Origin of the sequence: Rhizobium sp. P38BS-XIX, from assembly GCF_012641435.1 — a bacterium.
In the GTDB taxonomy this organism is placed as follows: Bacteria; Pseudomonadota; Alphaproteobacteria; order Rhizobiales; family Rhizobiaceae; genus Rhizobium.
In genome coordinates this window covers 516,394-607,721 of sequence record NZ_JABAIJ010000002.1, presented here as the reverse complement: position 1 = coordinate 607,721, position 91,328 = coordinate 516,394, and the positions used below count along the sequence as shown (strand labels likewise).

Annotated in this window: 79 protein-coding genes and 9 pseudogenes (1 of these 88 running past the window's edge); 52 read left to right on the top strand and 36 right to left on the bottom strand. The window is 58.0% G+C overall.

Annotation, left to right across the window (positions count from 1 at the left end; translation table 11 throughout):
• From HGP17_RS12020 to HGP17_RS11920, 21 genes and pseudogenes are all read left to right on the top strand, one after another.
• A pseudogene (locus tag HGP17_RS12020) lies at window positions 1-263 on the top strand (Fe3+-hydroxamate ABC transporter ATP-binding protein FhuC); the annotation flags it as partial.
• 557 nt (window positions 264-820) lie between these two features.
• Window positions 821-1,852, top strand: a complete 1,032-nt coding sequence (locus HGP17_RS12015; RefSeq protein WP_168809070.1) for a substrate-binding domain-containing protein — start codon at window positions 821-823, stop codon at window positions 1,850-1,852.
• A 362-nt stretch (window positions 1,853-2,214) separates the two neighbouring features.
• The gene (locus HGP17_RS12010; protein ID WP_168809068.1) at window positions 2,215-3,549 is read left to right on the top strand and encodes an extracellular solute-binding protein; all 1,335 of its coding nucleotides are present in this window, start codon (window positions 2,215-2,217) and stop codon (window positions 3,547-3,549) included.
• A gap of 107 nt (window positions 3,550-3,656) precedes the next feature.
• On the top strand, window positions 3,657-4,559 hold the full coding sequence (locus tag HGP17_RS12005) for a sugar ABC transporter permease (RefSeq protein WP_168809066.1): 903 nt from the start codon (window positions 3,657-3,659) through the stop codon (window positions 4,557-4,559).
• A complete protein-coding gene (locus HGP17_RS12000; RefSeq protein ID WP_168809064.1) occupies window positions 4,560-5,411 on the top strand; it encodes a carbohydrate ABC transporter permease in 852 nt (283 codons plus the stop codon).
• A 152-nt stretch (window positions 5,412-5,563) separates the two neighbouring features.
• The gene (locus HGP17_RS11995) at window positions 5,564-6,478 is read left to right on the top strand and encodes a zinc-binding dehydrogenase (protein ID WP_168809062.1); all 915 of its coding nucleotides are present in this window, start codon (window positions 5,564-5,566) and stop codon (window positions 6,476-6,478) included.
• Window positions 6,479-6,550: 72 nt separating this feature from the next.
• Window positions 6,551-7,429, top strand: coding sequence for a sugar phosphate isomerase/epimerase (locus HGP17_RS11990; RefSeq protein WP_168809060.1), 879 nt, complete (start codon window positions 6,551-6,553; stop codon window positions 7,427-7,429).
• A gap of 203 nt (window positions 7,430-7,632) precedes the next feature.
• Entirely contained in the window at window positions 7,633-8,616 is a 984-nt protein-coding gene (locus HGP17_RS11985) for a GlxA family transcriptional regulator (RefSeq protein WP_168809058.1), read from the top strand.
• 333 nt (window positions 8,617-8,949) lie between these two features.
• Complete coding sequence (locus tag HGP17_RS11980; protein ID WP_246704038.1) at window positions 8,950-10,545, top strand: ABC transporter substrate-binding protein; 1,596 nt, start codon at window positions 8,950-8,952, stop codon at window positions 10,543-10,545.
• A 78-nt stretch (window positions 10,546-10,623) separates the two neighbouring features.
• Window positions 10,624-11,637, top strand: a complete 1,014-nt coding sequence (locus HGP17_RS11975) for an ABC transporter permease (protein ID WP_168809054.1) — start codon at window positions 10,624-10,626, stop codon at window positions 11,635-11,637.
• A 3-nt stretch (window positions 11,638-11,640) separates the two neighbouring features.
• Window positions 11,641-12,516 carry an ABC transporter permease gene (locus HGP17_RS11970; protein ID WP_168809052.1) on the top strand — a complete coding sequence of 292 codons (876 nt, stop codon included), beginning with the start codon at window positions 11,641-11,643 and terminating at the stop codon, window positions 12,514-12,516.
• A complete protein-coding gene (locus HGP17_RS11965) occupies window positions 12,504-14,609 on the top strand; it encodes an ABC transporter ATP-binding protein (protein ID WP_246704037.1) in 2,106 nt (701 codons plus the stop codon). The genes HGP17_RS11970 and HGP17_RS11965 overlap by 13 nt, the downstream gene beginning before the upstream one ends.
• On the top strand, window positions 14,606-15,877 hold the full coding sequence (locus HGP17_RS11960; protein ID WP_168809051.1) for an MFS transporter: 1,272 nt from the start codon (window positions 14,606-14,608) through the stop codon (window positions 15,875-15,877). The genes HGP17_RS11965 and HGP17_RS11960 overlap by 4 nt, the downstream gene beginning before the upstream one ends.
• Window positions 15,874-17,307, top strand: a complete 1,434-nt coding sequence (gene hydA / locus HGP17_RS11955; protein ID WP_168809049.1) for a dihydropyrimidinase — start codon at window positions 15,874-15,876, stop codon at window positions 17,305-17,307. The genes HGP17_RS11960 and hydA overlap by 4 nt, the downstream gene beginning before the upstream one ends.
• The gene (locus HGP17_RS11950) at window positions 17,304-18,077 is read left to right on the top strand and encodes an SDR family oxidoreductase (protein ID WP_168809047.1); all 774 of its coding nucleotides are present in this window, start codon (window positions 17,304-17,306) and stop codon (window positions 18,075-18,077) included. Before hydA ends, HGP17_RS11950 begins: the two co-directional genes overlap by 4 nt.
• 35 nt (window positions 18,078-18,112) lie before the next feature.
• Window positions 18,113-19,150, top strand: a complete 1,038-nt coding sequence (locus HGP17_RS11945) for an NAD(P)-dependent oxidoreductase (protein WP_168809045.1) — start codon at window positions 18,113-18,115, stop codon at window positions 19,148-19,150.
• Window positions 19,150-20,091 carry an allantoinase PuuE gene (locus tag HGP17_RS11940; RefSeq protein ID WP_168809043.1) on the top strand — a complete coding sequence of 314 codons (942 nt, stop codon included), beginning with the start codon at window positions 19,150-19,152 and terminating at the stop codon, window positions 20,089-20,091. Before HGP17_RS11945 ends, HGP17_RS11940 begins: the two co-directional genes overlap by 1 nt.
• A 40-nt stretch (window positions 20,092-20,131) precedes the next feature.
• Window positions 20,132-21,781 carry a thiamine pyrophosphate-requiring protein gene (locus HGP17_RS11935; protein WP_246704036.1) on the top strand — a complete coding sequence of 550 codons (1,650 nt, stop codon included), beginning with the start codon at window positions 20,132-20,134 and terminating at the stop codon, window positions 21,779-21,781.
• Between the two features lie 18 nt (window positions 21,782-21,799).
• A complete protein-coding gene (locus HGP17_RS11930) occupies window positions 21,800-23,134 on the top strand; it encodes a dihydroorotase family protein (protein ID WP_168809039.1) in 1,335 nt (444 codons plus the stop codon).
• Window positions 23,135-23,144: 10 nt separating this feature from the next.
• Window positions 23,145-23,918, top strand: a complete 774-nt coding sequence (locus HGP17_RS11925; protein ID WP_168809037.1) for an SDR family NAD(P)-dependent oxidoreductase — start codon at window positions 23,145-23,147, stop codon at window positions 23,916-23,918.
• Window positions 23,919-23,966: 48 nt separating this feature from the next.
• Window positions 23,967-24,752 carry an SDR family oxidoreductase gene (locus tag HGP17_RS11920; RefSeq protein ID WP_168809035.1) on the top strand — a complete coding sequence of 262 codons (786 nt, stop codon included), beginning with the start codon at window positions 23,967-23,969 and terminating at the stop codon, window positions 24,750-24,752.
• 179 nt (window positions 24,753-24,931) lie between these two features.
• Here HGP17_RS11920 and HGP17_RS11915 read toward each other — a convergent pair whose 3' ends face one another.
• The 5 genes from HGP17_RS11915 to HGP17_RS11895 are packed head-to-tail and all read right to left on the bottom strand — an operon-like array spanning window position 24,932 to window position 29,682.
• Window positions 24,932-25,951, bottom strand: coding sequence for an aliphatic sulfonate ABC transporter substrate-binding protein (locus tag HGP17_RS11915; protein WP_168809165.1), 1,020 nt, complete (start codon window positions 25,949-25,951; stop codon window positions 24,932-24,934).
• 21 nt (window positions 25,952-25,972) lie between these two features.
• Window positions 25,973-26,842 (bottom strand): ABC transporter permease, encoded by an 870-nt coding sequence (locus HGP17_RS11910; protein WP_168809033.1) that lies wholly within the window; start codon window positions 26,840-26,842, stop codon window positions 25,973-25,975.
• A 17-nt stretch (window positions 26,843-26,859) separates the two neighbouring features.
• Window positions 26,860-27,696 (bottom strand): ABC transporter ATP-binding protein, encoded by an 837-nt coding sequence (locus HGP17_RS11905; RefSeq protein WP_168809031.1) that lies wholly within the window; start codon window positions 27,694-27,696, stop codon window positions 26,860-26,862.
• 16 nt (window positions 27,697-27,712) lie between these two features.
• Window positions 27,713-28,039 (bottom strand): ferredoxin family protein, encoded by a 327-nt coding sequence (locus HGP17_RS11900; protein ID WP_168809030.1) that lies wholly within the window; start codon window positions 28,037-28,039, stop codon window positions 27,713-27,715.
• Window positions 28,036-29,682: an FAD-binding protein gene (locus HGP17_RS11895; RefSeq protein ID WP_168809028.1), complete on the bottom strand. Its 1,647-nt coding sequence runs from the start codon at window positions 29,680-29,682 to the stop codon at window positions 28,036-28,038. The genes HGP17_RS11900 and HGP17_RS11895 overlap by 4 nt, the downstream gene beginning before the upstream one ends.
• A gap of 775 nt (window positions 29,683-30,457) precedes the next feature.
• Between HGP17_RS11895 and HGP17_RS33690 the strand changes: the two genes are divergently transcribed.
• Both HGP17_RS33690 and HGP17_RS33685 read left to right on the top strand, forming a co-directional pair.
• Window positions 30,458-31,555 carry a GAF domain-containing protein gene (locus HGP17_RS33690; protein WP_348648922.1) on the top strand — a complete coding sequence of 366 codons (1,098 nt, stop codon included), beginning with the start codon at window positions 30,458-30,460 and terminating at the stop codon, window positions 31,553-31,555.
• A 26-nt stretch (window positions 31,556-31,581) separates the two neighbouring features.
• Window positions 31,582-32,094 (top strand): HAMP domain-containing sensor histidine kinase, encoded by a 513-nt coding sequence (locus HGP17_RS33685; protein ID WP_246704035.1) that lies wholly within the window; start codon window positions 31,582-31,584, stop codon window positions 32,092-32,094.
• A 122-nt stretch (window positions 32,095-32,216) separates the two neighbouring features.
• On the opposite strand, the gene chrA is transcribed toward HGP17_RS33685, so the two are convergent.
• Together chrA and HGP17_RS11875 are read right to left on the bottom strand one after the other, a co-directional pair.
• Window positions 32,217-33,614 carry a chromate efflux transporter gene (gene chrA, locus HGP17_RS11880; protein WP_246704034.1) on the bottom strand — a complete coding sequence of 466 codons (1,398 nt, stop codon included), beginning with the start codon at window positions 33,612-33,614 and terminating at the stop codon, window positions 32,217-32,219.
• 13 nt (window positions 33,615-33,627) lie between these two features.
• Window positions 33,628-34,206 (bottom strand): annotated as a pseudogene (locus HGP17_RS11875) (chromate resistance protein ChrB domain-containing protein); the annotation flags it as partial.
• Between the two features lie 543 nt (window positions 34,207-34,749).
• Between HGP17_RS11875 and HGP17_RS11870 the strand changes: the two are divergent.
• From HGP17_RS11870 to HGP17_RS33680, 3 genes are all read left to right on the top strand, one after another.
• Entirely contained in the window at window positions 34,750-35,223 is a 474-nt protein-coding gene (locus HGP17_RS11870; RefSeq protein ID WP_168809024.1) for an Hsp20 family protein, read from the top strand.
• Window positions 35,224-35,293: 70 nt separating this feature from the next.
• Window positions 35,294-35,593: a DUF982 domain-containing protein gene (locus HGP17_RS11865; protein ID WP_168809022.1), complete on the top strand. Its 300-nt coding sequence runs from the start codon at window positions 35,294-35,296 to the stop codon at window positions 35,591-35,593.
• Between the two features lie 1,921 nt (window positions 35,594-37,514).
• On the top strand, window positions 37,515-37,856 hold the full coding sequence (locus HGP17_RS33680; RefSeq protein WP_348648921.1) for a DUF4143 domain-containing protein: 342 nt from the start codon (window positions 37,515-37,517) through the stop codon (window positions 37,854-37,856).
• Between the two features lie 457 nt (window positions 37,857-38,313).
• Here HGP17_RS33680 and HGP17_RS11855 read toward each other — a convergent pair whose 3' ends face one another.
• Complete coding sequence (locus HGP17_RS11855; protein WP_168809020.1) at window positions 38,314-38,691, bottom strand: helix-turn-helix domain-containing protein; 378 nt, start codon at window positions 38,689-38,691, stop codon at window positions 38,314-38,316.
• Between the two features lie 150 nt (window positions 38,692-38,841).
• Here HGP17_RS11855 and HGP17_RS11850 point away from each other — a divergent pair, with 150 nt between their 5' ends.
• Together HGP17_RS11850 and HGP17_RS11845 are read left to right on the top strand one after the other, a co-directional pair.
• Window positions 38,842-39,567 carry an SDR family NAD(P)-dependent oxidoreductase gene (locus HGP17_RS11850; RefSeq protein ID WP_168809018.1) on the top strand — a complete coding sequence of 242 codons (726 nt, stop codon included), beginning with the start codon at window positions 38,842-38,844 and terminating at the stop codon, window positions 39,565-39,567.
• 131 nt (window positions 39,568-39,698) lie between these two features.
• On the top strand, window positions 39,699-40,340 hold the full coding sequence (locus HGP17_RS11845; protein ID WP_168809016.1) for a DsbA family protein: 642 nt from the start codon (window positions 39,699-39,701) through the stop codon (window positions 40,338-40,340).
• A gap of 219 nt (window positions 40,341-40,559) precedes the next feature.
• On the opposite strand, the gene HGP17_RS11840 is transcribed toward HGP17_RS11845, so the two are convergent.
• The 3 genes and pseudogenes from HGP17_RS11840 to HGP17_RS11830 form a co-directional block, all read right to left on the bottom strand.
• Entirely contained in the window at window positions 40,560-41,999 is a 1,440-nt protein-coding gene (locus HGP17_RS11840) for an EAL domain-containing protein (RefSeq protein ID WP_246704033.1), read from the bottom strand.
• Window positions 42,000-42,768: 769 nt separating this feature from the next.
• Window positions 42,769-43,773 (bottom strand): annotated as a pseudogene (locus HGP17_RS11835) (aldo/keto reductase); the annotation flags it as partial.
• Window positions 43,774-44,529: 756 nt separating this feature from the next.
• Window positions 44,530-45,429, bottom strand: a complete 900-nt coding sequence (locus HGP17_RS11830) for a LytTR family DNA-binding domain-containing protein (RefSeq protein WP_168809014.1) — start codon at window positions 45,427-45,429, stop codon at window positions 44,530-44,532.
• Between the two features lie 37 nt (window positions 45,430-45,466).
• Here HGP17_RS11830 and HGP17_RS11825 point away from each other — a divergent pair, with 37 nt between their 5' ends.
• The 3 genes from HGP17_RS11825 (at window position 45,467) to HGP17_RS33675 (ending at window position 49,878) form a co-directional block, all read left to right on the top strand.
• A complete protein-coding gene (locus HGP17_RS11825) occupies window positions 45,467-46,684 on the top strand; it encodes an acyltransferase (RefSeq protein WP_168809013.1) in 1,218 nt (405 codons plus the stop codon).
• 1,189 nt (window positions 46,685-47,873) lie between these two features.
• Window positions 47,874-48,683 carry a YoaK family protein gene (locus HGP17_RS11820; RefSeq protein WP_246704032.1) on the top strand — a complete coding sequence of 270 codons (810 nt, stop codon included), beginning with the start codon at window positions 47,874-47,876 and terminating at the stop codon, window positions 48,681-48,683.
• Between the two features lie 979 nt (window positions 48,684-49,662).
• Window positions 49,663-49,878 (top strand): hypothetical protein, encoded by a 216-nt coding sequence (locus tag HGP17_RS33675; RefSeq protein WP_348648920.1) that lies wholly within the window; start codon window positions 49,663-49,665, stop codon window positions 49,876-49,878.
• A gap of 1,196 nt (window positions 49,879-51,074) precedes the next feature.
• On the opposite strand, the gene HGP17_RS11800 is transcribed toward HGP17_RS33675, so the two are convergent.
• From HGP17_RS11800 to HGP17_RS11770, 7 genes are all read right to left on the bottom strand, one after another.
• Complete coding sequence (locus tag HGP17_RS11800) at window positions 51,075-51,875, bottom strand: ABC transporter ATP-binding protein (protein ID WP_168809011.1); 801 nt, start codon at window positions 51,873-51,875, stop codon at window positions 51,075-51,077.
• Complete coding sequence (locus HGP17_RS11795) at window positions 51,872-52,861, bottom strand: ABC transporter ATP-binding protein (protein WP_168809010.1); 990 nt, start codon at window positions 52,859-52,861, stop codon at window positions 51,872-51,874. Before HGP17_RS11795 ends, HGP17_RS11800 begins: the two co-directional genes overlap by 4 nt.
• A 4-nt stretch (window positions 52,862-52,865) precedes the next feature.
• Window positions 52,866-53,723, bottom strand: a complete 858-nt coding sequence (locus tag HGP17_RS11790; protein ID WP_168809009.1) for an ABC transporter permease — start codon at window positions 53,721-53,723, stop codon at window positions 52,866-52,868.
• Window positions 53,724-53,726: 3 nt separating this feature from the next.
• A complete protein-coding gene (locus HGP17_RS11785; RefSeq protein WP_168809008.1) occupies window positions 53,727-54,731 on the bottom strand; it encodes an ABC transporter permease in 1,005 nt (334 codons plus the stop codon).
• 117 nt (window positions 54,732-54,848) lie between these two features.
• A complete protein-coding gene (locus tag HGP17_RS11780) occupies window positions 54,849-56,750 on the bottom strand; it encodes an ABC transporter substrate-binding protein (protein ID WP_168809006.1) in 1,902 nt (633 codons plus the stop codon).
• Between the two features lie 192 nt (window positions 56,751-56,942).
• Window positions 56,943-58,451: an alpha-N-arabinofuranosidase gene (locus HGP17_RS11775; RefSeq protein WP_168809004.1), complete on the bottom strand. Its 1,509-nt coding sequence runs from the start codon at window positions 58,449-58,451 to the stop codon at window positions 56,943-56,945.
• Between the two features lie 205 nt (window positions 58,452-58,656).
• Window positions 58,657-59,577, bottom strand: coding sequence for an ArsR family transcriptional regulator (locus HGP17_RS11770; RefSeq protein WP_168809002.1), 921 nt, complete (start codon window positions 59,575-59,577; stop codon window positions 58,657-58,659).
• 147 nt (window positions 59,578-59,724) lie between these two features.
• Between HGP17_RS11770 and HGP17_RS33670 the strand changes: the two are divergent.
• From HGP17_RS33670 to HGP17_RS33655, 4 genes and pseudogenes are all read left to right on the top strand, one after another.
• Window positions 59,725-59,891: pseudogene (locus HGP17_RS33670) on the top strand (GFA family protein); the annotation flags it as partial.
• Window positions 59,892-60,112: 221 nt separating this feature from the next.
• Window positions 60,113-60,529 (top strand): SDR family NAD(P)-dependent oxidoreductase, encoded by a 417-nt coding sequence (locus HGP17_RS33665; protein WP_246704031.1) that lies wholly within the window; start codon window positions 60,113-60,115, stop codon window positions 60,527-60,529.
• Window positions 60,433-60,951, top strand: a complete 519-nt coding sequence (locus HGP17_RS33660) for an SDR family NAD(P)-dependent oxidoreductase (protein WP_348648919.1) — start codon at window positions 60,433-60,435, stop codon at window positions 60,949-60,951. The genes HGP17_RS33665 and HGP17_RS33660 overlap by 97 nt, the downstream gene beginning before the upstream one ends.
• Window positions 60,952-60,981: 30 nt before the next feature.
• Window positions 60,982-61,095 (top strand): annotated as a pseudogene (locus HGP17_RS33655) (SDR family oxidoreductase); the annotation flags it as partial.
• 208 nt (window positions 61,096-61,303) lie between these two features.
• Here HGP17_RS33655 and HGP17_RS11750 read toward each other — a convergent pair.
• Window positions 61,304-61,669, bottom strand: a complete 366-nt coding sequence (locus HGP17_RS11750; RefSeq protein WP_168809000.1) for a helix-turn-helix domain-containing protein — start codon at window positions 61,667-61,669, stop codon at window positions 61,304-61,306.
• Window positions 61,670-61,926: 257 nt separating this feature from the next.
• Here HGP17_RS11750 and HGP17_RS11745 point away from each other — a divergent pair, with 257 nt between their 5' ends.
• Window positions 61,927-62,610, top strand: coding sequence for an EthD domain-containing protein (locus HGP17_RS11745; RefSeq protein WP_168808997.1), 684 nt, complete (start codon window positions 61,927-61,929; stop codon window positions 62,608-62,610).
• A 132-nt stretch (window positions 62,611-62,742) separates the two neighbouring features.
• Here the strand turns inward: HGP17_RS11745 and HGP17_RS33650 are convergent.
• The 4 genes and pseudogenes from HGP17_RS33650 to HGP17_RS11730 all read right to left on the bottom strand — a co-directional run.
• Window positions 62,743-62,874 (bottom strand): annotated as a pseudogene (locus tag HGP17_RS33650) (integrase); the annotation flags it as partial.
• A gap of 288 nt (window positions 62,875-63,162) precedes the next feature.
• Window positions 63,163-63,337: pseudogene (locus HGP17_RS33645) on the bottom strand (integrase); the annotation flags it as partial.
• A 310-nt stretch (window positions 63,338-63,647) separates the two neighbouring features.
• Window positions 63,648-63,944, bottom strand: a complete 297-nt coding sequence (locus HGP17_RS11735) for a hypothetical protein (RefSeq protein WP_168808995.1) — start codon at window positions 63,942-63,944, stop codon at window positions 63,648-63,650.
• Between the two features lie 810 nt (window positions 63,945-64,754).
• Window positions 64,755-65,615, bottom strand: a complete 861-nt coding sequence (locus HGP17_RS11730; protein WP_168808993.1) for a LysR family transcriptional regulator — start codon at window positions 65,613-65,615, stop codon at window positions 64,755-64,757.
• A gap of 107 nt (window positions 65,616-65,722) precedes the next feature.
• On the opposite strand from HGP17_RS11730, the gene HGP17_RS11725 reads away from it, so the two are divergent.
• The 3 genes from HGP17_RS11725 to HGP17_RS11715 all read left to right on the top strand — a co-directional run bounded on the left by HGP17_RS11725 (window position 65,723) and on the right by HGP17_RS11715 (window position 68,074).
• Window positions 65,723-66,547 carry an oxidoreductase gene (locus HGP17_RS11725; RefSeq protein ID WP_168808991.1) on the top strand — a complete coding sequence of 275 codons (825 nt, stop codon included), beginning with the start codon at window positions 65,723-65,725 and terminating at the stop codon, window positions 66,545-66,547.
• 48 nt (window positions 66,548-66,595) lie between these two features.
• Window positions 66,596-67,444: an alpha/beta hydrolase gene (locus tag HGP17_RS11720; RefSeq protein ID WP_168808989.1), complete on the top strand. Its 849-nt coding sequence runs from the start codon at window positions 66,596-66,598 to the stop codon at window positions 67,442-67,444.
• A 99-nt stretch (window positions 67,445-67,543) separates the two neighbouring features.
• Window positions 67,544-68,074: a VOC family protein gene (locus HGP17_RS11715; RefSeq protein ID WP_168808987.1), complete on the top strand. Its 531-nt coding sequence runs from the start codon at window positions 67,544-67,546 to the stop codon at window positions 68,072-68,074.
• Between the two features lie 115 nt (window positions 68,075-68,189).
• Here HGP17_RS11715 and HGP17_RS11710 read toward each other — a convergent pair whose 3' ends face one another.
• The 4 genes and pseudogenes from HGP17_RS11710 to HGP17_RS11695 all read right to left on the bottom strand — a co-directional run.
• On the bottom strand, window positions 68,190-68,711 hold the full coding sequence (locus HGP17_RS11710; RefSeq protein ID WP_168808985.1) for a DUF992 domain-containing protein: 522 nt from the start codon (window positions 68,709-68,711) through the stop codon (window positions 68,190-68,192).
• A 46-nt stretch (window positions 68,712-68,757) separates the two neighbouring features.
• Window positions 68,758-69,018 (bottom strand): BON domain-containing protein, encoded by a 261-nt coding sequence (locus HGP17_RS11705; protein WP_168808983.1) that lies wholly within the window; start codon window positions 69,016-69,018, stop codon window positions 68,758-68,760.
• A gap of 65 nt (window positions 69,019-69,083) precedes the next feature.
• Window positions 69,084-69,263: a CsbD family protein gene (locus HGP17_RS11700; RefSeq protein ID WP_112945092.1), complete on the bottom strand. Its 180-nt coding sequence runs from the start codon at window positions 69,261-69,263 to the stop codon at window positions 69,084-69,086.
• 222 nt (window positions 69,264-69,485) lie between these two features.
• Window positions 69,486-70,896 (bottom strand): annotated as a pseudogene (locus HGP17_RS11695) (PAS domain S-box protein); the annotation flags it as partial.
• Between the two features lie 164 nt (window positions 70,897-71,060).
• Here HGP17_RS11695 and HGP17_RS11690 point away from each other — a divergent pair.
• Together HGP17_RS11690 and HGP17_RS11685 are read left to right on the top strand one after the other, a co-directional pair.
• Window positions 71,061-71,828, top strand: coding sequence for an EAL domain-containing protein (locus tag HGP17_RS11690; RefSeq protein WP_168808981.1), 768 nt, complete (start codon window positions 71,061-71,063; stop codon window positions 71,826-71,828).
• Between the two features lie 201 nt (window positions 71,829-72,029).
• Window positions 72,030-75,215, top strand: a complete 3,186-nt coding sequence (locus tag HGP17_RS11685; RefSeq protein ID WP_168808979.1) for a type II toxin-antitoxin system ParD family antitoxin — start codon at window positions 72,030-72,032, stop codon at window positions 75,213-75,215.
• Window positions 75,216-75,554: 339 nt separating this feature from the next.
• Here the strand turns inward: HGP17_RS11685 and HGP17_RS33635 are convergent, their stop codons facing one another.
• From HGP17_RS33635 to HGP17_RS11660, 5 genes are all read right to left on the bottom strand, one after another.
• Entirely contained in the window at window positions 75,555-76,001 is a 447-nt protein-coding gene (locus HGP17_RS33635; RefSeq protein ID WP_246704030.1) for a hypothetical protein, read from the bottom strand.
• A 462-nt stretch (window positions 76,002-76,463) separates the two neighbouring features.
• A complete protein-coding gene (locus tag HGP17_RS11675; protein WP_168808977.1) occupies window positions 76,464-76,655 on the bottom strand; it encodes a CsbD family protein in 192 nt (63 codons plus the stop codon).
• A 417-nt stretch (window positions 76,656-77,072) separates the two neighbouring features.
• Window positions 77,073-77,270 carry a hypothetical protein gene (locus HGP17_RS11670; RefSeq protein ID WP_168808975.1) on the bottom strand — a complete coding sequence of 66 codons (198 nt, stop codon included), beginning with the start codon at window positions 77,268-77,270 and terminating at the stop codon, window positions 77,073-77,075.
• 58 nt (window positions 77,271-77,328) lie between these two features.
• Window positions 77,329-78,957: a chaperonin GroEL gene (gene groL / locus HGP17_RS11665; RefSeq protein WP_168808973.1), complete on the bottom strand. Its 1,629-nt coding sequence runs from the start codon at window positions 78,955-78,957 to the stop codon at window positions 77,329-77,331.
• 59 nt (window positions 78,958-79,016) lie between these two features.
• Window positions 79,017-79,331: a co-chaperone GroES gene (locus HGP17_RS11660; protein ID WP_168808971.1), complete on the bottom strand. Its 315-nt coding sequence runs from the start codon at window positions 79,329-79,331 to the stop codon at window positions 79,017-79,019.
• A gap of 276 nt (window positions 79,332-79,607) precedes the next feature.
• On the opposite strand from HGP17_RS11660, the gene HGP17_RS11655 reads away from it, so the two are divergent.
• The 10 genes and pseudogenes from HGP17_RS11655 to HGP17_RS11615 all read left to right on the top strand — a co-directional run bounded on the left by HGP17_RS11655 (window position 79,608) and on the right by HGP17_RS11615 (window position 84,588).
• Entirely contained in the window at window positions 79,608-79,880 is a 273-nt protein-coding gene (locus tag HGP17_RS11655) for an aspartate-semialdehyde dehydrogenase (RefSeq protein ID WP_168808969.1), read from the top strand.
• Window positions 79,881-79,973: 93 nt separating this feature from the next.
• A pseudogene (locus HGP17_RS11650) lies at window positions 79,974-80,264 on the top strand (hypothetical protein).
• Between the two features lie 240 nt (window positions 80,265-80,504).
• Window positions 80,505-80,978 carry an Hsp20 family protein gene (locus HGP17_RS11645; protein ID WP_168808967.1) on the top strand — a complete coding sequence of 158 codons (474 nt, stop codon included), beginning with the start codon at window positions 80,505-80,507 and terminating at the stop codon, window positions 80,976-80,978.
• 76 nt (window positions 80,979-81,054) lie between these two features.
• On the top strand, window positions 81,055-81,354 hold the full coding sequence (locus HGP17_RS11640; protein ID WP_168808965.1) for a DUF982 domain-containing protein: 300 nt from the start codon (window positions 81,055-81,057) through the stop codon (window positions 81,352-81,354).
• 9 nt (window positions 81,355-81,363) lie between these two features.
• Window positions 81,364-81,642, top strand: a complete 279-nt coding sequence (locus HGP17_RS33630) for a hypothetical protein (RefSeq protein WP_246704029.1) — start codon at window positions 81,364-81,366, stop codon at window positions 81,640-81,642.
• 472 nt (window positions 81,643-82,114) lie between these two features.
• Complete coding sequence (locus tag HGP17_RS11635) at window positions 82,115-82,324, top strand: cold-shock protein (RefSeq protein ID WP_018902430.1); 210 nt, start codon at window positions 82,115-82,117, stop codon at window positions 82,322-82,324.
• Between the two features lie 123 nt (window positions 82,325-82,447).
• Complete coding sequence (locus HGP17_RS11630; RefSeq protein ID WP_168808963.1) at window positions 82,448-82,672, top strand: hypothetical protein; 225 nt, start codon at window positions 82,448-82,450, stop codon at window positions 82,670-82,672.
• Window positions 82,673-82,702: 30 nt separating this feature from the next.
• Entirely contained in the window at window positions 82,703-83,083 is a 381-nt protein-coding gene (locus HGP17_RS11625; RefSeq protein WP_168808961.1) for a DUF6481 family protein, read from the top strand.
• A 95-nt stretch (window positions 83,084-83,178) separates the two neighbouring features.
• Window positions 83,179-83,454: a hypothetical protein gene (locus HGP17_RS11620; RefSeq protein WP_168808959.1), complete on the top strand. Its 276-nt coding sequence runs from the start codon at window positions 83,179-83,181 to the stop codon at window positions 83,452-83,454.
• Window positions 83,455-83,592: 138 nt separating this feature from the next.
• The gene (locus HGP17_RS11615; RefSeq protein WP_168808957.1) at window positions 83,593-84,588 is read left to right on the top strand and encodes a PAS domain S-box protein; all 996 of its coding nucleotides are present in this window, start codon (window positions 83,593-83,595) and stop codon (window positions 84,586-84,588) included.
• A gap of 348 nt (window positions 84,589-84,936) precedes the next feature.
• On the opposite strand, the gene HGP17_RS11610 is transcribed toward HGP17_RS11615, so the two are convergent.
• Entirely contained in the window at window positions 84,937-88,056 is a 3,120-nt protein-coding gene (locus HGP17_RS11610; RefSeq protein WP_168809155.1) for a response regulator, read from the bottom strand.
• Window positions 88,057-88,972: 916 nt separating this feature from the next.
• On the opposite strand from HGP17_RS11610, the gene HGP17_RS11605 reads away from it, so the two are divergent.
• A complete protein-coding gene (locus HGP17_RS11605) occupies window positions 88,973-89,209 on the top strand; it encodes a hypothetical protein (protein ID WP_246704028.1) in 237 nt (78 codons plus the stop codon).
• Between the two features lie 311 nt (window positions 89,210-89,520).
• Here HGP17_RS11605 and HGP17_RS11600 read toward each other — a convergent pair whose 3' ends face one another.
• The 3 genes from HGP17_RS11600 to HGP17_RS11590 form a co-directional block, all read right to left on the bottom strand.
• Window positions 89,521-89,823: a metalloregulator ArsR/SmtB family transcription factor gene (locus tag HGP17_RS11600; RefSeq protein ID WP_168808956.1), complete on the bottom strand. Its 303-nt coding sequence runs from the start codon at window positions 89,821-89,823 to the stop codon at window positions 89,521-89,523.
• 447 nt (window positions 89,824-90,270) lie between these two features.
• Window positions 90,271-90,654: a hypothetical protein gene (locus HGP17_RS11595; RefSeq protein ID WP_168808954.1), complete on the bottom strand. Its 384-nt coding sequence runs from the start codon at window positions 90,652-90,654 to the stop codon at window positions 90,271-90,273.
• Window positions 90,655-90,864: 210 nt separating this feature from the next.
• A protein-coding gene (locus HGP17_RS11590) for an HD-GYP domain-containing protein (protein WP_168808953.1) crosses the window boundary here: on the bottom strand, window positions 90,865-91,328 show its end. Its footprint extends 490 nt past the window's final position; the window shows 464 of its 954 coding nt (coding positions 491-954); the start codon falls outside the window, past its right edge; it ends in the stop codon at window positions 90,865-90,867.

Here is a 91,328-nt window from a genome sequence, read left to right as displayed (position 1 = left end):
ACGTTGCCCATCAGATCGAAGTGCTGTCTCTTGTCCAGAGCCTCAGCCATGCAAGAGGCCTCGGCGTCGTCGTCGTGCTGCACGATGTCAACATGGCCGCCCGCTTCTGCGATCACATCATCGCCCTGCACTCCGGCAAGATCATCGCCAACGGGCCACCGGACGATATTCTGACGACGGAAGCGCTGAAATCCATCTATGGCCTCGACATGCACATCATACAGCACCCGGCATCAGGTCATCCTGTCGCTATCCCGACCTGATTGATGAGCAGCCAAGATATCTAACACGGAGCAACATTCTTGCTCCGTTTGGTTTGCTGAAGGCGTGTCGATATCAGGATGCCGATCGTCGCAGGACCGGTGTGGCTTTCCGGATTGAACGCATGTCAGCCTTCGAGGTGGAAACCCTTCAAATCTTGGGGGTGACGTCAGATTGAAGGAATCCAATGGATTCGCCCCAGGTGCCTTCACTTCCGTGAGCGACAGGCGATAAGGATTTCGCGAAGGGGAAGAACCCGAACTATTTGACCGCGAGCAGCGTCGACGATACCTGGGTCGTATTGATGACCGTGATTCTACTTTTGCCGACCAGGAAGGATGAGTTGCATCCGCTGGTTCTGACTCATCCTCGGCGATTTGAAGCGGTTCCTTCGCTCTCGCGCGATCAGAGCAGGTAGGCTAATGTTCGACGATGGTAGGTTCAGTGGCATCGAACAGGCCGAATGCCCTGGTTTCGCGCGGCAGTCGTTGATTGCATGGTCAGCTTTGGCTAGATTTTCAACGAACACTTTTGAAAACGATGGCAGCGGTATCACCGAATGAATCAGCAGCGACCCAGAGCAACTCTACGCACCCTCGCACGGCAGCTCGGCATCTCCGTGACGACTGCAAGCCGAGCGCTCAAAGACGGACCCGAGGTGAACGCAGAAACCATCGATCGGGTCAAACGCGCAGCCGAAAAGCTTGGCTACAGGCCCAACGCAGGCGGCGTAAATCTTCGTACTGGTCGATCGCAATCGATCGCCATGGTGCTTTCTTTCGAACGGCAGGAGCAGCTGAATATCGTGACGGCGTCCCTTTTGGTCGGGATATCGACGGCTATGAGGTCGAGAGGTTACCGCACCGGGATTATTCCTCATCTGCAACACGACGATCCGGTAGAATTAGTTCGCAATCTCTCCCGCGAGGGGTCAATGGATGGCGTCATCATCACTCATACGCGTCCACAGGATGAGCGGGTGAAGTATTTGCTCGAAGTCGGGATGCCTTTCGTGACATTCGGCCGGACTGAGCTATTAAGCGCTCACCCCTATGTCGACATCGATCATGAGCAAATCGGCGCCGACGCGGCAAAATTGCTGTTGGACAGCGGACACGCAGCCCCTCTGCTCTTTGCGCCTTCCAGTCAGTTCAGCTACAGCTTACAGTTCGTGAAGGGCTGGACGAAGACGTTCAATGCCCGCAACCTTACCGTGCCAGACGAACTGATCCATTTCTCAGCGACGACGCCACAGAGCGGTGTCGACATGGCCCGGGAAGTGCTGCTTCGTCATCCGGAGTCAACAGGGGCGTTTGTGGCCTCCGATGAGGCGGGTTTGGGATTCATTACCGCGATGCAGCAGGCGGGCCGCCAGATCGGCAAAGACTTTGGCCTCATCACCTATGGTGGCGCCCGACTACACGACTTTCTGAACCCTCCGACGAGCGCATTCTATTACCCGCATGCGGGGATTGCTGATCTCCTTTCCGAGATGCTGGCTCGTGCCATAGACGGGGAGGATTACGCGCAATTAGGCCGTGTGGTTCCCAGCGAGTTTGTCGATCACGGCACTCATACGCTTCAGAAATAATTTCCCGTAACGTTATGGATGAAGTCGCTGCTTTCTGACACGAGGAGGCGGTAAGCAGCAGCTTTTGCTGTTGACAAACGTTTTTTGTTCGATAATCGTAACGTTACGGATGGCGTTGGAGACGCCGCCGTTGTCGAAGAATAAGCGCTCGGAGCCAAGCGGCTATGGTCTTGAGGAGGGCCAGGCTGCCGGAAACCGGTATGTGAGCGCCGGAATTGATGCCGCAGCGTTGCCGGACGCTGTGGAGCACCGAAACAAAATTCATGAAATCGGGATCCCGCGGCAAGCCGATATGGCCTCGCTTCGGGAAAGGAGAAATCGACTGCGACGCGGAAAACCCGTCGGCTTCAGAGGAGGATCTTATGAACTGCACAGTGAAACATCTGACACGGCGCGCATCGTCGCTGCTGCTTGCAACAGCGTTGAGTTTTGCGAGTGCCGCTGTCGCCCATGCGGACGTCACCTTGACGGCGATGTTCCCCTTCACGAAGGTGGACCCGGATTACGCGCGGCTTCAGGAAACCTATGAACGGTTTCACGCGGCAAATCCCGACATCACGATCAATTTCGACTATCTCGACCACGACGCCTATCACAACAAAATGCAGGCCTTGGCCATCTCGGGCAACTTGCCCGATATTCTTACGCTTTGGCCCGGAAAGCGTACTGGTTACCTGACTGGTCGCGGCTACGCCAAGGATCTTCGCGAGCTGATCAAACGCGATGGCGTCGATCAACTTCTGCGTCCCGTATTCACCCAGGCACAGGCGCCGACGGGAGAGGTCTACGAGATCGGCGTGCCCTACGTGAATTTCACCAATGTGGTCTACGTGAACCGCAAGCTGTTGAACGAGGTCAAACTCGACTATCCCAAGACGCTCGGCGAAATGATCGGCCAAGCTAAGACTATCCGCGCCGCAGGATATCGCCCGGCTGTGTTCGGCGATCAATCGAGCTGGGTGCTGCAATCCTGCCTGTTGTCGGTGATGGTTGGCCGCATGGGAACGCCGGAATGGTTCGCTGATGTCCTCAAGGGCACGCATAAGGCAGCCTTCACCGATGCCCCCTTTGTCGGGGCGCTCAAGAAAATTCGCGAAATGGTCGACGCTGGCTTCATTGACCCCAGCGAGCCATCCACCACACGTGAACAAGCGCTCTCCGCCTTTGTGAGCGGACGCAGTGTCTACTTTATCGGTGGCATTTGGGAGGTGGTGAACCTCACATCGGCCTTGCCGCCGGAAATGAAAGCGGACATCGAAATCCGCTCGCTTCCGGAAATCGAGGGTGCCGCGCTCGCCAATTCCGACTCGTCCTCCGGTCAGCCGTCCACGGGGTTTGGAATGTCAGCCAAGCTCGACGGCGAAAAGAGCGAAGCGGCATGGAAGTGGATCAAGTTCAATCTCGATCCATCCAACAAAGACATCGACGTCAAATACGGGATGCTGCCGATATACGCGAAAGACGTTGGCATAGGTGACATGCTCAGCGATCCCCTGGCGAAAAAGAGTTACGAGTTTTCGTCGTCTATCGTCCATGTGCTGCCCGTACTTGATGATCGCTTGGATGCCGAAGGGGTCATGCAGGTTGTCAACGCCGGATTGCAGGAGCTTGTTCTGGGTTCGGTTACGCCGGAGGAACTTGCCGCAAAATACGAAGCATGGGTCGCTGAGAACGACAGCAACCGAAAGGCCAAGTAGACGGCTGAGTGAACGCCCAGAAAGCCGTATGGAATGCTCTCGCCGAGATACCTGGAGGGAGCATTCCAGAAACCTCACCTATTCGCATCGATGAGAGAGAGCCTGACGTGGCTTCCGCAGCAAAATCTGATCGCATCAGCTACGCAATCCTGACCGCACCGGCCCTGCTGGTCTACGGCCTCGTGATCGTCATTCCGGTTGTCTATAGCCTGGTACTCAGCTTCACCGACTGGGCGGGCGTTGGCATTCCGAACTTCATTGGATTTACCAATTACGTCGTCATGTTTTCCGATCCCATCTTTTGGTGGGGCCTGCGCAACAACGGCCTGGTCATTCTGGTGTCTCTGATCGGCCAAATTCCGTTAGGCTTCTTTCTTGCCTATGTGATCTATCGGCGTCTTGTCAGGGGTGCTGGCTTCTTCGAAGCGGTAATCTTTTTTCCAGCATTGCTCAGCCCGGTCGTAGTGGCATTGCTGTTCGGCGTCGTTTTTGCCCCGACAGGGCTGGTTTCACAGATCATCGGCCATGCGGTCGGAAATCCGATGTTTTCACTCACCGTATTCAACTCGAAGAACACGGCCATTCTGCCTTACCTGATCGTGCTGCTTTGGATGTACACCGGCATCTACTTCATCATTTTCCTTGCCAATTTGCAGAAGACAAGCCCCGAAATGCTGGAGGCGGCGGTACTTGACGGCGCAAACGAGTGGCACATTCTGAAGTCGCTCATCCTGCCGCAGCAGGTCCCCGTGTTCCTCACTTCAGCGATCTATGCGGTGGCTGGAAGCCTGAAGAGTTTCGAGATCCTTTGGATCATGACAAATGGCGGCCCGAGCTATTACAGCAACGTGCTCGGCCTCTATATGATCCAGAATACATTTTCGTTCTACAAATACGGCTTTGGCAGCGCGATTTCTGTAGTCCTTATCCTGCTCAGTGTCTTCCTCATCTTGATCCTGTCGGCCGTCGCTGCGCGTTTCACGCGCGCCTATGAAGAAGGAGCACACTAAATGTCGCGTTTCAGGTCTGGCCAGGCTGCGGTTCCGGTCCCGTTTCGAGTTGCGGCTTACGCGGCGCTCGGCTTCTTCACGGTATTCACGACGTTTCCACTGATCTGGCTCATCTATACCTCGTTCAAACCGGAAACGGAAATCGTCGCCAATATGGTCGCGCTTCCGGTCAATTGGACACTGAACAACTATATCCAGGCCTGGAAGCTCGGCGAGTTCTCCCACCTTTTCGTCAATAGCCTGATCTTCTGCGTGACGACGACCGTCATTGTGGTCTTGTTCTCCATTTCTGCAGCCTTTGCCTTTACAAAGATCCCATCGAAGCTCACCCCGTTCCTCTTTTCGTTCATCGTCATGGGGCTTCTGGTAACGATCTCCTCATCGATCGTACCGCTTTTCATTGCGGCCAATTTCCTTGGACTTACGAACACCCATCTCGGGATTATCATTCCCTATGTCGCATTTAATATCTCGTTTGCAGTCTATCTGGCAGCGGCGTTTGTTCGCTCCATTCCCAACGAGTTGATTGAAGCTGCCAAAGTGGATGGTGCCGGTTACTTGAGGATTTATGTGTCGATCGTTCTACCAATGGCACGGCCAATCATCACAACGATCGCCATTTTCACGTTCCATGCATGCTGGGTGGAATATGTACTGGTCTACATGATGTCGTCGGACGCGACGATCCGCACGGTTCAGGTCGGTCTCAGTCTTCTCAAAGGACAGCTTTCATTCAACTTCGGCTTTCTGTTTGCTGCAGTTGTGATCTCCAGCCTGCCGCTGCTAATTCTGTATCTTTTGTTTAGAAAGCACCTTCAGGCCGGATTTTCCATGGGTGCGGTGAAGGGCTAAGGCCCGTCAGCGTCTCTCAGTCATTCTTCAAAACGGGAGTAACGAACATTCTTTGTGTAGAAATCCTCGGACCGCGCCAGTCGCAGGTCTCACAACGGCCGGACCCGGAAGCATCCGGCGATATCGTCAAGATCAGGGTCCTTGTTGCTCCCATGTGTACGGAGTGGCAGTCCTGGCGCGCCGGCAAGCTTTCATGTGAGCTCGGCCACGAGGCGGTCGGCGTTGTCGTCGACGCAGCGCAGTCGAAGCGCCTCAAGGTTGGCGACCGTGTAATCGTGATGCCGCATGCCGGCTGCGGGGTTTGCCCTGCCTGCAGGTCGGGTGAACACATTCACTGCACCGCGCAACGCGACCTGTTGAGCGAAACGGGGTCTTCGTCAGGGATCGGCTGCTATGCCGAGTATCTACTGAAGCCAGACTATCTGCTGCAGCCGGTTCCCGACGACATTGAGACCCATCACGCAGCAATGGCGATCTGTGCTCTCGGCCCGAGCTTCACAGCGATGCATCGCATGCAAGTGACAGCAAAGGACACCGTCCTGATTTCTGGCTGCGGCGCAGTCGGCCTTGGGGCGATCATCAATGCACGCACCATCGGTGCACGCGTCATCGCTCTTGAATTGAACCCATATCGTGCCGCATTGGCGCAGGAATTGGGCGCAGAATTGGTAATCGATCCGCGCGTGCCGGATCTCCTTGAGCAGGTTCGCGCAGCAAGCGGCGGCTACGGTGTGGACGCTGCCCTCGACACCAGTAACAACGAGAGTGCGCCTGCGGTTGTTCTCGAGCTGGTACGGGCACGCGGCAGGCTCTCCTTCGTCACCTGGAGTGGGTCGCTACCGATCAACCGCATCACAGGCAAGGGTGTCGATATCTTCGGCAGTTGGCATTGGAATCACGACATTTTCGCCGAAGAATTGTTGCAGCGTGTGCGCGATGCCAGACCGCTCCTCGATAAGCTGACCACGCATCGTTTCGCTATGTCGGAAGTCGCGGCTGCCTTTGCGCTTCAGGAAACAGGCAACTGCGGAAAGGTATTGCTTTATCCCGGTAAAGCGCCGGCGTGACTGAGATTTTGGATGAATGTGGCTGCTGAGAGGACGGCGGCCCGGTAACGGAAGCAAATTGGGAGACTGTCTATGACCTTGAGACTCGGTGGCTATGGGATCGATTACAAAGGTGATCCCGAAGCGTATGCTCGCGCGCATGTCGAATTTGGCTACAACGCGGGCTACATGCCGAATATAAAACTTGAGAGCCGCGAAGAAATCGCTGCTCTCGTCAAGAGTTTCGCGTCGGCCGATCTTGTCTTTGCCGAAGGCGGTGCGTGGAAGAACCTCATCGCCCACGATGACGCCACACGCAAAGCCAATCTCGAATATGCAGTGCATCAGTTGGCACTAGGGGACGAGCTGGGAGCCGGCGCCATCGTTGCCTATCACGGAACCGTGGGTCATCCGGGAGACCCGTGGCAGCTCAGCGACAACTACGACTACGGTCCGCATCCAGACAATCAGAGTGAGGCCGGCTTCCAACGGGCCGTCGATACCGCCCGTTATATCATCGATATGGTAAAGCCCCGGCGTACCAAATTCTCGCTGGAGATGGTGCCGTGGCTTGTGACGGACACCCCGGAAAACTACCTTAAACTGCTTAAGGCGATCGACAGGCCGCAGTTTGGTGCTCACATTGACGCGGCAAATCTGGTCATTACGCCGCGGCTCTACTTCAACAGCGGCAAGATGATTCGCGATTGTTTCGCGCTTCTTGGGCCCTGGATCGTTTCTTGTCACGCTAAAGATCTGGTGATGAAGGGCGGCCCGGGAACGATCTCCTTCCATCTTGACGAGGTCGTGCCCGGGGAAGGCAATCTCGATTACGCGGCCTATGTCACCGAGATTGCCAAGCTTGACCGGCAAGTGCCGCTTATGCTCGAACATTTTGATGTGCCCGGCTATCGCCGCGGCCTCGCGCATATCAAGGCGGTTGCCGATGCCGCTGGAGTATTGCAAGCATAGAGGCGAGAGCCGATTTTACCCGGGGTCATTCGCGGGGTTACGTCACAGATGAAGCTTAGGTTGGCGCAATATGGGCGCTGAATGGAAAGGAGCAAAGTCTTCTCTGGCCAGCCGCTAAAGTATAGGCTTTGTTGGTGAGGTTTTTATCGCACCGATCGGTCGATTTCACAGGCAAAGCCGCGTTTAAGCGATGTGACTTAAAGATGACAAGACATTCCTTTTCCCTGAATCAGCTGAAACATGGCGAGGAGCCGGTGCGTATCGGCTTCTTCCTGGCACCCGACTATCCGTTGATGACTTTCTCGGCTGCGCTCGATTCACTGCGTCAGGGAAACCGGTTGATCAAGCGAAAGGCGTTTGAATGGGTGCTGATTTCCGTCGATGGCAAGGAGGCGAGATCGAGCAGCGGACTTGCCTTTCCGGTTGATTACGCCATGGCGCAGGCACCAAAATGCGATATCCTTTTCATCTGCGCCGGCGTCAATTACACCGAAAGCTATGATCCCACGCTGTTTTCCTGGCTGCGTCGCGTCTATTCCGAGGGCTGCGTTCTCGGAGGGGTCAGCACCGCTGTTTTCTATCTTGCAAGGGCAGGGCTGCTGGAGGGGAGGCGTTGTGCCATTCACTGGGAATCCTTGCCGTCCTTTCGCAGCGAGTTTCCCAATTGCCTTGCCACGGACGATATTTTCGCCGTCGATGGGCGCATAATCACCTCGTCCGGTGGCACAGTCACGCTTGACATGATGCTCTATCTCATCGCGGCAATTGAGGGCCGTGAGCTGGCCGAGCAGATTTCGGATCAGTTCAACCATCCTCGCATGCGACGTCAGGACGACGCTCAGCGCATGGCGCCGGAGGATCGGTTCGGCATCCGCAACGCCAAGCTAGGCTTCGTCATCCGCCGGATGGAGAGCAGCCTGTCGGAGCCAATCGAAATCTCGGAACTCGCCGAAAGCGTGAAGGTTTCACCTCGCCAGCTTGAACGGTTGTTTCGCGCCAATCTGAAGAAAAGTCCGTCGCAATTCTATATCGATCTGCGAATGGCTCGGGCCAAAGAGCTTTTGATTCATACAGATCTGAGCGTGGCCGACATTGCCGGGGTCTGCGGCTATGAATCTCCCTCGCATTTCAGTCGCTTTTATCGACAACATTTTCGCGAAAGCCCGATCTCCACCAGACGCTCGTAGTCGCTCGTGACTATGTAATCTACGGCTGTTAATTTTCCGAGGAAATCCGCTATTGGTGCAATGCAACATTGAGTCGGATTACGCACATCTCATGTCGGATGAGTGCATTCTGTCATTGCACTTATGGCTCTAGTTTTAGCTTCGACGGCGAAAACGGACGTTAGATCCGCGCATGTCGAAGCGGCAGGAAATCTGCCTCGCTTCGAGTTTTAAAAACAACGGGAACAGTTTGCTCGAACTCGGGAGACCATGGTTTTGCAGAAGAATCAGCATTCCTATATTCCAACACTTATCAAAGATCTTTCAGAAGGCAGCATCAATCGCAGAGACTTTTTGCGGAAGTCCACGCTTCTCGGTTTGTCTGCCGCCGCCGCCTATTCTCTCGCCGGCGTCGTCGATCCTTCCAGTGCAGCCAAGGCCGATGAGATGCCTAAGGGCGGCAATCTGCGTATCGGCATGCGCTGTATGGAGATCAAGGATCCACATCTGGCCGATTTCGCGGAAAAGTCGAATGTCATCCGCCAGGTCTGCGAATATCTGACGTTTACCGACCGCAACAACATCACCCATCCCTATCTATTGGAAAAATGGGATGTCAGCGACGATCTGAAAACTTGGACGCTGCATGTCCGCAAGGGTGTGAAGTGGCGCAAGGGCGGGCGTGAGCTGAATGCGGACGATGTCGTCTGGAACTTGAAGCGCGTCAGCGACCCCAAAGTCGGCTCGTCGGTTCTCGGCCTCTTTACCGGCTATCTGGTCCAGGAATATGATGGCGGCGAGAAGGACGAGAAGGGCAATCCGAAGAAGTCGAGCAAGCTGTGGTCCGACAATGCGATCGAGAAGGTCGATGACCACACGGTGCGCCTGAATTGCTTCGCGCCGCAAATCGCGGTGCCTGAACATCTCTATCACTACCCGATGTTCATTCTCGATCCGGCCGACAGCGGTTCTTTCGGCCCCGATGCCAACGGCACGGGCCCGTTCGAGATGACGGAATATACGGTTGGCAAAGGCGCAAAATATAAGGCACGCACCGACTATTGGGGTACCGGCCCTTATCTTTCAACGTTCGAATTCGTCGATCTTGGCGACAACCCGGGCGCTGGCATTGCAGCTGTTGCTTCCAAGCAGGTCGATGGTCTGTCTGAAGCCGACGCCGTTCAGATCAGCTCGATGAAGAACTTCCCGCATGTGGCAGTGTACAAGGTCGAGACGACCCAGACGGTTGTCGCTCGAATGCACCCGGATGTGGAGCAGTTCAAGGACAAACGCGTTCGCCAGGCCATGCGATATGCCATCGATCGCGAGAAGGTCATCCAGACATCGCTATTGGGCGCGGGTACTCCGGCGGAAGACCATCATGTCGCGCCGTCTCATCCCGAATATGCACCTCTCCCGAAATATCCGCGCGATATCGAGAAAGCCAAGAAGTTGCTCGCCGATGCCGGTTATCCGAACGGCTTCGAATTCGACATGGTGACGCGTCCCGATCCGATCTGGGAGCTGAACACGGCGCAGGTTCTGGCCGAACAGTTCAAGGATATCGGCGTCAAAATCAACATCAAGTCGCTGCCGAGCGCGCAATATTGGGAAGTCTGGACTTCGGCGCCCTTCAGCCTTACGGCCTGGGGCCATCGTCCGCTCGCCATCATGACACTGTCGTTGGCTTATCGCTCCAACGCTGCGTGGAACGAATCGCACTACGCCAATCCTGACTTCGACAAGCTGCTGACTCAGGCGGAAGGCATCCTCGATCCAAAGGAACGCAGCAAAGTCATCGAGAAGATCGAACTGATCATGCAGGACGACGGGCCGATCGTTCAGCCTTTCTGGCGCATCTTCTCGACCGTGATGGACAAGAAGGTAATGGGCTTCGAGCTCCATCCTTCGCAGTATATCTTCGCACATCAATACGCGATCTCCGCCTGATCAAGCGGCGCCATGATTGCCCGGTTTGTTCCGGGCGATCCCTTTAAAGGCCCGTGAGAAACCCGGACGGATCTTGCAATGTCGAAATTCCTTCTAAAACGGCTGATCATGATGCTGCTCACCATGCTGTGCGCATCGTTCCTGGTCTTCGCCGTCTGCGAATTCACCCCCGGCAGCGTCGCGCGCAAGTCGCTCGGCCCCTTTGCCACACAGCAGCAGGTCGATCTCCTGACCGAGAAGCTGAAAGCCAACGATCCGTTGCCGGTGCGCTATGGCCGCTGGCTCGGCGTGCTCGTCGGTGCCATCCCCGATCCGCTGCAGGACCCGAGCACCGGGCTCAATTTCAAGGATCCGCGCGGGGCGCAGTATTTCGGCAATTTCGGCTATTCCACGCTGAACAAGTTGCCCGTCAACGACGTGATCTGGAACAGACTTGGGAACACGGCGATTCTCGCCGGTCTGGCCTTCCTGCTGATCGTACCGCTATCGATCATCTTCGGCATATTGTCGGGTCTGAAGGAGGGCGGCGTACTGGACCGCACGTTGACCGTCATCTGCATCATCTTCACCTCCATTCCGGAGTTCGCATCCGGTGTCTTCCTGGTCACTCTCTTCGTCATTCTCTGGCCGATCCTGCCGGGAACGAGTCCGCTCAATAGCGATGGCGGATGGCCGGTGCCCTACCAGTTTGTGCTGCCGGTCGCCGTGCTCGTCATCTACGATTTCGGCTATGTCGCCCGTATGATCCGCGTCTCGATGATAGGCGTCATGGAGCGGCCCTATATCCGCACCGCCGTGCTGAAAGGCATGAGCACCCGCCGCATGGTGCTTGGCCATGCGCTGCGCAACGCCATGATCGCGCCCTTCACCGTACTGCTCCTGCAGATCAACTTCCTGATTAGCGGCGTGGTCGTTACCGAGCTCGTCTTCGCCTATCCGGGCTTCGGTCGGCTGATCCTCGACGCAAGCCTCTTCGGCGACATCGCGACGCTTGAGGCGGCTACTCTGATCACTGTTGCCGTCGCCGTTGTGACGCAGTTGCTCGGCGATCTCGGCTACATGCTGCTCGATCCACGTATCCGGGTGAGGTAATCCATGGCACTCCAAGACAATATAGCCGGGATCAAGGCCACTGCCGTCAAGCGTGCTGCACGGCCGAGCTGGATGCGGATCTTTCATTCCAAGACAGCGATCGTCGGCCTGTTCCTCGTCGTCTTCTGGGTGGCCGCGGCCGTTCTCGCGCCGATCCTGCCGCTGCCGTCTCCAACGGATTCGGATGCGATGGCGATGGGCAATCCCTTTCCATCGGCTGCCCATTGGCTTGGCACCGATATTCTCGGCCGCGATGTCCTGTCCCGCCTGATCTTTGGCGCGCGCACCGTGCTCTTCGTGGCGCCGCTGTCGGTCGCGGTCGCCATGGTCGTCGGCATCGCCATGGGCATGGTCGCCGGCTACTACGGTGGCTGGATCGATACGCTGATCAGCCGCTTTTCCGATATCATTCTCGCCTTCCCGGTTCTCGTGATCTATGTGATCCTGATCGCCAATATCGGGCCGTCGGTCCTCAATATCGTGATCGCGACGACGATCGCTTCCTCGCCCGGCATCGGCCGCATCACGCGCGGCCTCGTTCTCGGCCTCAAGGAGCAGGAGTATATCGCCGCGGCGAAGCTCAGGGCGGAAAGCACGCTCTACATCATGCTCATCGAGCTCCTGCCGAACTGCCGCAGCCTGCTGATCGTCGATGCCTGCCTGCGCATCGGCTATACGATCATCACCATTGGTATCCTGGGCTTCCTCGGCCTTGGCCTGCCGCCGCCGAATCCGGATTGGGGCGGCATGGTCAAGGAAAGCGTCACCGTTCTCAATGTCTGGCCGCTCATGTCGCTCATTCCGTCCGCCGCCCTTGTCAGTCTCGTTCTCGGCTTCAATCTTCTGGCCGATGGCATGCGTGAGGCATGGAAGCCATGAATCTGTCCGTCTCCAACCTGCAAGGGGCCGCCATGTCCGACGCTCCAAACTCCGATCTCGAACCGTTGCTCGATATCAGGGACCTCAGGATCGAGTTTCGCGGCAAGACCGAGACAGTGGTCGCAGTGCCTAAACTATCCTTTGCCGTTCGTCCGGGCGAAAGCTATGGCCTCGTTGGCGAATCCGGCTGCGGCAAGAGCACGACGGCGATGGCGATCATGGGCTATCTCGGCGCGACCGGCGTGATCGCCGGCGGCAGCATCCGCTTCGATGGCCGGGAGCTCGTCGACGCCAGGGAAAAGGAACTCCGCGCAATTCGCGGCCGGCGCATCGCCATGGTCTATCAGGACCCGATGAGCGCGCTCAACCCGGTGAAGACGATCGGATCACAGCTTGCCGAGGTGCCGCTTCTGCATCTCGGATCGACGAAGGCGGAGGCGATGGAAATGGCCGCCGCCATGCTCGACGACGTTCGACTGCCGGATGCCGGCGATATGCTGAAGCGCTATCCGCATCAGCTCTCAGGTGGCCAACAACAGCGCGTCGTCATCGCTATGGCGCTGCTGGCACGACCTTCGCTGCTTTTGCTGGACGAACCGACGACCGGCCTCGACGTGACAGTCGAAGCCGCCGTCATCGATCTGATTGGCGAGCTTCGTCGCCGCTATTCCACCAGCCTGCTTTTCATCTCGCACAACCTCGGACTGATTGCCGAGACCTGCGATCGCGTCGGGATTATGTACTCCGGCGAGATGGTGGAGGAGGGTACGACCGGCGATCTCTTCCGTAAGCCACGCCACCCCTATACGCAGGGGTTGATCGACTGCATTCCGGATATCGGCAGCGACAAGCGCAGCCGCGCGCTCGCCGCCATCCCCGGCCATATTCCGCTGCCGCAGGAGCGGCCGGCCGGCTGCTTCTTCGCGCCGCGCTGTGCAGGTTTTAGCGCCGGGCTTTGCGACAGGTCGGACCTCGCGCTGACGGAGGCGGGCCCCGGCCATCTGGTGCGCTGCACCCGCTGGCCCGACATGGAACGCGCGGTCGGAAGGCTGCCTTCGGAGCCTGGCCAGGTCGTGGCCAAGGAAGAGGCGATCGCGCTCTCCGACGTCACGAAGCTTTACCGGATCGGCGCCGACAGGACCGTCAAGGCAAACGAGGCCATTTCCTTCGGCGCCCGCAAGGCCGAGATCGTTGCCCTGGTCGGTGAATCCGGCTGCGGAAAATCGACCCTTGCCCGCATTGTCACCGGGTTGGACAGCGCGACATCGGGCTCGATCCGTATGGCGGGCGAGAATATCGCCGAGCTGCAGGCGCGGCAGCGGCCGCGCAGCATGCTGCAATCGATCCAGATGATCTTCCAGAATCCGGACAGCACGCTTAATCCCTCCCATTCGGCTGCGTTCTCCATTCGCCGTTCGATCAAGAAATTTGGCATTCGCAAGGGCAAGGCCGCGATTGACGAGCGGGTGCGCGAGCTGCTGGAGATGGTACGCCTCTCCCCGTCAGTCGCCGATCGCAAGCCGAACCAGCTCTCCGGCGGGCAGAAGCAACGCATTGCGATCGCTCGCGCCTTTGCTGCCGATCCATCACTGATCGTCGCCGATGAGCCGGTTTCCGCTCTGGATGTCTCCGTACAGGCGGCGGTCGTCACGCTGCTTCTCGATATCCAGAAGGAGAAGCACACCACGATGCTCTTCATTAGCCACGATCTCGCGCTGGTGCGGCATATCGCCGATAAGGTCGTCGTGATGTATCTCGGCAAGGTCATGGAGCAGGGCACCGTTGAGGAGGTGTTCGGCCGCGGCACGCATCCTTATACCGAAGCCCTGATTTCGGCGATCCGCAGCCCCAAAGTTGACGAAGAGCCGCGCGAGCGGATCCGACTCACCGGCGAAACGCCGAGCCCGGTCAACGTGCCGGCCGGCTGTCGATTCGCAACCCGCTGCCACCGCAAGGTCGGCGGGATCTGCGATACAGTCACGCCACCGATCCGGCAAATGTCCGAAACGCATCAGATCGCCTGTCATATCGAGGAGGACCGGCTGCGCGCCGAGCTCCCCGTCTATGCAGGAGTGACAGGGAAACACGGATGAGTTCCGACACCTCCATCGAGGCAAGCTTCTGGAAGAGGGCGGCGCGCTTCCGCGCGCTCGTGCCCGTCATGTTGGCGATCTGCGTCATAGGCACGGGAAACAGCCTGCTGACAACCTCGGTTTCGCTGAGCCTGAGCGAGCCCGGCATCAATCCGGGCATTGTACAGCTTCTGTTGACCGGCTTTCCCGTGGGCTTTCTGGCCGGCTGCCTCGCGGCGCGTTTTCTGGTCGCCCGCTTCGGGCATCGTGTCACGTTTCTGGCGGTCACGTTCCTCGCCGCCTTCGCCGGCTTTGGCTATATGGCGACGACAGCCACGCCGGTCTGGCTTGTTCTGCGCTTCTTCAGCGGCTTCGCGATGGCGGTCATGTTCGTTGTCTCCGAAAGCTGGATCAATCTCTACGCCGACGAGCGCAATCGCGGCGCCTATTTCTCGCTTTACATGATGATGACCTCACTCGCCGTGCTCTTCGGCCAGTTGCTGGTGGAAGCCGCGGGTCCGCATTCGCCGCATCTTTTCCTGATGGGCGCCGTGACGATCACGGCAGGCGCGCTCTATTGCCGGTTCGCGGGGCGCCCCTGGCCGGCGCTGCCGGTTCGTCCCGGCGAGTTGCTGCAGGCCGATGTCTCGGCCGCGGATCAGCGCTATGGCCTCTGGAAGCTCGCCGTTCTCGCGCCGGTCACGATCATCGCGGTCTTCCAGGCGGGCATGACGAACATGAATGTCTTCGCTCTGACGCCGCTTTACGGCGCCAAGATTGCGCTTCCAGCCTCGACGACGATCGGGTTGGTAACGGCTTTCAGCATGGGCGGCATGCTGGCCCAGACACCGGTGGGCTGGCTGTCCGATCGGCTTGACCGACGCTGGATGCTTCTTGTCCAGGGAGGGCTTGCCGCCGCGCTCTGCGCCGCCATTATCATGCTTGCAAACCGCTACGTGCCGGTACTTTTCGTGCTCTTCTTTCTCTATGGCGCCACCGCTCTGACGATCTATCCCGTCGGCATTGCGTTTGCCAATTCGCAGATCGACAGCCGCCACATGGTATCGGCGTCGGGCGGCCTGCTGCTGCTCTATTCGATCGGCAATGTCATGACGCCTGGTATCGCCGCCGGCCTGATGGACTACATGGCGCCCTATGCGCTTTTCATCATGCTCGGCAGTGGCGCCGCGCTCGTCTCCCTCGGTGCTTCTTTCAATCTTCGGCGCAGAGTCTCACCGCAGATCGCCGATGTCGCGACCGATTACCTGGCTTCCGGAGTCAACCAATGACCAAAGACATTCCGTTCGATCTTGTCATTCGCGGTGGCCGCGTCGTGCTTGCGGACGAAACCCGCGAGGTCGATCTCGGCATCCGAGACGGCAGGCTTGCCGCGATCGCCAAGGACCTTCCAAATGGCAAAGAGGAGATCTCGGCCGAAGGCCGCCTGGTTTTGCCGGGTGGCGTCGACAGTCACTGCCACATGGACCAGCAGCCCTGGGAAGGAAAGGCGACTGCCGACGATTTCAACACCGGCACGCTCTCCGCACTTTGCGGCGGCACAACCACGGTTGTTCCCTTCGCCATGCAGATGCGCGGCCAGTCCCTCCGCGACATCGTCGAGGATTATCACGAGCGGGCGCGGCCGAAGGCCCATATCGACTACGGCATTCATCTGATCGTCGGCGATCCGTCTCCCGACGTGTTGCGCGATGAGATCCCGGCGCTGATCGCCGACGGCTGCACCTCAATGAAGATCTATCTGACCTATGACGGTCTGAAGCTCGACGACTACGAGGTCCTGAACGTGCTGGATCTTGCTCGCTCGCATGGCGCGATGGTCATGGTTCATGCTGAAAACGACGCGTGTATCCGCTGGCTGACGGAAAAATTCATTGCCGCCCGCAAGACGCAGTTGCGCTACCACGAAAAGGCCCATTCCGAAATCGGCGACCGTGAGGCGACCTATCGTGCCATCAGCCTGTCGGAACTGATCGAGACGCCGATCCTCGTCAGTCATGTCGCTGCCGGCGGCGCGGTGGAGGAAATCCGGCGGGCCAAGGCGAGGGGCCTGCCGATCTACGCAGAGACCTGCCCGCAATATCTCTTTCTCTCGGCCGAGGACATCGATACGCATGATCTCTCCGGCTCGAAATGCGTCTGCACCCCGCCGCCGCGCGACAAGTCGAACCAGCCCGATATCTGGCGCGGCATTCTCGACGGCACGCTCGAGGTTTTCTCGTCGGACCATTCGCCCTGGAATTACGCGGACAAGATTGCCGGCGGCCCGAACACACCGTTCAACCGCATCCCGAACGGCATTCCGGGCATCGAGACGCGTTTGGCGCTGCTCTTTTCGGCCGGCGTCAATGGCGGACGCATGTCGCTGCAGAAATTTGTCGATCTGACCTCCGCAGCCCCTGCGCGTCTCTTCGGTCTCTATCCGCGCAAAGGACTGATCGCGGTCGGCGCGGATGCCGATATCGCCATCTGGGACCCGGATCGCGTCGTCACCATCAGTAACAGTATGCTGCATCACGCGACCGACCATACGCCCTATGAGGGGCAGACGGTGCGCGGCTGGCCGATTATGACGATCTCGCGTGGCGAACTCGTCTGGAACGACGGAGAGGTTCTGTCGCGGCCGGGTCGCGGCCAGTTCATCCCGCGCCTGCGGCCCTTCCCGCCGCAGCAAGGGCTCTCCAAGGTGCTGGCATCATGACGTCGCCGTCCGATCCTCTGGCAGCGCGGTTTGCGGGCAAGGTCATCCTGATCACAGGGGCGACCAGCGGCATCGGTGCCGCCATCGCACGCCGCTGCCTTGCAGAGGGTGCCAGCGTCGTCTGCGCCGACCATGCTGAAGACGCCGCCGTCAATCTGGTCGAGGAACTCGGCTCTCGCGCTCTTGCCGTACGCTGCGACGTCACCGACGGACGTTCGATGGAGCGCGTGCTCGATACGGTGCGCGGCAGATTCGGACGATTGGACGGTCTGGTTCACAACGCGGCCGCGCCATCGCTGGATGGAACTGTGGTCGATCTGAGTGAGGAGCAATGGCGTCGCGAGCTTGATGTCAGCCTGACAGGCGCCTTCCTGGCGGCGAAGTTTGCGCTGCCCCTGATGATTTCGGGCGGTGGCGGATCCGTGGTGTTGATCGCCTCGCAATTCGCGCATGTGGCGACGGGCAAGGCGGTTGCCTATTGCGCGGCCAAGGCAGGCCTCGTTCATCTCGCGAAGGCCATGGCGGTCGATCACGCAGGTGAGGGCATACGGGTGAACAGCTTGTCGCCGGGTGCGGTGGCGACGCCGCGGCTGCTGCAACGCTGGCCGGACCTCGAGGCGGCCGATCGGCAACTCGGTCCGGCGCATCTGCTCGGCCGCATCGCGCAGCCGGACGAGATCGCGACCGCGACCGCCTTCCTGCTTTCCGCCGACGCCTCCTTCGTGACCGGCACGGATCTACTCGTCGATGGCGGCTATGCGGTGCGTTGAACAAATGATTGCAATGATCTGGATTGGATTTTGAAATGACCCTTCTCGTTACCGGCGGTACAGGCTTCGTCATGAGCGTCGTGGTGCGCACCTGGCTGGATCGCAATCCGGCAGCCCGCGCCGTCATTCTCGATCGCTCCGGTCTGGACGCCATGGCCGAGCGTTATTTCGCGCCTGTCCGCGACCGGCTCTCCGTCATCACCGCCGATATCTGTGATCCCTCGCAGTGGTCGGCGGCGCTTGATGCGCACGATGTCAGCGTCATCGTCCATGGCGCGACGATCACGCCGATCTCGCGCGGCAGTGCGGCCGAGGCCAAGCGTCAGCCGGAAGCGGAGGCGCCGGCGAAGATCGTCGACGTCAACCTGATGGGCACGGTTCATATGCTGGAATGGGCGCGCATCCGTCCGTCCGTCAAGCGCTTCATCTATGTCAGCTCAGGCTCCGTCTACCGTCATCATGGACCGGATTGGGCCGAGCCCTTGCCGGAAGACGGCTACGTGGCGCCGCTGACACTGTACGGCATCTCGAAATTCGCCTCTGAGATGGTCGTCAACCGCTATGCCGATCTCTTTGGCATGTCCGCGCTCAGCGTTCGCCTTGCCTCCGTCTACGGTACGATGGATCGCGCGACTGAGAGCCGCAATTTCCGCCATGTGCCAAACAAGGTGGCGCATATGGCGCTGGCGGGCGAGGTGATCCGGCCCAACAGCCTGGAATCGGTCGGCGACTACGTGCATTCCGCCGACGTCGGTAACGCCGTCGTGGCGCTGCTCACGGCGTCGCGTCTTCGCTATCGTCACTACAATATCGGCAGCGGTCGCACCTCGACGACGGGTGATATCGTCGATTGGGCCCGCGAACGTGTGCCGAGCCTGAAGGTCGAAGTCAGTCCACATGAGACGGCCAACGTTATCCAGGATTCGACGCTCAAGGACGGCATGTGGGGGGAATATGATCTCGCCCGTATCGAGCGTGATACGGATTGGCGCCCGCGTCCGGCCAAGGAAGCCTTCCACGACTACATGGACTGGATCGTCGCGAATGAGGGCGTATCCGGGGAGATGAAATAATGTGGTCAGCCCTCAAACTTGAAAATACGGAACGCCAGCCGCGCGATTTCATCGGCTACGGGCCGAAGCCGCCTTTCATGAGTTGGCCTGACGGTGTCAAGCTCGCGATCAATCTGGTGCTGAACTACGAGGAAGGCTCGGAATATTCCTGGCTGGAAGACGGGCGAAACGACAATTGGGGCGAGTACAATATTCCGAATAGCCCGCCCGTCCGGGATCTCGGTACCGAGACGCATTTCGAATATGGTAGCCGCGCCGGTGTTTGGCGCCTGGCGCGCCTCTTCGATCGCTACGACATCCCGATCACCGTTTCGGCCTGCGCCGTGGCGTTGGAGAAGAACCCTGCAGTTGTCGAATGGATGAATGCGCGCGGCCATGATCTGCTTGGCCACGGCCTGCGCTGGAGCGAATATTCGACCATCGAGCGCGAGGATGAGGAGCGCCAGCTGCACGAAGCGATCGCGCTCTACAAGAGGCTGACCGGTCGTCGGCCGATGGGATGGAATTGCCGATCTTTCCCAAGCGTCAACACCCGCGATCTGATCGTGAAGGAAGGGGGCTTCCTTTATTACTCCGATCCCTGCAACGACGATCTGCCCTATTTCATGGATCATGACGGCACGCGCCTGCTCGTTGTTCCCTATTCCAAGACGCTGAATGACAGCCGCTATCTGATTGCGCCCGGTTACAGCAATCCGCGCGATTTCGCCGAAGATTGCCGTTCCGCCATCGACTACATGATCGGCGAGGCGGACGAGACCGGAGGCCGCATGCTGACGATCGGTGTGCATGCGCGCTGGATGGGCCAGCCGAACCGCGCCTCGGGCCTGCGCGACGTCATCGAACATGTCCAGAAGACACCGGGCGCTGCCTTTATGCGGCGCGAGGATATCGCCCGCCACTGGCTCGAAAATCACGAGGCCTTTGGCCGCAATGCGTGATGGGATCGAGCCGTTGACGGAAATGAGGAAAGAACGAGGCATGAGGGGCACGGATATGAACGGCGCCGAGGTGGTCGCCTCCATCCTGAAGCAGGAGGGCGTCAAGCACATCATCGGCTTTCCGAACAGCGAACTATTTGACGCCTTGGCAGATCTCGATATCCCCCCCGTCATCACCCGGACGCCACGCGTCGCCGTTAATATTGCCGAGGGCTACGCGCGAACGACGGCCGGGCGCGAGCTTGCCGTCGTGACGGTGCAATATGGGCCTGGTGCGGAAAGCGCTTTCGGCGGCATCGCGCAAGCCTTCAACGATCGCGCTCCGATCCTCTTCTTGCCAACGGGCTATCCGCGTGGATCGGAAGCCGTGGCGCCGAATTTCGAGTCGAGCCGCAATTTTCGTCATGTGACGAAGTGGTGCGAGGCGGTCACGCGTGTCGAGCATCTGCCGAAGTTGATGCATTCCGCGATTTCGCGTGTTCGCAACGGCCGCCCGGCACCTGTCCTGCTCGAGCTGCCCGTCGATTTGCTGGCCGAGCGGCACGCACCTTCAACCGATCCCTATTTGAAGCCACGGCGCAGCGTGCCGCAGGCCGATAGCGGCGAGATCGCCGAGTTGGTCGAGACGTTGCTTGCGGCGAAGAACCCTGTCGTCTTCGCGGGGCAGGGCGTTCTTGCGGCCTCTGCCTCGCAGGAGCTGGTGGAATTTGCCGAGCTGTTCCGCATCCCGGTGATGACGACGCCGAACGGCAAGAGCGGCTTTCCGGAAAACCATCCATTGGCGCTCGGTACGGCCGGACGCGCGCGGCCTGCGACCGTCGATCATTTCATGGACAAGGCCGATGTCGTGCTGGCGCTTGGCACCAGCCTGACCCGCTCGCACTACATCCTGCCGATCGCCAAGGACAAGGTGCTGCTGCAGGTGACGATCGACGAGGGCGACCTCGGCAAGGACTATGCGATCGCACAGGGCGCAGTCGGCGATGTGCGCTCAGTTCTTCGCCAGATGACCGCGCTTGTTGGCGAGAAGCGTCTCGTTGTTCCGGCGCGAGCCGGAATGGAAGAGGAAATTCGCGGCATTCGCGCCACATTCATGGAGCGGTGGATGCCGCTCCTGACGGCGGATGGAGAGCCGATCTCGCCCTATCGCGTCGTTTGGGAAATCATGCGCGCGGTCGATCCGGCAAAGACGATCATGACCCATGATGCCGGCAATCCGCGCGATCAGTTCAGCCCCTTCTACGAGACGACCGTGCCCGGCAGCTATATCGGCTGGGGCAAGACCACGCAGCTCGGCAGCGGTCTCGGCTTTGCGCTCGGCGCCAAGCTCGCCCGGCCGGAGGCGACGGTCGTCAATCTGATGGGGGAAGCAGCCTTCGGTATGGTCGGGATCGATTTCGAAACCGCGATCCGCTGCCATCTGCCCATCTTGACCATTGTGTTACGCAACAACGTGCTCGGCGGTTATGCTGCGAGTATGCCGATCGCAACACGGAAATATGGGGCAAACCGCATGTCGGGCGCGTATGCGCCGATCGCAGAAGCACTCGGCGGCTATGGCGAATGCGTCACGTCGTCGTCGGATCTGCGGCCAGCGCTCATGCGTGCCCTTGCCAAAGTTGCGGCCGGGCAGGCGGCTCTGCTCGAGGTCGTGACCCATGAGGAACCGCGCCTGCCGGGTTTGTGCTGACGGCGGGTGGAGAGCGGCATGTTCGATACGATCATATCAGGCGCAACAATCGTCAATGCAGCCGGCAACGTCAGGGGCAATGTCGCTATCCGCGGCGGCCGTGTTGCGGCAATCCTTCCGCCTGCGGATCTGGCCGAAGCCCGTACTATCGTTGATGCCAATGGCTGCCATCTCCTGCCGGGTCTCGTCGATGTGCATGCGCATTTGCGTGAACCGGGACTAACTCACAAGGAAGACTTCGACAGCGGTACGCGCGCCGCTGCCCTCGGCGGTGTGACGACCGTGCTCGACATGCCAACCGATGATCCCTGGACCGCGACGGCCGATCAGCTTGCCGCAAAAATGGAGACGGCGAAGGGACGCATCCATGTGGACGTCGGTTTCCAGGCTGTCATCAGCAGAAATACAGATCTGCTGCGCGGACTAGTGGATCTGCGTCCGGTTTCCCTGGAACTCTTTACTGCGGATGTGCCTGAGGCCTTCATGTTTGAAAGCATGGATGCGGTCGCAGAGATGGTGAAATGGCTCGACGGGCGCGAGATGCTGATCGGCATTTCGCCTGGGGATCAATCGATCCTTGCGGGCAGCGGCTCGCGAAATCCAGCGGGCGACATCGCTGCATTTCTGCAAAGCCGCCCACCGCTTGCGGAAGCATCCGGTCTCGCACGCGCTGTTCTGGCTGCGGCGGGAACGAAAGTGAGCATCCATGTACGCCAGGTCAACTCCGCGCTGGGCGTCTCTGCGTGGCGGCGGTTGCGCGATATGGCGGATGCAACGATCGAGACAACGCCCCAGAATTTCTTTTTCACCAGCGCCGATTACGAGAGGTTGGGTGCGGGCCTAAAGGGCTCGCCGCCTTTCCGGGCGCCCAGCGATGTCGAGGCGTTGCGCGCTGCACTTTCCGAGGGCCTGATCGATATCGTCGGCACCGATCACGCGCCACACAGCCCCGCCGAGAAAGCGACGAGCTACACCGCGTTCGCCGACATTCCCGGCGGAATGCCAGGTCTGCAGACGCTTCTTGCGACGATGCTCCGGTTGATCGAGGAGGATGTGATCAATTTCAACGATCTCGTGCGCATGTCCTCTTTCAATCCGGCCAGGCGCTTTGGTCTCGGTCGCTCGAAGGGTGCGATCGCGGTTGGTTGTGATGCGGATATCCTGGTCGTCGACCGCCGTCGAACGAGTGAAATAACAGATGCCCAACAGGTTTCACGCGCCGCCTACACACCATTCGCCGGATGGATCATTCCAGGAACACTGACGCGCGTCTTCTTGAGGGGCGAAGAGATCGTTCACGACGGAAAACTCGTTTCCGAAAGACGCGGCAGCGTCGTCACCCGAGAAAGCTGAGGAGCAGCCAATGCCCATGCTGCAGAACAGAATAGCGATCGTCACCGGAGCAAGCTCCGGCTTGGGTCGCGCCATCGCCTTGCGCTACGCCGCCGAGGGTGCCCGCATCGTTATTGCCGATACGATCGAGACGCCAATCGAAGGCGGCGAAACGACCTTGGACAGAATTCTTGCCGGCGGAGGCGAGGCGCGTTTTGTGCGCACCGATATTGGCGACTGGAATGCCGTCGATCATCTCGTCAACGAAACCGTCAGCCACTTTGGCCGCCTCGATGTGATGGTCAACAACGCAGCGATCTACACATCGACCAACTTGTTGGAGACGACGCCGGAGCAATGGGCTCGCGTCATCGGCGTCAACCTCACGGGCTTTTTCTATTGCTGCAAGAGGGCTGCGCAACAATTCCTGATCCAAGAGCCGGTGGGTGAGGCGCGGGGACGCATCATCAACATTTCCTCACAGCACGGAATGGTCGCCTGTCCCGGAGATTTTCCCTATGGGGTCAGCAAAGGCGGGATCGTGCAGATGACACGGCAGATCGCGGTCGATCACGCTGACGATCTTATCATCTGCAACGCGGTCGCGCCGGGCAAAATCGTCACGGGTAAGCCCGGGGTCGCCAATGATCCCGACGCGCTCGACTATTCGCGCCGTCGCACCCCCTGGCCCCGACTCGGCGCCCCGGACGACGTCGCCGGCGCAGCGCTTTTCCTGGCAAGTGACATGTCGAGTTACATGACCGGTATCAACCTCATGGTCGACGGCGGCTGGATGGCCGCCTGACACGCAACAAAGAGCCGGCTGTCTGCCGGAAAATGAAAGGAAGCACACATGGATCTGGGACTGAAAGGAAAGACAGCGCTCATCCTCGGCGCGGGCGGCGGCCTTGGCAGCGCGATTGCCAAGACGCTGGCGGCCGAAGGCAGTCGCGTCGCCGTCGCCGATATCAACAAGGAGGCCGCTGAACGGACGGTGGCCGAAGTCGAAGCGAGTGGCGGCAGCGCCATGGCGCTCGCCTGGGATCTCGGCGATGTCGGGATTGTCGCATCGAACCTTTCGGCCATCGAAGCCCGGTTTGGATCTGTGGATATCCTCGTCAACATCACCGGCGGCCCACCGCCGACGCTGGTCGCGGGCCAGAGCCCTGAGAGCTGGCGCAAGCATTTCGACAGCATGGTACTGTCCGTCATCGCCATTAGCGACGCTGTGTTGCCGAAGATGCGCGAGAAGAAATGGGGCCGGATCATCACCTCTACATCTTCCGGGGTCGTCGCGCCCATTCCGAACCTGGGGTTATCGAACGCGTTGCGAATGTCACTGCTCGGCTGGTCGAAGACCCTTGCCGGGGAAGTCGGCCGCGATGGCGTCACCGTCAATATCGTGCTGCCCGGCCGCGTGGCGACGCAGCGCATTACCTTCCTTGATGAGCAAAAGGCAAAGCGTGAAGGTCGGTCAGTCGAGGAAGTCTCGGCGCAAAGCACTGCTTCCATACCCATTGGCCGTTATGGCGATCCACGAGAATATGCCGACGTGGTGACCTTCCTTGCGAGCGAACGCGCATCATACGTAACTGGGAGCATATTGAGGATAGACGGTGGTCTGATCGCGAGCGTTTAAAGCGACCCCGCGGTCGGCATCGCGGATTGCAGACCTGAAGCGATCGATCAAGCCCTTCGTGGATCGGGACCCGTGCGTTGGTTCTCGATCCCGGCTGGCGTACAGCTTTTGATGTCGGAGCTCATCTTATCGGTGCGGGACACTCGATCGGCTTGAAAAGCCTCGTGCTGGCATTCGGGTCAGGTGGCATCCGCCAGCTTGTACGCCTTATCCAGGTAGGTTTGGTCAATCCACCGATCGTAATTGACTGAACCCTTGAGAAGCTTCGCTTCCGACATAAAGGCCTCTTCGCCCTTCAGCGATTGAATTGCGGCATCCGTAATGCGTGGATCCTGGTAGAAATGCCCATCGCCATAGGTCTTTCGAACTGCCTTTTCGGAGGACTTCGTCTCCTGGGAGAAGATCTTGATCGTCTCGTCCGGATGGGCTTCTGACCAGCGAGCAAGCTCGATGTCGACCTTCAACAGGCGAGTGACAATATCGGGATAATTGCGCGCAAAGTCGCCATTCGCGGAGATGATATAGGGTGCGGCCCATTCCGGATGGTCGTTCGCATCAAGCAGAACACGGGCCTGACCGGCTTCAACCAATTTCGCCGCCACATCCTCGGTCTCGACGATCGCGTCAACGTCGCCACGCACAAGCGCCGGGCCGGAGGCATCGAATGCCATGTTGAGGGAATCCAGATCATTAGTGGTCAAGCCGACCGAGCGCAATGCCTTACTGAAAATGGAATGGCGCACCGTGCCAAACAGATAGCCGACCTTCTTGCCTTTCAGATCGGCCACGGTCTTGAAGGGTGCGTCGGCGCGAACGATAATTGCCGAGCCATCAGCCTTGGCGAAGCTCGACAGGCCGATTGCGTTCACATCGGCACCCGAGGCTGCGACCCGTAACGCTGGATTGTTGCCGGTGTAGGTTATTTCGATAGCTCCCGTTGCAAGCGCGGTCGTTGCCTCCGAACCACCATTTGTGAAGACGACGAGCTCGACCTTGATGCTGTCCTTCGAAAACTCCTTGTCGAACGCGCCGTTGTGTCGCGCCAGAATAAACTTCAGATGGCCGGGCGCCGTGCTGCCGATCCGGATCAAGGATGGCTTGCCGTCTGCGAAAGCGGGTACTGAAATCGCGGTCAGCGCGAGGGGGGCGGCGGCCATTCCCTGCAGGAAGTTTCGGCGGCGGATCGATAGAACCATGATGGTGTATCCTTTGGAAAGTTATCAGAAGCCCGATTGATCGGAATGGCTCTTCCATGCGGTCGACCAGCGTTCGAACCAAACCAGAAGATAATTCACGAAGAGACCGATCCCGGTCATTGTCAGGATGCCCGCATACATGTCCGCCGTTTGCATCATGAGTTGCGACTGCTGGATGAGAAAACCGAGGCCCGATTTGGCCGCCAGCATCTCGGCGCCGATCACCGCAAAAATAGAGGATTTTACGGCGAGCTTCATGCCCGAGACGATCGACGGAATGCTGGCTGGCAGAATGACTTTGCGAAACAGGTCGATATCGGACGTGCCCATCGATCGCGCCGCCTTGACGAGGAGTGGATCGACCGACTTGACCCCCGATATCGTATTGACGAGCAGAAAGAAGATCGAGGAATAGAATGTGATGGCGATCTTGGAAGCCTCGCCGATGCCAAGCAGAAGAATGAAGACCGGCAGAAGTGCGAATTGCGAGGTGTTGCGCAGGGTCTGAACAAGCAGGTCCGATATCTTCTCAAACGTCGGATAGCGCCCCATGATAAAGCCGAGCGGAATGGCCACGACAACGGCAAGCATAAAGCCCGCCGCGGCACGTTCAAGACTTATCCCGATATTGCCGACAAGCGAGCCGTCAAGCAGCATCGCATACCAGGCCACGCAGACTTCACTTAAGGGAGGGAAGAAAATCCGGTTCAGCCATCCGAGCCGAGGCGCGATCTCCCATAACCCGAAGAACGCGATCAGGAGCGGCACGCCGTAGAGGTAGGACGGTATCTGCCTGTCGGCTCGATTCCTCTTGGTGGAGTTGTGGCGAGATGCGGTTCGTCCGATCGAAAGCCGGTCCGTGTCTGCCGTTGTCTTGTTGGTGACATATGCCATGATACCTGCTCCCGAAATCAATGCGCCAAAGGCGATGAAAAAGCGCCGTCGCGTTGCGCCTTGCTGACTTCGTCGCGAAGCGCCTCCCAGACCTGTGCGCGATGAATATTGAATTCGCTTGAGGCACGAATGTCCGCATCGCGTGGGCGTGGCAGGTCAATATCGATAATTTCCTTCACACGGCCGGGGCGCGCGGTCATGATGACGATGCGGTCGGCGAGGAAAATCGCCTCATCGATGGAATGGGTGACGAAGACCACGGTTGTCTTGATCTTCTCCCAAATCTTGAGGAGCTCGCCCTGAAGGATGTCGCGCGTCTGTGCATCGAGCGCCGCAAAGGGCTCATCCATCAAGAGGACTTCCGGCTCGGTTGCCAGCGCGCGGGCGATCGCGACACGCTGCTGCATGCCGCCTGACAGTTGGTTCGGATAGCGATCCTCAAAGCCTGAAAGGCCGAAAAGTGCCAGAAAATGTCGCGCTCGTTGATTGCGCTCGCGCTTTCCAACGCCGCGCACTTCGAGAGCGTACTCTATATTGGAAAGTGCCGTGCGCCAGGGAAACAGCGCGTATTGCTGAAAGACATACCCTGTCTTCGGATCAGGTTTGGCGATGATGTTTCCATCAAGGCTAACCACACCGTCCGAGGCTTGCGTCAGGCCGCCGATGATGTCGAGCAAGACTGATTTGCCGCTACCGCTCGGTCCGACCAGCGTGATAAACTCACCCTTGCGGATCGACAGGTCGACGCCGTTAAGAACGGTAAGCCGATCGGACGGACGGCCGTCGATCACGACGTTCTGTCCATTCTTTAATTGGAACGTCTTGCGTACGTCCGTGACGGTAATACGGTCCATTGAGCGAGCTCCGTGATTATACTTGCGCGACACGGATCCGATGCGTCGGATCAAATTGCGAGCCTGCGGGCTTGCCGCGTTTCCAGCCGAGTGCACGTGCGTAAATGCCAAAAAGGCCGCGGTCTTGAACCTCGGCTTCGCTGATGCCTGTTGGTCCATCCGCCTGTTCGGCGACATAGAGCGCATCGGTCGGACAGTAGATTTCGCAAAGATAGCAAGTCTGGCAATCGTCCTGCCGGGCGATGACGGGGATGCCGTCCGTCCTGTCGAAAACATCGGCCGGACAGACTTTCACGCAGATGTCGCACTCGATACAGCGATTTGCCGACACGATCTCGATCATGACGCGAGCTCCCCTTGAGACTGGCCGCGAGCCCGATCGGGATCAGGGCCTATGGCGACGTCGTCCACTCCGCTCAGCACAATCCGGTGAACGAAGTTCGGATTGCTAGCCGTCAAATCGCTGCGGCGATGCAATCCGCGGCTTTCCTGCCTCGAAAGCGCGGCCAAAAGTGACCAGCGCCCGGACGCGGCAATGCTCGCAGCCTCGCGCGCGCGAAGCCGATCTTGGCCTTCACCGGAAAGATGGTCCCGCACATCGGCCCACAGGCTTTCCAACCGGCGGCGACTGCTTTCGAGCCGGTTGCCGTCGCGAAAGTAATTCTTTTCCAGGGGAATGACTTCCGCGCGCACGCGATCGACAACGTCCTTCGCCAGAAGATCGGGCCTCGCGTGGCTTGTCGGGCGCAAGCCGACCCTGCCGAGCGCGCGAGATGTATGGCGAAACGACTTGCGTCCGTCGCGTCTGGCAAATGTCGCGGCGCCTTGGCCCGACCACCAGCCGCTGGCGATGGCCCAGCTGGAATTCGGTCCGCCGCCGCCTGACGTTGCACCAGTCAGGTTCTCGCGGCTGGCCGCATCGCCGGCGACATATAGGCCCGTCACATCGGTGCCGCAGTCGGAGGTGGCGATACGGATGCCACCCGTTCCTCGCACCGTCCCTTCGGCCTTCAAGGTCACACGAAAAAGATCCTTGAACGGATCGATACCCATTCGGTCATAAGGTGTGAAACAGTTCGGCTGACCCCGCCGCAACCAGTCCTGCAGCGCGGGCTCCGCCATGTCCAGCCGGGCGTAGACAGGGGCGTCAATCATCGCTTTGGCAATATCCCGCTCGCGCTCGCTGATCCCATTGGACAGATGCTCGCCATTGCCGTCGACGAGCGGCGAGCCGTCCTCGCGATAGAATGTCGCCCATCGAAAAGGTAGGCCCTTGTTCAGGGACGAGCCGTGGGGCGCCATCGTGTATTTGCCGGTGAATTCCATTCCCGAAAGGCTGGCGCCTGCCTCTGCCGCCATGAGATATCCGTCGCCGGTTAGGGTCGTTGCTCCGAGTATCCGTTCGCCAAAAGCGCAGCCACCGGTCGCGACAACCACAGCCTTGGCATCCACGCGCCAGTCGCGCCCGCGCTGTCTGTCGATACCAGCCGCGCCGGTGACAGCTTCGCCATCCGAAAGAAGCTCCAGCGCCGGATGGTGGTCGAGTACGGTGACCTTTGAGAGCAGCACGCGGCGGCGCATGAAGGCCATGTAGTCGGGTCCACGCAGGTTGGCGATATAGAGCGTGCCATCATCTTCGCTGGGAAAGGGATAGCCCCATTCCGATAGCTTCAGCAGGTTTTCGTAGGCGCCGTCGACACAACGCAGCATCCAGCGTTGGTCTGCAAGTCCGCCGGTTCGCTCAAAGCGGCGCTCAATGACCTGCTGCCGGCCTTCACCCGGTGGAACATACCATGTGCCGGTGTTGGAAGGCGCCGTCGCACCGCTCGTTCCCAGGTAGCCTTTGTCGGCCAGCACGACGCGTGCCCCGGCTTCCGCCGCAGCCAGTGCCGCCCATGCGCCAGCCGGGCCGCCGCCAATGACCAGCACGTCCGTTTGCAGATGAAGGGCCTCGCCACCGGTTAATTTATTACGCTCTGGAAACATGGTCACCCATTCTTGAAACGCGACGCAGGCAAGTGGCGCCGAGCGGCTCGGCCCCATTCGCACACGCTGACTGCCTACGGCAGCCCCGCGAGTGCTGGCGCGCGGGCTGCGTCTGCTGCGATGCTGGATGGGTTGATATCCGCATGTCGTCCCTGAGATTTGAGCCAATCGTGAAAGCCATCCGCATCGAACATTTGAGCGGACGTCACATATTGTCTATAAAATCTATGGTTTAAAACGAATTATATTTCCAATCCGGGGCGAAGATTGGTATTCTGTGTTTTTCGTGAGAGGAGACCGTAGGCCTCGTTCCGAGGCATTGCCGGACAGAAGGCAACATCGAGCGGCATGAAAAAACGCGCTCGAGTTTATTGCAAGCGGCAAAACTGGAATATGCGTAAGGTTAACACCCAGCTAGTCTTGTCCGGGCGACGCTTGCGAAACGAATAGTATCCGACTTTTGAAAGGCCATATGGAAGAGCTTCTTGCACTTCAAAACAATCGTATCCTTATCAGCCGATCAACGGAAAATGAAGGTATAGCGGCGCTAACGAGAAGCGGGACTAACCGATCGTTCTAGGCCCATTTGCAAACTCGGCTACATCTTCTTAAGTCATTTCTTTCAAAAGCCGCGGATCTGTGCAAAGTTCGGAGCCTGGAATGAGGCCATCGTCTCACACACCGAAAGGACGACAATGGCGCTGATCGACGACCTCTCCGAAACGCTGACACCGCTTGCCAGCCTGAAAAGCGCAACATCCGCCATCTGCAGTGCGTGCAACATGACGAGGTGATCGCTACAATCCGGTTGAGCGCCCGATCACTCATAGGATGTGAGGGAATAGCGGTCATACGTCTAGATGGCGACCTTTGCCATTACTTGGAGGAGGACGCTATCGGGCCTCTCTGGAAGGGACAGAGGTTTCCCATTCGCGCCTGTCTTTCCGGATGGTCGATGATCAACAGGCAGACGGTCGTCGTGCCCGATATCGACAAGGATGAACGGATCCCGACCGAGCTTTATCGGGGCACATTCGTGCGAGCCGTCGTGATGGCGCCTATTCGAAGGCACGATCCTGTTGGAGCGATCGGCGCCTATTGGTCGAAGCCTTACAAGCCGACGCAGTCGGAAATCGAGACGCTGGAGGCACTGGCGGAAGCTGCGGCGACCGCGGCTGAACATATCGGTTTTGCAGAGACAGAGGCGCTGGCGAAGCGTGCGGCTTTCGTTGACCAGAGTCTCAACGACTACCAGTCGGACATCGACGCCGTAGCTGGGATCGCGGCAGTTCCAACCATGCTGGACGTCGCGTTGCGGATGACTGGAATGGGCTTCGCCGCTATCGCACGGGTTACCGAGGCACGTTGGATCACCTGCAGCTCGCTCGACCACGTTGGATTCGGCTTGAATCCGGGCGACGAGCTTCCGATCGAGAGCACGCTTTGTAACGAAATACGAGACCACCGTCAGGTTATCGTGTTCGACGACGCCCAGACCTCCGATTTGTACCGGGACCATCACACGCCTCGCATCTACGGTCTGCGGAGCTACATCTCTATGCCTGTGATCCGGGCGGATGGCTCCTTCTGGGGAACTCTCTGTGCCATCGATCCGAAGCCGGCGAAGGTTGACAACCCGCAGGTGGTCGGCACGTTCAAGCTATTCGCAGAGCTAATCGCCCACCATCTGGACGCCGCCGACCGACTGCGTAAGACCGAGGCGTCGCTGCAGTGCGAGCGCGAGCTATCCGAATTGCGCGAGCAGTTCATTGCCGTGCTCGGTCACGACCTCCGCAAGCCGCTGGCGGCAGTCGACGCCGGGACGAGCCGTCTCCTCAAGGAAGGCTGGACCGCTGAAGCCCCCTGGTTTTGAACCTGATGAAGGCCAGCATTTCCCGCATGACCGGTCTCGTTGACAACATCATGGATCTGGCACGGGCGCGCCTCGGTGGTGGCATTTTCCTAGACCTGAACGAAGCCGATCTGACCGAGACGCTGCAGGTGGTCGTGGACGAGATCCGTTCCGCCCATCCGCACCGCGACATCCGTCTCGAGCTGAAATTTTCGCAGCCGGCAGTCGTGGACCGGGCTCGGATCGCGCAGTTGTTCTCCAACCTTGTTTCGAATGCTGTCAGCCATGGTGTCGCGGAGCAGCCGGTGGAGATTAGCGGCCACCAGAGCGAGCAGGGTATCGAGATATCGGTGCTCAACGGCGGCACCCCGATCCCTGCGAATGACATCCAGCGCTTGTTTCTTCCCTTCAAGCGCGGAGACGGCTCCCGTGGCGGCCACGGGCTCGGGCTCGGTCTTTACATCGCGCTGGAAATCGCCACGGCTCATGGCGGAACGATCGACGTGTCTTCGGACGAGACGGGAACAAGGTTTACCCTCAAGATGCCGACGCGACGTTAGAGATGCATGCGGACCTTAGAGAGCAGCTTGGCAGATCTTCGGGGAGCGGTTACTTTTTGCCGTCGCGGTGATCTTTTCACGGTTGCCGCGCCAGACGATCGCTCCTTTCCGAGCGATCTCGGTCATGTATGGAGTCCTAGCGCAAGGCCATAGGCAGAGCCGGCGAGGGCGCAGGCTGCCAGTACCCTGAGCATGCTGACCTTGAACCGGAACACGGCGATGACGGCTGCAACCGTCAGAACCAGCGCGGGCAAATTAACCGAACTCAGCACGGGAAGGTCCACCGACATCCCGAAGCCTTCGACCTTTCGAACCTCGGAGAACAGGACATGGAGAGCGAACCAGACGGCAAGATTGAGGATGATGCCGACAACGGCGGCTGTGATGGCCGACAGCGCGGACGACAGCGCCTTGTTGCGGCGGAGCGTCTCCATGAATGGCCCGCCGAGCAGGATCCATAGGAAGCAGGGAACGAAGGTGACCCAGGTCGTGAGGAGGCCGCCGAGCGTGCCGGCGAGCAGAGGCGACATCCCGCCCGGCGAGCGATAGGCACCCAAGAAACCGACGAACTGCGTAACCATGATCAGAGGGCCGGGCGTCGTCTCGGCTAGACCCAGGCCGTCCAGCATCTCGCCCGGTCTCAGCCAGCCATAGTGGTTGACCGCTTCCTGGGCGACGTAGGACAGGACCGCATAAGCGCCGCCGAAGGTCACCATCGCCATCTTCGAGAAGAAGACGGCGATGTCCGAGAAGACGTTGTGCTGCCCGACGAAGACGAACAGCAGCAGGATCGGCCCGAACCAGGCGATCGCGCCGACGACGGCGACCTTCAGGAGCCAGCGCGCGTTCGGACGAGTATGCTCGGGAATGCCCTCGCCGAGCAGGCTGTCGGCGTCGGCAAGGTACGTGCCGCCGGCATTCCCGTGACCGCCTCCAGGAGCGAAAGCCTTCCAACCGGCCTTGCCGCCGACGAAGCCGATCAGTCCCGCGGTAATCACGACCAGCGGGAAGGGGGCCTGGAAGAAGGCCAGCGCCACGAAGGCGGCTGCCGCCAGCCCGATCAGGACGTTGTTCTTCAGCGATCTGCTCCCGATGCGCAGGACCGCGCCGAGCACGATGGCGAGGACCGCAGCCTTCAGGCCAAAAAACAGCGCCTGCACCGCGCCGACGTTGCCGTAGAGCGCGTAGATCCAGCTCAGGCCCATGATCGCGATCGCACCCGGCAGGACGAACAGGGTGCCGGCGACGAGCGCGCCTTTCGTCTTGTGAAGCAGCCAGCCGATATAGACTGCGAGCTGCTGCGCTTCGGGTCCTGGAAGAAGCGTGCAGTAATTCAAGGCGTGGAGGAAACGATCGTCACCGATCCAACGCTTCTCCTCAACGATGATCCGGTGCATGACCGCGATCTGCCCTGCCGGGCCGCCGAAGCTCAGGGCGGCGACCCGTACCCAAACCTTGACGGCCTCGGAGAACGGCAGGCCGTGTTCGACTGCTTCGGGTGTCTTTGTTTCCTCGTTCATCACGGTCGCCATGTTATTGCCCCGCCCTGGCGTTCGGCCAGTTATGCGTTTCGGCGGTCGCATCCCGGCACCATCGGTAGAAGGCGTCGTAAAGGGTCATTCCCGCTTCCAGTTGTTCAAGATCGTCGTTGTACATGCGCGACAGGCCGAGAGAGGCCGCCAGCAGGCCCGGCACCTCCGGCGCAAGGTCCGGCTGGTCGGTGTCGGCGCCTCTTACGATCTTTGCGAGATGGAGGAGAGGGTCGGATTGCAGGCCGAATTCCTCGACCATGACGTCGAAGGTGCAGAGTTCGCCTCGGTGGGACCAGAACACGTCCTCGACGTCGAAGGGCGTCGCAGCGAAGCGGTCGCCGACCAGCGACACCTCGGAAGCCGGCACGAAGAGGAAGACGGCGGAAGGATCGACGAAACGGCGGATCAGCCACGGGCAGGCGATGCGGTCGATCTTTGGGCGCGAGCGGGTCACCCAGACCGTGCGGCCCCGCTTGTCTCGAGACGGAATCCTATTCACCGGAACGAGAATACCGTCGGCCTTCCTCCAGGCCTCGAAACCTCCTTCGAGAACCTCGGCCTCGCTTCCGGCATGTCTCAGCGGGTCTAAGGACGCGATTCTTCGGCCGTAGCCTCGTGGGGCGATCGCTGCCCCATAAAGTTAGGATCGCAAAGCATCATCGTGGAGTCAAGCTTCGCTTATCCAACGGGGAGTGGTGTTGATCGCATGCGGAGACGAAAGTCGATAAAGAGCGAATGATACGATTGCGGCTCAGCGGATGAGGCGCAGCGACGAAGGGGATGGTTGCGATGATGGCAGGACTTGTCCGCTGCCGCTACGAGAAGGCGAGCCTGCGCCAATCTACCCAGAACGTTGCTAACCAGACTGTCAAATTTGACTCCTTGCTCCATTGGAGCACAGCGTCAAGCGTCGCCTCTTAGGCTAGCGCGGCGGTGCATAAGCGCGTCCTGCCAGCAAAATTTCGGTCAGCAAAATTTCTGATTTTTTTTCAGTAGGCTCTTGAATCAGAAAATCCGTGAAACAAAATCATTCACCGCCAGCAGCTACGAACAGAGCTGGCTTTGCTGGGAGCGTCGCCTTTCGGCGCTTCCGTTCCCATGTTGCTTCAAGGAGGATATGGCTATGGCAACATCTTACGATTACGCACCCCTTTTCCGCTCGAGCATCGGCTTTGATCGGGTCTTCAACCTTCTCGAGAACGCTCAGCGTGCCCGGTCGATCAGCGACTGGCCGCCCTATGACATCGTCAAGACCGGCGACGACAGCTACCGGATCTCGATCGCAGTGGCCGGGTTTGCCCAGGATGATCTCGATATTACCTTCCAGTCGAACCTTTTGACCGTCACCGGCAAAAAGCAGGACACGGCCAATGATGGCTACCTGCATCGCGGAATTGCCGGTCGACCGTTCGAGCACCGCTTCGAACTTGCCGATCATGTCAGGGTTAACGCCGCGGGCCTGAACAATGGCCTTCTCTCGATCGAACTTGTCCGTGAGATCCCGGAGGCCTTGAAGCCGCGGAAGATTTCAATCCAGGGCTCGCAAGCTTTGTCGTCGTCGCGTCCCGCTCAGATTGAAGCCCAGCAGGCAGCCTAAGCTTTTCCGATAGACTGGGCGCCACTCGCCGTGGCGCCCGTCGACATTCCGAGTTGGAAAGGGGAAAAACATGAAAGCCGATATGTTCAGACAACCTGTTACCATCCTTGTGGGCTTAGGATTTCCGGCCGAAGTCTGTAGTGTAACGGATGCCTATCGTCATCTTTGCGAATGTCCTATGAGATTGAGGGATAGTGCTCACACCGTTGCGTTAACGGCCTGCAGCGCGGCAATGCGTGGCGAGATCGAGACCGAGACGGCTCGCGGCCTTTTCGCGGCTTTTGCTAAGAAACATGAGTTGCTAGCGCCGGAAATGACCGCCATCGCCGCGTCCCATCCGAGGCGAGATCGGGATCCGCATATTCGCTGAGAACGGGAGGCACTTGCGGGCTGCCAATGAAGCTATATCCATGGGGCCAAGGTCACGGTCCTTGAGCTTTACAGTCAGATCAACGTTGCCCACGCATCATCGCTTTCGGTCGATGATCGCTGCGCTATCCTGTGGGCGTGGGCGTGTCCCTCCGACACTGCCCGGCACGCCGGGGCTTTCTTGATCGATGCAGTGTAGGCGGCGTTGAGAGAGCTTGACCGCTCTTATTGGAGAGTATGGTGCGCGGTAGTTTACGATCCTTAACTGCTGTCGCCTCCAGCCAGCTTTTGCAACGTTGGGAGGTCGATGACACCATTTAGATCAGGCCTATCGACTGGTGTTTATGAGGTGAATGCCTTCTCAAGGTCAACGACAACCGATGCCGTCATTTTATCCGAGGGCTGGCCAAAAGCAGCTTACAAATTGACCGCACCTGTTGCGTTCACGGCTATAGTTGTCGGGTTCGCGTAGTGTTGTATCGATCGGACGAGCGCTTCCTAGCGCATCAGGGTGTGCTGTTTTTGGCGATTTGGATTCATGTCGACCAATGTCGTCCGACCCAAGAGCCTGAAGCAGGACCCGCGATACCGAACAGAACGGTCGTCGAAGCAGAGCTATCGTGCGAGGCTGCCTCGGTGCAACTTTTGCAGTCAACGAAGTGTGCGATCGACTTCCGGTCTATAACGACTGACGTTGATGTCAAGTGGGACTCGGCTCGCGGTCAAGGCAATAAAGGTGATGCTGCAACCCAGAAAATGACCGGTATATTTCTCGATGTGAGGCGGCAGACGACGAACCAGCTAGCATACAAGACGAGCCTTCGTTTAAAAAGGCGACTGGCGCTAACCACAGGCCTGACAATGATGACATTTCGTTCGACAGAGGCAAAGTGCCCGGCAGCGCTGCGCGGCCCTGACCGTTTGAAGAGCGCAGCAGTTGGCTAGCTCCACCGTCGTGCTTGGACGCATTTGCGTCGTGGTACCGCGAATGGCCTCAAGGGAAAAGGCGTCTACGAGTCTCCCGATGATGGTTCATGCGCTGGCGGGGAATTTCCTCGAGTATGTGGGATTGTCGAACGACACCGGCTTATTCGATATTTCTGGCGCTGGTCGACAACGATGTCGAGTACGTTTGGAACGAAAACGGCGGTAAGTGCGTGCGGGCACAAAATCTGTCAGAAGGCTACCGCAGCAAGTAATCGCACGGCAAGGTTGCAAGAGGACTGAGCGCGGCCAACAATCGCGGTTAGTTGGAGGGCGTTGTCTTGGCTGCTATGAAAGACCGTGGTTTACTGCCGCAAGCAGTGTAACACGCTCCGAATTGAAGGCGCTACCGCTGAAGTATGGATACCGGCATATTGACGGTCACAACGAGGCCGTCGGCCAAAAAGTCTCGCGCGATCCTTCCCATAGATATAGCGTTTATACCTACGGTCAATTACGCACTAAACATAAGGCAGATATCGGAGAGTATACCTTTTTCCGTAGTGAAAGGTGGTGCGATCATCAAAGCTTGCTCGGCTCATCCACACGAAGCAGTCACGGCTAAGGCGTTGCTGGACGTTGAAAGAGCGAGACCGGTGCTCGAGCAGGCTGCAGACAATGATCTGCGGCCTGGTCAAATTTTGTTAATTGGCTCCGCAGACATTCTCGCACTCCCGACGAGTTCCGACCGTTTGGGAGGGCGGATGGAAGTCGTTACCTTGTTGCCCCTAGGTAAGTCCGAAGTTTGACGCAACCAGTCGAACTTCCTTGATTCCGCTTTTTCCGGAGCGGTCATAGCCCCTCGCAATCCAACCGTCGGAAACGACCTGATCGAGTGAGTGCTCATCGGTTGATATCTTGAGGTGGTCGGTCGTGGCGATCCCCGCCGTCGATCCGCATGGGCTAGAGAATACACACGCGCCCTCGTTGAACGAGATGTGCGCGAGATTGTCGACGTCGAACGCCTGGATCAAATGCCGCAGCTTCGTCGGGCGCTCGCGCGCCATTCGGGACAGTTGCTCAATTTCACCCAACTGGCCGGGGAGGTCGGCATCGATGACAAGACCGCCCGGCGATATATCGGACTATTCGAACAGTTGTTCCTCTTTCGGTGCATGGAGCCCCGGTTTCGAAACCCGTTGAAGCGTCTTGTTAAAACACAGGAGCTTCTGTTTCTCAATGGCGGTCTTTTAGCTGCGCTTGTCGGATTAACAATCGATCGAATTTCACGTGACCGAGGACTATTTGGTCCATTGCTGGAGACGCTTGTCGCCGGGTAAATCCTCCGGCTTGCAACCTGGAGCGAAGTCCAATCAGCCATCACTATCGGGATAAGCATCAGGACGAAGTAGATATCGTTCCTGAAGACGAAGCTGGTAATCTGGTTGGACTCGAAGTCAAGGCCGCGGCAACGGTACCCGCAACAGATTTTAAAGGCTTACGCAAAGTAGCCGTGGCCACAGGCGCGCCTTCAAGGCGGGCTGGCGCTGCATGACGCCGACAAGATCCTGCCATTTGGTGACAATCTTGCGGCGATACCGCTATCTTGTCTCTGGGGGCGATTAGGGTAAAGGGCGGGAATTAAGCTCGATTCCCATCAAGGCGGAGAACTGTCAATAACTTGCCGATTTCCCGATATTTAATTCCCCACATAGTTTCGTGGCAGCCACCGCTTAGGATGGAATATTTTTCGACGACCGGAAATCCGTCGTTCTCCTTGCAAATATCCGGCACACCTTAGCTAGCATCAAACCGAACGCGAGCGCCCTGGATGTTCTCCTTGTTGCTGTTCGCCCACGTCACGAGTGCCATGACTGGCGCCAGAAGGGTCCGTCCTACCTCAGTCAATTCATAGTCCACGCGCGGTGGGATAGTGGGAAACAATGTGCGCTTTACCAACCCGTCGCGTTCCAGGCCGCGCAAGTTGATGGTCAGCATCCGTTGCGATATTCCGTCGATCTGACGCCGCAGTTCATTAAACCGGACGGGTCCATTTCTCAGCGTCGCGATGATGTAGAGCGTCCATTTGTCGCCGACGAGGTCGAGGATTTCCCGAACGACCTGGCAGTCGTCCCCTTCGCCGGGGGTAGGAAGATCAGTGTTACTGAGTGTCATAAGTGTGCCTTCTTGCAAGGTTTGGCGCAGTCACCTTAATAGTGTCGGTAACAAAAATGTACCACAGGGTTCACGTTGCAGCAAAGCCGCCTGAATGCGAGGCGATTGTTGAGGCTGACAGCAAGCACCCAGGATCGAAGAGGACCTGTCATGACGACTAAGAAAACGATCGCGATATTCGGCGCCGGTGTGGGACTTGGCGCCTCTCTTGCCGCGCGGTTCGGTCGAGAAGGTTATCGCGTTGCTCTCGTGGCGCGATGTGCCGAACCGTTAGAGAAGCGCGTGGCCGAACTGGCCGAGAAAGGGATAGAAGCTGCCGCGTTCCCTGCGGATCTGACAGATCTATCAGGGATCCCCGCGCTCATTCGCTCGATTGAGGAGCGTTTCGGATCGATCGACGTTGCGGTCTATTCGCCGGTCCCTTCGAACGCTGGTTTTGTTTCGGCAGTCGATCTCGATAGCGCCAAGCTGCAGTCGATGACGCCGATCTTCACCTATGCGCCGATCGAGGTGTCGCATGCGCTGCTACCTGGCATGCTGGCGCGTGAGGATGGCGCGATTGTCCTCGTCACCGGCCTCACGGCCATCGTCAACGTGCCCGGTGTTAGCGGTGTCGGCCCGGCTATGGCGGCGGCACGCAACTACATCCTCACGCTCAATGCCGAGGTGGCCGGTAAGGGCGTGTTCGCGGGGTCCGTGAGTATCGGCGCAATGATCGAGCGCTCGACCGGAATGCGCATTGCCACCGCCGGTGGCGCAACCCTCGATCCGAGGCTTCCGAGGATCGATCCCGATGTCATTGCGGAGGAGATCCGGAATCTCGTCGTCCAACGCGACCGGGTCGAGGTGATCCTGCCCGCGTCGCGGCAGTCCTGATCGACTTGTGGCATGGGCGGTTTCTTCGGCTTCGACCTGTTGGACGGCCCGCGCAGGAAGAACCTCATTTTGAAGCGCGTGCGCTCATAGTGGTGCCGGAGATGCACGCTCAACGGACCGAAGGATAACAGATGCTGCAAATCGATCTTTACACCGAAATCACCTGTCCCTGGTGCATCATCGGTCATCATCGCCTAGACAAGGTCCTGGCGGAACGGTTCCCTGAGCTGGACGTGGATATCCGCCAGCACCCGGTCCTGCTGCTTCCAGATGCGCCGGCGGAAGGGCTCTACATTCCCGATCTTCTCCTCAAGCGCTATGGCGTGACCAACCCGAAGGCATCGTTCGCCCGGCCTGAAGCAGAGGCGCGGGCGTCGGGCCTGGATCTTGACCTGAGCCGCCAGCCCTGGACTTACAGGACGCAGGCAGCGCATGGGTTGATCCTCGCGGCGCAAGCACGCGGAACCCAGCACAAGCTCGCGGTCGCGATCACCGATGCCCATTTCCTGGAAGCGAAGAATATCTCGGATGCCGACGTCCTCGCGGATATTGTCGTTGCCCATGGGTTTGAACGAGAAGAAGCCAGGGCGATAGCACTTGATCCTGTACAGCACAGACGCGTCGAGCAGGAGGCGGCCCGATCAATGGCTGGTGGCATCAGTTCGGTTCCTCACTTCGTCTTCGGCGGTCGCATCGCCATCAACGGGGGACGCAGCGAAGACGAAATTGAAACGGCGATCCGTGAGGCTGCGAGCATCATGCCAGCCGCCTAGCTGTGACGACACCGTCTCGTTGATCTCGCCAGTCTTATCAGGTCGCCGGGCCGGCTTTGCCCCTGTGAACTCCCGGGCAGGGGTGTCGTGTTGAATGCGGAACGCCATGTCCGGGGAAGTCGGCCCCGCCTGACCTGTCGGGTCGCTTTGATCAGGCTCCTGCGGCTTCCCTTGTTCCGGTCCTGACGTGACGAGAATTCCCGCGTTCGTGACCTTCGGTCACAAGCGCGGCTTTGAAGGGGCGGCAGATGTATCCAGCCATACATCCAACTCCTTGCGCGACATCGGGCGTGCGAACAGGTAGCCCTGGAAGTGGTCGCAGCCAAGTTGGATCAACAGTTCGCGCTGGTCAGGCGTCTCGACGCCTTCGGCCAAGGCGCACATGCCCATGACATGTGATATCTCAATGATCTTGCCTAGAAGCTGCTGCGCGCTTTCTTGCCTTGTAGCCTCGATCAGGAACTGCCGATCGATTTTCAGCTTGCCGACGGGGAGCGTGCGCAACGTCGCCAACGAGGAGTAGCCCGTGCCAAAGTCGTCAAGCGCCCAAGAGGTGCCACTGGATGCCAGCGCCTCCATCCGCTCGATCACGGTCGCCGTATCGGTAGCCAGTGCAGACTCGGTGAGCTCGAACTCCAGCAAGGACGGTTCGATGCCCGCCTCACGAATGATTGTAGAAACCGAATGCACCAACGAGGGATCCTGCATCTGCACAGGACTGATGTTCACCGCTATGCGAAGTGCTTGCGTGCGTGGGTCGGCAGACCAGTGGCTCAGAGTCTCACAAGCTTGGCGAAGCACCTCCAACCCGATCTCGCAGATCAGATTGCTCTCCTCCGCGAGATCGATGAAGGCGTCGGGTGACAACAACCTGCCGGACGGATGCCGCCAGCGAACGAGCGCCTCAGCACCACTGACGATGTCGTGATCACGTACCTGCGGCTGATAATAGACCTCGATCTCACCATTACGAACGGCCCGGCTCAACTCGCGCTCTAACCGTAGGCGCTTTCCGCTATCGATGCGGTTGATGGCGAAGAGCGTGGCGAGCAGCAGCATCGACGTCGTCGTATTCAGCTTGGCACCCCAGGCCCGCACCTCCAGTGGCGGCGAGACATTGGGTGCGAGCGGATCCAGCGCACCCATCGCGAACGCAGCAAATGCGGCAATGCAAAGCAGCGGGAAGATCAGCGCTCCGTAGCGCTCGCGTCGCTCGAAGGTAAAAGCCGCACCAGCGGCGAGTGGCAGAAGAAAAAGGTGGGCCGATCGTGGAACCCAGGCCATAGGTGCGTCGATCACCGCGATGGCACAGACGACGGCAAAAACCCCGTGCGCAACGAGAAGAAGCGACGAGCTGTCGCTTCGCCTGCTGCGATGGAGCGCCAGCATGCCTACGCCCGTCAATCCGATGAAGACCACCGACAGCTCGTAACGACCAAAAAAGACATAGCAGAGCGTCCAGGCCAGCCCGAGACTGATGCAGGCCACGCCCGCAAGCTTCAAAATGACCGCTACCTTCTGTCTTCGCGGCTCGCTCTGCAATCTCATTCGAAGCGGGCGCAAGTCCGCCGGTATCTCACCGCCTGCTAATCTCACCATTCGTCGAGTTACCTTTTGTTTCGATTCGAAGGTGATATCTTCAACCGTGATGGGACCCATCAGGAAACTAGACGCCCAACGGGTAGGATCCGCAACCCCAACTAATGGATTTCTTCTATGCGACGGGTTGCTGATCAATTCAGGGCTAACAAATACCTCTGCTACATTGGAAAATTTCATCTAATCAGGAGGTGGCGCTCCCTAAGTTTGGTACTTTCTAAACTCGCGATGGCGGGCGCCGCAGGGAGGCGCTCCTCGTGTTTCCTGTGGTGAGATCGAACGCGCGCAAGATAGCTTCCTGCCCCATGGTCGGATAATCGGTGTTATCCTTGCAGTGTTGGTCGGGGCCGTAACGACGAGTTAGGTGCTCAGCGAGACCAGGGACGTTCCCTCGTATACGTGCCGAAGAAAAAGACATTGCATCCAAGCCGCCGAGCAAAGAGCTTAGGCAGCGGCCGCTGAAACGATCTCGGGCGTGAAGCGCGGTGCCCAAGCGTGGTATCGCGTCCACTCTTGAAAGCTGTGTCGCAAGGGGAGCATGGAATGGACACCCCTGTCTGCGGCCGAAACCATATTCGAAGGCGACACAGTCTCATCGCACCGGGATTGCGCGGTAAGAACTGAACACTCGCGCCCGTCCCGCCGGGGCGCATGTCTTCGGATACAAGCCGCGCGCTGGATGATCATTCGGCCTTTCGTGGAGGGCGGTGATCTGCTGAGCGTGATCGCAAGCGCGGAACGACACGGGACGCGAGGTTAGCCCCACCTGTCTAAACGCTTCCGCTCCCCCCTGCATGACCCCGACGAGCCAGCCGATGAAGACTCTCAGTTAGGGGACCTGGCACCGCTGGGCCGGACAGACAAGATGCATTGGGTCGCTCTGCGGACGTGTATTCAGGCAGAAGTCTGACGAGCATGCCGGCCGATTTGCTGTTGGCTTGCGTTGGCTCATCAGGCGACGGGCGTGCCGGTTGCATCGAATTGGTCGAGTTTCCTGCCGAAGATGCGATCCCGGTTCTCTGGAATCATCGAGCAAGGTGTAGGGGAAGATAGGCGCCGGCGCGCTGACCGTTCCGAGACGTTCAATCTGCTCAGCCAACAGATGAATCTTCGTTGCTGCAGGATTGCCGTCAGGCTGTTGCACAGTGCACGGCCCGATAGAGGGCAGCACGGCCTTGGCTGCGACCCAGGCGATCGCGATTTCGCCGGGCGTCACACCGACCTCGTCGGCGATCGCGATCACGGCGTCGCGGGTGGCGGTACGCTGATCTGGATTTTCCGCCTGGAACACCTTGCCGCCGAAACCCTCGCAGCGGCCTTTTTCGCCGTTGCGGTACTCGCCCGTCAGCATTCCGCCGCCGAGCGGCGACCAGCCGACGACACCAAGGCCGAGAGCTTCAGCCATTGGCGAAAGCTTGTATTCGGTGGTGCGCTCAACTAGGCTATGCTCGACTTGAAGACCCGCGATCGGGATGGCGCCGTGCAGCTCGGCGATAGTGGCGACGCGCCGCGCGCCAGGCAGGGAAATCGGAAAGGCCGGCATAGAGGATCTTGCCGGCGCGCACCAGTAGTTGAACCCGCGCACGATTTCGTCGATCGGTGTGACGCCGTCGGCATTGTGCACCCAATAGAGACCGAGGCGGTCGGTCGTCAGACGCTTGAGGCTTGCTTCGACGGAAGCGACAATGGCAAGGCAGCTGTTTCCGGTTGCAAGCAGGCCCCCTCGCGGACTGGCGCTGCGGGCAAATTTTGATGCCAGGACAAAGTCGTCACGCCGGCCGCCGAGCAGATCACCGAGAATTTCCACCGATTGGCCGAACTGATAGCTGTCTGCCGTGTCGAGGAACTAGCCGCCCCGGTCGTTTGTGCGGAGCATCGCCAGGGATTGGGGAAGCTAGTTCGATGCGGAGTTACACTATTGCACCATGTTCACTGTGCAGCCGCCTTTTCGATCACGGACACGACGATATCGGAGTGAGACAAGAAAACGATGTGGCTGGATCCGGGCACTTCTGTGACGTGGGTGCCGGCGCGCTTTGGCCAATACGAGCGAAGCCGCACATATCTGCGCGGCCGCTCCCGGCGGCCGTCGTTATGATGTCTCAACGACCCCAGAGCAAACGTCTGATATCAGCAACGCCATATGGCTTTGCGCCGATTACCCGCGGCTCATCGATCGCGATGAAGTGACATACACCCCGCCGGCTCTGAGGGACATGAAGCGGGAACGCGAAAAGGCCGCCGCAATCGAGAACCTGGGACGGTACTGAAGTACCGGTCAACGGTTTGCTGACCATCGGCCCCGCCGTGATCTGTGCCGGCAACATCGCCACGGTATCGGCGACGAGCTGCACCTTTGAGCTTTAGCATTTCCTTTTGGGCGACCAGCACGACCTGATTGCATTCATTGATGGATTTGACCGCGTCAGCGCCGAAGACAGATACATTCTTTCAAACGAATTCGGCGACGGCAGACAGCTTCTGCAAGCTCCGCCTGAGGCGGCATACGGGTCGCGATTTCCGGATTTGCGATCATTGGTAAGATTTAAAACTGCTCTGTACTGAAGAGGTGCGTTGGGAATTCGTAAGCTCAACTCGGTATCGGCGTCAGCCGTTCGAGCGCTCCGCGGAATCGACGACTGCCTTTGATTGTCTGCCCATTCTCAAGAGTAACTGCGAATTCCTTACCATCAATTGAGTGGACGGCGCGAACGTGCCCGACGTTGATTATGCGTGAGCGATGAATGCGCAGGAAGCCAAGTGAAGAAAGTTGCGCTTCCCAGGCACCTAGCGTGCCGCGAAGCATATAGGACCGGCCGCGGGTGTTCAGCTGTACATAGTTTCCTGCGGCCTCGACCCAGCAAATCTCCCGTGGGTAGACGAATATCCGATGGGCGCCCTCGCGTACCTCAAAGCCTTCCGTCGCCTTTGAGTTGTTAGCACTGCCGCGCCGCGTCTTTATGTGCTGCAGAGCATAGAAGATGGCAGCCCAAACAGCATAGGTCAAAGCGTCTTTTCGCCATTCGTAAATGAGTTCGCGGGCCAGGTCGCCCGGCATATTCAATTGGGCGAACTGATAGGCAGATCCAAAGCTTGTATAGGCCAGCTTTCGCAAAACAACCATCCCTACGACATGGGCAAGCGAAAAGGGGAGAGTGAATCCTGCGTGAACAGCGAATTGAGTGAGGCGAGCCTTTGCCTTCATCGGGAAAACGGCCAGTGCTAGAATGGTTAGCGGCGCTAGCAACAGCATAATGAGTGCGCTTGAGACCTCCCATACAACTGGCTCCCAACTATTGATGGTGCGGTGCATCCGGGCAGCTTCCAACAACGTCGACGTAGCGTTAACAGGGATGGTAGCAACGATGCCGACGGCTATGATGATGATCAGCTTGGTGTTTGGTTCCGACTTCGCCCGAAGGACAAGACGACCTCCGATCACGCCGAGCCGGCCGCTGATCCCCAGTGCTTTTTCTACAATGCCTGTCATCTTGCCTCGCCCTCCGCCCACGGCATAGCGTCCAAATATGACCTATACCGCCGAACCTTTGTCGCCGAACCTAACTGGGCCGCCAGTTGTCCTCAAGTCGAGAGATGTCGCGATCGACTATCTGCGATCGACGCTAACGGTCATGGTCGTGGCTCATCACAGTGCGCTTGCCTACACCACCTTTGCTCACCTCGATACGGCCCATTATCTGCGATCGACCGCGCCTATCGTCGACGAGATGCGTTGGATCTTCTTGGATTACGCCGAGAACTTCAACGACGTATTCTTCATGTCTCTAATGTTCTTCGTTTCCGGCTTGTTTGTCTGGCCATCGCTACAGCGAGGAGGTGCCGCGGCATTTCTGAAGAACCGTTTGCTTAGGCTGGGCGCGCCGTTCGTGGTGGTGGCACTTACGCTGATGCCGGTAGCCTACTATTCTTCCTGGGAGATAACGGGGCATGAGGCAGGCTTTACCAACTATTGGCGCCAGAACATCGTCACGGACCGCATCACCCCAGGGCCACTCTGGTTTGTCTGGGTATTGTTGTTGTTTGACATCATCATCGCCGTAGTCTTTCTCGCGAGACCAGGCCGTGGCATGTCTTTGATGTCGAAAGAGACATGCTTGGAACGTCGCCCGCTGCTTGCCGCGGCGGCGATGCTTCTCGCATGCGGCGTGGTCTATTTTCCAGCCTTGAGGGTGTTTGGTTTCGGAGGCTGGTCCATATTCCTAGTTCGACCGTTCTACTTTCAGACCTGTCGTTTCGGCTTATACCTGTTGTGGTTTCTGGCTGGAGTCTGGATTGGAAGAGACGGCGTGGACCGTGGGCTGCTCGCGCCCAGTGGCGCGTTGGCGCGCCATTGGGCCTTGTGGGTTTTGGGTTGCGTCATAGCCTACAATCTTTTGGTGATCGTACCTCGCATTTCAATCGCAGCTCCCCTGTCGACCCCACAACGCGGAGCGCTCGAAGCTATTCTCTGGGTGGTCAGTTGTGTCACGAGCTGCTTTGGCTTTCTCGCGCTTTTCAGGGGGGTAGTTAGCAAGCCTCGTCCTTGGATAGACAACCTAACGCGTTGCGCCTACGGCATCTATCTGGTCCATTACCTGTTTGTATTGTGGTGCCAATGGCTGCTTCTCGGTCAGAGCTTACCGGCGGGCGGCAAATTCCTGATAACCTTCATCGTGGCCTTGGCCCTGAGTTGGACGAGCGCGAGAATTATGCTGCTTTCTCCCGTAACGCGAAAGGTGCTGTAATGCCCAAAGCGACTTCTGAGCACATCGTCGTTTCAGTATATCTATGCCCTTTATTGGTCAGGGCCGCATAAGAAAGGTCCCGCTTTCGGATTTCTCATGGGCGAGCCGACACCGAAAAGGGGGATTAGGCAGACCACAGTCTACCGAAGAAGGTCGCTTGCTAGATTGAGCGTGCGACCGCCGTATAAACCCTCCGGAAGCCTCCGTGTGCTGAAAACACGTCGATATTTCAGGCGAAATCTCGCTAACCAAAACCTCTAGAATGCCGCCCTCACGCAAACGACGGACATAATCATAGCCCACGCAGCACCAAAGACTCTGCGAGTCATGGAATGAAGAGTATCGGAGAAATCAGCATCGCGCCGCCACGGGCGGGATTTCGGGTATTCTCGCCACGCTTAGGGCGAACATAGGGCAGCCGCAGAAGCCTCAGCGTTAGCGCCCGAACGGGAGGTGGGACCGGCTGCATCGGCCGTGCGTTCCTGGGGATCTATCGGAGGAAGCTGCGCATGGCGTCGGTTGCCGCCCATCCGCTCATATTCCATCAGGCAGCGGAGGGCCACAGCCTCGCTCGGGGCGTCGATGTGGCGGTTACCGATTGGTATCAGGACACGTCTTGATGAAAGCCACACCTTCATGACGTCGGCGATTCTCCAAATCGCTACGATGATTACGCCCGGCCAGGACATGTGAAGAAGCCGAAGAATCTCGATCGCGCTCATGGTGCAAATCATACCCGCCAATGGTTGTCGCCCAATATTGACCCAGTAGGAGAGGCGTTCAATGCGAACCCAGAGTTTTCAGTCTTTTTGAGTACTTTCAATCTTTTTAACGGAGTTAAATGGTTTAGGCGTGCGAGCGATGCAAGAAAATTCTCACCCAAAGGGTGGGTCACTCCAAAACAAGGAGCCGTTCGCTAAGGCGCGGTCGGTTGCAATAGCGGCAACGACGGTAGAGGTCTCTCATGGAGTGCCAAACGGGTTCCGAGCCCGTATCCACCGGGCATGCCGAATGGCCGGAAGACCCCTCGAGGGAAAAGGGGGCGAAGCCCCTTGCCCCCTAAACGCCCGACGGGATGCTGCATCTTGGCAGAAAACCGCAACCTTTTGTCTAAGATTTGTGCTGTAGACTTGCGGCCCAGCACGGTTTCGCAAGAAGCGATTCCGGTTCACGTCCGGGGTATCGCGCGATGGATGGCAAACATCGTGGAAACTCTCCCTATGTTTCGGAGATCGATTATCGCATGCTAATCAGCCAAGGCACTGCACGCAGCGAGCGCATCAACCTCCAGCTTGCCTGTTCGCTCGCAGGTATTGCAGGTGCTTTGAACGCCGCAGCCTTTTATGCTGTGGGCTTCTTTTCCGGCAATATGACAGGAAATGTCTCAAGCCTGTCAGATAACCTGGCAACCTTGCATTGGCTGCGGGCGGGTTTCTATTTCGCCATTGTCGTGACGTTCGTGGCTGGTTCGACGTTGTCATCGTTGCTGATCAACGCCGGACGACGCAGGGCTATCGAAGCTATCTATGCCTACAGCATCCTTGCGGAGGCCATTTTGCTGGTGCCTTTGGGAGCGGTTGATTTATGGCTCAATGTCGACTGGCGCTCCTCTTTGGAGATCCTGGGGCTCGCCTTTCTGATGGGCCTGCAAAACGCGACGGTTACCCGGTTGTCGGACGCCCGGGTGCGGACGACCCATGTCTCTGGCATGGCAACCGATATCGGCGTCGAGCTAGGCATGTTGGTTGACATCTGCCGCGGCCGGGAAAGCCAAGCCCTTGCAGCGGACAATAGGAGCAAGCTAGCTCTCCATCTCGGAACGATCAGCGCTTTTCTCGTAGGAGGCATCGCTGGCGTTACGGCTTACCGGGTTATCGGCGGATATCTATTGTTGATCTGCGCTCTTGTACTTCTGGCGATCTCACTCACCGGAATCCGTCACGCAAGAACGTTAACGACCACGGCATCGCGCCGTGGCTGGCGGCGCGGGGGACCGTAATCGGGAGTTTCTGGACCAATGCTGACGCCATTCGTTGGGAGACAAATGGAGCGGCAAACAACGCAGTGGAGCGACAGGCCGATTACCGTCCAAGCTCCGATGGGCATTGGATGGATCGTCGGCCCGACATTGGCCATGGACTACCTTCTTAGTCATTGGCCGCCGAACCGGGATGACGATGCCCTCCAGGCCGCCATTATCGATGCGTTGGACGGACGAAGTATGCCGGAGGAAGCCCGAAAGGCCTTGGTTGACGCCCTACGGAAAGCTGGCATCACTTATTGCGATTGACCGACCTCATAGATTGAACCCCCCAAGCGGGTTCATCTATGAGAATGCGCATACACTTTACATTATCGCTTGCAGACCAGTATCTGCATCGCGGTTAAAATCAGATAAACATCTCAATGAATTATCGTCGTCTTGATGGGCGGCAATGAGTCTCGAGCGCCATCCACCACAGGTTTCAAGGCTTGCCATTGCGGAAAATCCGCTTGCTCAACGCGGGCCTTGATGATCGCAAGCTGCCGAGATATCTCCGGCATTGCGTATCGCCCAAAGCCGATCGAGGCATTTCAGAACGATCGTGCTGGCGGGACGGCCCCGATGCTCCATATCGTCAATAAGCGGTCGGGTGTAGTGCCACAATAGCCACGAGCCTTGCGACAATTTGCTTCTGCCCCTCGATTTCGACCTGTATCCGATCAATCGCCAGCAACAGATCGTCATCCGACAATCTCTTGTACTTCGGCATTAGGCGCGCCCTCGCTATGTATGGGGGAGGATAGTAACGTGCTCAGAAAAGATCGCCAATCGGTTGCAGAGAGGTCTTCAATCAAAAATGCGCGACATCGCTAAAATGTCACAAATTTGAAAGTCAAGATCCGCCAATCAGGCTACCATCGCACACCCCGTTGATCGCCACGTCAGACGCCATATCCGGCTTCTCCGTATTCAAGCTAACCTGTCGCAAGGAGACTTGGGCAGAAGCGTCAGCCTCAGCTGCCGGCAAATGCAGAAATACGAGACGGGCAAGAACCGCGTCAGTGCCTCGATGCTCTATGAGATTGCAGACTTCCTCCAAAGTTTCACCGGCATCGCTTTTTTGATGGTCTGTCGGAACCGGATCATTGCGATCTTTGCCATCCTGGCCGACGGGCGGGAACCGCCGGACAGTCAACTACCCGTAGCCTGACGACAGGAATTGATAGTTCACGCGCGGCGAGTCTAATATGGCTCTTGCACCCTATCGGGGCACACCTCAGCCCGTTCCGGCGACATGCCCTGTTGCCGCTTGCCACGGGTAGTGGCAGTACAGGTGTGTCGGGTTCGGCGTCGTGTATCGACACTGCATTTCTGGCCGCCGCCGCCCGCGGCGCCGAACGCAGCGCCGAGCATGAGCCCGAGAAACGCCTGGCTTGCCGCATCATTTCGGGGCGGAACCGATTTGTGCCCGCCGCTAGGGACACGACCAACGAGACGGTCGCTCGATCCGGGCCGCGAGTGACCATAGCGGGAGCTGCGCACCGGCTTAAGATTTACGTCAACCGGCGCAGGTTCGCGCGTAACGGCAACCGATGCGGTCTTTTATCGGGTGATGCCGGGCCTTCACGGGGTTGGCACTCACCGAAACCACCGCCGCCGCGACCGGCGGAAAGGTTGGCCGCGCACCGGTGGCATAGCCCTGAATCGGGGTCATCAAGCTCAAGCCAAGAACTGCGTAGCGCTGGATGTGTAAGCGCGCTAGTTTAACCGTTACCAGCTGCGTCAGTATTGCTGACGTGACGCAGCCATTTCTGGACATATAGCTGAGCCTGGCACAAGCCCGTCCAAACCGTGGCTCTCCCTGGCTTAACGATGAAGAGCGTCATCAATCGTGTCGGCCTTACCCTTCGTGCGGTTCATCAATGGTTAGAGCCACGTGATGAACCACTTCAACTCCAACGATGCGGATGTCACTGCCGCCGGCGAAGTGAAGAATAATCTAACATCGCTGGCCAGATTTACTTTGTTACCGAGCGGTTCTTGAAGATTCGCGACGTATGTTCCCACCGCCGCTATCAACGGACAGAGATAACGAGGACCACTATGGATCGAGAAATCATCGTGCCCGAAGAGATGCAGGAGACCGTCAGCCGAGCCGGCTATGTGCCGGCGGTTAAGTCGGAGGCACTGTTTACGCCGTTGGCCAAGTAGGGCGGACAAAGGATCCATCCACGGACGGTTAAAAACGAGGTGTTTCCGAAGAGATCTATGCTTGGGCTCGGATAGTATCTCTGAGCTCGCATATCCACGGCTCCTCGCTGAGGTAAAATGTGTTGCCGTAAAGGGATGATGGAACCTATGTCTCGCGAAAGGATGTTTCCACGCTTAGGAGCTTGTTCGCTCTCATCACTGGTTCGCCAGAAGCACGGCGGCCTTGAGCGCGCGAGAATAGGGGTGGTTCGGATTGTCCAGCACGGACCGGGCCGGCCCTTCTTCGACTATCTCGCCCTTTCTCATGATGATAATGCGGTCGCTGATGTAATAGGCGGTCGCCAGATCATGGGTGATGTAGATGATCGACAACCCGAGCTCCCTTTTCAGCTGACCGAAGAGATTGACGATCGCCATTCTCAGCGAAGCGTCGACCATGGAGACAGGTTCGTCGGCCACGAGCAAGCGTGGCTGCGGAATGAGTGCCCGCGCGATGGCGGTTCGCTGCAGCTGGCCGCCCGATAGTTCATGTGGGAAGCGACCCTTTATCTCGGCAAGCGTCAGACCGATATGGGCAAGTGCCTCGTCGGCCATGCGCTCGACATCGGTCCGGTTTGGCCGCGCGGCATCAGGCGCAAAACTTTTCGCTGTTTCAAAGAGATATCGGTCGACCCTCTTAAGCGGATTGAACGCCTCGAACGGGTTCTGAAGAACCGGCTGCACCTCGCGCATGAAGGCACGACGCTCGGATCGTCCATGGATGGCAACGGGTTTGCCGCGAAAGGTCAACTGCCCTGATGTCGGCGCCGTCTGGCCGAGGATCATCGACGCAATGGTGGATTTTCCAGAGCCGGACTCGCCGACAATGGAAAGGATTTCCGGCTCGTCTCCCAAACTCAGGCTGACATCGTTCACCGCCACGATCTGGCGACGGCTGAGCATCCCGCCCTGTCGGAAGATTTTGCTGACATTCGAAAGGGAAAGAAGGTCACTCATGGCGCGCCTCCCGTCACTGCAAAACAGGCAACACGACGATCCGGCTCGACGGCCACCATGGGCGGCGCTTCGCGACTGCAGATATCCATGCGCTTCGGACAGCGCGGGTGAAAGCGGCACCCTTCCGGCGGCATGGCAAGATTGGGCGGCCTGCCTTCGAGCGAAGGCCGCGTCGAGGCATCGCCGATCCGCGGCAGGCTTGAGACCAGATGCTGCGTATAGGGATGGAACGGCAGTTGAAAGAGTTTGCGCGTCGGCGCCTCCTCGACCAATCGGCCGGCATAGACGATGCCGATGCGATCGGAGACGGCGGCATGAACGCCCATGTCATGGGTGACGAACAGGAAAGACGAGCCCATCTCGCGCTGTATCTCGCGGATCATCGACAGCACATCCCGCTGGACGATGACATCGAGCGCCGTCGTCGGCTCGTCGGCGATGATGAATTCCGGCGTCAGGATGGTGGCGAGCGCGATCGTCATGCGCTGTCGCATGCCGCCGGACAATTCATGCGGATAGGCATCGAGGAGATGCGCGTCGAGCTTCAGCCGCTGGAGATGGGCGCCAACCCGGTCGAAGAAGGTAGCCCGGTCGGCCTTCATGTGGCGGAAGGCAAAATCCGTGAACGAATGACGGATGCGCCGTACGGGATTAAGCACGTTCATCGATCCCTGCATGATATAGGACAGATGCCGCCAGCGAAGCGCCGCGCGCTGCTCAGGCGTCATCGCGTAAATATCTTGAGTCCCGCCGTTGAAATGAAACTTCACGGCACCGGAGACGACGCGAAGCGGCGGCCGGATGGCGCCGGCGATCGTCTTGATCAAGGTCGTCTTGCCGCTGCTCGATTCACCCGCAACACCGTAGATCTCGCCACGGCCGATCGACAGGCTGACATCATCCACCGCCCGCACTTCGCGATCGATGCCGTAAAGGAAGGCCCGATAATAGGCCTTGAGGTTGTTGACCTCGACGACAGCCTCCATACCCTCAGCCTCCCATCCGGTTCAAACGACTGCGGGGGTCGTTGTATTCGTTCATCGACATCGACAGCAGGAAGAGCGCCATGAACAGCACCACGATGGCTGCCACCGGCGCCGCTACCCACCACCATGTTCCGGCGATCAGCGCTGAATGGGCGTTCGCCCAATAGATCATCATGCCCATGGTCGGTGTCTCGATATCGGTGAAACCGAGCACCGAGAGCGTGATCTCCATGCCGATCGACCAGATCATGTTGTTCATCGTCGTGGCAAAGACGATCGGCAGCACATAGGGCAGATGCTCCTGAACGAGGATCTTGCGCATGCTCATGCCGGAATAGACGCTTTGCGTGGTGAAAGGCCGCGTCTTGAGACTGATCGCCACCGAACGGATCAGGCGCGCATCATAGGACCAGCCGAGCGAGGCCATGACGACGATGAGCACCGTCCAGGTCATTTCGTCCTTCAGCACGAAATAGAACAGGATCAGCACCGGAAACTGCGGAATGACCATGATGCTGTCGTTGATCGCCATCAGGACACGATCGACAACCCCTCCGGCGTAACCGGCGACGAGCCCCACGGCCAGCGATATGATACGGGACAGGAAGGCGACGCCGATGCCGAAATAAAGCGTGTTGCGGAGTGCGGTCGTCAGTTGCCAGAACACATCCTGGCCACGTGATGTCGTGCCCAGCCAATATTCCCCATCCGGCGGCATATCCGGCGGCAGCAGATAAAGATCAGAAGGGCCGTAGGGCGAGAAGTAGGACAGGATCACCAGCCCGACGATGACGGCGAGCAGCAGGAGACCGAAGAGGAATTCCATGTTCTGGCGAGCAAGGTCGCGAACGATCGTCAGCATGGCCTACTCCACCTTGATGCGCGGGTCGATCAGAGGACCCAGTATGTCGATGATGAAGACCGCGGCGGCGACGCCGACAATCGATAGCGCGCTCAGCCCCAAGACAAGGCTGTAGTCGCCGGCATGCACTGCCGAAATCAGGAGATTGCCAATACCGGGATAGCCGAAGACGATTTCGGTGATGACGGTGCCGTTGAAGACGGCGCCGAGCGACATGGCAAGACCGGTGAACTGCGGCACCATGGCATTGCGGGCGATGTAGGAGCGCAGGATCTTGCGCTTCGGCACGCCGCCGAGTTCGGCGAAGACAACATATTCCTCGGTGATGATATTGGAGACGAGCGCGCGCATGCCGATCAGCCAGCCACCCGTTCCGACAAGGATCAGGGATAGCGCCGGGAGGATGGAGTGCCGCAGGATATCGAGCACCAGTGTAAGCGAGAGATTGAGATTGGTATTCATCTCATAACCGCCATTGATCGGCAGGATCGGCCAGATGTAGCCAAAGAGAATGATGAGAACGAAGGCCAGGATGTAATAGGGGATCGGCTGCATGGCGATAAAGACGAGGCTGACGGCCTTCAACACCATGCTCTTGCGATAATATCCGGCGAGCGCGCCAATCATGTTGCCGAGCAGGAATGTGATGATGACGGAAACGGTCATCAGGCCGATCGTCCAAGGCAGGGCCCTTGCGATGATGGCGGAAACCGGCGTCGGAAATGCCGAGAGCGACGGCCCGAGATCGCCGGTCGCAAGGCGTCCCCAGAAATGCAAATACTGCTGCCAGATGGAGCCCTCGAGACCGTAGAGTTCCCTCAGCGACTGGCGCATCAGCTCGACTGCACGCGGATCGGACTGGCCCATCTGCTGGATGGCGCCGATGCTTTCCGCAACCGGATCGATCGGCGTCATATGGGTGATGAAGAACGTCGCGGAAATGCCGAGGAAGACAACGAGCAGAAACTGGCCAAATCGTTTCAATACGAAAACTGGATAGGACGTCATGCCGCCGTCTTCCTCGCTGCTTGCTCTTCAACATCAATTCAAAAGATTCGCCGGACGTGCCTAGTGTCCGGCGAAAGGTGCCTGATGCGGCAATCGCCACATCAGGGTCGGGAGAAATCAAGGCTGGGCCGGCTTCAGCTTGACCATCATCAACCGGGAATTCGCCCAATTGGGAACGGGGTCCGTATAGGGGTCTGATATGGTCGGATAGCCTTTCCAGTAGGTCGTATCCATCGAGGTGAAGACGTTATAGGACATCAGAGGAATGGTCGGCATCTGCTGTGCCACCAGCTTCAGATAGTCCTTGCCGAGTTCGATGCCCTTCGGATCATCCGCGCTGATGCGACGGATGTTTTCGATGATCTTGTCGAGATCCGGATTGGACCAGCGCTGCCAGTTGCGCGGCGCCTGGTTCTCGCCTTTCTTGGCGACGAATTCGGAATGCCAGCTGTCGAGGAAGAAGGACAGATCGGGATCGCCGCCCCAGGTCTCGACGCTCCAGGCGATAGCGACCTGGTAGTCACCCGGCTGCAAGCCCACTTGCCAGACATTCGTGGAAGGCGCTGCCTTGGAGTCGATCCCGAAGGCTGCCCATTGCTGGGCGATCAGAGTGCCCGCACGAGTAAAGACGGAGCGAGTGTCGCCTTCGACCGTCAGGCGGATCTTGAAAGGCTGGCCCTCGGGCGTCATCCATTTGCCGCCCACCTTCTTGAAGCCGGCCTTTTCCAGGAGCTCGGCCGCGGCCTGCGGATCGGGCTTCCACCAGCCATAGCCGAAGGCACTGCTGATCGCTGCCGGATCGGTCGGGATCTGATCCTTGTACTTCGGCTGCTTGCGCAGGATATCGGCGATCTGCTGGCCGATCGTCGGATCGTAAGGCTTGATTTTGCGCTTGCCGGTATCGATCTCGAAATTCTTCAGCCAATCCTGCATTGGTGCCTGGTAATCGGTCATCGCGATTGCCGTCGGCGGAACGCCGAGTGCAGATAGCGTGGCTGCGCCGCGATAGCTTGCCATGTCGACGGCCTTGATATCGATAAGCAAAGCCAGCGCCCAGCGTACATCCGGATTCTGGAACAGCGGGTCCTGCGTATTGAAGATCACGGCCGGCAGCGTCGGATCGGGATGAGCGAAGGGGAAGCCGGGGAACCAGCTTTCGACCGTCTTCGACTTTTCCTTCAGCGTGAACATGCCTTCGGGCGTGTTGTCGTGAATGATATCGAGATTGTGTTCGAGCTGCGCGATTGTGCGCTTATCCGGCGGACCGGGATCGACATAGCTCACATATTTCGGAGCCGGCTCACCGAAGCGCGCAAGCGAGGTGCGCTGCCAGTCGTCGCGCTTTTCCCAGGTGTACCATTTGCCCTGCGGGTCGAAGGCCTTCAGCTTGTAGGCGCCGAGCGAAACGGGATTGGCGAAATCATAGCGAACCGGATCGGCGACCTTCTCGAAAACATGCTTCGGCATGATCCAGGCGCCGTTCCAGCGAACGGTGAAAATCGAGTGGAAGCGCGAATTCGGCTTCTTCAGTTTGAAGACGACGGTGTAGGGGTCCGGAGCCTCAACGCTTGCGACTTGCACCGAAAAGGCCGCACTCCAGTTCATGCCCGGATGGTCCATCTGCGTCTTGACGGTGTAGACCACATCATCGGCGGTGAATTCGACGCCGTCGCTCCAGTAGATGCCCTTGCGCAGCTTCACCGTCATCTGGGTGAAATCGGCATTATATTGCGGCTTGTCGGCCGCTAGCGAATTGTCCCAGGCAGAATCGCCCAGACCCTTTTCCGGATCGATGTACCAGAGCGTATCCATGGTCAGCTGCTGGAGGCCGGTCGAAACGCCACCGCCGCCGTTGACCCAGATGTTGAACCAACCCGGATTCTTGATCGTTCCCTCCGGGTTCTCGACGATCAAAGTCTCCTTGCGAGGCAAGGCGGTATAATCCTGAGCCTGGGCAGCCGCGATGAGGCCGAACGTGGCCAGTGCGACACCGAAGGCAAGCTTCTTCCACTGCTGCATGATCTCCTCCCATTTTTGTCGATTGCGCAGCGCACCCAGGCAAAGGGGAGCAAACCGCGACTTTCACCCTCTTCCCCGGCTGACCACGCGAGCCTTGCGCGGCGATCCGGGTCTGCAACGGGCCGGCAGTCGCCTCCTCGCGACCTCTCGACCGTCTTCCCTGCCGGGCGCATATCGGCCCGGCCGCCAGCATCACACCGCCAGTCGGATCACCGTGTAGGAGAGCGGCTTCAACGTTGCGCGCAGCCGCCCATCCTCGATCTTGGCGTCGCCGGTTTGAGTCGGGACGACAGCATTCGGCTGGGCTGCCGTGTTGACCGCCCGCAGATCGCCGTGGACCATCTCGTGCTGTTCGACCATGCGGGCGCCCGCAAAGCCTTCAAGGCGGGTATCAAGATCGAGCGAACTGTCCGGATGGCGGTTGACGGCGAACAATGTCACCATCTTGCCCAGCTCATCGTGAACTGCCGACACGTCCAGATAAGGCACATCATCCGCCTCGTCGCTGTCATAGGTCGGGCCGTCGGTAACGAGACGCAGCGCGTAGCCGCGACCATATTTCGACGCGAAATAAAGCGGATAGTAGATGGTCTGGCGCCATGCCGGGCCGCCATCTTCCGTCATGATCGGCGCGATCACGTTGACGAGCTGGGCGATGCAGGCAATGCGCACGCGATCGGAACGGCGAATGAACGTGTTGAGAATGCCGCCGACCTGCAGCACGTCTTCGAAGTTATAGACATCCTCAAGTAGATGCGGCGCATCCGGCCATTCGTTGCGAGCAAGGATATCCCTGTCCTGCTGGTTGGAGTGATACCAGACATTCCACTCATCGAAGGAAATGCCGATCGTCTTCTTAGACCGCTTCTTCGCCTTGATATAATCGATCACGCCGCCGATGGTGACGATGTAGCGATCGAGCTTCTCGGCCTTGGCGAGATAGTTCAGAGTATTTCGCTCGCGATTGGCGAAATACATATGCAGCGAGATGTGATCGGCGCTGTCATAGCATTGGTCGAGAACTTGCGCTTCCCAATCCGGATAGGTCTTCATATCGGAATTGGATGAGCCGCAGACGATCAGTTCGAGCGACTTGTCGAAACCGCGCATGGCCTTGGCAGTCTCGTCTGCTAGGCGTCCATATTCATAGGCAGACTTGTGACCGACCTGCCAGGGGCCATCCATTTCATTGCCGAGGCACCAAAGCTTCACGTCATGCGGATCGGACCAGCCGTGCTTGCGGCGCAGATCCGACCAGTAGGTGCCGCCTGGATGATTGCAATATTCAAGGAAGTTTCTGGCCGCATCCAGCCCGCGCGAGCCGAGGTTGACGGCGAGCATCGGCTTGGTATTGGCCTTTTTGCACCAATCAACGAATTCGTTGACGCCTATTTGGTTGCTTTCGCGGGTGCGCCAGGCGAGATCAAGCCGGACGGGACGCTCCGAGCGCGGGCCGACACCGTCTTCCCAATTGTAAGCCGATACGAAGTTGCCACCGGGGTAGCGGCAATACGGCGTGTCGAGGGCACGGACGAGATCTATTACGTCTCTACGAAATCCATCCTCATCGGCAGTCGGATGCCCTGGCTCGTAAATGCCGCCGTAAATCGCCCTCCCGAGATGTTCGAGAAACGAACTGTAAAGTCTTGGATCGATGCTTGCGATGCGGAAATCTCGATGAACGATAGCGTTCGCTTTCAACACAGCCTCCCAATATATATCATAATTGTTGTTATATTATCCTTATCTTGATGGCAAAAAGCGGGGATGTCAATGAAATCACGCTGGGACGCTCGCGGCGACTAGCTAATAAAAACGCAAATGATTACAATATTTTAAGATAAGATATGCGAAAATGCGAGAAAGACAGGGATTCGCTATGAAATCAAGATTTCCGATATAGTGGTCAGACGTGCAAACGCATGACGATATCATTTCCATAATTACCGAAGCCGCGGCCAAAAATGTTCACGCCTCCGGTGTGGCCCGCATTTTCTGCTATGCCGATCCGCAGCCGGATGGACGAATGCTGCGACAGTGCCAGATCGCTTACCGTGACATTCGATACGGCCACGCCGTCGATGAACGTTCCACGGGTGGAGGTGCGCCACGTCTTCAGCTTACCGTATTGCGAGCCCTCAAGCTTCCACCATGAAGGTGTGAATGCGCCGCGTCTATCTCCATAGTCGCCAGGAGACGTCCATGTTCCGATTGCTATGCCATTAACCCAGAGCGTAATGTCCGAAGGCCAATCAGGGTTGGTGCCAGGCACTTCGGATGACAATTCTATCGAGAATTCAATGGCTCGCACGTCTTTATTTAAAACTTTGGCATTATTAGGAAATTTATATTCAATATAGCCTCTGCCAAACCAAACGAGCCCCGCCTGCATTCGTAGCGGATCGAGAAAATAATCCGGCACGTCGAGAAGCCCAATCACGCTCTCCGTCGAACAGAGACCACACGGGGCATGGACCTCGCAGCTAGTGTAGAGGCCGACGGGCATGGCAACCTCGATGACATCTTCGGATTTCTGAACGATATTCTCGAAGCTGATCAGAATTTCGCTGTAGACCGCCGAGCAGATTTTCTGGCTGCCCTTGCGAGCCTTGGCAAGCTGAGAACCTACAAGCCGCGCTTCCTCCAGGATCTGTATCCCGGTAGCGACGGTCGATTGCGGCAGAGCGAGCGCTTTTGCGATATCGTTGATATTCATTGGCCCGTGCTGGCAAAGCAACTTGAGCATTTGAACGCGATTTGGTGCGGAAAGCGCTTTGATTATATCCTCATTCCCATCGGCATTGATCGTCAAGAACGAGCGTTCCATCGCGTCCTCCAGCGTCTGTGAAAAGACGCTTTATATCGGAAAAAATGATACAGCAAGGGTACGTCTTTCAGGTGCCACCATTTGAGGTAGGCTTGATTGATATGAGCAACCATTTGGGCGATCGTCCTCTGAAGTTCGTGCCTCGTATCGCCCATATATACGACGGGAGAGAATGAAGACGCCGAGCAGGTCGGCATCAGACTGGGAACTGTCAATCAGCGCCCGGAGCTAAGCCCCATTCGCAGATCTGATGCTCTTCGGCGTTGTCATGGGCGCAAGATCTGATGGGACTTCCAGGTCGACCGGGCGATTGAGCGTTCCAGCAGAAGACGTAGCGGAAGAGGTTTCCGTCCTATTCCAAAAGGAACGCGACAAGGGCCATGCTCCAGCGCGTCGTCCACCGGTTCCTGGCACGATGCCTTGAAATGGCCGTTACCGCGAGATCGAAGTGGAGTCGCCGTCATTGCCATCAGCCGCTGAGGCACACATGTCCAAGTGTATCCAGATCGATTTCTAAAACCTAATAGGAGTAGGCATGTCCCGCCTTTCAAACATGGTCACCGCGGTAACTGACGGCGGCAGAGGAATAGGTCGAGAGATCGCCCTACAGCAGGCTAGGGAAGGTGCAAAGGTCGCCGTGTTGGCGCGGACGGCCACCGAGATTGAGGAAACAGTCTCTCTCATTGAGGAAGAGGGCGGTGAAGCGATCGCTGTTTCGGCGGACCTGATTGGCCTTGCCGCCGTTGAAAGTGCCTTTACTCGCGTTGCAAGCGAATTGGGCCCGATCGACATTCTCATCAACAATCACGGCTCGTTTCAGGGCTTTGGTCCTGCCTGGGACTGCGATCCCCTTGTGTGGTGGCGGGATGTCGAGATCAATCTGCGTGGTACATTCAATACCTGCCGCACGGCCGCCCCTATGATGTTGGCGCACGGCCGGGCCGGATCGTAAACTTCGTTGGTGGCGGAGCGGGCAACAGTTTTCCTCATGGCTCTGGCTACGCGTCCAGCAAGGCCGCCATCATGCGTTTCACGGAGTGTCTGAACGACACAACAATTGCCAACGATGTCCGCGCATTCGCCGTCGATCCAGGTCTTGTTCGCACTGCGATGACCGAGCTACAGCTATCGTCGGAGGCAGGAAGAACCTATCTGCCCGGAATACAAAAGCTTTTCGATGATGGCGTTGACATCGAGCCGATGCACGCTGCACTTCTAATTGCCGACATCGCCGCCGGACGCTTCGATACCCTTGCCGGTCGTCTTTTGCGCGGCGTCGACGATCGCGATGCGCTCGCAGAGGAGATGGATGCGATAGTTGCGGACGATGGTAGAGCACTGCGTTTTACTACCGCCGATCAAGCTAAGCTCTGACGATATTCTTGGAGCTTGGAGAGCGCTACACAGCAGGCGATCACGCTGCTCGGCACGCCCGCGCATATTGCGGGACCGGCGGCGTTCCTGACCAGCGACGACGCTCGCTTCGTAATGGGTCAGACACCTTTCGTCGATGGCGGCTGGATGCGGCCTCAGGGGTCGCAGGCCAGGCAATTCGGCTTGACTATAAAGTCAGGCGCCTACGCCCCCAAATCTCGGATCGCTGTTGCGCCGATGGAATCGTCCTGCTTTTGAGCGCTTCCTTAAGCTGACGAAAAGCCGTCTTACCTCCGTCTGCCATCGGCACTGCAACGTGCGGCCGGGGAGGTGAAATTGACGGCGCGCCAGTTCACGCCGCCGTAGCGCCGTCAAACGCTTGGCGCGCCTGGTCCACGTCCTCCATGTGTTCGATGGTCCAGGCATGCAGTGCCTGAAATGGCCCCAGCAGCGAGCGGCCAAGCGGCGTGATTGTGTATTCGACCCCGATCGGCGAGGTCGGAATGATCCGGCGGGAGACAAGCCCATTGCGTTCCAGCCTCCGCAAACATTGGGTCAGCGCCTTCTGCGTCACGCCCCCAATTTGCCGTTTGATTCCGTTGAAGCGCATTGGACCCGTATCCAGCACGCTGATCACCATCATCGACCACTTATCGGCGATATTATCGAACAGCGAGCGGCTGGGGCAGCTTTCATCGAAGTGCTGACAAATGGGCATGGGTTTCCTCAACGATACCTGGGCGACTGTAAGTGCGTTCTTGCAACTAAGTAGCAGATGTATACCTATCTCGCAAATCAGCGAGAAAGGCTTCCTCATGACTTAGACAGACGTTCTGTTGCGACCATTCCTGTCGGCCCGATGAAGCTGGCACCCCCATCGTCACACCATGGGGTGACGCGTAACGTCACACCCGTGGAAAGCAAACCAGGCAATCAAATCCAGGTCAGTCGACTGGACCAAATCAGGAGCTTCCTTTGATCCGCTTCTTCTCCCTTATCCCGCGGCGCCCCGACATCGACCGCCAGCGCTTCCATGACCATTGGCGCCACCCGCACGGCACTCTGGGCCGCCAGATTCCGGGCATGCTCACCTACGTTCAGGCGCACCAGTTCGACACCGACCGCCTCGGCCCGGGGCAGGACCAGTACGACGGCGTCGCTATGCCCTCGTTCGACTCCCCGAAGGCCGCCGCCGCGCTGGTCGATGAGCCCTTGTTCGTCGACAACATCCGCCCCGACGAGCCATTGTTCCAGGACTTGCCGAGGGTCATATTCTTCATCACCGAGGAGGAGGTCATCGTCTCGCGACCCGCTAATGGCGCCGGAGCTGCGGTCGATCGGCAATGGGACGTGCTGGAGCGGCCGACCAGCATCCATCTCTTGCAGTTCGTGCACCGCGATGGCAATCCTGACTGGACAAGCGCAGATGACGCCGAGTTGGGCCTGCGGATCGGTGCGCTGCGTCACGCGGTAAACCGACCGAGCGCGGAAGTGCACAGCGACGACCCACCGTTTCTGGGCGCTCGCCAGTTGTGGTGGCCTACCCTGACGGCGTTCCAAGATGGGGTGGACGCCGAACGCGCTGCTTTTGACGAACTTCTCGCGCGAGCCGGTCACGCCGTCACCATGCTGGCGATGTCGGAGCGATTCCTGCGGTAAGCCAGGAGCCTGTCATTTACTGTCCTACGAGGACGCTGAGCGCTTCAACCGCGAGCTAGCAGCGTCCTGACCTTCACCGCTAAAGAACGGCATCTTCACGGCAGACCTTGAGTCCGCTGTGGCAACACTCAATCTTCCGATTTCACGGAGCAAGCTGCCCTTGTCGATCTTCGCCGCCGCTATCCGAGACTTCAATGCCTCGACCGGCTGGCCCGCGAGATAGACGACGTCATCGTGATCGCCAGTCGTGGTTTTGTTCCTCCCACGGGTTGATGATAACCAAACCAACGCCCCCGAAATTTGAGAGATTGCGAGTGGCCGCCGATGCGCCGCGCGAGAGGGCGGTCGCTGCGATCCGCGCACCGAACGGCCTGATGGGTCGGCCGGCTCTGCGGCGGTCTGTGGCAATGGCGGCCTCCGCTGCGTCGCGATGGTATTGTCATCATTGGTTGCGCGACATTCAACATCGTGTGGGCCGAGCTCCGCTGGTGTCAGCGATGCGATCTCGCTGAGATCGCCGTGGACCCCGGCCGACATCGCCGCTCGCTTTCACAAGCGAGCGACCCCTTGTCGTTCAGCCGCTCCCACCCCACGGATTTGATTGCGAAATACGGGCAAACTTAATTTATGTCTCGACGGGGCGACAGGGCACGTGGGCGTCGAATGGGCCACGCCCAAATTCGACCTCGCGCCAACCGGTTTTATCACGCAGGGTGACAAGATGCCCTAAGCTGCCATCCGGCACGCTTTGATCAGCACATCGTAAGTGTCGCCTCTCTTATCCATGGGCCAGTCATCGAGAAAGTCGAACACATCCTGTAGGCTGGCGAGCTCTCGAATATACGAACAACGGGCGACCGAATTTGGTGTCGGTCATCGCTATCTCCTTTCCTCTAGGCGTTCGACGTCGCACAGTTAGGAAATGAGATTCCAAATTCAAAGAGTTTACCCGACGGTCTGTGCGGCGGTTGCTCGGGAGCCAATTTGAACCCACGATCATCTGATCAAGCATCGTTCTTGGGGAGCTTACGTGTCGCTCAAGGAACTTGAATGTCCTTGTCGTGCAGCTCTCTCGACTGATCGAAGGCCTTGGCGTCGGTACCCGAGCCACCTTCTGAGTAAACCATTGTGACTAGCTGCTTATGCTTCTTATGGTCGATGATCTCGGACGGCGCCCTAATCTGTTCCAACGTCGTCGGAGCAAGGGTTAGGTCGACCTGGTGTGGCGGTATCACTTGGGCTTGCCGCATCAAGTTCGGCCGCGCGTGGTTGCTGGACATCGGCGGCGTTGTCGGTTTTTTGTCGGCGGTGCTGATTGGACCGAACGGGTGCATAGCTTCTCTCCTTCGCAGTCCGGAATATCCCTGGGCATACGAAGCGAACTCCGACAGTCACTGATCGTTCCGCCCTGCAATCAAAAGGCAATCCTGCCCCTCCATTGCTGATGGTGAGATTTGAGGGAAGCCTCGCTAACCCAACTAGTTTAGATTAGGCCATGTCTACTCGCCTCCGCTGCCTGGTGCTTGCCTTTACGTTTTCAGTTGTCGTTTGGGCTGGAATAATCGCGATCGGTATAAATCTGATCGGGAATTCGGTGCAGGGCATTGACACCGGAAATGTCATTAGCACTCGTCATGGGACCTCACCCGGGCCCTGACCGCAAGCGAGCCCGGCTTTACCGGGCTCCTGATAGCTACCATCGGTCGTCGTAATGCCGATGGTGGTGATAGTGGGCCCACGGCGGCGGGGGCGGTGGGCGATGCCTCCATCCGTAGCCTTCTCTACCGTAGGCGTAGCCACGGGGGGCCATTTGGGCGGCAATGCGCCCATTTGATTTTCATGGAAGCCGCGACCGCATGCGTAGTCTACGCTAACAATATTCGCCGAGCTAACCGGTCCTGAGACTGGAGCGGATATAAAGGGCATTGCTTCAGCGACCGAAGTGAACAGGCCAGCTGCGGTTATTGTCGAGGGGATTAAAAGCATTTTCATATCTTCACTCCCTGCACGTCCCTGGCACATATAAGGGCAGCGGCGATGAACCGTTGGCGAACCAAAGAAGGCAATTCTTTGGTCGATCTGTCGATCGCGAAGACGCCGGCTGCGAGACTTCTACCCCAAGGAAGATTATTGTCCGCCGGCCTTTATGCGATCTCGCTCACGAGATGATTTGAAACGGTCGAGATGAATGCACGAAGACGCTGAAGGCGTCGCAGGTCTCTGTGATATCCCATCCAAATGTCGCGCGCCGGCGGCGACGTCGGCAGTTCCAGTCTGCGAATACCTGGAGTCTGATTGCCTACGACGCGCGGCAGAACGGCGATTCCTATGCCTTGCCGACACATTCGGCCCTGAACGTTGCGGTTATTTGATCGCAGGACCGGTCGCGCGTTCGGGAAACTCTCGATGAGCCAATCGATATCAGGAAACTGTCCGGTCGACGTATCGTGGGTGATCAGCCGGAAACCAGTCCCGTCGCCATATTGCGGATCAGGTGATGCCACGGCGATATAAACGCCGTATTCGAGCTTGAAGAGCCGCCGCTGAACGATATCGGCGGTGTTGAATGGAACGATTCGAAACGCAATGTCGGCCTCTCGCTGGGCCAGGTTGAACTGACGTGTACCAGTCAGGATTTCGGCGTCGACATTGGGGTAGGCGCTCGAAAAATCTGCAAGGATTGGCGGCAGGACATAGGACCCAAACCAGTCGGCTGATGAGATGCGCAGATTGCCTTTGAGATTTTGCCCCTGCCCGGCGAGCCTGCGCTCCATGGCCAGCGCGCCTTCTTCCATCTGCTCTGCCAGCGCGATGATCCCGTGACCCTCTTCGGTGAGGACAAGACCGTCCGCGGTCCGCTGGAAGAGTGTGTGGCCGATCGCTTCCTCAAGGGCACGCAGCCGTCTGCCGACGGTCGGATGGCTCGTCTGAAGAACGCGCGCAGCGCCGCCGAGCGTGCCGGATCGCGCAATAGCAAGAAAGATTCTGACGTCACTCCATTCCATGGCCATTCCCTTACAAAAATGAACATCGGAATTACAATTATGTCACTTCAAGTACAAATATAAACATCTAGATTCAAGTCATCTTCTGAAAACGAGCGGAGAAACCAATGAAAACGTGGCTCATCACAGGCTGCTCGAGCGGCTTCGGAAAACGGCTCGCGATTGCTGCGGCCGAGCGCGGCGATCAGGTCATCGCGACGGCCCGCAATGTGGAGATGATCAGAGAAATGGCCGAGCATTCCGGCGGCCGCATGATCACCTTACCGCTGGACGTAACGGATGCAGCGGCAGCCAAGGCGGCGGTCGCAAAGGCCGTCGATACATTCGGTGGCTTTGATGTGCTCGTGAACAATGCCGGCTACGGACTGTTTGGCGCGATCGAGGAAGGCACCGCAGAAGAATATCGGCCAATGTTCGAGGTGAACGTCTTCGGTCTGATCGAAACGACGAAGGCGGCCCTGCCGGTCCTGCGCCGTTCGGGCGGAACCATCGTCAACCTGTCGTCCGGTGCAGGCATCGCTGGCAGCGGCGGTGCCGGATATTACAATGCTGCCAAGTTCGCCGTGGAGGGGATTTCCGAAGCGCTCGCCGGTGAGCTGAAGCCGTTCGGCATCCGTGTAATGATCGTTGAACCTGGCCCGTTTCGAACTGATTTTCTTGGTCGCTCGATCACGATAGCCGCGAAAGAAATGCCGGAATATGCCGCGAGCTCGCGCAGGCACTATCGCGAAACCAACAATGGCAATCAGGCGGGCGATCCCGACAAGGCGATTGCGGTGATCCTGCAGGCGGTCGATGCAGATGACGCCCCACTTCATCTGCCGCTCGGCCCCATCGCGCATTCGATCGCCGAGCGGAAGCTGGCTTCTTTTCTCGGCGATATCGACGCCTGGCGAGACATTTCCATTGCCACCGATTTCGACCAACACTGAGCGCTGGCTGAACTCGGTTCAAATATCAACATTGACTGGAAAGAGATCATGATCCCGACGTTGAAGGGGTTTACCCAGCAGATGGTGCCGGTGAACGGCATCAAGATCAACGCCGTCACAGGAGGGTCGGGTCGGCCGATCCTCCTGCTTCACGGTTGGCCGGAAACCTGGTGGGAATGGCACCATGTCATGCCGCTGCTCGCGGAGCAGTTCAGCGTGGTGGCGATCGATCTGCGCGGCGCTGGCTTTTCCGACTGTCCGCCTGATGGCTACGACAAGGCGACGATGGCGCGCGACGCGCACGAGGTCATGTTTGCCCTCGGGCACGAACGTTACGCCGTTTGCGGCCATGACATTGGCGGAATGGTGGCATTGCCGCAGGCGGCCATATATCGGAAGGCTATAACCCACCTGGCAGTGCTCGACGTTCCGCTTCCCGGCTGGAGCCAATGGGAGGCGACGACGGCAAGGATCTGGCACTTTGCCTTCCACGCCAATCGGGATTTACCCGAGCGCCTCATAATTGGACGCGAATATGACTATGTTTCGGCGTTCATGGCGGAGCGGTTCTACGATCATAGCACCTTCAATCCTAAGGACATCGAGATCTACGCCAAGGCGATGGCTCTGCCTGGCCGCACGCGCGCCGGTATGGAATGGTATCGCACCCTTGCCGCCGACCACATATCCGCGCTCGATTACAAGAAGCGGCCGCTCGAGGTACCGGTGCTAGCTCTCGGCGGAGAGCAGCGCTTCGGTTCGAATATGGTCCCGATGCTCATGGAGTTCGCCAGTAATGTCACGGGCGGCTCGATCGCGCGGTGCAGCCACTATGTCGCAGACGAGCGGCCAGACGAAGTCGCCGCCGCTCTGATCGATTTCCTCGGGGTCAGTTGAAACGTTGCAGTCCGCGGCCATGCGCCGAAAGGGGTCGCGGCACCGCGGGCAACCTGTGCCTGATCACATTCGATAATGAACTAAGAAAGGAAGACTATCATGACGACACCCGTCATTCGCGGCGTCAATCATATCGGCATCACGGTGCCCGACATCGAAGCGGCAAAATCGTTCCTGGTGGAGGCTTTTGGGGGCCAGGTGATCTATCAATCTTTCGGAGCGCAGGATCCGGAGCGGAAGGGACCCGAATTCGAGCGAGCCACCGGCGCTTTCCCGGGAACGGTCGTGCGTGCTCAGGCGATGGTCAGGATCGGAACCGGGCCTGACATCGAGCTCTTTGAAATGCACGGCCCCGAACAAGTCCAGCCGGTTCGGGCAAGCGACTTCGGCATTACGCATTTCGGTGTCTACACCGACGACATCGAAGCATCGGTCGAGCGCTTCGAAAAGGCAGGCGGCACGCCTCTTACCGCGCCGCGCGCTATTCCCTACGCAACCGAAAGGGGCCCAGGAAATAAGGTCTGTTACTGCCGCATGCCGTGGGGCACGACGATCGAGTTCATCACCACGCCCGATCGCATGGCCTACCATGACCAGACGGATCTGCGCAGGTGGCAGGACGAGGAATGAGTGGACCAGTGGATGAGTGGGCGCTTAAGAATAGAATGTCGCCCGTTAAGAGTCCGCGCCACGACGTGTGGCGCAAAGAGTTAGGCGACACCAAGCCTGCCGATCGGTGGGCGGATTAACCTGCCTTACGCAATTGCAGACGCGAGACGCCGGCTGCAACGTTTAGACCTGTGCCTGCCTCCGCACTCAACGGCTGCAAACCAAAATTCTTGGCATTGCCGCCGATCAGCGCATTTGCACCCAGTCCCAGGCCAAGTGATGCGCCGGCCGATGCTCCGACATAGGTCCCGGCAAGGCTGCCTTCTCCGACGGTTGTCGGCGTGGTGTTGACCACGATCCAGCTCAGATAGGATTTGCCCGTAACACCCACATCGATGCCGAGCTTGCCAATCGTACCGGTATAGCGTTCGACCCTGCCGGTTCGCTGTTTGAACTGGCAATCGACTGTGCGGCTGGAGCCGACCAGCAGTCCGATGCCACCGGCCACTTCGCAAGACAGGGTTCCAAGTCGCTCTTTTGGCTGGGACGCAAATTGCTGGCCGTGTTGCTGCTTTTTGCCGTGATGGTTGTCAGCGGCGGCAGCAGCCGAACCAAAGCCGAGAGCGGTTGCCATGGCGAGAATGAGCATCTTTTTCATTGTCTTTTCCTTGTTCGAAATTGGGTGGGTACTAGTCACTGCTCGGTCAGGTCAGCTTTGACGCCACAGCTAACTGCAGACCTGATATCACCGGCTTCGACGCGAAATCGGAGGCGATCGATGTCGCAATGCGCGCGGCGTCCTCTGAAGAAGCCGTACCGGTGAGCATAATGACGCCGTCGACCGTTTCGACATCGATCTGGCAATCCTCAAGACCATGGGTATAAGCCAGAAGGCACTTGACTGCCGCGTTGGTCGCAGTCGGATCTGCCGCGACCGGCGCGCTCGTGAACAGTGAGAATAGCATCGTGGTTGATCCCTGAATGGGGATCGATCGGCTCGCCAACCAGGCAGCCGATCAATCGCAAGGCGTTACTTCAGCGCATCCTTGATGGCGTCCTTGCCTTTGCCGACGGTGCTCTGTACCTGGCCGGCGGCCTTGTCGACCTTGCCTTCTGCTTCCAGTTCCTTGTTGCCGGTGACCTTGCCAGCAACTTCCTTGATCGTGCCCTTCAGTTCCTTTGCGGCACCTTCGATACGGTTCTTATCCATAATGTGGCCTTTCCTTAGACAGCGTTCGATCATCAGACACCGAATTCGCCGGCGTCATGATCTTGGAAATAGAACCGTTCCCGATGAAAGTTCAGAGTGGAAAGTACTATTGTAATTAGTATCAAATGACCTTTTTGCGCGCTCCACGTCACTTTCCGCGCGATTTTGTACCCCCACGCGGTGGTAATTTTCCGTCGGGGCCACCTTTAAAGCCGGGTTCCCGCGCGCCCAGATGACAGCGGCTGCACGTCGGTTAACGCCGATCTTTCCGTATAAGGATGCGATGTGGTTGCGAATGGTGTTCTTTGAAAGATGTAGCGTCTCTCCCATCTCCGCATCACTTTGGCCTTTGCAGATCAGGCCGAGGATGTCCCGCTCCCGCTCGCTAAGCTCCAGCAGTCCGGCTGTCGACGTTGTCGTCGACCCGTGCTTCAAGGTCGCGAGACGCTCGACAATGGAGTGGCTAAACCATTACGTATCGGCCATGACAATTTCGATCGCCTCAGCCAGCTGTGCTTCGCCGCGCCGGCGTTCCGTGACGTCCTGAAGGGCCCAAATGACGCATTGTTCGTCATTGATCTCCACGCGTTCAACAGAAACAAGGCAGTCGGCAACACCGTCATCCTTCTGCTTCATCCGCATCTGCTCATTGCGACGAAGGTGTTGTCACGCAGCTTCTGCTCAACGGCGCGTCCGGCGGAAATGTCCTCCCATAGACGGAGTTCGCCGGCAGTCCGGCCGACGACCTCAGTCAACGCGTAACCCGAGATCTGCAGGAATTCGTCGTTTGCTTCCGTGAACACCAAGTCGTCGCGCCTTGAAATTGCAGCTGGCGCAGGTGAGAGCCGAAAAGATTTTGAAAAGCGCTCTTCGCTCTGACGGAGAGCGTTCTGGGCCTTTCGCCTTGCGTCGAGATCGGCGAAGGTAAACAGCATAGACGGTTCTCGACCTCGGAAATCGGCTCGCCGGCGACGATCACAAGCCGGTCGCCGCCGCCGGGCAGGGGAACCAAGGCCTCGATGGCGTATCACCCGACCTTCGGTGAGTTTCGATAGGGCATCGTCCCCGGTGTCGCAGTTCGAGAACAGTCCGATTGCATCCACGGTCCTGCCGATGACATCGTCCTTGGTGAAGCCCGTCATCTCCAGAAATCCTTCGTTGACCCTGATGAACCGCTGATCGTCGAGCCGACAGATCAGACCAGGTGCGGGGTTGACATTGAATGATCGCTCGAACCTCTCCTCTGCCTCGAATCGTGGAGGCTCATCTTTGATGATCAGCGCCAATGCATCAGGCTTGTCGCCGACGTCGGTTCCGGCGATATCTCGACGGTCACGTCGTCGACTGTCTCGCCAGCGAGAAGGCGCTCCATCGGGTATTGGCCTTCTTCCAGAAGATGGTTGTTGCGATACCGCAGAGTGAACGTTCGCCGATATCCCGCTGCGTCGCCTCCGGGCTGCTCAATGCTACTCACTCGATGCATGGCGATGGCTGCGGCATTAGCCCAAACGATACATCCAACTTGCTCAACAAGGATGATGCCGTCACTCAGACCCTCGATCAGTTCTTGAAGGTTGCCCTTGTTGATTTTTGGCGGATCAGGAATTTCACTTATGTCGTCCCTCAAGTGCATTGGCGGACCAATAGGTTGCGTCCCTGGGAACGATTTAAAGGGTAAGTGATCATCGCCGCATGGGATATTTATGGCGTCGAGCATCAACGACGACTTCTTATGCTGTAGCTACGGAAGTTTAATCGCTGATCCTGTAAGGCTGGCCACTTGATGGAGGGCTCTGTATGCCGACGCACTGTGATGGCTGCCGCGATGGCGCCGCTTTCGACCTTCCTTTTTCGATGGCGTTTCAGCCGATCGTCAATATCAATACGGGCGCTGTCTTTGCTCATGAGGCCTTGGTGCGAGGTCCGAACGGCGAGCGGGCTGGTTCCGTTCTGAGCCAAGTCAAGGAAGGCAATCGCTATGCGTTCGACCAGCAATGTCGAGTGAAGGCGATCGAGTTGGCGTCTGAACTCTTCGATCCTGCTGATCATGTGAAGCTATCGATCAACTTCATGCCGAACGCAGTCTATGAGCCGCGGGCCTGCATTCGGCTGACCCTTGCAACTGCGATGAAGACCGGTTTTCCTCTTGACCGCATCATCTTCGAATTTACCGAGAACGAGCAGCTCGATACCAAACACGTCCTCCATATCCTTCGCACCTACAGGGATATGGGATTCAAGACGGCAATCGACGATTTCGGAGCTGGTCACTCGGGGCTCGGGCTTCTGACCCACTTCCAGCCCGACATCGTAAAACTGGACATGGACCTGATCCGGGGGATCGACACAGATCCCGTCCGGCGCAAAATTGTTAAACACTCGCTCGATATGCTGGAGGATCTGACGATTGTCCCTTTGTGCGAAGGGGTCGAAACTGCTGACGAGATGGCAACGCTGAAAGACCTTGGCGTCTCCCTCATCCAGGGTTACTTTTTGGCAAAGCCGAGTTTTGAATCTCTCGCGACGCCCGCAGGGCCAAGGAACATTGCCTCCGACGCTGCCTAGCGCCGGATTGATGACGGGATGCCGGGACAGCGATCGCCCTAAGTTAAGCTTGGTTTCAGGCGGAGGTCCTCGTCCGTCATGAAACCATTTTTGACTGTCGAGATGCGAATCTCGTCCCCAAGCGAAGGCTGACTCGGTCGGAAAACGACTTGTGCAGTGCCACACGTTGACACACGTAAAATTCCGTGAGACGAGCCAGTCATGGCCAAACGTCTCACACGTAATTTCTCGCTGACCCCGGAGCTTGAGGGGTTCATTTCCGAATGCCTGTCGTCGGGTGACTATGGCAATGCCAGTGAAGTTGTCCGATCAGGGCTGCGCTTGCTTCGCGATGGTGCCAAAGATGCGGCATCATTCGCAGCAGCCTGGCCGATCGGGGGCGGTGCCTGCGGCAGCATCATCCGGGAAAAGGACTGGTCGGAGACTGCGATTGGGCCGACGAGCGGCTGGTCCGTCGAGTTCCGCACCACGGTTGCCAACATCGTCAATTCGCCGGTTGCGAAAGTGCTGATGTGGGGGCCGGGCCATGTAATGATATACAACGATACCTATGCGAAGATCGCAGGGGAAAAACATCCTCGCGCACTTGGCAGCAACGTTGCGGAAGTCTGGCCGGAGATCTGGGACTGGAACCGTGACATGATCGAGGCCGGCCTTCGCGGCGAGCTTCGTTCCTATCACGATCAGAGCATGACGCTCATCCGAAATGGTCGACCCGAGCAATTTATCTTCGATCTGTTCTATACGCCTGTTTACGAGGCCCACGGCAAAATCGGTGGCGTGATGTGCACGGTCGTTGACAACAGTGACCGCGTCGCGATGGAAAAACGCGTGAGCGATAGCGAAGACGAACTCCGCCGCGTAACCGACGCCGTGCCGATGCTGATCTCCTATGTTGATCGTCAGCATGTTTATCGTTTCGCCAATCATGCCTACGAGGCGTGGTTCGGTATGAAGCCGGACGATATGATCGGCAAACATATCGCCGCGGTCATCGGTGAGGGGCCATACGAGAACCGGCGGCCAGACATTGATCGTGCACTGGCTGGCGAAGTCGTGACCGGCGAAGCCGACATGCCGGTGCAGGGCGGCGCGCCGCGCCGCCTCGAAATTCGATACGTGCCGCACGTAGCGGGGGATGGATCAGTCCCCGGCACCTACATTCTCGGCATCGATATCGAAGAGCGAGCGGTGCGGGAAGCCGAGCTCGAAATGAGCAATAGGCGCTTTCGTACGGCCATGAACGCAGTGCATGGCGTTCTATGGACCAACAGTGCGGACGGCAGAATGGTCGGCGAGCAGCCGGGCTGGGCAGCACTCACCGGCCAGACGTTCGAGCAATACCAAGGGTTCGGTTGGGCACAAGCTGTGCATCCGGACGACATGGACGCGTCGGTCGCGACTTGGAATGCCGCGGTCGAAGCGAAATCCATGTATGTGCACGAACACCGGGTCCGCCGGCATGATGGCGCCTGGCGCCAGTTTGCCATCCGCGCTCTGCCGATCATCGGCTCAAAGGGTGACATCGTCGAATGGGTCGGAGTGCATACTGACATCACCCATCAGCGCGCCGCGGAGGCCGCTTTGCGTGACCAGGCGGAAGCGCTTTCGCGCCAGGTCCGCCACCGGGAGCGGGCCGAAGAGCAGCTCAAGCAGCTGAACGAAAATCTTGAAGCGCGCGTCATTACCGAGATCGCCGAGCGCCGCCAGGCGGAGGTGAAGCTGGCGCAGGCTCAAAAAATGGAAACCGTGGGGAAATTGACCGGCGGGGTCGCGCACGACTTCAACAACCTGTTGCAGGTCGTGTCCGGAAATCTGCAGCTTCTGTCAAAAGAGGTTGCCGGCAACCAACGCGCCGAGGCGAAAATCGCGAACGCCATGGCCGGTGTATCGCGGGGTTCAAAGCTCGCCAGCCAGCTGCTCGCCTTCGGTCGCCGTCAGGCGCTCGAACCTAAGGTGGTCAATATCAGCCGTTTCATCCGCGAGATGGACGACATGATCCGCCGGGCGATCGGCGAGGCCATTGAGGTCGAGACCGTGGTCGGCGGTGGGCTCTGGAACACCTTCATTGATCCGACGCAGATCGAAAATGCTCTGCTCAACCTCGCCATCAATGCACGCGACGCCATGGAAGGGCAGGGCAAACTGACGATTGAGCTGTCGAACGCTCACCTCGATGATGCCTATGCCCGCACGCATGACGAGGTCACGCCCGGCCAGTATGTGATGATGGCGGTGACCGATACCGGGTCGGGCATGCCGCCCGAAATCATCGAGAAAGTCTTCGAGCCGTTCTTTTCCACCAAGGCCGAAGGCAAGGGCTCCGGTCTTGGTCTGTCGATGGTTTACGGCTTCGTCAAACAGTCCGGTGGCCATGTCAAAATCTACTCGGAAGTCGGCCACGGCACGACGATCAAGCTTTATCTGCCGCGTGCGGTCGAAGCGGAGGACGTCGAGGTTGCCGTCGATAACGGGCCGATCGTTGGGGGCACGGAAACTGTCCTCGTCGTCGAGGATGACGCGGAGGTCCGCGAAACCGTCATCGCGATCCTGACCGACCTTGGATATCGCACGCTGAAGGCGGTCGATGCATCGAGCGCGCTGACAGTGATCGATAGCGGCATTCCGATCGACATTCTGTTCACGGATGTGGTGATGCCGGGCACGCTGAAAAGCCCGGAGCTCGCCCGAAAGGCAAAAGAGCGACTGCCGAATATCGCTGTGCTCTTCACGTCAGGCTACACGGAAAACTCGATCGTTCACGGCGGCAGGCTCGATGCAGGCGTCGAGCTGTTGTCCAAGCCCTATACCCGCGAGGCGCTGGCGCGTAAGTTTCGTCACGTCTTGGCGAACCAAGCCCAGCGGTCGAATGCGAAAACAAAGGATCGCCTGGTGGAACGAGTGCGGAAGCTGGAGCAATCTCCGACACCTTCCGCCATCATGGCGGAGCCAAGCAAAGTAGAGCCAATCAAGGTAAAAGTCGATCGCGCGACCGTTTTGCTGGTTGAGGACGATGCGCTCATCCGTGTCAATACGGCTGAGATGCTGCAGGATGCCGGACTGATTGTCGTCGAGGCGGGAAGCGCTGAAGAAGCGAAAGCTGCCTTGCAAACAATGGCGGTTGATGTCCTTGTCACCGACGTTAATCTCCCTGGCGCATCAGGCTCGGAGCTGGCTGCGGAGGCCAGGGCTTTAAGGCCTGCTACGCTGATCATATATGCGACCGGTGACCCGTCCTCCGTTCGCGATGAAACGGATGCCATTGTGGTGGCCAAGCCCTACGATGCCGAAAAACTCGCCGAAGCCATCGCGAAGGTCGGGGTCGGCGTGTCCACGGGAGCACATTTGGATCGCGTTCAGGGTACTGACGAATTGGATGAAGCCTAGGTGCTGACCCGACATCGAACCGGATAGGGCCGAGGCGCATGAGTTGCGAGATCGTCACGAGGTGCTCAGCTCGTTACGCTCCCATCTGCTCGAACAACTGAGATAGCTTTGCGCTTCACTCCGGGGATGGTTCAGCCGCTTCGGACCCGGGCGTTGGATTGTCCCGCTTTTCGCCATGGCCATCGCGGTCAACGTCTCCATTCTTGCTCTTTGACCGATCGATATTTTCCTCCGCGCGTTTTCTAAGCATCTCCCGGTCTTGGTCGGCGGTCTCAGGATTGCTTCGAGCAGCGTCGCTACCGAGATCTTTGTCTTTTGTCATCTGTAGAACCTTTCTGATTAGCGATCGCTCATCGACGGCAGGTGGATCATGATGTCGCGCTGTTCCTTCTCCGTCAGAGGCGCCACGTGAGTTTGCCAATATGCATCCGCTTCCGAGGGGCATCTTCCCAGCGTCGGGTGCTGACAATGTTGTCGTCCACCTTTAGCCTGCCGCCGACCGCCCAGGCGCAGGTACTCAGTTGCGATTTTTAGAGACTGCGTCTCGGTCTCATGCGTTTGCAACTGATCCTCTATTTCGTCGCGCGATTGGCCGAGAACCTGGAGAAGAGCGGCATGTTCCGGTTTGCCGGCTCGCTCACCGAGGAACACGGGAAGCGGAGTCAGGGTCTCGTGACCGCCGGATGGTTCATTCGCCTTATGGATGACGGTCATGTCTCCGTCGAGCACCTCCAACGACCAGCGGTCACCGTCGCTACTGATGGAAGATTCCTTTTCTTCAATCATAACGACTGCCTTCTATTCAATGGAAAAGAGCGAGCTGACATGGCGTCGGTCGCAACAGAAGTATGATTACCGAGGCCAGCGACATCGGCCATCCAAAGTGATGCCTATGTCTGCTAACATTGCCGTCTGGCTGAGCAGGACGAAGCGCCCTCAGCGCTTGTGTTTTCATGGCTCCAGCAGCGGCCTCTGCGTAGAGGGTTGCGGGGAGGGTGCTGCTCGTCTGTTTCGCTCTGGCGTCAGCCGACAGACTCTTCGGCTTCAAGAAGGCGCATTGCTCGCGGTCAAACCTTCGCGCCAGGCCAAGCGAGCGGGAGTTTCACCAAACTGCCTTCCTTATTTCCAAGGATAGGGTGAGATCTCCAAGGCGAGGGTGAGGAGTGAGCCGACCGTGCATATGATACTTGAAGAGGAAAAGGTCGAAGCGAAATCGCTCCGACCTCATACTGCAGTCAATGTGAGCCCTCAGGCTTTGTCGACGACGCCTTTCACAGCATCCTTTGCATGGCCTTTGGCCTGCTGAGCGTCGCCCTTTGCTTCCTGAGCGGCGCCCTTGGCTTCCATGCTCTTGTTGTCGGTAGCGTCACCGACGGCTTGCTTTGCTTTGCCAGTCAGCTCATTTGCCTTGCCGGAAACTTCATCGGATGTCGAACCCATGTTCGGTCCTCCTTTGAGAGCGGTACGCACGACCTTCGACTCGCTATCCGGTCAAATGCCGGGTAAGTCTATCTTGGGTAGCTTGACGACCCGCTCGTCTGAACAATGCGCCGCCTGGCTTATCGTTCCGCACTTTAGGATGGCTGATGCCTGACGATGTGCCTCACCCGTTGATGGATGCGTTCAAGTGTGCCGGTCGGATGCCAGCGGAAAAGGTCTTTTTTCCTCGACGCCCTATTTGAACGGGTGCGAAAGCATTCCTGTTACAAAATTTGGCGATCAAGCGAGAAGGGCTTCCCTAGTGAGCGTCATCGGCATTGACCTGGACGTTTGACGGTTCGCGTCAGGGAAGGATTCATGTGGCCGACACAGCCAAAATCCGGGCTGGCAAGTCAATCTGCCAGCCCGGAAGTTCACTCAGGCTGTTCCGTCGCTACCCATTGCCGCAGCAATCAACTGGTCCTTTTCTCGGAGGCCCTTGTTGAAAAGTCTTGCAACGGTGTTCGTCAATTTCCCGATTGCAGCGGGGTCGTGAGTAAGGCCCTTTGCAGAGGCGACTTCCTTGACCACAGAGGCGCACAGGCGCGCATCGTCCTTCGAAATGGCTTCTATCATTTCTTCTGTCTCTGAAACACCCGCCCCGGCGGTGGGGGCGGGCCGTATCGATCGATTCTCAGAAGTCCATGCCAGCGCCAGCCGGCAGGGCAGGGGCGGCGTCCTTCTTGGGCTTTTCAGCAATCATCGCTTCCGTCGTCACCAGCAGGCCTGCAACCGAGGCGGCATCCTGGAGCGCGGTACGCACGACCTTGGCGGGGTCGATGACGCCTTGCGCGTAAAGATCACCGTATTCACCGGTCTGCGCATTCCAGCCGTAGGAGAAGTCTGTCTTCTCGCGGAGCTTGCCGACGATCACCGAACCCTCAGCGCCGGCATTCTCGGCGATCTGGCGAACAGGGGCTTCGATCGCGCGACGGACGATTTCAACGCCGACCTTCTGGTCCTGGTTGGCGGTTGCGATACTGTCGAGCGCTTTGACCGCGCGAAGAAGCGCTACGCCACCACCGGGCAGGATGCCTTCCTCGACGGCTGCGCGGGTCGCATGAAGTGCATCGTCGACGCGGTCCTTCTTTTCCTTCACTTCGACTTCCGTCGAGCCGCCGACGCGGATAACGGCGACGCCCCCGGCAAGCTTGGCAAGCCGCTCCTGCAGCTTCTCGCGGTCGTAGTCCGAGGTGGTCTCCTCGATCTGTGCGCGGATCTGGGCAACACGGCCATCCAGCTCAGCCTTGGAGCCGACGCCGTCGATGATGGTGGTGTTTTCCTTTTCGATCGCCACCTTCTTGGCTCGGCCGAGCATGTTGAGCGTGACGTTTTCGAGTTTGATGCCGACGTCCTCGGAGATCACCGTGCCGCCCGTCAGGATGGCGATATCTTCGAGCATGGCCTTGCGGCGATCACCGAAGCCGGGCGCCTTGACGGCAGCGATCTTGAGGCCGCCACGCAGCTTGTTGACGACGAGGGTTGCAAGCGCTTCGCCCTCGACATCTTCCGCGATGATCACAAGAGGCTTGGATGACTGAACCACGGTTTCGAGAACCGGGAGCATCGCCTGAAGGTTTGACAGCTTCTTCTCGTGGATGAGGATGTAAGGGTCCTCGAACTCGACGCGCATCTTGTCCTGGTTGGTAACGAAGTAGGGGGACAGGTAGCCACGGTCGAACTGCATTCCCTCGACGACTTCGAGTTCGGTTTCTGCGGTCTTGGCTTCTTCGACGGTAATGACGCCTTCGTTGCCGACCTTTTCCATCGCCTCGGCGAGGTACCGGCCGATTTCGGAATCACCATTGGCCGAAACGGTGCCGACCTGGGCGATCTCCGCATTGCTCGTGATCTTGCGCGCGTTGGTCTTCAGTTCCTTGACGACGGCGTCGACGGCAATGTCGATACCGCGCTTCAGGTCCATCGGGTTCATGCCAGAGGCAACAGCTTTCGCGCCTTCCTTGACGATGGCCTGGGCGAGTACGGTCGCGGTCGTGGTGCCGTCGCCGGCGAGATCGTTGGTCTTCGATGCCACTTCGCGCAGCATTTGGGCGCCCATGTTCTCGAACTTGTCTTCCAGCTCGATTTCCTTGGCGACGGATACGCCGTCCTTGGTGATGCGCGGCGCGCCAAACGATTTGTCGATCACGACGTTGCGGCCCTTCGGGCCGAGTGTGACCTTGACGGCATTGGCAAGGACATCGACCCCACGCAGCATGCGTTCACGGGCATCGCTATTGAATTTGACTTCTTTCGCAGCCATGTGTCTAACTCCTCAATAGGCAGCTATTTGACTGATAGATTGGATTAACGGGTATCGCCTCAGGCGGCCTTTTTCTGCTCGGCCTGGGCTTCGATGATGCCCATGACGTCGCTTTCCTTCATGATCAGCAGGTCTTCGCCGTTGATCTTGATCTCGGTGCCGGACCATTTGCCGAACAGGATGCGATCACCGGCCTTGACGTCGAGCGCCTGGATCTGACCGGCCTCGTTGCGCGCGCCGGGACCGACGGCGATGACCTCGCCTTCCTGCGGCTTTTCCTTGGCGGTGTCGGGAATTATGATACCGCCTTTGGTCTTCTCCTGGGATTCGACCCGGCGGACGAGAATGCGATCATGAAGCGGTCGGAACGACATGTTTTCCTCCGTTGAGCAAAAATGATGACGTTGAAGACCCAGGCCGGACCGGATGACCGGTCCGGGCGGGTGCGAACCTCTTTGAGCGTTCGCGGGAAGAATTTATTTTCGAGATTTTTCAATTTCAAGAGGGGTGACAAGAAAAAATAGCACTCAACAATGACGGCTGCTAACATATTGTAAGGGATCAATAAACAGCATCGCCGAGTTCAGAAAACCGTTGATGCCTGCAAGATTTTTTGTCACCTTCACCGTGTCACGAAACGGAGATGAAGCATGCAATTCTCGTCGGATCTCGAGCGTCAGCTCAACGGCTATGGGCTGACCACCGCGCATATCCTCTACCGCATTCCCGACTTCGAATCCGTCCTGCAAACCTACGTCTGGCAGGACTATGATCTCGCACCGGATTTTCCGGAGATGCACAAGTTTCTCGGCTTCTGGCAGGCAAAGCTTAACGGGCCGCTCCACTCCGTCCGCTATTCCCACCAGCAGCTGATCGGTCCGAACGAATGGCGACGTGTCGAGGGCGAGTTCAAGCTTCACTGAACTCTTGAATTTGATTTCTTATGCTTCCTAGCTCATCGACCGCCCGAGACGTTGAACTCGGTGTGCGTCGATTGTGTATGGAGTGACACCTGCATGGAAGAGAACATCAACATCATCAAGAGTGTTGGCATCGATGAACGCGAAGAGATCATTGTGGACTTTGCCCGGTGGCTTGAAACCGCTGCAAACGAGGAGCTGGTCTGCGGAGAAGGGAAGTTCGCAATGATGTCCGCCAGCATGGCAGAAGCAATGCGAGTGAATGCCGACGAACTCGCTCGCGATAATCCTGAAAAGACCGAACGTGTGCTGCAGTAGGCCAGGGCGATGATGGCGCAGTTCAAGGCTGCCTATCCCCATCGGGTGATCAGTCGATCCGTCAACTAAGGGGCGAGGCAGATTTGTCGGCGCGCGGACAGGGTGGGACATTCCCCGGCAAAGATGCGAGCGGATGAAGTCGAAAATCATCTCATCTCACAGGGATGAATTTTTTGCGTCACGGATCTTGAATCCGAAATTCTCAAAAACCAAATCGTTTGCGGCCAGCTGCTGAACATTGAGCTGGCCTGGCTGGAAGTGCTGCTTTCGGCGCTTCTGTACCCATGTTGCTTCAAGGAGGATATGGCTATGGCAACATCTTACGACTATGCACCGCTTTTCCGCTCGAGCGTTGGCTTCGATCGGGTCTTCAATCTTCTTGAAAACGCCCAGCGCGCTCGCTCGATCAGCGACTGGCCGCCCTATGACATTGTCAAGACCGGCGATGACAGCTACCGGATCTCGATAGCGGTCGCAGGCTTTGCCCAGGACGATCTCGAAATCACCTTCCAGTCCAACCTGCTGACCGTCACCGGCAAGAAGCAGGAGGCTTCGGCTGATGCTTACTTGCATCGGGGCATCGCCGGCCGTCCATTCGAGCACCGGTTCGAGCTTGCCGACCACGTGCGTGTGAACGGTGCGGATCTGAGCAATGGACTGCTGTCCGTCGATCTTGTTCGTGAGATCCCGGAAGCGCTGAAGCCTCGAAAGATTTCGATCGAGAGCACGGCGGGGTTGACCTCGTCTCGCCCGGCGCAGCTTGAAGCGCAGAAGGCTGCCTAAGGTCCAGATGCAATCATAGACGAGGGCGCCACTGCGGTGGCGCCCGTCAACATCCCGGGTTGGAAAGGAGAGAGCGATGAAACCCGATATGTTCAGACACCCTGTCACCATTCTTGTCGGGCTGGGCTTCCCTGCGAAAGTTCGCGATGTAATGGACGCTTACCGGCACCTGAATGAGTGGCCGACCTCGTTCAGAGACTCGGTGCACTCTGGTGCTCTAAAAGCGTGTAAGGCCGCACTTCGCGGCGAAATCGAAGCAGAGACGGCGCGCGGCCTTTTCGCAGCATTCGCCGCCAAGCATGATCTACTGGCTCCCGAAACGGCCGCGCTTGCTGCCTCCCGCACGCGACGAGACCGCGATCCCCACGTGCAATGAGGTGATGTAATGGAAAATTTCATATTGCAGCAGGCGGTCGACCAAGCAGTCACCATGGGGCCGGCGGTATTGATGCAAGGCATGCGGCTCAGGCGGCCGAGCGATGTCGTGAGAGCGCCATCACTCTCGCAGGACGACAAACACGCGATCCTGGCCGCGTGGGCGTCCGATCTCTATGCGGTAGACTCGCAACCGGCTCTCCGTAAGTTGCCTGGTACGATCGAACCCGTCTCAATCGATGAAGTTCAGGCAGCGCTGAGAGAACTCGATCGACGAAGTCGATCGTAGCGGTGCAGGTGCGGCGGGCTGGATCGTCGATTGGCAACCATGTCCTACTTCGAGCGATTCATGTCCGCCCACTTACTCGTCCTGTGCTGCGTTCGTGGCAGAGAGGCCCTCAGCGCCCCGTATTTTGGTCCTGTCAGGACGCCCATATTCCGTCATAATCCCCGAGCGGCGTGGCCTTCTTGCATGGCGCATCGTTTGGTTCCGCTGGCCCGGTTCGACAGCGATAGGAAGACTCAGATTGTGCTCAACGGATTACAACCAGAAGATAATACTTCGAAAACGTCAAAACTAACCGTTGACCTCTGGCTGTCATTCCCTTAGAGATAGGTCATCGATCTTTTGCTTGCCGAGCTTTGTTCATCGCGCGATTGGCACCGTGCTCTAAGCGAACTTTTCTTTCAAAAATAGTCGGTTTTCGTCTGCGGAGCGCCTGCTTCGCGGGTCCTCAATCTATGCTTTGAAAGGGTTCATCATGACCACTGGCACAGTAAAATGGTTCAATTCCACCAAGGGCTTCGGCTTTATCCAGCCTGACAACGGCGGCGCTGACGCCTTCGTTCATATCTCGGCTGTCGAGCGCGCCGGAATGCGCGAGCTGGTTGAAGGCCAGAAGATCGGCTTTGAACTCGAGCGCGACATGAAGTCGGGCAAGATGTCGGCCTGCAATCTGCAGTCCGCTTAATCGATATCTGCTTCCCTTTGACCACGGATGTACTGGCACTGCCGGAAGCAATTATCAGTTTGAGGCCAGGCATTTCGCCTGGCCTCTTTCGTTTTGGCGTCATAGCAACATCGAGGACATTCAATGACAGAGACATATAGCAAATCCCGCCAGCAGGCCGAGACCGCCTTCGGCAATCTCCAGACCCAGTTCTTTGCCAAGAATAACGCGGTGGAAGAGCTCGAATCCGTGGCCCAGGCACGTGATGCCAAAACCCTCAGGCTGCGCGAAGCGCGCCTCGCCAAGGAGCAAGCCGACCGGATGTCTGCAACATCTGCGCTGCTTGCCAAACGATCCAAGGCCGGCTGATCACCCAACGACGAATATCAGGATAAAAATTTGAGACACGCCAGAAACAACGAACTTACCGACCGACGCTCCGCTGCTGCTGACGCAAAGGCATCTCTTCTCACGGCCTACCGAGCAGCGAAGACGGCGGCAGAGCCATCGCGAGCCGCCAGACAGACCGAGCGCATCTCGTTTGTTGAAGCGCGCGAAGCACGCCGTGCAGAGCGGGAACGAGTGAAAGTCGAGGAGCGTACCCGCCTCGAAACTCTTGCGGCCCAAGAGCAGGCAGCCATCGTGGCAGCAGCGACAGCGGAAATCGAGGCGCGACGATCGGCCGAGAATACCCGGATATCAGGGGTTGTTCAAGACGAGGCCGCCCGCAAAGCCGAACGCGACAGACGTTATGCCGCTCGCAAGGCCCGGCAGGCTTAGTATCCACGGGCCCGCCTTTTATTGGATGGGTTCGTGGAACAGATCAGGGCGTGACGCCGTCATTCCCGAACTTACTCAGTTTCGAGGAGCCGACCATGGCACCGGATACGAACGAACTTCAGGCAATCAACACGTCCTGGCAAATTGCGATTCAGGAAATCCTGCGCATGGTCATCCGTGACATGTATCATGCCGGCGGTGAGGCGTCATTTAAGACGCACATCAAGCGGATCGAAGAAGCTGCGGTCGACAGTATCTACACGGATCTGAGGCTTCGCGGCACTGACGAGTGGACGGAAATGCTCGTCAAGGAACGGGCCAGCAATTTCGTAACGACGTTGCTGACGTCATTTACCTACGACCGCGCCTGACAGCAATAGAGGTCAGCGGAGCCACAAGCTTCAGCAAAAATGCGAGCGCCTTGAACTTTCTAGCGGTGTGCCGGGTTGATCTGTCGGGCGCCTGCCTAGATCACCCCAGCGAAGTAGCAACAAGCCAAGCGGTCGTACATGGAAGAGCATAGCGCAGAACGCCTCGCAGCCATCGTCGAGTCTTCTTTCGACGCGATCATCAGCAAGGATCTTTTCGGTACGATCGTCAGCTGGAACAAGGCTGCCGAGCGCATGTTCGGTTTTCCGGAAAGCGAGGCAGTCGGAAAGCCGATCTATCTGATCATTCCTGATGACAAACGGGATGAGGAAGCGGATATCCTGCGGCGGCTGAAGCTAGGGGCGCGGATTGAACCTTTCCAGACGACGCGCCGGCACCGAGATGGACGGATAATCCCGATCTCGATCACCATCTCCCCCATCAAAAGCCGCGCTGGCAAGCTCGTCGGTGCATCCAGCATCGCCCGAGACATCTCGGAGACGCGCGAGAGCGATCGCCGGCTCCGTCTTTTGACGCGAGAAATCAATCACCGCGTCAAAAATCAGTATGCTGTCATCCTGGCGGTCATCCGGCAGACGGCAACACGGTCTCGCTCAATCGAAGATTTTGAGAAGCGGGTCCGGGAGCGCATCATGGCGCTGTCACATTCGCATGATCTTCTCTCGCAGGTCGATTGGGCCGGCGTCAGCCTTGCCGATCTGGTGGCTCATCAGCTCAAACCCTTCGAAGCTCTGCAGCCGGCCCAGATTATCGGCCCGGAGATCGTTCTTGACGCCAATGCTGTTCTCAATCTTGGCATGGCCTTCCACGAACTGATCATGAATGCGATGCGCTTCGGCGTTGAGGATGTCGGCGGCATATCTGTCACGTGGCGACTAACGAGCGAAGAGGGTGTCGACAGGTTCGAGCTCACCTGGTCTGAGCCAGCAGTGGCTTATGCAGATTTACTGGCGCAGGAAGAAGGCTTTGGCGCTCTCGTCCTCTCTAAGCTGGTGCCATCCGCTCTCTCGGGTCAGGCGACCTGGAGTTTTGATGGTGGACTGGTCGTCTGGAGGTTCGCAGCGCCACTCGATCGTATCCAGGTCGGCCTCGGGTCTCTGGCGCCGCCTTCCTAAGATAGATTTCGGCCTCCTCGCCTCAAAACCGTTCACTTTCCTCCGGAGATTGTTTGGCTTTCCCTAACCGTGGCGCCGATTGACTTTTGCAACTTCGTCCTCACGTGCCTGCTTGAGATATTGATCGAGCGTCCATTGGAGCCGTCGGACCAGGTTGGAGAAGGCGTGTTAAGAGATTACGAGCGAATGACAGCGGATCCATCTAAAGATTTTTTGTCCGTTTACGAATGCAGTTCCGCCAAGACAACCAATACGATAGATCAACCCTCGCAGCGTCCTGTTGCGCACTTGAACAGCATACCTTTCGTCAGCAATTCGATCTGCCACACCACGGGCATCGGATCTCATTCACATGTTTTCCTGTGAGTATGACAGGATCTCGGCCAATCCTTCGATCGTGAATGGCTTTGGCAGATGAAGTGCGTTGTCTATACCCGAGGCCGACCCGGCGCTATCGTCACCACTTGCAAACACGATGCGCACGGAAGGCCAGCGCTCCCGGACCTGTCGGGCCAGATCGGTCCCCGACATGCCGGGCAGGCCAACATCGGTAAGCAGGACATCAACGTCATGGGTTTCGAGCAACGCAAGCGCATCTTCCGCTGAGCCGGCTTCGTAAGCCGTATGGCCGAGCTCGCTGACCATATCGACCGTCGACATCAGGATCAGTGGCTCGTCTTCCACCACGAGTACTCTCGCACTTTCCCTTCGACCGACCTTCTGTGTGAAAGGAGGCACTTGCTCCTGCCGTTCCAATCGCTCCACGGCAATCTGATGCTGGCGCGCGTTGCTCAGGACGTGCCGAATTTTCCGGGCAAGTGTTTCGCGGGTATAGGGCTTGGAGAGCAGTTCCACTCCGGCATCCAACCTGCCCCCGTGCACGATTGAGTTTTCGGTGTAGCCCGACGTGTAGAGCACAGCCATGTTAGGAAGAAGCGCCTTTGCTTTTCTTGCAAGCTCCGTACTGCGCATGGGGCCGGGCATTACGACGTCAGTGAACAAAAGATCGATCGGCATGCCGCTATTGACGATAGCAAAGGCGGACTGGGCATCATGGGCTTTGAGAACGCGGTACCCGAGATCGGTCAAAAGTGCGACCGAGGTATCCCGCACTCCGTCGTCGTCTTCGACTACGAGAACGGTCTCTGTGCCACCCTTGACCGGGATAGCTTTCAGGTTCGCCAGCCCGTCCTCGATTTGCATGGTGCGCGGCATATAGAGTTTCATCGTCGTGCCATGGCCGACCTCGGTATATATCTTGAGGTGTCCGCCGGACTGCTTCAGGAATCCGTAGACCATCGAAAGCCCAAGACCAGTTCCCTTACCTTCGGACTTCGTGCTGAAGAACGGTTCGAGCACGTGATCGATAATATCGGCCGGTATCCCTGATCCTGTGTCCGTCACGGCGACCAAGACGTATTGACCAGGACGAACGTCCTCATGCATGCCGGCGTAGTCATCATCGAGCACGGCGTTCGCTGTCTCGATCGTCAGCCGTCCGCAGCCGTCCATCGCATCGCGTGCGTTGATCGCGAGGTTCAGGATTGCATTTTCCAGCTGGCCGGGATCGATCAGGGTGTTCCACAACCCGCCGGAGACCACGGTTTCAAGCTCGATCTCGTCGCCCAAGGCGCGCCGAAGCATGTCGTCCATATTCTGGATAAGCTTGCGGCAATTAACGACCTTGGGTTCTAGCGGCTGGCGGCGCCCAAAAGCCAGAAGTTGCGAGGCCAGTTTCGCGCCTCGGGCAACGCCAGCCAAAGCGTTCCCCAGGCGTTGCTCCGCCCTCGTATTGCCGTCGATGTCTCTGGACAGGAGTTGCAGATTGCCGCTCACGACCTGCAGGAGATTGTTGAAGTCGTGTGCGACCCCGCCGGTGAGATTGCCGAGCGCCTCCATTTTTTGCGCCTGCCGTAGAGCCATCTGAGCGGTTTCGCGCTCGACGGTTTCCTTCTCCAACCGCAGGAGTGCCGATCGCAGTTCATGGGTGCGCTGCTCGACGCGTTGTTCAAGCGTATGATTGAGGCTCTGGAGCTGATCTTCCGCCCGCTTCTGATGGGTGACGTCGAACCCGTCAACGAAAATGCCTGTCACATTGCCAACTGCGTCGGATATCGGCTGGTAGATCAAGTTGATGAACCGCTCATCGGTTTCTTTACCGCCCTCGCGCTTAAGGAACACTTGGAGGTTGCGTCCAATATAAGGCTTGCCTGTTTGGAAAACGCTATCGAGCAAGTCGAAGAAACCCTGTCCTTCAACCTCGGGCAAAGCATCCCTGACGCTCAGACCCAGGAGCTGACGGTTCCCGACCAGTTGCAGGTAGGCGTCATTGACGAGCTCGAAGACATGATCCGGCCCTCTCAGGATACACATGAAGCTCGGCGCCTGCTGGAACAGATCTCGCATCCGATCACGCTCGGCGGTACGAAGTTCGATTTCCGAGGAAAGTTGGCGATTGAGCTGTTCAAGAGCGACCGCGGCTTGCTCTCGCAGTTGGGCGGCTTCCGCCAAAGCCGCGGCCCGACGGCGTTCCGTTTCGAATGCTTCTGCGCTTGCCAGCCGCGAGGCGATCTGCCCGGCGATCAGCTTGAGGAAGTCGAGATACTCGTCGTCGACCGCACGGTGGGGATTTAGTCCACTGATCAATATTCCTTTCGGCTTACCTCCGCCCTGTCCAATCAGCGGGACGACCGCCGCCTGTTTCGGTGACTTCGGCCACGGTCCCGAAGGAATGTCACCAATGCCCATTAACTCAATCAGCTCGACGGCTTGCTCCGTCCACGCGCGCTCCACCTTCCAGAAACCAGCGCCGCTGACGATTTCCAAGGGCATCAGTGGATGGTCATCTGGCGCGCCGCATACCCACTCCCGTTTCGCGGTGCCATTTTCGTCGAAAAGATAGAGGGCACTGAACGGCAGGTCCTGAAGGTTGTCCTTTAAAGCACCGTAAGAGGCGCTGATGACGTCAAGTCGCGTATCGACAGCCGCAAGTTCCGAGGCTAGCGCACGCATCGTGGAAATGCGCCTCTCACCGATGACGCGCTCGGTCTCCTCGGCCACGGCGCAGAATACGCCCTCTACCTTACCGGTGTCACCGATTAGCGGGCTGTAGGAGAAAGTATGATAGGTCTCCTCGGGATAGCCGTTGCGCTCAAGTAGAAGAAGAAGCGCCCGGTCCCAAGTCGCTTGGCCGTTTTCATAGACCGTAGCAAGCCGACCTTTTACGTCATCCCAGATCTCGGCGTACAGGACTTTGGTCGGCACGGCGAGGGCGTTAGGATGCTTGTTTCCCAGTGTCGGCCGATAGGCGTCGTTATAGAAAAACGCGATGTCGGGACCCCAACCGAGCCACATTTCGAACTTTGACGTCAGCAGCAAGCGCAGCGCCACTTTCAGAGCCTCTGGCCAAGTGTCAGGTGTGCCGAGCGAACTATTCGGCCAATCATGCTGGCGCATCATATGCGCCATTTCACTGTCACCGACGAATACATCCAGATACTGATCAGAAACTTTTAGCGGCATGGCATATCCAGGCAATGGTTGCGGAGCTGAGTTAGGCCATTGATAACGCTTGTCGAGCCCGCTAGTTCTAAATTCGGGCTAGTTTTTGCTTTTGGTGAAAGAGAATTAGGTGTGAGCCAAGCGGTTTCGTAGTCTGAATAGAGCGTCGACGAACTCCACGGGCTATCAACTCGGCGGGTGTCGCGTTGTGCACCTGCCGACCAGGACCGGTTGAGGGCGGCGTTCGTTGCAACACGTGGCGCCGACCGTCCCTTCGAAATCGATTTCCGCATTATGACGAGCACGTCTGATGTTCGATGGATTTCGCGCGGGAGCAGGGATCACGAAGGCGACGCCGCAACCAAGTGACGGGTCGTAAACAAGCGAAGGATGGACATAAGCTGCAAATCGCCATTAGCCGACGCTTGCAGCGGGACGGTGGAGACGTCGCTATTCGGGGGCGAGTCTTTTCGATCGGGGTGTTGGTTTGGTGGTGGAACGCCTAGAACTGCCGCCTTCGCACCGCCTGAAACCAGTCTGTCCAGTTCGATCAACGCCTGTCGGCACCAAAAACATTTAGGAGCCGGCCTTTTGCTCGTCCTCGACACGGCAACAGGAACTCTTGATCCAAAATACCGATGGCAGGGGGAATAGACCTCAACGTCATCCCCGATTTAGGAAAATGAACGGGGCATTGGAATTGACAGAAAGAACTGGCATATGACGGCGGAGAGCGTATCGCCATAATCTGACCATCGTCGAGGCGGCCAAGTTACATGGCTATCACCCGGAAACTTAGCTGACAGGGTTTTGGGACAGACAAAAGACTGCCCGGTTCGAAAGCTATGATGCCGGCAACCACCGCTCTGCAAAAGGCAGTCTGATGGCTCGTTCGACGCACATCTATGCGATCGACGACGTCGCCACCATGATCGGCGAGGACCTTGAGCTCCTCCACGAAATTGCCGCCAACACCAACGTTATCGAAATGGCCCATGTCCATAACAGCACTGAAGACGGCACCACCGGTTTACCCGGCGTGGCATTGAAATGCCTGCAGGAGTTGCCCGCCGAGATCAGGTCGTGGGACGGAGGTGCCCGCGGGTCCGCGAGTTCCTGACGGATGAAAACTACGATCCAGAAATGATCGAACGCGTCATGGCTGACGGGGCAAAGATATCTGTCTGAGCTGAAAATCCGTTCACTGGCCGCTTATGATGGATTTCATATGGCGATAAATCAAAGCGTTGATTTCGAAAAGCGTGAAAATGCCGCGAGAAATAAGCATGGTACCTAGGACAGAACATCCCCTTTTCTTTATCCATCTCCAAGTGGGACGAAAGCGGGGGTATGAAAAGTCTTTGTAAAGGCCGCGACAAGACCATTCGAGCGACAAAAGCGCGCCAAAAGCCCGACAGGCGTTAAAGGGACTCAATTGTGGAACTGAATGTCGCTAAGGGTTACAAGCAATCTTTCGGCATCTTCCGATGCGAGGCGGTAGAATATCATTTGATGTTCGCGCCGGGTTTTGACGATGCCTTGATCTCTAAGACGAGAAAGGTGTTGTGAAATAACTGATTGATTTAGCCGGCAGACCTCGCAAAGCTGCCCTACGCTGAGTTCATGCGCACGGATGGCATTCAAGATTAAGAGGCGTGTAGGATGCGACAACGCGTTCATTAGCCCGGCATGCATTTCGGCGCGTGCCATGCCTCCATTCGGACCTGAATACATCTGCGACCTCCCGATGCCAGACAAAATATATTTAGATTTAGTGACGGACCTAGACAGAAGTTTACGGCCGTAGGCGAATTTTCGCAAGGCGACCGACTTTCAAATCATCCTCTTTTCAGACCTTAAGCTATCCTAAAATAAGATCGTGCGCACGACGTTGGCGCAAATGCCAATCGATGCGGTTTGGGCAGCGGGCGCGTACGTTCATCAAAGACAACGATGAGTTCTACATGGAAAATTCCGCCTACCGCTACTAAGCCCGCTTGCGTGTCGTTGCAAACGCCTAAGCCGAGACCTTCAACGTGCAGATGCGAGCTGAACGGCCGATCGGATGTACGTTTAGGAGCGATCGCTGTCTAAACGAAGGTTCAAGACATACGCTAGAACCCAGAAGCGTCTTTAGCTTTGCTGAAATCGCAGTCCGTCGATTGGCTGCGCTAACCTACCCTAGAAGAGTGGTCGATCACCTCGGATCGATTCTTCGATATTAGCGACGACCAATTGGAATGTGTCTGGCTCGAGCACAGCTAGTTTTAAATTGTAAGACCATTCCGGATTATCGATTGCCCAGCGCTCGAATTCGTTCGGCGCGATTCCGCGCTGACGGTGCAGAAAACGGACAACTTTTTGTGGCACCTTGTCAATGACGAAAGGAGCGTTGGCAGGGATCAAATCTCGAAAGGCAACAACTGCTTTCGAAAAATCGCGTAACTTTTCCTCGTGAAGGAATTCTGTCATAAGCGAGAGCAACGCTCCGGAAGGAGTGTCATATTGCGCCGAGCCGAATTCGGCAATCGCTCTGGCAATCCGTTTATTTTCCGCCGCGTTCATCAGTGTAACTCCGAAAATACGACGAGGCTTTTGAAAGCGCCCGCAGGCTAACGATTTCGTACAGGTGAAGGTTTCCGCGACCGCCTTCTCCTCCTAAAGGCAATCCAGATCTTCTCAAGTACATTCCTGATCGGGCGTAAATTTTGGAGCGGCGACCGACGGTAGTTGCGACAAATTGGCCATTATTAAAATGCCTAACTTGTCAGCCTGTTATCCGATGGCCCCTTTCAACACGACTCCCGATACGAATGATTTTAAAAGGGTACGATCAAATTGCCCCGTGGAACTAATCATCCATTCAACCGCTCGTTGTTGAGACCAGGCAGGCTTATAAGATCTAATGGTTGTTAACGCGTCATAAACATCACAGATCGCCGCGATACGCGCGACGAAAGGTATCGCTTCTCCCGAAAGACCATGGGGGTAACCGGTTCCGTCGATTCTTTCGTGATGATACCGGCAGATATCGAGCACGTCGTGTGTCACATTGTCGGTTTTACTCAAGAGCTTGTAACCAACCTCTGCGTGACACTTGATGATCGTATATTCCTCGTCGGAGAGCGTGCCGGACTTGTTCAAAATCTCGTTTGGAATCTTCACTTTGCCAATATCATGGACAAGGCCGCCAACGCCTAGATCCCGCACGCAGTCCTTGTCCAGGCCGAGACTGCGGC

Coding starts and splice junctions, on each gene's coding strand:
- HGP17_RS11795 (WP_168809010.1), bottom strand. CDS start 52,861: ATGGAGGCTGTCGTCGAGGTCAACAACCTCAAGGCCTATTATCGGGCC.
- HGP17_RS33630 (WP_246704029.1), top strand. CDS start 81,364: ATGGAAAATTTCATATTGCAGCAGGCGGTCGACCAAGCAGTCACCATG.
- HGP17_RS11780 (WP_168809006.1), bottom strand. CDS start 56,750: ATGCAGCAGTGGAAGAAGCTTGCCTTCGGTGTCGCACTGGCCACGTTC.
- HGP17_RS11995 (WP_168809062.1), top strand. CDS start 5,564: ATGTGTACGGAGTGGCAGTCCTGGCGCGCCGGCAAGCTTTCATGTGAG.
- HGP17_RS11920 (WP_168809035.1), top strand. CDS start 23,967: ATGGATCTGGGACTGAAAGGAAAGACAGCGCTCATCCTCGGCGCGGGC.
- HGP17_RS11660 (WP_168808971.1), bottom strand. CDS start 79,331: ATGTCGTTCCGACCGCTTCATGATCGCATTCTCGTCCGCCGGGTCGAA.
- groL (WP_168808973.1), bottom strand. CDS start 78,957: ATGGCTGCGAAAGAAGTCAAATTCAATAGCGATGCCCGTGAACGCATG.
- HGP17_RS11605 (WP_246704028.1), top strand. CDS start 88,973: ATGGCTCGTTCGACGCACATCTATGCGATCGACGACGTCGCCACCATG.
- HGP17_RS12015 (WP_168809070.1), top strand. CDS start 821: ATGAATCAGCAGCGACCCAGAGCAACTCTACGCACCCTCGCACGGCAG.
- HGP17_RS11950 (WP_168809047.1), top strand. CDS start 17,304: ATGACGTCGCCGTCCGATCCTCTGGCAGCGCGGTTTGCGGGCAAGGTC.
- HGP17_RS11855 (WP_168809020.1), bottom strand. CDS start 38,691: ATGACACTCAGTAACACTGATCTTCCTACCCCCGGCGAAGGGGACGAC.
- HGP17_RS11735 (WP_168808995.1), bottom strand. CDS start 63,944: ATGCACCCGTTCGGTCCAATCAGCACCGCCGACAAAAAACCGACAACG.
- HGP17_RS11990 (WP_168809060.1), top strand. CDS start 6,551: ATGACCTTGAGACTCGGTGGCTATGGGATCGATTACAAAGGTGATCCC.
- HGP17_RS11750 (WP_168809000.1), bottom strand. CDS start 61,669: ATGCCCATTTGTCAGCACTTCGATGAAAGCTGCCCCAGCCGCTCGCTG.
- HGP17_RS11960 (WP_168809051.1), top strand. CDS start 14,606: ATGAGTTCCGACACCTCCATCGAGGCAAGCTTCTGGAAGAGGGCGGCG.
- HGP17_RS11635 (WP_018902430.1), top strand. CDS start 82,115: ATGACCACTGGCACAGTAAAATGGTTCAATTCCACCAAGGGCTTCGGC.
- HGP17_RS11610 (WP_168809155.1), bottom strand. CDS start 88,056: ATGGCGCATATGATGCGCCAGCATGATTGGCCGAATAGTTCGCTCGGC.
- HGP17_RS11690 (WP_168808981.1), top strand. CDS start 71,061: ATGCCGACGCACTGTGATGGCTGCCGCGATGGCGCCGCTTTCGACCTT.
- HGP17_RS11600 (WP_168808956.1), bottom strand. CDS start 89,823: ATGTATTCAGGTCCGAATGGAGGCATGGCACGCGCCGAAATGCATGCC.
- HGP17_RS11785 (WP_168809008.1), bottom strand. CDS start 54,731: ATGACGTCCTATCCAGTTTTCGTATTGAAACGATTTGGCCAGTTTCTG.
- HGP17_RS11865 (WP_168809022.1), top strand. CDS start 35,294: ATGAAAGCCGATATGTTCAGACAACCTGTTACCATCCTTGTGGGCTTA.
- HGP17_RS11640 (WP_168808965.1), top strand. CDS start 81,055: ATGAAACCCGATATGTTCAGACACCCTGTCACCATTCTTGTCGGGCTG.
- HGP17_RS33665 (WP_246704031.1), top strand. CDS start 60,113: ATGTCCCGCCTTTCAAACATGGTCACCGCGGTAACTGACGGCGGCAGA.
- HGP17_RS11985 (WP_168809058.1), top strand. CDS start 7,633: ATGACAAGACATTCCTTTTCCCTGAATCAGCTGAAACATGGCGAGGAG.
- HGP17_RS11595 (WP_168808954.1), bottom strand. CDS start 90,654: ATGAACGCGGCGGAAAATAAACGGATTGCCAGAGCGATTGCCGAATTC.
- HGP17_RS33635 (WP_246704030.1), bottom strand. CDS start 76,001: ATGATTGAAGAAAAGGAATCTTCCATCAGTAGCGACGGTGACCGCTGG.
- HGP17_RS11840 (WP_246704033.1), bottom strand. CDS start 41,999: ATGGGTCCCATCACGGTTGAAGATATCACCTTCGAATCGAAACAAAAG.
- HGP17_RS11830 (WP_168809014.1), bottom strand. CDS start 45,429: ATGACAGGCATTGTAGAAAAAGCACTGGGGATCAGCGGCCGGCTCGGC.
- hydA (WP_168809049.1), top strand. CDS start 15,874: ATGACCAAAGACATTCCGTTCGATCTTGTCATTCGCGGTGGCCGCGTC.
- HGP17_RS11870 (WP_168809024.1), top strand. CDS start 34,750: ATGGCAACATCTTACGATTACGCACCCCTTTTCCGCTCGAGCATCGGC.
- HGP17_RS11670 (WP_168808975.1), bottom strand. CDS start 77,270: ATGATAGAAGCCATTTCGAAGGACGATGCGCGCCTGTGCGCCTCTGTG.
- HGP17_RS11900 (WP_168809030.1), bottom strand. CDS start 28,039: ATGATCGAGATCGTGTCGGCAAATCGCTGTATCGAGTGCGACATCTGC.
- HGP17_RS11845 (WP_168809016.1), top strand. CDS start 39,699: ATGCTGCAAATCGATCTTTACACCGAAATCACCTGTCCCTGGTGCATC.
- HGP17_RS12000 (WP_168809064.1), top strand. CDS start 4,560: ATGTCGCGTTTCAGGTCTGGCCAGGCTGCGGTTCCGGTCCCGTTTCGA.
- HGP17_RS11720 (WP_168808989.1), top strand. CDS start 66,596: ATGATCCCGACGTTGAAGGGGTTTACCCAGCAGATGGTGCCGGTGAAC.
- HGP17_RS11675 (WP_168808977.1), bottom strand. CDS start 76,655: ATGGGTTCGACATCCGATGAAGTTTCCGGCAAGGCAAATGAGCTGACT.
- HGP17_RS11685 (WP_168808979.1), top strand. CDS start 72,030: ATGGCCAAACGTCTCACACGTAATTTCTCGCTGACCCCGGAGCTTGAG.
- HGP17_RS11945 (WP_168809045.1), top strand. CDS start 18,113: ATGACCCTTCTCGTTACCGGCGGTACAGGCTTCGTCATGAGCGTCGTG.
- HGP17_RS11630 (WP_168808963.1), top strand. CDS start 82,448: ATGACAGAGACATATAGCAAATCCCGCCAGCAGGCCGAGACCGCCTTC.
- HGP17_RS11710 (WP_168808985.1), bottom strand. CDS start 68,711: ATGAAAAAGATGCTCATTCTCGCCATGGCAACCGCTCTCGGCTTTGGT.
- chrA (WP_246704034.1), bottom strand. CDS start 33,614: ATGAACGAGGAAACAAAGACACCCGAAGCAGTCGAACACGGCCTGCCG.
- HGP17_RS11790 (WP_168809009.1), bottom strand. CDS start 53,723: ATGCTGACGATCGTTCGCGACCTTGCTCGCCAGAACATGGAATTCCTC.
- HGP17_RS11825 (WP_168809013.1), top strand. CDS start 45,467: ATGACCTATACCGCCGAACCTTTGTCGCCGAACCTAACTGGGCCGCCA.
- HGP17_RS11965 (WP_246704037.1), top strand. CDS start 12,504: ATGGAAGCCATGAATCTGTCCGTCTCCAACCTGCAAGGGGCCGCCATG.
- HGP17_RS11770 (WP_168809002.1), bottom strand. CDS start 59,577: ATGGAACGCTCGTTCTTGACGATCAATGCCGATGGGAATGAGGATATA.
- HGP17_RS11975 (WP_168809054.1), top strand. CDS start 10,624: ATGTCGAAATTCCTTCTAAAACGGCTGATCATGATGCTGCTCACCATG.
- HGP17_RS11725 (WP_168808991.1), top strand. CDS start 65,723: ATGAAAACGTGGCTCATCACAGGCTGCTCGAGCGGCTTCGGAAAACGG.
- HGP17_RS11935 (WP_246704036.1), top strand. CDS start 20,132: ATGAGGGGCACGGATATGAACGGCGCCGAGGTGGTCGCCTCCATCCTG.
- HGP17_RS11925 (WP_168809037.1), top strand. CDS start 23,145: ATGCCCATGCTGCAGAACAGAATAGCGATCGTCACCGGAGCAAGCTCC.
- HGP17_RS11930 (WP_168809039.1), top strand. CDS start 21,800: ATGTTCGATACGATCATATCAGGCGCAACAATCGTCAATGCAGCCGGC.
- HGP17_RS11905 (WP_168809031.1), bottom strand. CDS start 27,696: ATGGACCGTATTACCGTCACGGACGTACGCAAGACGTTCCAATTAAAG.
- HGP17_RS11645 (WP_168808967.1), top strand. CDS start 80,505: ATGGCAACATCTTACGACTATGCACCGCTTTTCCGCTCGAGCGTTGGC.
- HGP17_RS11620 (WP_168808959.1), top strand. CDS start 83,179: ATGGCACCGGATACGAACGAACTTCAGGCAATCAACACGTCCTGGCAA.
- HGP17_RS11730 (WP_168808993.1), bottom strand. CDS start 65,615: ATGGAATGGAGTGACGTCAGAATCTTTCTTGCTATTGCGCGATCCGGC.
- HGP17_RS11705 (WP_168808983.1), bottom strand. CDS start 69,018: ATGCTATTCTCACTGTTCACGAGCGCGCCGGTCGCGGCAGATCCGACT.
- HGP17_RS11970 (WP_168809052.1), top strand. CDS start 11,641: ATGGCACTCCAAGACAATATAGCCGGGATCAAGGCCACTGCCGTCAAG.
- HGP17_RS11655 (WP_168808969.1), top strand. CDS start 79,608: ATGCAATTCTCGTCGGATCTCGAGCGTCAGCTCAACGGCTATGGGCTG.
- HGP17_RS11910 (WP_168809033.1), bottom strand. CDS start 26,842: ATGGCATATGTCACCAACAAGACAACGGCAGACACGGACCGGCTTTCG.
- HGP17_RS11615 (WP_168808957.1), top strand. CDS start 83,593: ATGGAAGAGCATAGCGCAGAACGCCTCGCAGCCATCGTCGAGTCTTCT.
- HGP17_RS33685 (WP_246704035.1), top strand. CDS start 31,582: ATGACCGGTCTCGTTGACAACATCATGGATCTGGCACGGGCGCGCCTC.
- HGP17_RS11895 (WP_168809028.1), bottom strand. CDS start 29,682: ATGTTTCCAGAGCGTAATAAATTAACCGGTGGCGAGGCCCTTCATCTG.
- HGP17_RS11850 (WP_168809018.1), top strand. CDS start 38,842: ATGACGACTAAGAAAACGATCGCGATATTCGGCGCCGGTGTGGGACTT.
- HGP17_RS12010 (WP_168809068.1), top strand. CDS start 2,215: ATGAACTGCACAGTGAAACATCTGACACGGCGCGCATCGTCGCTGCTG.
- HGP17_RS11940 (WP_168809043.1), top strand. CDS start 19,150: ATGTGGTCAGCCCTCAAACTTGAAAATACGGAACGCCAGCCGCGCGAT.
- HGP17_RS11820 (WP_246704032.1), top strand. CDS start 47,874: ATGGATGGCAAACATCGTGGAAACTCTCCCTATGTTTCGGAGATCGAT.
- HGP17_RS11715 (WP_168808987.1), top strand. CDS start 67,544: ATGACGACACCCGTCATTCGCGGCGTCAATCATATCGGCATCACGGTG.
- HGP17_RS11700 (WP_112945092.1), bottom strand. CDS start 69,263: ATGGATAAGAACCGTATCGAAGGTGCCGCAAAGGAACTGAAGGGCACG.
- HGP17_RS11800 (WP_168809011.1), bottom strand. CDS start 51,875: ATGAGTGACCTTCTTTCCCTTTCGAATGTCAGCAAAATCTTCCGACAG.